The sequence below is a fragment of the Streptomyces acidiscabies genome (assembly GCF_020010905.1).
In the GTDB taxonomy this organism is placed as follows: Bacteria; Actinomycetota; Actinomycetes; order Streptomycetales; family Streptomycetaceae; genus Streptomyces; species Streptomyces acidiscabies.
The window spans coordinates 1,229,151-1,344,493 of record NZ_JAGJBY010000001.1 but is presented as its reverse complement, the minus strand read 5'-3'; the positions used below and the strand labels follow the sequence as shown (position 1 = coordinate 1,344,493).

General features: G+C 70.6%; 95 protein-coding genes, 1 tRNA gene and 1 pseudogene (2 of these 97 cut by a window edge). 48 read left to right on the top strand and 49 right to left on the bottom strand.

The features are described 5' to 3' along the window. Together J8M50_RS06470 and J8M50_RS06465 are read left to right on the top strand one after the other, a co-directional pair. A protein-coding gene (locus tag J8M50_RS06470; RefSeq protein WP_029183330.1) for a M6 family metalloprotease domain-containing protein crosses the window boundary here: on the top strand, positions 1–422 show its 3' end. The gene continues 871 nt to the left of window position 1, outside the view; the window shows 422 of its 1,293 coding nt (coding positions 872–1,293); its start codon lies beyond the left edge, outside the window; it ends in the stop codon at positions 420–422. Between the two features lie 91 nt (positions 423–513). After that, the gene (locus J8M50_RS06465; RefSeq protein ID WP_010350087.1) at positions 514–2,169 is read left to right on the top strand and encodes an IclR family transcriptional regulator domain-containing protein; all 1,656 of its coding nucleotides are present in this window, start codon (positions 514–516) and stop codon (positions 2,167–2,169) included. On the opposite strand, the gene J8M50_RS06460 is transcribed toward J8M50_RS06465, so the two are convergent. The 3 genes from J8M50_RS06460 to J8M50_RS06450 form a co-directional block, all read right to left on the bottom strand. Beyond that, positions 2,153–2,323, bottom strand: a complete 171-nt coding sequence (locus tag J8M50_RS06460) for a hypothetical protein (RefSeq protein WP_158002767.1) — start codon at positions 2,321–2,323, stop codon at positions 2,153–2,155. The two genes, J8M50_RS06465 and J8M50_RS06460, sit on opposite strands and share 17 nt — an antisense overlap. 199 nt (positions 2,324–2,522) lie before the next feature. Beyond that, positions 2,523–3,500, bottom strand: a complete 978-nt coding sequence (locus tag J8M50_RS06455; protein ID WP_010350086.1) for a hypothetical protein — start codon at positions 3,498–3,500, stop codon at positions 2,523–2,525. Positions 3,501–3,674: 174 nt separating this feature from the next. Then, a tRNA-Arg gene (locus tag J8M50_RS06450) sits at positions 3,675–3,747 on the bottom strand. Between the two features lie 338 nt (positions 3,748–4,085). On the opposite strand from J8M50_RS06450, the gene J8M50_RS06445 reads away from it, so the two are divergent. Both J8M50_RS06445 and J8M50_RS06440 read left to right on the top strand, forming a co-directional pair. Further along, positions 4,086–5,087, top strand: coding sequence for a glycoside hydrolase family 5 protein (locus J8M50_RS06445; RefSeq protein WP_010350085.1), 1,002 nt, complete (start codon positions 4,086–4,088; stop codon positions 5,085–5,087). A 216-nt stretch (positions 5,088–5,303) separates the two neighbouring features. Further along, positions 5,304–5,684 (top strand): nuclear transport factor 2 family protein, encoded by a 381-nt coding sequence (locus J8M50_RS06440; protein ID WP_010350084.1) that lies wholly within the window; start codon positions 5,304–5,306, stop codon positions 5,682–5,684. A gap of 245 nt (positions 5,685–5,929) precedes the next feature. Here the strand turns inward: J8M50_RS06440 and J8M50_RS06435 are convergent, their stop codons facing one another. Further along, positions 5,930–7,126: an MFS transporter gene (locus J8M50_RS06435; protein WP_010350083.1), complete on the bottom strand. Its 1,197-nt coding sequence runs from the start codon at positions 7,124–7,126 to the stop codon at positions 5,930–5,932. A 109-nt stretch (positions 7,127–7,235) separates the two neighbouring features. On the opposite strand from J8M50_RS06435, the gene J8M50_RS06430 reads away from it, so the two are divergent. The 4 genes from J8M50_RS06430 to J8M50_RS06415 all read left to right on the top strand — a co-directional run bounded on the left by J8M50_RS06430 (position 7,236) and on the right by J8M50_RS06415 (position 10,872). Next, positions 7,236–7,802 (top strand): TetR/AcrR family transcriptional regulator, encoded by a 567-nt coding sequence (locus J8M50_RS06430; RefSeq protein WP_010350082.1) that lies wholly within the window; start codon positions 7,236–7,238, stop codon positions 7,800–7,802. Positions 7,803–8,008: 206 nt separating this feature from the next. Next, positions 8,009–8,701 (top strand): endo-1,4-beta-xylanase XynA, encoded by a 693-nt coding sequence (gene xynA / locus J8M50_RS06425; protein WP_010350081.1) that lies wholly within the window; start codon positions 8,009–8,011, stop codon positions 8,699–8,701. A 13-nt stretch (positions 8,702–8,714) separates the two neighbouring features. Beyond that, complete coding sequence (locus tag J8M50_RS06420; protein ID WP_029183328.1) at positions 8,715–9,377, top strand: polysaccharide deacetylase family protein; 663 nt, start codon at positions 8,715–8,717, stop codon at positions 9,375–9,377. 271 nt (positions 9,378–9,648) lie between these two features. Beyond that, complete coding sequence (locus tag J8M50_RS06415; RefSeq protein ID WP_010350079.1) at positions 9,649–10,872, top strand: AMP-binding protein; 1,224 nt, start codon at positions 9,649–9,651, stop codon at positions 10,870–10,872. Between the two features lie 284 nt (positions 10,873–11,156). Here the strand turns inward: J8M50_RS06415 and J8M50_RS06410 are convergent, their stop codons facing one another. Together J8M50_RS06410 and J8M50_RS06405 are read right to left on the bottom strand one after the other, a co-directional pair. Continuing rightward, on the bottom strand, positions 11,157–11,660 hold the full coding sequence (locus tag J8M50_RS06410) for a PaaI family thioesterase (RefSeq protein ID WP_010350078.1): 504 nt from the start codon (positions 11,658–11,660) through the stop codon (positions 11,157–11,159). Positions 11,661–11,969: 309 nt separating this feature from the next. Continuing rightward, on the bottom strand, positions 11,970–13,775 hold the full coding sequence (locus J8M50_RS06405; protein ID WP_010350077.1) for an acyl-CoA dehydrogenase family protein: 1,806 nt from the start codon (positions 13,773–13,775) through the stop codon (positions 11,970–11,972). A 125-nt stretch (positions 13,776–13,900) separates the two neighbouring features. Here J8M50_RS06405 and J8M50_RS06400 point away from each other — a divergent pair, with 125 nt between their 5' ends. Beyond that, positions 13,901–14,542, top strand: a complete 642-nt coding sequence (locus tag J8M50_RS06400; protein ID WP_010350075.1) for a hypothetical protein — start codon at positions 13,901–13,903, stop codon at positions 14,540–14,542. Between the two features lie 43 nt (positions 14,543–14,585). Here the strand turns inward: J8M50_RS06400 and J8M50_RS06395 are convergent, their stop codons facing one another. Next, positions 14,586–15,347: a hypothetical protein gene (locus tag J8M50_RS06395; protein WP_010350074.1), complete on the bottom strand. Its 762-nt coding sequence runs from the start codon at positions 15,345–15,347 to the stop codon at positions 14,586–14,588. Between the two features lie 45 nt (positions 15,348–15,392). Further along, the gene (locus tag J8M50_RS06390; protein ID WP_010350073.1) at positions 15,393–16,592 is read right to left on the bottom strand and encodes an MFS transporter; all 1,200 of its coding nucleotides are present in this window, start codon (positions 16,590–16,592) and stop codon (positions 15,393–15,395) included. An 89-nt stretch (positions 16,593–16,681) separates the two neighbouring features. Between J8M50_RS06390 and J8M50_RS06385 the strand changes: the two genes are divergently transcribed. The 3 genes from J8M50_RS06385 (at position 16,682) to J8M50_RS06375 (ending at position 19,239) form a co-directional block, all read left to right on the top strand. After that, entirely contained in the window at positions 16,682–17,650 is a 969-nt protein-coding gene (locus J8M50_RS06385; RefSeq protein WP_010350071.1) for an ArsR/SmtB family transcription factor, read from the top strand. A 48-nt stretch (positions 17,651–17,698) separates the two neighbouring features. Continuing rightward, complete coding sequence (locus tag J8M50_RS06380) at positions 17,699–18,202, top strand: glutathione peroxidase (protein WP_010350070.1); 504 nt, start codon at positions 17,699–17,701, stop codon at positions 18,200–18,202. 155 nt (positions 18,203–18,357) lie between these two features. After that, positions 18,358–19,239 carry a MerR family transcriptional regulator gene (locus tag J8M50_RS06375; protein WP_010350069.1) on the top strand — a complete coding sequence of 294 codons (882 nt, stop codon included), beginning with the start codon at positions 18,358–18,360 and terminating at the stop codon, positions 19,237–19,239. A gap of 194 nt (positions 19,240–19,433) precedes the next feature. On the opposite strand, the gene J8M50_RS06370 is transcribed toward J8M50_RS06375, so the two are convergent. The 3 genes from J8M50_RS06370 to J8M50_RS06360 form a co-directional block, all read right to left on the bottom strand. Further along, entirely contained in the window at positions 19,434–19,619 is a 186-nt protein-coding gene (locus J8M50_RS06370) for a DUF397 domain-containing protein (protein WP_029183327.1), read from the bottom strand. Positions 19,620–19,804: 185 nt separating this feature from the next. Continuing rightward, positions 19,805–20,686: a helix-turn-helix domain-containing protein gene (locus J8M50_RS06365; protein WP_010350067.1), complete on the bottom strand. Its 882-nt coding sequence runs from the start codon at positions 20,684–20,686 to the stop codon at positions 19,805–19,807. 409 nt (positions 20,687–21,095) lie between these two features. After that, positions 21,096–21,857, bottom strand: coding sequence for a GOLPH3/VPS74 family protein (locus J8M50_RS06360; protein ID WP_010350066.1), 762 nt, complete (start codon positions 21,855–21,857; stop codon positions 21,096–21,098). Positions 21,858–23,572: 1,715 nt separating this feature from the next. On the opposite strand from J8M50_RS06360, the gene J8M50_RS50015 reads away from it, so the two are divergent. Then, the gene (locus J8M50_RS50015; protein WP_010353299.1) at positions 23,573–26,032 is read left to right on the top strand and encodes a D-alanyl-D-alanine carboxypeptidase; all 2,460 of its coding nucleotides are present in this window, start codon (positions 23,573–23,575) and stop codon (positions 26,030–26,032) included. A gap of 136 nt (positions 26,033–26,168) precedes the next feature. Next, a complete protein-coding gene (locus J8M50_RS06350; protein ID WP_010353300.1) occupies positions 26,169–28,124 on the top strand; it encodes a DUF8823 domain-containing protein in 1,956 nt (651 codons plus the stop codon). 32 nt (positions 28,125–28,156) lie between these two features. Here the strand turns inward: J8M50_RS06350 and J8M50_RS06345 are convergent, their stop codons facing one another. Continuing rightward, positions 28,157–29,056, bottom strand: coding sequence for a hypothetical protein (locus tag J8M50_RS06345; RefSeq protein WP_010353301.1), 900 nt, complete (start codon positions 29,054–29,056; stop codon positions 28,157–28,159). Between the two features lie 90 nt (positions 29,057–29,146). Between J8M50_RS06345 and J8M50_RS06340 the strand changes: the two genes are divergently transcribed. The 3 genes from J8M50_RS06340 to J8M50_RS06330 all read left to right on the top strand — a co-directional run bounded on the left by J8M50_RS06340 (position 29,147) and on the right by J8M50_RS06330 (position 33,039). Then, entirely contained in the window at positions 29,147–29,935 is a 789-nt protein-coding gene (locus J8M50_RS06340; RefSeq protein WP_010353302.1) for an SDR family oxidoreductase, read from the top strand. A gap of 187 nt (positions 29,936–30,122) precedes the next feature. Further along, the gene (locus J8M50_RS06335; RefSeq protein WP_010353303.1) at positions 30,123–31,694 is read left to right on the top strand and encodes a sodium:solute symporter family protein; all 1,572 of its coding nucleotides are present in this window, start codon (positions 30,123–30,125) and stop codon (positions 31,692–31,694) included. A gap of 211 nt (positions 31,695–31,905) precedes the next feature. Beyond that, complete coding sequence (locus J8M50_RS06330; RefSeq protein ID WP_010353304.1) at positions 31,906–33,039, top strand: ADP-ribosylglycohydrolase family protein; 1,134 nt, start codon at positions 31,906–31,908, stop codon at positions 33,037–33,039. A gap of 53 nt (positions 33,040–33,092) precedes the next feature. Here J8M50_RS06330 and J8M50_RS06325 read toward each other — a convergent pair whose 3' ends face one another. Both J8M50_RS06325 and J8M50_RS06320 read right to left on the bottom strand, forming a co-directional pair. Further along, positions 33,093–33,671 carry a L,D-transpeptidase gene (locus J8M50_RS06325; RefSeq protein WP_010353305.1) on the bottom strand — a complete coding sequence of 193 codons (579 nt, stop codon included), beginning with the start codon at positions 33,669–33,671 and terminating at the stop codon, positions 33,093–33,095. A 129-nt stretch (positions 33,672–33,800) separates the two neighbouring features. Next, positions 33,801–36,386 (bottom strand): bifunctional FO biosynthesis protein CofGH, encoded by a 2,586-nt coding sequence (locus J8M50_RS06320; protein WP_010353306.1) that lies wholly within the window; start codon positions 36,384–36,386, stop codon positions 33,801–33,803. 163 nt (positions 36,387–36,549) lie between these two features. Between J8M50_RS06320 and J8M50_RS06315 the strand changes: the two genes are divergently transcribed. Next, a complete protein-coding gene (locus J8M50_RS06315; protein ID WP_100216750.1) occupies positions 36,550–37,230 on the top strand; it encodes a hypothetical protein in 681 nt (226 codons plus the stop codon). Here the strand turns inward: J8M50_RS06315 and J8M50_RS06310 are convergent. Next, positions 37,213–38,058, bottom strand: coding sequence for an LLM class F420-dependent oxidoreductase (locus tag J8M50_RS06310; protein ID WP_029183796.1), 846 nt, complete (start codon positions 38,056–38,058; stop codon positions 37,213–37,215). The genes J8M50_RS06315 and J8M50_RS06310 overlap by 18 nt on opposite strands. Before the next feature lie 180 nt (positions 38,059–38,238). Here J8M50_RS06310 and J8M50_RS06305 point away from each other — a divergent pair, with 180 nt between their 5' ends. Then, positions 38,239–39,756, top strand: coding sequence for a CehA/McbA family metallohydrolase (locus J8M50_RS06305; RefSeq protein WP_010353309.1), 1,518 nt, complete (start codon positions 38,239–38,241; stop codon positions 39,754–39,756). Between the two features lie 175 nt (positions 39,757–39,931). Continuing rightward, entirely contained in the window at positions 39,932–40,327 is a 396-nt protein-coding gene (locus J8M50_RS06300; RefSeq protein ID WP_010353310.1) for a nitroreductase/quinone reductase family protein, read from the top strand. Positions 40,328–40,349: 22 nt separating this feature from the next. Here J8M50_RS06300 and J8M50_RS06295 read toward each other — a convergent pair whose 3' ends face one another. From J8M50_RS06295 to J8M50_RS06275, 5 genes are all read right to left on the bottom strand, one after another. Continuing rightward, a complete protein-coding gene (locus tag J8M50_RS06295) occupies positions 40,350–41,141 on the bottom strand; it encodes an alpha/beta fold hydrolase (protein ID WP_223786171.1) in 792 nt (263 codons plus the stop codon). A gap of 97 nt (positions 41,142–41,238) precedes the next feature. Further along, positions 41,239–42,690: an aldehyde dehydrogenase family protein gene (locus J8M50_RS06290; protein WP_010353312.1), complete on the bottom strand. Its 1,452-nt coding sequence runs from the start codon at positions 42,688–42,690 to the stop codon at positions 41,239–41,241. Further along, positions 42,687–44,417 (bottom strand): N-acyl-D-amino-acid deacylase family protein, encoded by a 1,731-nt coding sequence (locus J8M50_RS06285; protein ID WP_010353313.1) that lies wholly within the window; start codon positions 44,415–44,417, stop codon positions 42,687–42,689. The genes J8M50_RS06290 and J8M50_RS06285 overlap by 4 nt, the downstream gene beginning before the upstream one ends. Positions 44,418–44,423: 6 nt before the next feature. Beyond that, positions 44,424–45,542 carry an LLM class flavin-dependent oxidoreductase gene (locus tag J8M50_RS06280; protein WP_010353314.1) on the bottom strand — a complete coding sequence of 373 codons (1,119 nt, stop codon included), beginning with the start codon at positions 45,540–45,542 and terminating at the stop codon, positions 44,424–44,426. Positions 45,543–45,643: 101 nt separating this feature from the next. Continuing rightward, positions 45,644–46,423: an SDR family NAD(P)-dependent oxidoreductase gene (locus J8M50_RS06275; RefSeq protein ID WP_010353315.1), complete on the bottom strand. Its 780-nt coding sequence runs from the start codon at positions 46,421–46,423 to the stop codon at positions 45,644–45,646. 193 nt (positions 46,424–46,616) lie between these two features. Here J8M50_RS06275 and J8M50_RS06270 point away from each other — a divergent pair, with 193 nt between their 5' ends. Further along, positions 46,617–47,354 carry a hypothetical protein gene (locus J8M50_RS06270; RefSeq protein ID WP_010353316.1) on the top strand — a complete coding sequence of 246 codons (738 nt, stop codon included), beginning with the start codon at positions 46,617–46,619 and terminating at the stop codon, positions 47,352–47,354. A gap of 38 nt (positions 47,355–47,392) precedes the next feature. After that, positions 47,393–48,178, top strand: a complete 786-nt coding sequence (locus J8M50_RS06265) for a hypothetical protein (RefSeq protein ID WP_029183797.1) — start codon at positions 47,393–47,395, stop codon at positions 48,176–48,178. Between the two features lie 12 nt (positions 48,179–48,190). Here J8M50_RS06265 and J8M50_RS06260 read toward each other — a convergent pair whose 3' ends face one another. The 5 genes from J8M50_RS06260 to J8M50_RS06240 all read right to left on the bottom strand — a co-directional run bounded on the left by J8M50_RS06260 (position 48,191) and on the right by J8M50_RS06240 (position 56,161). After that, positions 48,191–48,844 carry a LuxR C-terminal-related transcriptional regulator gene (locus J8M50_RS06260; protein ID WP_010353318.1) on the bottom strand — a complete coding sequence of 218 codons (654 nt, stop codon included), beginning with the start codon at positions 48,842–48,844 and terminating at the stop codon, positions 48,191–48,193. Positions 48,845–48,924: 80 nt separating this feature from the next. Further along, the gene (locus tag J8M50_RS06255) at positions 48,925–49,863 is read right to left on the bottom strand and encodes an LLM class F420-dependent oxidoreductase (RefSeq protein WP_010353319.1); all 939 of its coding nucleotides are present in this window, start codon (positions 49,861–49,863) and stop codon (positions 48,925–48,927) included. Then, the gene (locus J8M50_RS06250; RefSeq protein ID WP_178854989.1) at positions 49,860–51,092 is read right to left on the bottom strand and encodes an amidohydrolase family protein; all 1,233 of its coding nucleotides are present in this window, start codon (positions 51,090–51,092) and stop codon (positions 49,860–49,862) included. Before J8M50_RS06250 ends, J8M50_RS06255 begins: the two co-directional genes overlap by 4 nt. A gap of 297 nt (positions 51,093–51,389) precedes the next feature. Continuing rightward, complete coding sequence (afsR, locus tag J8M50_RS06245) at positions 51,390–54,362, bottom strand: SARP-family global regulator AfsR (protein ID WP_010353321.1); 2,973 nt, start codon at positions 54,360–54,362, stop codon at positions 51,390–51,392. A 182-nt stretch (positions 54,363–54,544) separates the two neighbouring features. Then, positions 54,545–56,161: a FadD3 family acyl-CoA ligase gene (locus J8M50_RS06240; RefSeq protein ID WP_010353322.1), complete on the bottom strand. Its 1,617-nt coding sequence runs from the start codon at positions 56,159–56,161 to the stop codon at positions 54,545–54,547. Between the two features lie 124 nt (positions 56,162–56,285). Here J8M50_RS06240 and J8M50_RS06235 point away from each other — a divergent pair, with 124 nt between their 5' ends. The 4 genes from J8M50_RS06235 (at position 56,286) to J8M50_RS06220 (ending at position 59,724) form a co-directional block, all read left to right on the top strand. Continuing rightward, positions 56,286–57,434 carry a lipid-transfer protein gene (locus tag J8M50_RS06235; protein ID WP_010353323.1) on the top strand — a complete coding sequence of 383 codons (1,149 nt, stop codon included), beginning with the start codon at positions 56,286–56,288 and terminating at the stop codon, positions 57,432–57,434. Between the two features lie 64 nt (positions 57,435–57,498). Next, positions 57,499–57,909 carry a Zn-ribbon domain-containing OB-fold protein gene (locus tag J8M50_RS06230; protein ID WP_010353324.1) on the top strand — a complete coding sequence of 137 codons (411 nt, stop codon included), beginning with the start codon at positions 57,499–57,501 and terminating at the stop codon, positions 57,907–57,909. Next, a complete protein-coding gene (locus tag J8M50_RS06225; RefSeq protein WP_010353325.1) occupies positions 57,906–58,676 on the top strand; it encodes an enoyl-CoA hydratase/isomerase family protein in 771 nt (256 codons plus the stop codon). The genes J8M50_RS06230 and J8M50_RS06225 overlap by 4 nt, the downstream gene beginning before the upstream one ends. 76 nt (positions 58,677–58,752) lie before the next feature. Continuing rightward, on the top strand, positions 58,753–59,724 hold the full coding sequence (locus J8M50_RS06220) for an alpha/beta fold hydrolase (RefSeq protein WP_010353326.1): 972 nt from the start codon (positions 58,753–58,755) through the stop codon (positions 59,722–59,724). A 28-nt stretch (positions 59,725–59,752) separates the two neighbouring features. On the opposite strand, the gene J8M50_RS06215 is transcribed toward J8M50_RS06220, so the two are convergent. The 3 genes from J8M50_RS06215 to kbpA all read right to left on the bottom strand — a co-directional run bounded on the left by J8M50_RS06215 (position 59,753) and on the right by kbpA (position 63,847). Continuing rightward, the gene (locus tag J8M50_RS06215) at positions 59,753–60,289 is read right to left on the bottom strand and encodes a hypothetical protein (protein WP_040836258.1); all 537 of its coding nucleotides are present in this window, start codon (positions 60,287–60,289) and stop codon (positions 59,753–59,755) included. A gap of 59 nt (positions 60,290–60,348) precedes the next feature. Beyond that, positions 60,349–62,787, bottom strand: a complete 2,439-nt coding sequence (afsK, locus tag J8M50_RS06210) for a protein serine/threonine kinase AfsK (protein WP_010353328.1) — start codon at positions 62,785–62,787, stop codon at positions 60,349–60,351. A gap of 256 nt (positions 62,788–63,043) precedes the next feature. Continuing rightward, positions 63,044–63,847 carry an AfsK-binding protein KbpA gene (kbpA, locus tag J8M50_RS06205; protein WP_029183798.1) on the bottom strand — a complete coding sequence of 268 codons (804 nt, stop codon included), beginning with the start codon at positions 63,845–63,847 and terminating at the stop codon, positions 63,044–63,046. A 133-nt stretch (positions 63,848–63,980) separates the two neighbouring features. Here kbpA and J8M50_RS06200 point away from each other — a divergent pair, with 133 nt between their 5' ends. Continuing rightward, a complete protein-coding gene (locus tag J8M50_RS06200; RefSeq protein ID WP_029183799.1) occupies positions 63,981–64,616 on the top strand; it encodes a TetR family transcriptional regulator in 636 nt (211 codons plus the stop codon). A gap of 111 nt (positions 64,617–64,727) precedes the next feature. Here the strand turns inward: J8M50_RS06200 and J8M50_RS06195 are convergent, their stop codons facing one another. After that, positions 64,728–65,201, bottom strand: coding sequence for a nitroreductase family deazaflavin-dependent oxidoreductase (locus J8M50_RS06195; protein WP_010353331.1), 474 nt, complete (start codon positions 65,199–65,201; stop codon positions 64,728–64,730). Then, positions 65,198–66,463 carry an acyl-CoA dehydrogenase family protein gene (locus J8M50_RS06190; RefSeq protein ID WP_010353332.1) on the bottom strand — a complete coding sequence of 422 codons (1,266 nt, stop codon included), beginning with the start codon at positions 66,461–66,463 and terminating at the stop codon, positions 65,198–65,200. Before J8M50_RS06190 ends, J8M50_RS06195 begins: the two co-directional genes overlap by 4 nt. 91 nt (positions 66,464–66,554) lie before the next feature. Between J8M50_RS06190 and J8M50_RS06185 the strand changes: the two genes are divergently transcribed. Then, entirely contained in the window at positions 66,555–67,715 is a 1,161-nt protein-coding gene (locus tag J8M50_RS06185) for a thiolase C-terminal domain-containing protein (protein WP_029183800.1), read from the top strand. Between the two features lie 4 nt (positions 67,716–67,719). Here the strand turns inward: J8M50_RS06185 and J8M50_RS06180 are convergent, their stop codons facing one another. After that, positions 67,720–68,226 carry an ATP-binding protein gene (locus J8M50_RS06180; RefSeq protein ID WP_010353334.1) on the bottom strand — a complete coding sequence of 169 codons (507 nt, stop codon included), beginning with the start codon at positions 68,224–68,226 and terminating at the stop codon, positions 67,720–67,722. Between the two features lie 176 nt (positions 68,227–68,402). Here J8M50_RS06180 and J8M50_RS06175 point away from each other — a divergent pair, with 176 nt between their 5' ends. The 3 genes from J8M50_RS06175 (at position 68,403) to J8M50_RS06165 (ending at position 69,771) form a co-directional block, all read left to right on the top strand. Then, entirely contained in the window at positions 68,403–69,254 is an 852-nt protein-coding gene (locus tag J8M50_RS06175; RefSeq protein WP_029183801.1) for a helix-turn-helix domain-containing protein, read from the top strand. Positions 69,255–69,260: 6 nt separating this feature from the next. Then, complete coding sequence (locus tag J8M50_RS06170) at positions 69,261–69,455, top strand: hypothetical protein (RefSeq protein WP_010353336.1); 195 nt, start codon at positions 69,261–69,263, stop codon at positions 69,453–69,455. Positions 69,456–69,564: 109 nt separating this feature from the next. Then, positions 69,565–69,771 carry a hypothetical protein gene (locus tag J8M50_RS06165; RefSeq protein WP_010353337.1) on the top strand — a complete coding sequence of 69 codons (207 nt, stop codon included), beginning with the start codon at positions 69,565–69,567 and terminating at the stop codon, positions 69,769–69,771. A 65-nt stretch (positions 69,772–69,836) separates the two neighbouring features. Here the strand turns inward: J8M50_RS06165 and J8M50_RS06160 are convergent, their stop codons facing one another. Next, positions 69,837–77,357 (bottom strand): CLIPPER-2 domain-containing protein, encoded by a 7,521-nt coding sequence (locus J8M50_RS06160; RefSeq protein ID WP_075693137.1) that lies wholly within the window; start codon positions 77,355–77,357, stop codon positions 69,837–69,839. 220 nt (positions 77,358–77,577) lie between these two features. On the opposite strand from J8M50_RS06160, the gene J8M50_RS06155 reads away from it, so the two are divergent. Continuing rightward, the gene (locus J8M50_RS06155) at positions 77,578–78,591 is read left to right on the top strand and encodes an expansin EXLX1 family cellulose-binding protein (protein ID WP_010357835.1); all 1,014 of its coding nucleotides are present in this window, start codon (positions 77,578–77,580) and stop codon (positions 78,589–78,591) included. Positions 78,592–78,614: 23 nt separating this feature from the next. Next, positions 78,615–79,283 (top strand): pyridoxine/pyridoxamine 5'-phosphate oxidase, encoded by a 669-nt coding sequence (locus J8M50_RS06150; RefSeq protein ID WP_010357834.1) that lies wholly within the window; start codon positions 78,615–78,617, stop codon positions 79,281–79,283. A 1-nt stretch (position 79,284) separates the two neighbouring features. On the opposite strand, the gene J8M50_RS06145 is transcribed toward J8M50_RS06150, so the two are convergent. Then, positions 79,285–80,772 (bottom strand): flavin monoamine oxidase family protein, encoded by a 1,488-nt coding sequence (locus tag J8M50_RS06145; protein ID WP_010357833.1) that lies wholly within the window; start codon positions 80,770–80,772, stop codon positions 79,285–79,287. A gap of 187 nt (positions 80,773–80,959) precedes the next feature. Then, positions 80,960–82,156 carry a flavin-containing monooxygenase gene (locus J8M50_RS06140; protein ID WP_010357832.1) on the bottom strand — a complete coding sequence of 399 codons (1,197 nt, stop codon included), beginning with the start codon at positions 82,154–82,156 and terminating at the stop codon, positions 80,960–80,962. Between the two features lie 258 nt (positions 82,157–82,414). Here J8M50_RS06140 and J8M50_RS06135 point away from each other — a divergent pair, with 258 nt between their 5' ends. The 6 genes from J8M50_RS06135 (at position 82,415) to J8M50_RS06110 (ending at position 88,058) form a co-directional block, all read left to right on the top strand. After that, the gene (locus J8M50_RS06135; RefSeq protein WP_010357831.1) at positions 82,415–82,861 is read left to right on the top strand and encodes a DoxX family membrane protein; all 447 of its coding nucleotides are present in this window, start codon (positions 82,415–82,417) and stop codon (positions 82,859–82,861) included. A gap of 3 nt (positions 82,862–82,864) precedes the next feature. Next, entirely contained in the window at positions 82,865–83,290 is a 426-nt protein-coding gene (locus J8M50_RS06130; RefSeq protein WP_010357830.1) for a Zn-ribbon domain-containing OB-fold protein, read from the top strand. Positions 83,291–83,347: 57 nt separating this feature from the next. After that, positions 83,348–83,956 (top strand): GNAT family N-acetyltransferase, encoded by a 609-nt coding sequence (locus tag J8M50_RS06125; protein WP_010357829.1) that lies wholly within the window; start codon positions 83,348–83,350, stop codon positions 83,954–83,956. Beyond that, entirely contained in the window at positions 83,953–84,813 is an 861-nt protein-coding gene (locus J8M50_RS06120) for a GNAT family N-acetyltransferase (protein WP_010357828.1), read from the top strand. Before J8M50_RS06125 ends, J8M50_RS06120 begins: the two co-directional genes overlap by 4 nt. Positions 84,814–84,933: 120 nt before the next feature. Beyond that, entirely contained in the window at positions 84,934–87,159 is a 2,226-nt protein-coding gene (locus J8M50_RS06115; protein ID WP_010357827.1) for an acetate--CoA ligase family protein, read from the top strand. A 149-nt stretch (positions 87,160–87,308) separates the two neighbouring features. After that, entirely contained in the window at positions 87,309–88,058 is a 750-nt protein-coding gene (locus J8M50_RS06110; protein ID WP_050987358.1) for an enoyl-CoA hydratase/isomerase family protein, read from the top strand. On the opposite strand, the gene J8M50_RS06105 is transcribed toward J8M50_RS06110, so the two are convergent. Then, a complete protein-coding gene (locus tag J8M50_RS06105; RefSeq protein WP_029184380.1) occupies positions 88,045–88,980 on the bottom strand; it encodes a hypothetical protein in 936 nt (311 codons plus the stop codon). The two genes, J8M50_RS06110 and J8M50_RS06105, sit on opposite strands and share 14 nt — an antisense overlap. 83 nt (positions 88,981–89,063) lie before the next feature. Between J8M50_RS06105 and J8M50_RS06100 the strand changes: the two genes are divergently transcribed. Continuing rightward, entirely contained in the window at positions 89,064–89,672 is a 609-nt protein-coding gene (locus J8M50_RS06100) for a flavin reductase family protein (RefSeq protein ID WP_010357823.1), read from the top strand. 70 nt (positions 89,673–89,742) lie between these two features. Here J8M50_RS06100 and J8M50_RS06095 read toward each other — a convergent pair whose 3' ends face one another. After that, complete coding sequence (locus J8M50_RS06095) at positions 89,743–90,981, bottom strand: MFS transporter (RefSeq protein ID WP_075661518.1); 1,239 nt, start codon at positions 90,979–90,981, stop codon at positions 89,743–89,745. 554 nt (positions 90,982–91,535) lie between these two features. Between J8M50_RS06095 and J8M50_RS06090 the strand changes: the two genes are divergently transcribed. Next, positions 91,536–92,591, top strand: coding sequence for a GlxA family transcriptional regulator (locus tag J8M50_RS06090; protein WP_010357821.1), 1,056 nt, complete (start codon positions 91,536–91,538; stop codon positions 92,589–92,591). A gap of 1,272 nt (positions 92,592–93,863) precedes the next feature. On the opposite strand, the gene J8M50_RS06080 is transcribed toward J8M50_RS06090, so the two are convergent. The 3 genes from J8M50_RS06080 to J8M50_RS06070 are packed head-to-tail and all read right to left on the bottom strand — an operon-like array spanning position 93,864 to position 96,971. Continuing rightward, complete coding sequence (locus J8M50_RS06080) at positions 93,864–94,913, bottom strand: Zn-dependent alcohol dehydrogenase (protein WP_010357819.1); 1,050 nt, start codon at positions 94,911–94,913, stop codon at positions 93,864–93,866. Beyond that, positions 94,910–96,049, bottom strand: coding sequence for an acyl-CoA dehydrogenase family protein (locus J8M50_RS06075; protein ID WP_010357818.1), 1,140 nt, complete (start codon positions 96,047–96,049; stop codon positions 94,910–94,912). The genes J8M50_RS06080 and J8M50_RS06075 overlap by 4 nt, the downstream gene beginning before the upstream one ends. 10 nt (positions 96,050–96,059) lie before the next feature. Next, entirely contained in the window at positions 96,060–96,971 is a 912-nt protein-coding gene (locus tag J8M50_RS06070; RefSeq protein WP_010357817.1) for an SDR family NAD(P)-dependent oxidoreductase, read from the bottom strand. Between the two features lie 84 nt (positions 96,972–97,055). Here J8M50_RS06070 and J8M50_RS06065 point away from each other — a divergent pair, with 84 nt between their 5' ends. After that, complete coding sequence (locus J8M50_RS06065; protein WP_010357816.1) at positions 97,056–97,982, top strand: cyclase family protein; 927 nt, start codon at positions 97,056–97,058, stop codon at positions 97,980–97,982. Between the two features lie 348 nt (positions 97,983–98,330). Here the strand turns inward: J8M50_RS06065 and J8M50_RS06060 are convergent, their stop codons facing one another. The 4 genes from J8M50_RS06060 to J8M50_RS06045 form a co-directional block, all read right to left on the bottom strand. Then, entirely contained in the window at positions 98,331–98,810 is a 480-nt protein-coding gene (locus tag J8M50_RS06060; protein WP_010357815.1) for an ATP-binding protein, read from the bottom strand. A gap of 458 nt (positions 98,811–99,268) precedes the next feature. Further along, the gene (locus tag J8M50_RS06055) at positions 99,269–100,162 is read right to left on the bottom strand and encodes an acyl-CoA dehydrogenase family protein (RefSeq protein ID WP_010357814.1); all 894 of its coding nucleotides are present in this window, start codon (positions 100,160–100,162) and stop codon (positions 99,269–99,271) included. A gap of 13 nt (positions 100,163–100,175) precedes the next feature. Next, a complete protein-coding gene (locus J8M50_RS06050; protein WP_010357813.1) occupies positions 100,176–101,306 on the bottom strand; it encodes an acyl-CoA dehydrogenase family protein in 1,131 nt (376 codons plus the stop codon). A 5-nt stretch (positions 101,307–101,311) separates the two neighbouring features. After that, positions 101,312–102,505 (bottom strand): amidohydrolase family protein, encoded by a 1,194-nt coding sequence (locus tag J8M50_RS06045; protein WP_010357812.1) that lies wholly within the window; start codon positions 102,503–102,505, stop codon positions 101,312–101,314. 132 nt (positions 102,506–102,637) lie between these two features. Here J8M50_RS06045 and J8M50_RS06040 point away from each other — a divergent pair, with 132 nt between their 5' ends. Together J8M50_RS06040 and kilB are read left to right on the top strand one after the other, a co-directional pair. Beyond that, positions 102,638–104,140: a class I adenylate-forming enzyme family protein gene (locus J8M50_RS06040; protein ID WP_010357811.1), complete on the top strand. Its 1,503-nt coding sequence runs from the start codon at positions 102,638–102,640 to the stop codon at positions 104,138–104,140. Positions 104,141–104,174: 34 nt separating this feature from the next. Continuing rightward, on the top strand, positions 104,175–104,639 hold the full coding sequence (gene kilB / locus J8M50_RS06035; protein WP_029184379.1) for a plasmid transfer protein KilB: 465 nt from the start codon (positions 104,175–104,177) through the stop codon (positions 104,637–104,639). Positions 104,640–104,666: 27 nt separating this feature from the next. Here the strand turns inward: kilB and J8M50_RS06030 are convergent, their stop codons facing one another. Next, positions 104,667–105,050, bottom strand: a complete 384-nt coding sequence (locus J8M50_RS06030; protein ID WP_010357808.1) for an STAS domain-containing protein — start codon at positions 105,048–105,050, stop codon at positions 104,667–104,669. A 382-nt stretch (positions 105,051–105,432) separates the two neighbouring features. Here J8M50_RS06030 and J8M50_RS06025 point away from each other — a divergent pair, with 382 nt between their 5' ends. Beyond that, positions 105,433–106,020 (top strand): sigma-70 family RNA polymerase sigma factor, encoded by a 588-nt coding sequence (locus J8M50_RS06025; RefSeq protein WP_010357807.1) that lies wholly within the window; start codon positions 105,433–105,435, stop codon positions 106,018–106,020. After that, the gene (locus tag J8M50_RS06020; protein ID WP_223786170.1) at positions 106,017–107,261 is read left to right on the top strand and encodes an MDMPI N domain containing protein; all 1,245 of its coding nucleotides are present in this window, start codon (positions 106,017–106,019) and stop codon (positions 107,259–107,261) included. The genes J8M50_RS06025 and J8M50_RS06020 overlap by 4 nt, the downstream gene beginning before the upstream one ends. A gap of 167 nt (positions 107,262–107,428) precedes the next feature. Here the strand turns inward: J8M50_RS06020 and purU are convergent, their stop codons facing one another. Continuing rightward, the gene (gene purU, locus J8M50_RS06015; RefSeq protein WP_010357805.1) at positions 107,429–108,310 is read right to left on the bottom strand and encodes a formyltetrahydrofolate deformylase; all 882 of its coding nucleotides are present in this window, start codon (positions 108,308–108,310) and stop codon (positions 107,429–107,431) included. A gap of 194 nt (positions 108,311–108,504) precedes the next feature. Continuing rightward, positions 108,505–109,005 carry an SCO4402 family protein gene (locus tag J8M50_RS06010; RefSeq protein ID WP_029184378.1) on the bottom strand — a complete coding sequence of 167 codons (501 nt, stop codon included), beginning with the start codon at positions 109,003–109,005 and terminating at the stop codon, positions 108,505–108,507. Positions 109,006–109,145: 140 nt separating this feature from the next. Between J8M50_RS06010 and J8M50_RS06005 the strand changes: the two genes are divergently transcribed. After that, positions 109,146–110,465: an ABC transporter substrate-binding protein gene (locus J8M50_RS06005; RefSeq protein ID WP_029184377.1), complete on the top strand. Its 1,320-nt coding sequence runs from the start codon at positions 109,146–109,148 to the stop codon at positions 110,463–110,465. Between the two features lie 3 nt (positions 110,466–110,468). Here the strand turns inward: J8M50_RS06005 and J8M50_RS06000 are convergent, their stop codons facing one another. Both J8M50_RS06000 and J8M50_RS05995 read right to left on the bottom strand, forming a co-directional pair. Next, positions 110,469–112,058, bottom strand: coding sequence for a YML083C domain-containing protein (locus tag J8M50_RS06000; protein WP_010357802.1), 1,590 nt, complete (start codon positions 112,056–112,058; stop codon positions 110,469–110,471). Between the two features lie 160 nt (positions 112,059–112,218). Continuing rightward, positions 112,219–113,604 carry an NsdA family TPR-like regulatory protein gene (locus J8M50_RS05995; protein WP_010357801.1) on the bottom strand — a complete coding sequence of 462 codons (1,386 nt, stop codon included), beginning with the start codon at positions 113,602–113,604 and terminating at the stop codon, positions 112,219–112,221. Between the two features lie 413 nt (positions 113,605–114,017). On the opposite strand from J8M50_RS05995, the gene J8M50_RS05990 reads away from it, so the two are divergent. Continuing rightward, positions 114,018–114,680, top strand: a complete 663-nt coding sequence (locus tag J8M50_RS05990) for a bifunctional DNA primase/polymerase (RefSeq protein ID WP_010357800.1) — start codon at positions 114,018–114,020, stop codon at positions 114,678–114,680. A gap of 185 nt (positions 114,681–114,865) precedes the next feature. Here the strand turns inward: J8M50_RS05990 and J8M50_RS05985 are convergent. Further along, positions 114,866–115,343, bottom strand: a pseudogene (locus J8M50_RS05985) (alpha/beta fold hydrolase); its annotated part runs 296 nt beyond the window's last position; the annotation flags it as partial.

The window sequence follows — 115,343 nt, the reverse complement described above, 5'->3', positions numbered from 1 at the left end:
AGCTGGGGTGGCTGACGCCGGAGCAGGTCAACTGCGCGTCTCTGAAGGGGACTTCGCAGTACACCCTGACGCCGCTCTCCTCCCCCGGCGGGCGCAAGCTGCTGTTCGTGCCGGTCGGCGGGCGCAGCGGGTACGCGGTCGAGCTGCGCACCAAGGGGGGCAACGACGAGGCGGTGTGCCGGCCGGGGGTGCTGATCTACAAGGTCGACGCCGGGGTGGACACGGGGCTCGGGCCGGTGAGCGTGCACGACTCGCGGCGGGACAGCGGGGGGTGCACGCGCAGCCCCAACGTCCACGCCGAGTTGTCCGACGCGACGTTCCGGCCCGGGCAGCGGTTCGTGGACCGCAAGCACGGGATCAGCATCGCCGTCGGGGGGATCGACATGGACGGGAACTACCTGGTGACGGTCGTGCGGGGGTGACGGTCGTGCGGGGGAAGTCTTCCGCCTGACCCACTCCCCGGTATGTCCCGTACGGTGTCTTCCCGAGATCTCACCCGGGAGTGCAGCGCCCATGACGTCGTCCGATGCCGTTCCGACCGAGGCCGTGACCCCGTTGCTGCGGGGGGTGGGCGTGCTGGAGCGGCTCACCGGGGCCGGGGGGACGCTCAGCCTCAGCGCGCTGGAACGGGAGACGGGGCTCGCGCGGTCCACGGTCGACCGGGTGGTGGGGACGCTGGCTCGGGTGGGGTACGTACGGCTGGACGGGCGGGACGCGTCGCTCGCGCCACGCGTCGCGGAGTTGGGGAACGCGTATCTGTCCGCGCTGCGGCTGCCGTCGTTGCTGGGGGCGTGGGCGGATCAACTCGCCGACGAACTCGACGAGTCGGTGTCGCTGGCGGTCGGGGACCGGGACGGGATCCGGTTCATCCATCAGGCGACGCGGCGGCGGACGCTGTCTCTTTCTTTCCGGATCGGGGATCTGCTGCCGGCTGAACGGACGGCGCCTGGGGCGTTGTTCGCGAGTGAGTGGGACGAGGAGGGGTGGGCTGCTTGGCGGGCTCGCAGAGAGGCTGATCCGACGGACTCGGGGTTCGTGGCGGTGCCGGATCGTGAACTCGGCTCGGGGGGTGGGGGGTTCGGCGGCGCCGATTTTGTACGTCGGGCCGACGGCGCCGGGCGGGACGGGTTCGCCCTGGACGATCAGCTCATCGAACCCGGGCTCGTGGCGATCTCCGTACCCGTACGGGGAGTTGGCGGGCGTATCGCCTGTGTCGCCAGCGTCGTGAGCCACACCAGCCGGCATCCGGCCGAGGGGTTGCGGGACGCGTTGCTGCCCCGGCTGCGGGAGGCCGTGGCCGGGATGGAGGAGGTGCTCCGTACGGCGTCCGAGGCGGTCGCCGGGCCCGCGCCCGCCGGGCTCGCGGGGTGGACCGGGGCGTCCAAGCAGGAGTTGGGGCGGGGGTTCGTGGAGTCGCTCGCGCGGGGGCTGAGCGTGCTGACCGCGTTCGGGGAGGGGCGGGATGCGTTGACGTTGTCGGAGGTGGCTCGGGCTACCGGGTTGTCGCGGGCGTCCGCCCGGCGGGCGTTGATCACCTTTCGGTATCTGGGGTTGGTGCAACTCGGTGCCGATCCCCGGCAGTTCGTGCTCACTCCGCGCGTACTGGGCCTGGGGTTCCCGCCGTTGTCGCGGACGAACCTCGCGCGGATCGCCCAGCCGCATCTGGAGGAGCTGGCCTCTCGGGTCCAGGAGCCTGTGTCGTTGGGGGTGTTGGTCGAGGGGGGCGAGGTGCAGTACGCCGCTCGGGTTGGCGCTCGGCATGTGATGAGCGTGGAGTTGGGGGTGGGGGCTCGGTTGCCTGCTTGGGTGACGTCGTCGGGGCGGGTGTTGCTTGCTGATCTGCCTTCTGGCGAGCGGGAGTTGGGTTCACTGCGGGCGTTCACCTCGCGGACGGTCACGGATGCGGGGGTGTTGCGGGGGGTGCTCGACGAGGTGCGGGCGCGTGGATTCGCCCTCGTCGACGAGGAGTTGGAGGACGGGCTGCGGTCCATCGCCGTGCCGGTGCGGGGGCGGGACGGGCGGGCCCTGGGGGCGGTGAGCGTGTCAACTCATGTGGCGCGGCGGTCGGTTGAGGAGTGCCTGTCCGTGATCCTGCCCGAACTGCTCGATGTCGCTGGGCGGATCACGGAGGAGGTGGGGGTGGTGTCGCGGTTCATTCGGGTGCGGTGAGGGTGGTTTTCGCGGGGACATTGGGCCGGTCCGGGAGTTTCAGGAGCAGCGCGAGAGCGAGCGCGACGGTGAGGATGCCGGCGGCGACGAGGAAGACGCGATCCACGGCGGCGTCGTACGCGTGCAGAACGGTTTCCCGGAGGGCTCCGGTCAACTGGTGGACTCTCTCCGGTTGTTGAGCGGTTTTCCTCTGCTCGGCGTCGAGCCCGGAGAGTTCCGAGACGAGTTTCGCGTGGAAGACGGCGTTGAACGCGGCCAGTCCGAGGGAGCCGCCGAACGAGGGGCTTGGGAGTTGGGGGCGGTGGCGCTCGCCTCGCGTCCGTCTTCTGCCGGTCCGGCCTGGCGCTCCGGTGTCAACTCCCGTTGCGGTAAACGAAGTCGGCCAGTGAGACCGCGTACTCCTTGCGGTTCTTCCGGTACTCCGCGCAGTACTTCGTTGGGTACCAGCCGCTCTCCCGCCACGCCTTCGGCTGGCGGAACGGGGTGCAGGTGTCGTCGGCGCGGGCGCCCCGCAGGCCCTCCAGCCACGACTTCGCGATCATCGCCTCGTAGAAGGTGATCTCCCCGTCGTACGTCCCGTAGATCCATGTGCGCGTGAACGGGCCGCCGTTCAGCTCCGGTGCCCTCGCGTCGAGGAGGTGGTTGCCCATTGCCGGTTCCACCGCGTCGACGTCCATGAAATCCGGGGCGAGGTAGCGGCTCGGTACGGGTTTCTTCGCCCTTGCGTAATCCGCGCAGTCCGTCAGTGCCGGGCACGGTCCGGGTCTGATCGCGTTCCGTTCGGCCAACGGCTGGATATAGAAGTGGAAGTCGAAGTGAGGGGTGTCGTAAACGCCCTTGGGAATATGGCCCTGGGGGTTCCAGTTCACCAGCTCCCACGCGAACGGGCCCGCCCCGGCGGGCAGCTCCAGCACCTTCTCGTGGCCCACCGAGCATTCCGTGTGCAGGTCGGTGCTGCCGTTTCCGTCCTTGTCGAAACAGTGCTTCCCGTCGCTGACGGCCGTCGGGAGCCCCCGCAGTACCGACGCCGGAAACGCGACCCCGACGGCCACCGGACGTGCGCCGACCTGCTGGACGTACGCCCTGAGAACCCCGTCCCCGAGGGGCACGGCCCTGCCGTACACGGCGCAGGGACCGGCGTACGAAGCGGTCGTCCGCAGCAGCGCGGGGAGGCTTTTCGCCGGGACGCTCACGGTGCGTTCCGTATCCGGATTCCCCGGCGGGACCAGACAGACCGGCACCCGCTCGCTCTCCCCCGCCGCTCCCGTGAGAAAAGCGGCGAGAATGGCCACCGCGAGCACGATCCGCGTACGCCGTCCGGTGCGCGCCATGGAATTCCCCTTCGCTGGATTTGTTTTCCAGCATCGGGGAGAAGGCGGTCGGGGGCGATCGGGTCGGGCCGGAATTCCGCCTTTCAGGGAGTGGGCATCGACGCGGGCCACAGAAGAGGGCCCCGGACCATCCCTGAAGTGGGAGATCCGGGGCCCTCGCCCTGATCAGTCACGTGCCCCCGGGCAGATTCGAACTGCCGACACCCGCTTTAGGAGAGCGGTGCTCTATCCCCTGAGCTACGAAGGCGCCAGTTGCGGTGTCATGTCCCCTGCTTCGGTGCTCGCACAGGCGACATGGCGAACCGACTACCGACCAAGGACAGGGTAGCCGATGCGGGCGGGCGCGGGTTGCCGGGGGCGAAGGGTCCGGTGACGCGGTTGCACCGCGTTTCCGCCGGGCGCGACGGCCTCGTCCAGCACCCTCGTGCTCCCCGTCGCCGGGCGACGACTTTGCCAACCGGTTCCCCTTCGGAGGGTTGACGGCGTGACGAGGGAGGTCGCAATGTTCCGACAGAGTCAAACAGCCAGCAACAACATTCCTTCACACTTTCCACCAAGGTGGGCCCCCGCACGCACGGAGCAGCCATGTCCACTCGCACGTTCACCCGGAAGACGCTGGCCCACCTCCTCTCGGTGGCCGCCTTGATCTGCGCTTCCCAGTTGATCCTCGCCCCCGCACAGCCGGCCGCAGCCGCCACCAACCAGTTCAAGGGGGTCAACTGGGCCGACGCCCGCGACAACTACAACACCGGGTGGGTGATCCCGGACGGTCTGACCGCGTCGGACAGCTACTCGCAGGTCTATTCGGTCGCCGACAGCTACATCAAGTCGTTCCAGTCCAACCTCGGCGCCAACACCGTACGTCTGCCGATCAATCCGCCCAGCGTCAGCGAGTCCTGGTGGAGTTCCTACCGGGGCGCGATCGACGCGGCGCTCGCCGACGGCATGAAGGTGGTCATCAGCGCCTGGACCGAGAAGACCAGCGTCGGCACGGTCACCGACATGGCCGCGTGGCAGGCCATGTGGGCCACCGTGGTAAACGCTTACGGCAACAACGGCAACGTTTACTTCGAGCCGCTGAACGAGCCGTACGGCTACTCGCTGAGCCAGTGGGTCTCGGTCTGCTCCTCCTGGCTCGCCCAGTTCCCCGGCGTCCCGAGGGGCCGGGTCGTCATCAGCGGCACCGGCTACAACGACAACGTGACCGGCGTCGGGGCCTCGTCCGCCCTCAGCGGCACCTTGCTGTCGCTCCACTACTACGGCTACTGGAACACGTACACCAAGGAATCGTCCTGGGTGACGGACTTCAAGAACCGTATCGGCAGCTACACCGACCGGACGATCATCGACGAGTTCGGGGCCCCGATGACCACGGGCACCGACTACCTGGCGAACCACGACAACGGCCAGTTCCAGTCGTACCTCGCCGCGGTCACCGACACGGCCCGCTCGACCGGGATGGGCAGCGTCTACTGGCCCGCGCTGCGGACCGGTGACACCTACTCGCTCCAGGCCCACAACGGCAGCGGACTGTCGAACACCAACTCCTCCGGCGTCACCCAGGTCCGCTGGGGCTGGGGCTACTGACACGCGTCTGCCCCTGTCGGCCGAACACCGTGAGCGGTTCGCCGAGGGCCTGCGAATACTGAGTCACAGCGCGCCGGGCGAGTAGGGATTCAGCATGAAGGCCGTCATGCCGACAGAGGAATACCTGAGTGGTCAGTTATTGTCCTCTCAAGTGAATCGCTCGCATCAAGGGCCCTGAGCGACCGAGTCGTACCCGCTGTCAGACAGGAGACACGCATGTCCGCCACGGACAACAAGGCGCTCGTGATCGCGTTCTACGAGCAGGCCTTCAACGACTACCAGCCCGAGGCTGCCGCCGCCGCCCACCTCGGCGAGACCTACACCCAGCACAACCCCGAGGCGCAGGACAGCCCGCAGGCCTTCATCGGCTACGTCCACTGGCTGCACGGGCAGTTCCCCGACCTGCGCCTGGACATCAAGCGCGCGATCGCCGAAGGGGACCTGGTGGTCACCCACAGCAATCTGCACCTCAAGCCCGGCGACCGCGGCATGGCCGTCGCCGACTTCTGGCGCATCGCCGACGGGAAGATCGTCGAGCACTGGGACGTGATCCAGGAAGTGCCCGAGAAGAGCGCCAACGACAACACCATGTTCTGAACCTACGGCGGCAGCACGTCACCCGGGCCGTAGTCGGGTGACGTGCTGCTGTGCTGGTACGGGACGAACTCGCCGTCGGCTGGCGGGGCTTCGCGGCGTCACCGGCGAGGGTGGTCGCGCCGTCGGGGAACAGGCGCTGTCGTCCTGGTAGTTGGCCGCTTCGACCGGAACACCGCGTCGTACGGCCCCGGTGATGTCCGCGCGCGCGAGGTGAGGGCCGACGCGCCAGAGCTCGCCCGCGCCCCTCACGCCCCCTCCCCCACCGCCTCCCGTCGCCGCTGCCCCGTATCCACCGCCGGCGCAGCGAACGTCGCGCACGCCACGCACGCCAGGACCACCAGCATCGCCGGCCGCAGGCCCACGTGTTCGCCGAGGAAGCCGAGGGTCGGGGGGCCGACGAGGAAGGCGAGGTAGCCGATGATCGCGACCAGGCTGACGCGGGCCGTTTCGTCGGGGCCGGATTCGCCGGCGGCGGAGAGGGCCAGGGGGAAGCCCAAGGAGGCGCCAAGTCCCCACAGGAGTACGGCTATTCCGGCTATCACCGCGTTGTCCGCGACGATGACCAGGAGGAGGCCGAGGGCGCCGGAGAGGGCGCTCGCGCGGACGACGTTCACTCGGCCGAAGCGGTCCAGGAAGTACGTTCCGCTGAAGCGGCCCAGCGTCATCGCGGCGGCGAAACCGGCATACACCAGGGACCCGGCGGCCTCGCCCATGCCGTGGCCGTCGACCATGATCAGGGGGAGCCAGTCGTTGGCGGAGCCCTCGGCGAGGGCCATGGCGAGGACGATCGTGCCGATCAGGACGAGCTTGCGGTCCTTCCACAGGGCCGTACGGGGGCTGCCGGCGTCGGCGGTCGGTGCCTTCTCAACTCGGCCGGTACCAGCGGGAATCGCCGGGAACGCGTACGCAAGGAGCCCTACGGCTACGGCGGTTGCCCCGGCGAGATGCCATTGCACCGGTACGTCCAGGGCAGTTGCCCCGATGCCGACGCCCGCGCCGAGCACCGTACCGAGGCTGAAGCAGCCGTGGAGCGTCGGCATCGTCGTGACGCCGGTGAGGCGTTCGACGTCGGTCGCGTCGATGTTCATGCCGACCTCGCCGCCGCCGATCCCGGAGCCGAAGAGGAAGAGGCCGGCCGTGACGAGGGGCGTGGACGACGCGAGGACGCCGACGGCGACGGTCGCGAGGCCGGCGACCAGCACGGACGTACCCCAGAGGATCACCGGGCGGGTGCCGAAGCGGGAGACGAGGCGGCCGGAGCAGAGGATGCCCAGCATCGAGCCGAGCGAGAGACCGAACAGGACGAGCCCCATCTCGCCCGTGGACAGGCCGAGCCGGTCGCGGATCGCGGGGGTGCGGGTCACCCACGACGACATCGAGATCCCGGCGAGCAGGAAGAAGACGAACAGCGCCCGGCGGCGCCTGCGCACGGCCTGATCCATCAGAATGCATCTTTCGTGGGTGCGGGGTCGGCTGCCCGGCAGACCTCCTCGCCCACCGGGTTGTACAAATGTACATTCCAGTTCACGGCGGCAGAAAGCGTTTTCAAGAATGACCTCACCAGGGACCACCTCCCGCCGCGACCTCATCCTCGCCGCCGCCCTCGACGTCGTCGCCGAGGAGGGCGCCATCCGCGTCACGTACCGCAGGATCGCCGCCGCCGCGGGCGTCCCGCTCGGGTCGGTGACGTACTACTTCGACGACCTGAACCAGCTCCTCACGGAGGCGTTCACGCGGCTCGCGGAGACCGTATCGGCGCACTACCGGGCCCAGTTGGAGGCGGCGCGGACGGCGGAGGAGGCGCGGGACGCGGTCGTCGACATCATGAGCGGGACGCTGTGGACGAGCGACCGCGATCCGCTGCTGACGTTCGAGCTGTACGCGTTCGCCGCGCGCGCCCCGGAGCTGCGGACGGTGCTGAACAGCTGGATGCGGGCCAGCCGGGACGCGCTGGCCAGGCACTTCGACCCACTGACGGCCCGCGCGCTGGACGCGCTGGTCGAGGGGTTCACGTTGCACAACTTTTTCGACGACACCCCGATCGGGCGGGACGGCATCGCGGAGATCGTCCAGGCGGTCCTGGAGCGCGGACGGGGATTCCCCGAGGGTAAAAACTGACCGGAAGACGTGCGAAACATTCGGGATTCATGGCCCGCAACCTGGGGCAAGTGACCGCATTGCCTACGCGCTACGCGCGCTGATCAGGCACGACTTGCGCGAATGTTTCGAACCGTCTGCCGAAACTGTTGACAGTTGTCGGGGTCATACCAACACTGTCCCCCGTCAGGCACCCTTACCTCTGCAGGACCAGGAGGAAGCACGCCATGCACGCCGCACCCGCACTCAGCGGCCCTCTCAGCCGCTTCAGGATCTTCGCAGCAACCGTTTGCACAACGGCTCTGGTCGCGCTGATCGCCCTCGTCATGCCGGGCACCGCGCACGCCGCGACGGTCGTCACCACCAACCAGACCGGCAACAACTCCGGGTACTACTACTCGTTCTGGACGGACTCGCAGGGCACCGTCTCGATGACCCTCAACAACGGCGGGAACTACAGCACTTCGTGGCGCAACACCGGCAACTTCGTGGCCGGCAAGGGCTGGAGCAACGGCAGCCGCAGGAACGTGAACTACTCGGGCAGCTTCAACCCGTCCGGGAACGCCTACCTGGCGCTGTACGGCTGGACGTCGAACCCGCTGGTCGAGTACTACATCGTCGACAACTGGGGGACGTACCGCCCGACGGGCACCTACAAGGGCACCGTGACCAGCGACGGCGGCACGTACGACATCTACCAGACGACGCGGTACAACGCCCCGTCCGTGGAAGGCACCAAGACCTTCAACCAGTACTGGAGCGTGCGCCAGCAGAAGCGCACCGGCGGGACCATCACGACCGGCAACCACTTCGACGCGTGGGGACGGGTCGGGATGCGGATGGGCTCGTTCAACTACTACATGATCATGGCCACGGAGGGATACCAGAGCAGCGGCAGCTCCAACATCACGGTGAACTGAGGGAGTTGACGGCATGTTATCCGTACGATCCCTCGCAGCCATGACGGCGGTCGCCGCACTGACCGGGTTGGCGGTCAACGCCGCTCCCGCGCAGGCCGCCGCCTGTTCCGGGTACGTCGGTCTCACCTTCGACGACGGCCCCGGCGGGAACACCCAGGCCCTGCTGGGCGCCCTCACCGCGAACGGCCTTCGGGCCACGATGTTCAACACCGGGCAGAACGCGGCGAGTTACCCGGCGCAGGTGCGGGCCCAGGTGTCGGCGGGGATGTGGGTCGCCAACCACAGCTACACCCACCCCCACCTCACCCAACTCCCGCAGGCCCAGGTCGACTCGGAGCTGTCCCGCACGCAGCAGGCCATCGCGAACGCGGGCGGCGGCACTCCCCGGCTGTTCCGGCCGCCGTACGGCGAGACCAACGCGACCGTGCAGGCGGTGGCGGCCAAGTACGGGCTGCGGCAGATCATTTGGGACGTCGACTCGCAGGACTGGAACAACGCGAGCACCGACGCGATCGTGGCCGCCGTCGGGCGGCTCACCAACGGCCAGATCATCCTGATGCACGACTGGCCGGCCAACACGCGCGCCGCGATCCCCCGGATCGCGCAGAACCTCGCGTCGCGCGGCCTGTGTTCGGGGGCGATCTCGCCGTCGACCGGGCGCGCGGTGGCGCCGTAGCGGTTTTCCGGCGCGGCGGCTGTCGGCCGCCGCGCCGTCATCATGCCCGGGAACCGGGCGGTCTCCCGTCAGGGCCGGGCCCTGCAATCCAGCGGAAGAGTGAGGCGGGGGCATCTCAGGGGGTGGCCGGGGCCCGGTTGCCACTTGAGCGCCTGCCGTACGCCTCCCGGGGGAGGGGGTTGACGGGATAGGTGTGGTGGGGGACGTCCAGCGCCCCGAAACCGGCGTACGTCCCGTGCCCCGGACCGGCGTGGCCAAAAGGAGTCGTGGGATGCCGCACAGACGCGTCGCTCCGGGGGAACGCCGAGGCCGCAGGTCGGGGGACCCGCTGGAGAACCGGATCGTCTGCGAGGGGTTCCGGGGGACCTGGTGGCGTCTTGACCCGCCCCCGCTGGAGCGGCGCACGGTCGTCCTCGCGGACGGCCAGCTCGACGCGCTGACGGCCGCCCGCGCCCATCTCGGCAACCCCGGTGAGCTGCTGGTCGTCGCGCGCGAGCGGGTCGATGAAACGTTGTACAAGGAGTTGCGGCGGTTTTCCGAGGGGCGGCCCGCGCGGCCCGGCCGGATCTGGCTGACGACCAGCGGGAGCGCGGGCCGGCCCCGGCTGCTCGCGCACACGCTGTCCTCGCTGACGACGCTCGCCGCTCCCCCGGCGCCGCACCGCTGGCTGCTCCCCTACTCCCCCGGTACGTACGCCTGGTGGCAACTCGTCGCGCTCAGCCTCGCGTTCCCCGGCCAGGACCTCGTGACGGCGCCGGGTCCGCGCCCCGACCAGTGGCTGCCGGTGGCGCTCGCGGAGGGGGTGGACGCGGTGTCGGCGACGCCCTCGTTCTGGCGGCTCGCGCTGGCCTCCGCCGATCCGGGGCTCGCGGAGTTCCGGCCCCGGCAGATCACGCTGGGCGGCGAGCCGGTGGACCAGCCGCTGCTGGACCGGCTGCGGGGCGTGTTCCCCTCCGCGCGGATCACCTGGATCTACGCCTCCACCGAGGCGGGCGCCTGCGTCGTCGTGCACGACGGGAAGGCCGGGTTCCCCGTCGAGTGGCTGGAGCGCACGGACAGTACGAAGCCCGGACTGCGCGTGCGGGACGGGCAGTTGTACGTCCGCCCCGTGCACGGCGCGGACGGGGTGCCGGAGTGGATCGCGACCAGTGACCGGGCCGAATTCGTGGGCGGACGTGTGGTGTTGAGCGGGCGGCTCGGCCAGGACCAGCTGAACGTAGGGGGGTTGAGGCTCTCCGCCGGGCAGGTGCGGGACGTGCTGCTCGCCCATCCGGACGTGCACTGGGCGCGGGTGTTCGCGCGGACCGCGCCGTTCGTCGGGTCCGTGGTGGCCGCGGAGGTCGTATCGGACGCGTCCGAAGGGGAGTTGGTGTCCTGGTGCACGAACCGGCTGCCCGGCCATGCCGTACCGCGCTTCTTCACCGCGCTCGACACCGTGCCGCTGACGACGACGCTGAAGAGCCATCTCAACAAGGCGGCGCGCAGGAACGGCTGATGCCTTCCGCCGAACGCCTTCCGCCGAACGTTGGAAATTTCGTCCGCACCCGTGCCCCCCGAGTTGGCGCAACTGCCTACCGCCATATGGGCAGTCGTGGCGTCCGGGCACTCGGTGACATTCCACCGGAAGGACCGCGCCCAAATCGGTGTGCACTCAGTGCCGTTGGCGTGGCTCGTGTCGTTGATTCGCGTAACGAGCGCTATTTTCGCCGGAGATGAGGGCATGCGAAAGCCGCAGGACGCCGGGTGCGGCGTGCCTGCGGCTGCGGGAGGTACTACGGCTCAGGCCATCAGGTCCTTCGTGAGGAACAGGGCCGTGGAGTGGGCCAGGAGCGTGCCGTCGGGGGTGGTGACGTCGGCGTGGGCGAGGATGCGCGGGCCCTGGGTCTGGGTCGCCCTGCCCACGCAGGTGATGCGGAAGCTGCCCGCCGGCACCGGCTGGAGCAGGTTCATGCTGAAGTTGCCGGTCACGGCCTTGGTGCCGCGCCGCACGGTCGACAGCGCGGCCAGCGCGCACGCCGTGTCGCACAGGGTCGCGGTGAATCCGCCGTGCGTGAAGCCGGGCCAGCTGCTGTGGCCGTCCGTCGGGGTGGCGCTCAGGATCACCCGGCCGCGCTCTGCCATCTGGACCCGGACACCGAGCCCGTCACTGAACGGGAAGAACCCGGTGCCGTGCGCCGCGGACTCCTGGATCGCCTTCAGACCGCTCATACGACGGAGGCGCCGAACGAACGGGCTGTCCGACGCGAGGACCGGGGAGAGGGGCGCGAGTGTGGCGGTAGTCATCGGGAAAACTCCGAGGTCGTAGGGGTGCTGGAAGGCACCCATGCAACAACCCGCACCGGCCTAATCCAAGGGCCGGGTCTCCATCTCGGGTGCACGGGGGCGCGCGGAAACGGCGCGCGCGGCAAGTCGGATCATCGGCCTAAGCGCCTCGCGCGCTCGCTGGTTCGGCCGCAGCCTCGCGCAGCCTTTTCCTGTGCCCGCCGGCATGCTTCGTGCCCGTCGGCATGCCCACCGCGAGCCCTTCCGAACCCCGCTTCCCGGTGTCACTGAGTGCCTGGCACGCACTGCCACTCCCGCGCTCCCCCGCGCTCACTCCCCGGCGGGGTCCAGCGCCCGCGCGTAGTACGACACGAACCCCTCCGGCGCCTCGAACGGCGTGCCCAGCAGCCCGGTGGGCAGCTCGAACGCCTCCGTGAGCGTGCGCAGGTGCGGCGCGAGGCGGTCGTGCAGGCGGTCCGCCATCGCCGGGAGGGGTTCCGTCAGGGCCGGGAAGGGGCCGTCCGGGAGCAAGTCGGCGCCGTGGGACTGGCATTGGCGGACCGCGAAGAGGGTCAGGAGGTCGTGCAGGACGCGGCGGGTCGCGTCGGAGACGGCGTCCGTACGGCGAGAGAGGGCGTCGGCCGCCTTGTACGCCGCGTGCGCCTCCGCCGCCGCCAGCGCCGCGTGCGAGGTGCGGTCCCAGCGGACCTGGGCGTCGCCGCCGGACGTCGCGTGCAGGCGCCGGGCCCTGCGGTGGAGGTACTCCTCACGTACGGCCAGCCAGCTGAGCCACCGGTCGGGGGTGTCCGCGCCGCAGGGCTGGGCGGGGTCCCAGCGGGTCGTACCCTTCTCCTCCGCGAGAGCCAGCCGCCGGTACGCCGCGTGCAGGGCGCCCACCTGGCTGTCGCCGTCGGCCGTGGTCACCGCGTCCCGCAGCGCGCGGTACTCGACGATCCTGTTGTGCGCGAACGCGCCCTGCGCGCCCAGCCGTTCGCGGGCCTCGTCGCAGGCGCGGGCGGCGACGGTCGTGACGAAGTACTTCGTGAGAGCTATCTCGTCCGTCACCCCTGAGGCGTACTCGTCGGGGATACCGGCGAACGCGGACGACGCCTCGCGGACGGCGAGCGTCGCGACGTACGTCTCCGCCAGTACGTCCAGCAGGCGGCCGTGGTGGGAGCGGACGTGCGCGAGGGGGATACGGCCGCCCGCCTTGCTCTCGATCTCGCGCTGCGCGGCGTGCCGTACGGCGATGGAGAGGGAGGCCCGCGCCGCCGCTGCCGCCATCGCCGCCGCCGCGATACGGCCCGTACGGACTCTGCTGATCGCGCGCCAGGTGCGGTTGTTCTCAGAAAGCGGTTCCACAAGTTCGCCCTCGGGCGTGACGTGCGTGCCCTCCGGCGAGAGGAGGCAGTCCAGGCCGACGCGGACGCCGTCGAAGCGGGTCAGCGCGTTGTCGATGCCGAGGACCGGTTTGTCGGGGAGGCGACGGATCGTGACGCCGGGCAGGACGGTGCCGTCGGGGGCCGTGAGGTGGACCAGGAAGGCGTACGGTCCCCGGTCCTCGCCCCAGAGCCGCAGCCGGGCCAGGACGACGCCGAAGCGGGACACGCCGGCGAGCGGGGGCGGGGCGGTGCTGGACATGAACTTGACCGCCGTCGAGGACGGGGTGGTCAGCACGAACTCCCTGGTGTCCGTGTCGAATTCGGCGATCGTCTCGACGTTGTTGAGGTCGCTGCCGTGGCCCAGTTCGGTCACCACGTACGAGCCGACCGCGCGGCCTTCCAGCATGCGGCGGCGGGTGCGTTCGGGTTCGCCGGACAGCGGCGAGTACTCCGTCAACGTGCCCAGCGCCAGGTTCACTTGGACGCTCAGCAGCAGCGCCAGGTGCGGATCCACCGTCGTCGCCCACTCGGTCAGAGTGACCAACTCACGGACGTCGAAAGCCGCTTCCATGGGCCGCAGCTTCGGCAGCAGGCGCAGGTACCGCTCGTACGCGCGCCGCCCCGGGTCCGTCGGCCTCGCCCGCCAGTCCTGTGCGAACAGGGGCTGGGTGAAGAGCTCTCGGTGGTGGCGGTACGCCTCCTCCTGCCGGTCGGCGGACAACATGACTGCGATCTCGTCGGACATCGCGTTCATGGGCTCATGGTCAGGGCGGGTGTCGAGTGCGTCAAGTGCCCGTGGAACGACCGATGTTGCCGGTGAGGAGCGTTTCGCTGGTCGCGCGCCCCCGGGTGGGCATGTATCCCCGGCATAATCCAGCCATGTTCACGGAGCGGTCCCTGGCGGCCGATGTCCTCGCCGTCGGGTCGCCGTATCCCCTCGCGCTGACGGGTGGCTGCGCGCTGCGTGCGCACGGGGTGGTGGGGTGGTCGCGCGGGGTCGGGGTGGCCACCGAGCATCCGTCGCGGCTGGAGTGGATCGCCTCCCAAGTCGCGGTGGGCTTGGCCGAGTTGGGGTGGGCGGCCCAAGTCGCCGAGAAGGGGCCGCTGTTCGCCCGGCTGGCCGTCGGCTTTCCGGAGGGCCCGGTCTCCGTCTCGCTCTGCAAGGAGATCTTCCACCGCCCTCCCGTCGAGACCCCCTTGGGCCTCGCCCTCTCCCTCCCGGACGCCTTGGGCGTGAAGGTCCGCGACTTCGTCCGGCGCGGGTACGCCCGCGACCTCGCCCGCGTCGCCGCCGGCGCCGACACCTGGAGCTGGCCGGAACTGGAGGAACTGGGCCGCCGCCACAGCCCCGACGGCCTCGAACTCGCCGATCTCCAGGGGAGGTTGGTGCGCACCGAGTGGCTCGATGACACGGAGTTCACGGGGTGCGCGGACGTGGGGCGGCTCAGGCGGTGGGCTCAGCTGTGGGCCGATGACATCGGGGAACGGCTGCTGGAGGGTGGCGTGCCGGAGGAGCGGTGAGGGGGCCGGTGGTTGCCGCAACTCCTCGCGTTATCGGCCCTTTTTACGTCCCCGTCTGTCTCCGCACCGCCGTGTCCAGTTCTCTCAGTCCCTTGAGGTCGATGCGTTGGGGTTCGCCGCCGACCACCTCCACCGAGAAGGCCGCCTCGAAGGGGGAACCTCCGGACACCAGCGGGTGGTTGAGGAATTCCGGGTCGGAGAGGAGGCGAGCGGCGGCGCTGGTGCCGAAGCCGAAGCTGCCGGCGAGGATGACTATGTGGCGGTCGGGCTGGAAGGGGTTGGGGGCGCGGACCAAGATGCCCAGGTCCACCGCCAGTTGGTTGTCCGGGGTGATGTCCGGGGAGAGGATCTCGCCCGTGCGCGCGTCGGTGATTCTCGCGTCGTGCTCCTCCACCGGGCCGAACGTGTAGGTGAGCGGCAGGCGTTGGACGACCTCGGCGGTGACGCGGTTGGAGTGGGGGCCGCCGACGAGGATGAGGTTGGCCCGGCGCTCCAAGCCCGTGAGGTGGTGGCTCGGGGTGAGGGGGAGGTGTTTCACGCCGGTGCGCTGGAGTTGTTGCCGTAGTTCGTGGATGGCCAGGACGTCCCCTACGCCGACCAGGCCCGAGCGCTCCCAGATGTAGTGCTCCTCCTGGATGAAGATCGACGTCACCATCTTCAGGTCGTGCGCGGTGAACGGCTTCCAGAAACCCCGGGTGTCCCGGAAGCGCCACAGGTCACGGGCCCTGTCGAACGACCAGCCCGCCCCGAACGCGAGCGACGCGGAGGAGAGGTTCACCAGGAGGTCTTGCAGCGCGCCGCTCATCCAGGAGGCTCCGTCCGTTCGGCGTGGGCTCCTGGTTCCTCCCCCTTACGGCCGGATTCGACGCCCGTTGTCGGCCAGGTGCAGGGCGAGGGTGACAGCCACGGAGACCGCTGCTATCACCGCCATCGCCCGTGCGGGACCGGCGAGTTGGGCCAGCGAGCCCGCTGCCGCCGCCGAGAGTCCCTGGAGGGCGAGCATCCCCGAGGAGTGCAACCCCAGCGCGTGGCCGCTGAGTTGAGGTGGCGTCAGCTCCATCAGGCGTTCCTGCTGGGCCAGACTCGCGCCGAACCCGATCGACGCGAGCACCGCTGCCGTCGCGGTGACCGGGAGCGGAGGGTGGAACGCGAACACGGCGTACGGCGCCGCCAGGAGCAGCAGGAGCGGGGTGACCGCCCTGCGCCGTACGGCGGGTCGGAGGACGCGGCCCACGGTCACGTCGCCGATCAGCATGCCCAGCGCCGCGCACGCGAACAGGGTGCCCGCCGCGCCGGGGTCGTAGGAGACGAAGAGCGATTCGCATCCCACGACAAGGCCGTTGGGGATCCACAGGCCGAGGTAGGTGAGGCGGCGGGGCCGGGAGGACCACAGCTCGGCGTTCGTGCGCCAGGTTTCCGCCGGGGTGGGGCGGCCGGTGGTGCGGGGTGGGCGTTCGGCAAGGGCCGCGCGGGCGGTCGCGGCGGAGGTGACGTACAACAGGGCGGCCAGCGCGAGGACTTGGGGCGGGCTGACGATCGTGAGGAGCAGGCCCGCTGCCGCGTAACCGCTGATCTGCATCAGGCCGTTCATCATGTTGAACAGGGAACGGCCGGTCAGGTACGCCCCGTTGGGGAGGATCTCGTTCAGCAGGCCCCAGCGGACCCCGCCGCCCAGCGCCGAGACCAGGCCCTGGAGGAGCAGCACCGTGAACACGGCGCCCAGCGGGAGGCCGGGGACCGCGACCAGGGCCGTGGTCGTCGCGAACGCCAGGGAGAGGGCCGTGAGCGTGGCGCGGGGGCGGAGGCGGTCGGCTCCCGAGAGGAGGAAGGTCGCGCCGAGGACCTGGGCCAGCGACGGGCCGAACATGCTCAGCGCGGAGAGGAGGGGGGAGTTCGTCTCGCGGTAGACGTGCGTGCCGAGGGCCAGGCCCGCGAGGGTCTGGGCGGCGACGTGGGTCGCGGAGGAGAGGAAGAGGGGGGTGAATTCGGGGGTCGTGAAGAGGGCTCTGTACGGGGTTGTGGAAGCGGTTGTGGTGGGTGCGCCGGTCATGGACGGAGTCTCGGGGTGGCCCGGGCGGGGTGGTTATTGTTTCGCGGGTACGCGAAAGGTCGTACTTTCAGGCCGGCAAGGAGGAACCCGTGGGCCTGTGGCAGGTCAACGCCGACACGCTCGCCCGGAGCCGGTTCGTGCTGTCGCCCCTCGCCGAGACCTTCGCCGCGCTGAAGCTGCTGCACGCCGGGGTGGGGCAGCATCCCGGGGAGAGCCGGTGGCTCGCCGCGCACCTGCCCGCGTACCGTGCCCGGCTCGCCGCCGACCCCGTCACCGCGCTGCTCGTGAAGGCGGGGCTCGGCCGGGACTGGATCGCCGACTTCCTGACGCCTACACCCCGGGGTGGAGAGGACTTCGCCACCGAAGTACTACGGGTACGGTCCGCCGGGGTCGCCGAGTCCCATGCCCATCTGCGGATGGCCCTCGCCGGGGATCTGCCTCAGGTACTGGTGCGGGACGACCTGCCCGACCGCGCCGCCGACCTCATGGAGTGGGTGTGGGCGGAGGCGGTCCGGCCCTACTGGGAGCGGCGGCGGCACGTCCTCGAAGCGGACATCGCCGTACGGCTGGACCAGGTGAGCCGGGGCGGATGGGCGGCCGTGCTCAACTCCCTGCGGCCGGGGACCCGTTGGCTCGGCGAGAGCACGTTCCAGGTGAACCGGCACGAGTATCCGCCCCGCGAGATCTCCGGCGCGGAACTGGTCTTCGTCCCCGTGACTCCGCAGACGGGGTGGGTCGCGTGGGAGGAGTCCTCGCGGTACGCGGTCGTCTACCCCTGCGTGGGGGTGCTCACGGAGGAGCGCGGGGCGGCCGGGCAGGTCGGGGCGCTGGACGCGTTGCTGGGGGCCGGGCGGGCGCGGGTCCTTGTGCTGCTGGGGCGGCCCATGAGTACGACCCAGCTCGTCGCCGTCACCGGGCAGGGGCTCGGGTCGGTCGGGCGGCATCTGCGGGTGCTGTGGGACGCGGGGCTGGTGGAGCGGCGGCGGGTGGGGAGGTCTGTGCTGTACGTGCGGACGGGGGTGGGGGACGCGGTCGTGGAGGGGGTACCGAGGGCGTAGACCGCCCTCACCCTGGAGAGGTAACCCCACGGAGTTAGCATCCGAAGCATGACTAACAACGCCACCTCCCCCCTCCAGGTAGAGATCGACTCCCTCAAGGGCGGCTCCGCGGACCTCTCCCAGTACGCCGGTCAGGTCGTCCTCGTCGTGAACGTCGCCTCCAAGTGCGGGCTCACCCCGCAGTACTCGGGCCTCGAGAAGCTCCAGGAGCAGTACGCGGCGCAGGGCTTCACCGTGCTCGGCGTCCCCTGCAACCAGTTCATGGGCCAGGAGCCCGGCAGCTCCGAGGAGATCGCGGAGTTCTGTTCCGCGACGTACGGCGTGACGTTCCCGATGACCGAGAAGGTCGAGGTCAACGGGGAGGACCGGCACGCGCTGTACGAGCGGCTCGTCGGGTTCGCCGACGCGGAGGGCCACACCGGCGACATCCGCTGGAACTTCGAGAAGTTCCTCATCGGCCGGGACGGCTCCGTCGTCGCCCGCTTCTCCCCGCAGACCGAGCCGGAGTCGACGGATGTCGTCACGGCGGTCGAGGCCCAGCTCGCGGGCTGAGCCGCGTCCCTCTCAAGTACCCCGGTATGACATACCCCGGTACGAACCCCCAGGTATGACGTACCCCCGTACCACCCCCTCCTTGACCTTCCCCCAAGGTCAGACCCGAGCCTCCTCCCACCGGACGACCCCGTCCGGTGACGGAGGATGGCGGGATGGACGAGGGACTCTTCGGCATCGGCGCCTTCGCGGCACGCTCTCGCCTGTCCGCGAAGGCGCTGCGGCTGTACGACCGGCTGGGCCTGCTGCCCCCGGCGCACATCGACCCGGCAAGCGGCTACCGCTACTACCGCGTGGACCAGATCGACCGCGCCCGCCTGGTCGCCCTGCTGCGCCGCCTGGACATGCCGCTCGCGCGGATCGCCGGGATCGTCGAGGCGGACGGCGAGCAAGGTGCCGGGCTCCTGGACGCGTACTGGTCCGAGGCCGAGACCCGCCACGCCGAGCGGCGCGCGCTCGCCGGCTACCTCCGTCGTCGTATGACCGGAAAGGGCCAGGAGATGGCTGACCTGTACGACGCGTTCACGGTCGAACTCGTGGAAGTCCCCGAGCAGTTGCTGATCACCGAGACCCGGCACGTCCTCGCGGACGAGCTGCCCGTGTGGATCCCGGCGGCGCTGGGCCGGCTGGAGGAGGCGGCGGCCGGCTGCGGCGGCATCGCCGGGTACCCGTTCGTCGCGTACCACGCGGAGTCGTCGATGGAGAGCGACGGTCCCGCCGAGGCGTGCGTACCCGTGGCGGACGCCGGGGCGGCGCGGACGTGGGTCGCGGGACAACCCCGTACCCGTCATACCCGTACCCGTCTGGAGCCGGCGCGGCGGCTGGCCGTCACGCGGGTCACCAAGGCTCAGGTGGCTCATCCCCAGATACTCGCGGCGTACGAGGCCGTGGAGGCGTGGATGCGGCGGGAGGGGTGGGAGTACGACGGCCCGTGCCGGGAGGTGTACTTCGCGGACTGGGACGCGGCGGGGGCGGAGGATCCGGTGTGCGACATCGCGTACCCGGTGCGGCGGGGGACGACCGGCGACAGGACCTAGACCCACCGGGCCCGGACGCAGGCCGGACGGACACTGACCGGGCACAAGCCGAGCCCCCTCGGCAAGGACGGCGATACTCGTCGAGAGGGCTCTCGGTGGTGCTTGTTCAGTTACTCGGCCGGCTCAACCGCTCGACTTCCCGGCCGAATCGGCGACTTGGCTGCTCGACTGGCTCAACTACCTGGCGGGCTCCGCTACTTGACCGACTCCACGAAGACGGTCCAGGCCGCGGCGGGGAACGCCAGGGCGGCGGCTTCCGGACGCTTCGAGTCGCGGACGGCCAGCGCCGCTGCGGGCGACCTGACCTCCACGCACTCGCCGTTCCCGACCGAGTACGAGGACTTCGTCCACACGTGCGTGGCGCTCTGACGAATTGCCATCTTCTGCTCCAGTGCTGGTTCTCTTCGCGCCAACACCGTTGATCGCTGGCGCAATTCGACGCTACTGGGAGACCCCACCCCCGGGGCCAGTCATTCACCCGACCTGGTGGCATATTCCGGGAAAACCTCACACTGGAGCGCAACAGCCCTGTACAGTGCGGCCTTTCGCCTCGGAGCACAGGCTCTCAGCGCGCATATTCCTTCGCGATGGACTCGATGGTCTGGCCGGACACCTCGACGTTCATGGCCTGCGCCCGCAGGTGCTCGTACATCAGGGCGTAGATCTGCACGTCGTGGTGCTTCTCCAGGTACAGGTCGCTGGTGACGCCCTCGATGTAGACCACGCTGGAGTCGGCGAGTTCGGCGAACTCCAGGATCGAGTAACCCCCGTTGAGCCCGGGGTGCGCGCCGGCGTCGAAGGGCAGCAGCTGGATGGTGACGTGCGGCAGTTTGCCCAACTCCAGCAGGTGCTCCAGCTGTTCGCGCATCACCCGGCGGCTCCCGACGGTCCGGCGCAGGACGGCCTCGTCGATGACGACCCACAGCCGTACCGGCTCCTTGACCTCCCCCGTGACGGGGTGGATCTGCTCGCCGAGCCGCCCCTGCCGGCGCAGCCTGACCTCCACCCGCTTCTCGATGTCCTCCGCCGAACTCTCGGGCAGCGCGCCCTTGATGACGGCCGCGGCGTACTCCGGCGTCTGGAGGAGTCCGGGGATGACCTGGGGCGAGTACGTGCGCAGGCTGGACGCGTCGTCCTCCAGGCCGATGTACACGCTGTACGGGACGTCCTTGAACGCGTACCACCAGCCCTGCTGGCGGGATTCGCGCGCCATCTGCATGAGCGACTCGACGACGCGTTCGTCCTCGATCTCGTAGACCCCGCACAGGTCGCGGACGTCCCGGGGGCTGATGCTGCGCCGGCCGTTCTCCAGTCGGCTGATCTTCGACTGCGAGACCAGCAGGCGTTTGGCCACCTGCTCGGCCGTCATGTTCTTCGACTCGCGGAGCCTGCGCAGTTCGAGACCGAGACGCCGACGACGCACGGTGGGATTGGTGTTGGACGGCATGAGACGTGCACCTCCGGCTGGATGCCTGTTGATACTTTGCGTATCTGCTGCTGAGCAGACTGCCACCAACAGGCTTATTACCGCTGGGAAACCACGGATATGCCAGCCAGGCCCGCAAGTTCGGGGATACTGGCGGATTGGGTGTGTTCAACACCGCTTCAACTCCGCGCCGGGGCACCTGTTTTCGGACATGCGTCCGCGCGGGGCGGCGTACCGTTTCGCCTTGATCGGCGAAACGGACACACCACCCCGCGCGTGCGCGCGGCTCCCGAACGGGTCGGTGGGGCGCGGAGTTACGTCTCAGGGGTTACCACCTCCGGGGTACGACCCCGGAGCTACTACCCGAGAGTTACGGCCACGGTGGTAGCCGTACGCGTCTGTGTCTGCGGCTGCGTCGTGGGACTGCGGCTCAGTGGGCCACGACGCGCGCCATGGTGGTCCGGCGTGGCTGCGCCGGGACTCCATGGGCCGCTTCCGCGCTCGCCCTGGCGGGTGGTGGCGCGGCCTGACGGCCGGCCGGTGCCGGGGCGGGCCGGCGCGGCTGGACGGCCACGCCGTTCTGGACGTCCATCACGGCGTGCGCCACGAGGCCGCCCATCGGGTCGTGCCTGATCAGGTCCCGTAGCCGGGAGCGCGAGGAGCGACCCTCGTTGCCCGGGTACAGGTGCTTGCCGAGGCCGACCGCGTGCGCGAGCGCAGCGAGTGCCGCGGTCCGCGGGTCCGGCGGTACGCCGGTGCGGATCGCGGAGTCCAGCCGGGACCTGATCTCCCGGCTGATCGCGTTGTCCGTCGCCTGATAGCGAGTCGTCGGCAGCACCCCGCACATCTGGCCGGCCACGGCATGCACCATGCCGCACCGCTCCAGATGAGAGAGGTACGTCTGGCGGAGCCCCAGGCGGGGCCCGCCGATCCAGTGGACCGCGCGGACCGGAGCGCCACGACGGCGCAGCAACTCCAGTGCGTGGTCCAGTGTCGGATCACCTGTCGGCCGTGGTGCCACCACGGCGATACGATCCCCGTCAGGGGCTATCCGTCCGGCCAGCGCCAGCTCCACTAGCTGTGCTCCGGCCAGACCGAGGTCGAGCGACTGCGGCTGTGCGGTGGTACCCGTGGTCGGGTCCAACGCCAGCAACAGAAGCTCTTCCGGAAGAGTTCTGCGGCTCCTGCCCATCCATGCCTCCCCGCGTGGATGACAGACAGGGTGACCCCTCTCACATTCATCTGTCGAGGGTGCGTGACCTGTTTGTAAGGGAACCGGCAGGTATGTCGTTCTCGTCTACCGCAGGGGCCAAGCGCTCCACACAGGACACTGGTACACGGTTCGGACAGTGCCGAGGCGCCGTCCGGGTACGGGGTGTTGGTGGCCAGGTACGCAGTTCACGGTTCGTTTCGTGCCGTACGTCAGCCCGTACGGCATATGAGGAGGCATCGGTGGCGGGCGAGTCCCCCGACAGGTCGAAGCAGCACGAGTCGTCACGACCGACGCAGGGTTCCGGTGCGCCGGTTCCCGATCCGCGGGTCTCGGTGGGGGGCGGGGACGGTGGGGGGGTGGATCTGGCTACGCGGGTGCTGATGTTGCCGAAGGACGGGGACGCCGGAAACGCCGGTGACGCCGAGGGGTCCGGGGGCGCCGAGGCGGGCGAGGGTTCCGGCGGGGCCGGGGGCGCCGAGGCGGGCGAGGGTTCCGGGGTGACCGAAGCGGCCGAGGCTGCTGGGGATTCCGGGGACACCGAGGCGGCTGGGGTAGCCGGGGCGACTGAGGGTTCCGACCGGGGCGGGGATGCCGGGGGCACCGAGGGTTCCGGGGTGACCGAAGCGGCCGAGGCCGCTGGGGATTCCGGGGACACCGAGGCGGCTGGGGTAGCCGGGGCGACTGAGGGTTCCGACCGGGGCGGGGTTGCCGGGGGCACCGAGGGTTCCGGGGCCGCTCAGGTGGCCAAGAGCGCTGGCGGGGCCGGGGATGCCGAGAAGTCCCGGGCCATCGGGGTGGCTGCGGGCGCCGGCGGGGCCGGGCGTTCCGGGGACGCCGGGGAAGCCAAGGATTCCGGGGGGACCGAAGCGGCCGGGGATGCCGGGGGCACTGGGGCCGCTCAGGCGACCGAGAGCGCCGGCGGGGCCGGGGATGCCGAGAAGTCCCGGGCCACCGGGGTGGCTGCGGGTGCCGGCGGGGCCGGGCGTTCCAGGGACGCCGAGGCGGGCGGGAGTTCCGGCGGAGCTGGAGACGCCGAGGAGGCCGAGGACTCCGGGGGGACCGAAGCAGCCGGGGCAGCTGGGGATTCCGGGGGCACCGAGGCGGCTGGGGTAGCCGGGGCGACTGAGGGGGTCGGAGTGGCCGGGGCCGCCGGAGACGCCGGGGAAGTCCAGGATGCCGGGGAAGCCGAAGGTGCCGGGCGCGCTGAAGTGTCCGGGGAGACCGAGGTGTCCAGGGAGACCGAGGGGTCCGGGGACGCCAAGGTGGTTGGGGGTGCCGGTGACGCCGGGGTCGCCGGAAGCGCTGAGCAGGGCCGGAGTGCCGGGGAAGCTCAGAGTGTCGAAGAGGGTGCTGTGAGCGATCAGGGTCGGGGGGCTTCGGGCGCCAAGGTGCGTACCGAGAGTGCCGACGCGGTCGGGGAGGCGGGCACCGAGGGTGGTGGCGTCGATGCTTCCGGTGACGATGCCGATCAGGCCAGCGCCCGTGAGGGTGACGGCGGGGCTGGGGGCCGTTCTGAGGACTCCGGGGAGACTGGGAGCGGGTCCGGGGCGTCCGGGGGCGTGAAGGGCGCTCAGGGGGCTTCTGGGGGCGCCGAGGGGGGCTCGGGGCGGGGTGGTTCGGCTCGCGGCGCGGGTGAGGGTGCCGGGGAGGCGGATTCCGGAGGGTCCGGGGAACGTCGTACGGCTGCGGGTGCCGTGGCGGCGGACGCGTACGTCGATGTCGACGCCGACTCCCCTCAGGGAACCGCCGGTTCGGCCGACGAACAGGACAACTCGCCCGACGACGCGACGAATTCGTACGCCGACGGCGCGCCGACCTCGAAAGCCGACGGCGAGACAGTCGACTCACCGACGGACAAGGCCGGTTCGGCGAACACCGAGTCCAAGTCCCCGACGGGGAACGCCGGTTCGGGCACCGCCGAGGACACCGAGTCCGGCGAGGAAACCCCCTCCGGCGACAACTCGCCCACCAGCAAGGCCGATCCCGGCGATGCCAAGGCCAAGTCCCCGAAGAGCGACGCCGATTCGGGCAGCGCGAAGGACACCGAGCCCGGCGAGAAGTCCGCCGCAGACAAGGCCGCTCCCGACGAAGCCGACACCAACTCGGCCTCCACCAAGGCCCGTTCCGACGACGCCGACCCCATCGACCAACCGACCGCGATCTTCAAGGCCGTACGCCCGAAGCCGAACGTCGACCAGCCGACGACGATGCTGAAGCTGGGCGACGTGGGGAAGCCCGCCACAGCGGACTCCGGAAAACCGGACGACGCCAAGAAGCCGACCCCCACCGGAACCACGGGCAAAGCCGCCGGCGCCGCCTGGACGATGGCCGCCACCACGGAGCCCGACACCACAGGCACGGACGCGACCGAGAAGCCCGGCACCGCCGGGACCACGGACGCCACCCCGAAGCCGGGCGACGCGGGCAAAGCCGGCACTGCCGGGCCGACGAGCGACCCCGGGGGCGCAGCCGGGAAGACCGGCCCCGCCGAAAAGGCCAACGCCTCCGAGGAAACCGGCCCCACCGGGAAGACCGGCACGGCCGGGAAGCCCGAAGGCTCCGGAACCGCGGGCGGGCCGAAGAAGCCCGGCGCCGCCGGAACCGCGAACGCCACCGCAGGTACCGGCGCAGCCGCGAAGACCGGCGCCACCCCGAAGCCGGGCGGCACCGGAAAGCCCACCCCCGCCGACAAGACCCGTACCGGAACCGCCGGCGAAGCCGAAGCCGAGCGGACCAGCAGGTTCGTCGCGCTGAAGCCCCTGGACGACCCGTCCGGCCGTAAACCACGTAGCTCCACAGGCGTAGAGTCGACCGCCACCACCGCCGTACCCCAGGTCGGCCCGGAGCGCACCACCCAGCAACCCCTCCCGCCGAAACCGCCGTTGGACCTGCTGGCGGAGCTGACGAACACACCCCCGCCGCCGCCCACCCCACTGCGCGCCCTCGTACGGCGGCTGAAGATCTGGACGCCGCTGGTGCTCCTGCTGGCGGTCGTGTTCGCGATCGCACAGATGGTCCGCCCGCTCCCGAACCCGTCCCTCGACCTGACGGCGAAGAACGTCTACACCTTCGAGGGCGGCAAGGTCGACATCCCGTGGCCCGCACAGGGCCAGGCCGCGCTGGACGTACAGGGCGTGGGCACGTTCGGCTCGTCGGGCCAGGAGAAGCCGGTCCCGATCGCGAGCGTCGCGAAAGTGATGACCGCGTATCTCATACTCAGGGACCACCCGCTGAAGAGCGGCGAGGACGGCCCAAAGATCCCGATCGACCAGGCCGCCCAGGACCAGTCGAACGCGGGCCAGGAATCGACCGTGAACGTCACGAAGGGCGACGCGATCACCCAACGCGAGGCGCTGGAAAGCATCTTGATCGCGTCGGCCAACAACGTCGCCCGCCTGCTGGCCCGTTGGGACGCCGGCTCGGAGACGGCCTTCGTCGAGAAGATGAACGCCGCCGCCAAGGACCTGGGGATGACGAACACGACGTACACGGACCCCTCGGGCCTGAACGACACGACCGTCTCGACGGCGATCGACCAGGTGAAGCTCGGCAAGGCGGCGATGGAGCAGCCCGCCTTCCGCGAGGTCGCGGCGATGATGTCGTACACGGACTACAAGGGTGAGTACCACTCGAACTGGAACGGCCTGGTCGGCAAGAACAAGGTCGTCGGCATCAAGACGGGTACGACGACCTCGGCGCTGGGCAATCTGATGTTCGCCGCGAAGAAAGAGGTCAACGGGGAGACCCGGACGATCATCGGCGCGGTCGTCCGGCAGCCCGCCGGCGGCCCGGAGAACACGATCCTCAGCGCGGCCCTGGACTCCGGCGACAAGCTGATCCGCGCGGCCCAGGACGTCCTGACGTCGGCGACGATCCTGAAGAAGGGCCAGGTCGTCGGATACGTGGACGACGGCCTCGGCGGCCGTACCCCCGTGGTAGTCACGCGGGACGTCACCGCGACCGGCTGGTCCGGCCTGAAGGTGAAGCTCTCCTTCGTCGCGGGTGATCTCCCGCACACCGCGAAGGCGGGTACCCAGGTAGCTACCCTGACGGTCGGCGACGGCGGCTCGGCGAGCGCCGTGAAGGTACCCGTAGCTCTCAGGAGTGAGTTGGCGCAGCCCGGCTTCACCTCGAAGCTGACCCGCGTCGGCTGACCCGGCACGCTCCCGCAGCCCGCTGGCCAGTACCACCCGGTCCTGGTCGGCGGGCTGCGTGCTAGCGTCACGAAACGGACACAACTCGACGGCCGCTCACCCTGTGGCCGTAACCCTGCGGTCTTACGGGAAGCCGATGGGGGACGAGAAGAAGAAGACGGGACACGGGGAGTGCCTACAGGTGGCCACTGCGGAGCCGACACGCGACGACACCGGTCCGGGCCCGGGCCCCGGCCCGCGAATACGGCTGCCCGCGCCGCAGTCCGGCTCGCATGACCGGCTCGACCCCGACGGCGGGAAGACGCGGGACCCCGAGGTGAGCACCCGCCTCAAGGACCGCCTCCGGGCCCGCCTGGACGCCCGCTTCGGCGCCCGCCTCGACCGCCTGCGCGCCTGGCTGATGAACCACCTGGTGCTCTCCATGACCGTCCTCTCGGGCGGCCTGCACCTGCTCTGGTTCTTCACGTTCGCGAACAGCGGTGGCGATCTGGCAGCGCAGGACGCGTGGGCGGAGTTCGTCGGCCGCCACCCCGACTCCGCGTACAACCTCGCCTGGTACGGCGGGATGCACCCGGTGTCGTACAGCATCATCTCGCCGTACCTGATGTCGATCCTCGGCGTGCGGACGACGATGATGATCGCCGGGACGCTCTCGGCGGGCCTGCTGACGCTGATCCTGCTGCGCTCGCGGCCGGTGAAGAACCCGGTCTGGCCTGCACTGATAGGAGTCGTAGCGTTCCTGTGCAACGCGGCGAGCGGACGCGTCACCTTCGGCCTCGGCAACATGTTCGCGCTGGGCGCGGTGGCCACCGTCTTCTGCTGGCCGCACAAGTGGCGCCACAAGCGCTGGGCGAAGGCCCTGGTCGCGGCGCCGCTGGCCGCGCTGGCGACGATGTCGTCGCCGGTCGCGGGCCTGTTCGTAGGACTCGTGGCGGTCGCCCTGTTTTTGCAGAAGCGACGCCCGGGTGCGTGGGCGCTGGGCATCGCGCCGGCCATCGTGGTCGGCGTCTCCGCGTGGCTGTTCCCCTTCTCCGGGACGCAGCCGATGTCGATCGGGTCGGCGTCGCTGCCGTTCATCTACTCGGTGATCGTCTTCCTCGCCGTGCCGAAGGACTGGAAAACGGTCCGGATCACGGCGGCGGTGTACGGGCTGTTCGTGCTCGGCGTGTGGATCGTCAGCTCGCAGATCGGCTCCAACATCACCCGGCTCGCGATGCTGTTCGGCGGGGTCGTGGTGGCGTGCGCGCTGCCGTTCGCGGTGCCGCGCAGCCGTAAGTGGTACGCGCTGGTGATCGCGACGGTCGGGTTCGTGGTGTGGGTCGGTTTCAAGTCGGTCGACGACGTCGTCCGTACCACTCCGGCCGCCTCCTGGGCGCGCGAGCTGGCGCCGCTGGTGAACGAGCTCCAGCAGGTCGGCGCCGGGAAGGGGAGGGTGGAGGTGGTACCCGCGCGCTCGCACCGGGAGGCGTCCGCGCTCGCGCCGTACGTGAACCTCGCGCGCGGGTGGAACCGGCAGGCCGACATGAAGCGCAACCCGCTCTTCTACGACGACACCCTCAACTCCGCGAACTACCACGAATGGCTCAAGCGCTGGGCCGTGCACTTCGTCGTCGTACCCAAGGACGCCCCGGACGGGGACGGCGCCGAGCGGGAGCGCGAGCTGGTCCAGCGGGGTCTGCCCTACCTGAAGCAGATCTGGGGCGACGCCAACTGGCAGCTCTTCCGGGTCAACGACCCGGCGCCGCTCGCCGAGCCCGACGCGGTGGTCCAGCGCGCCGAGCAGGGCGAGATGACGATCGACGTGAAGCGGGCCGGGCGGGTCCTGGTCAAGATCCCCTACTCCCCCTGGCTGAGCATCGTCGACGCCCAGGGCAAGAGCCTCAAGGCACCCCAGGAGACCGAGGCGTCCAAGCACCGTGAGGAGGGGGAGCCCAAGGTCTACGAGAACCTCCACGGCTGCCTCTACGAGACGGAGGAGGACACGGAGGGCGACAAGTGGACGATGCTGGTCGCCCCCACGGCGGGCATCTACCGACTGGCGGCGCCCTACCAGCTGCCCCGGGGGACGCCGTGCCCGGACGAACTCAAGTAGCACTCACGTAGTCCGGTACTAGTACCTGGGAGCTAGCGCAGTTCGGAGACGTAGCGGTCGGTCCCCGGCACCGTCGGGATGAAGGGGGCCACCAGCTCCACCCTGCCGAGGCCCGATTCCTCCACCCGGGAGCCGAGTCCGGCGTAGTGGTCCTGCCAGCCGTCCCGGGGGTCCTGTTCAAGGAACCACAGCAGGGTCAGGCGGGTGTCGGTGCCCTCCACCTGCTTCACGTACGCCATGCGGTCGACCGGTAGGGGGGTGGGCCGGAAGATCGTCACCAGCGCGGCGGGGGACCCCTTCAGGGCGCGCGGGAGGTGGCGGGTGCGGAGCCAATGGAGGAGGTCGGTGCGGCGCTCGGGGGTCTCGGCGTCGATCACCTCCAGGATCAGCCCCTGGTAGGGGTGGTCCAGGGCGTGGAAGTCGCGGGGACCGGCCGCGCCGTCGCGGTAGACCGTCGTCTCGTGGTCCTGGAACGCCGTGAAGACGTGGGTGCGGTCCTGGTAGACGCGGGCGTCGTGGTTGAGGCGGCGGTTGATGGAGACGGTCCAGCGCATGTGGTCGGCGTAGCGGCCGTCGGTGATCCAGTAGGTGGAGAGGTAGCACCCCAGGGTGACGGGCTGGGCGACCGCCGACTTCTCCGGGTAGCGCAGGAGCTGGAGGTCGCGGGTGGCGACCCAGCGGCGGCCCGCGTACATCCAGGGCATCGCCATCGCGCCCGCGTAGAAGTGGTCGTCCTCGTACCAGCGGTTGTAGGCGTACTCGTGGCCGGGGTGCGGTTCGACCATGGTGATCAGGGCGTGGCCGGGGCGGACGCCGTAGGGGCCGGTGGCCGCCAACTCGGCGTAGCGGGCGCTGGATTCGGCCTCGCTCGAAGTGACCTCGCTCGAAGTGACCTCGCCCGAAGTGGTTCCGCTGGTGCCGGTCTCGTTCATGTGCGTTCCCCTTTCCTGCGCGCTCGCCCATACTCTGACGGTCCGTCAGACAATGCGCCAGCGTCAGGAAGCGGCCATCAGGGAGGGTTCGTGTCTCTGCTCACCGGCAAGACCGTCGTCGTCTCCGGAGTCGGCGCGGGACTGGGTCACCAGGTCGCGGCGGCCGTCGTACGGGAAGGGGGGAACGCGGTGCTGGGGGCTCGGACCGAAGCTCAACTGGCCAAGTCCGCGCGGGACATCGACCCCGGCGGGGCGCACACGGCGTTCCTGTCCGCCGACATCACCGACGAGCAACAGTGCGCCGCCCTGGCCGAGTTGGCGGTGTCGCGCTTCGGCGGGATCGACGCCGTCGTCCAAGTCGCCGCCTGGGACTCCTACTTCGGAGGTGTTCAGGACGCCGACTTCGAGACCTGGCGGTCCGTCATGGACGTGAATCTGCTGGGGACCCTGCGGATGACGCGGGCCTGTCTGCCCGCGCTGAAGGAGGGGGGCGGGGGTGCGGTCGTGTTCATCGGGACGCAGTCGGCGGTGGCGGCGCCCTCGCAGGTGAAGCAGGCGGCGTACGCGGCGTCGAAGGGGGCACTGACGAGCGTGATGTACTCGCTGGCAAGGGAGTTGGGGCCGTACCGGGTCCGGGTGAACACCGTGCTGCCGGGGTGGATGTGGGGGCCGCCGGTGGAGGCGTACGTGCGGTTCACGGCGCAGGCGGAGGGGGTGCCCGAGAGCGAGGTGCTGGGGCGGCTCTCGGGGCGGATGGCGCTGCCGGAGCTGGCGACGGACGGGGACGTGGCGGACGCGGCGGTGTTCCTCGCGTCGCCCCGGGCGCGGGCGATCACGGGGCAGTCGTTGCTGGTGAACGCGGGGGAACTGATGCGCTGAGCGGCATCTCCTCCCGCCAACCCGGCGTTCACGTACAGGAATTGAGGTCACCTCTCCGAACGATTTTACCCTCCCTTGACTCTCCTCGCGCTTGCCGTGAGCACACCATCACACCCAGAGTTCACATGCCTGCCCTGCCTGTCTGCTGCGAACCCCCACGTTGACGGCGAACCCTGGAAGGGGGCACATGAACGGTCTCGACTGGGCCGTGCTCATCGGCTACTTCGGCGTGATGGTCGCCATCGGCGTCTGGTCGCACAAACGGGTCGACGACGTCAGCGACTTCTTCACCGCGGGCGGCAAGATGCCGTGGTGGCTCTCCGGTATCTCCCACCACATGTCGGGCTACAGCGCGGTGATGTTCACCGGGTACGCCGGCATCGCCTACACCTACGGGGTGACCTCCTTCGTCACCTGGTCCTTCCCGATCGCGCTCGGCATCGCGATCGGCTCGAAGCTCTTCGCGCCGCGCATCAACCGGCTCCGTTCACGGCTCCATGTGGCCTCCCCGCTGGAGTACTTGAAGAACCGGTACGACCTGAAGACCCAGCAAGCACTCGCTTGGTCGGGGATGCTGCTGAAGATCGTGGACGTCGGCGCCAAGTGGGCGGCGATCGCGACCCTGCTGTCCGTGTTCACCGGCATCTCACTGAACCAGGGCATCCTCATCACCGGCAGCATCACGGCCGTGTACTGCACGATCGGCGGCCTGTGGGCCGACGCGCTCACGGAGTTGGGCCAGTTCATCATCCAACTCCTCGCGGGCGTCGCGATGTTCATCGCCGTGATCGTCGAACTGAACGACAGGAACATCGGGTTCCTCGGCGCCTGGGACGAACCCGCGCTCCAGGGCCACGGCAAGCCGCTCGTCGGCCCGTACGGCACGGTGTTCCTGCTCGCGTTCCTGTTCATCAAGCTGTTCGAGTACAACGGCGGCATGCTCAACCAGGCGCAGCGGTACATGGCGACCCGCAACGCGAAGGAGGCCGAGCGCTCGGCGCGGCTGTCGGCGCTGCTGTGGCTGGTCTGGCCGGTCGTGCTGTTCTTCCCGATGTGGATGTCGCCGCTGCTGGTCGAGTCGAAGAAGCCGGACGGCTCCGACTCCTACGGCCTGATGACCGAACAGCTCCTGCCGCACGGCCTGTTGGGGCTCGTGATCGTCGGCTTCTTCTCCCACACGATGGCGATGTGCTCCTCCGACGCCAACGCGATCGCGGCCGTCTTCACCCGGGACTGCGCGCCGGTCATCTGGAAGCGGGCCCGAACGTGGGACCAGGGACAGGGACTTCGGGTCGCGCGCATCACGACGGTCGTCTTCCTCGGCCTCTCGATGGCGGCGGCGACGCAGGTCAACTCCCCTGCTTTCAAGGACATCATCACCGTCGTCATCAAGTGGGTCGCCGGTCTGATGGGCCCGATGGCCATCCCGATGATGCTGGGCCTGCTGCGGCCGTTCCGCCGCTCGGGGCCGACGGCGGCGCTGACGAGCTGGTCGATGGGGCTGCTGGCGTTCTGGCTCGTCAACTACCCGATCAACTGGAACGTCGACGGCGGCGTACCTCTCCAGTATCAGGTGTCGATCCCCCTCGCGGTCTCCCTCGTCCTGTACATCGCGATCGGCTTCATCCGTCCCGAGGACACCCCCGGCCGGCTCGCGATCATCGAGAAGATCAACTCGGACGACGACGCGGCGGCCGTCGCGGTGAGCGCGGAACTGGACGACGGACGCGGCACCGTCGGGGTCACGAAGAGCGGCTGAGACCGGGGGAGGCTGCCACACGCTCCCCCGTCCGGCCACATTCCCGACAGCAACACCACCAACACACAGAAACGACCACTCCCCACCCCAAATCCCGTCCCCTGTGGCCACACTGGGCATACCGCTCGACCCCTGAACTCCCCGTCCCCGTTCGATTACAGTGGCGAATCGTGTCGTACGGACGGCGGACGGTGGCTCGGGGAGGCAGGGTGTGAGCACGGCGGCCGGGCCCATCTGGGGCCGTACTGAGCAGCAGGACTTCCGCAGCCGGGTGCGCGGCGCACTGCTCGGCGGCGCCCTCGGCGACGCACTGGGCGCCCCGGTGGACCGGGCCTCCGCGGAGGACATACTTCAGGCGTACGGGGTGGAGGGCGTCGTCGACCTGGTCCCCGCGTACGGCAGGCGCGGCGCGATCACCCACCTCACCCAGCTCACCCTGTTCACGATCGACGGCCTGATCCGCGCCCAGGTACGCCGCGACACCGGCGCCTGGCACCCCCCTACCGACCTGCATCGCGCGTATCTGCGCTGGGCGGCCACGCAGCGCGACTGGGGTCCCGACCTACGCCGCAAGGACGACGGCTGGCTGGCTCGCGAGGAGTGGCTGTACGCCCGCCGCGACCCGACGCGCCCACTGCTCCTCGGCCTCGGGGACGAGCGGATGGGCACCCTGGAGACGCCGAAGAACCCGGCGGCGGACGGCCCCGAGGCGCTCGGCCGCTCGGCGCCGTTCGGTCTGCTGGTCGGCTGGGAGCCGCAGCTGGTCGCGCAGCTCGCGGTGGAGTGCGCGGCGCAGACCCACGGCCACCCGTCGGCGTACCTCTCATCGGGCGCGTACGCGGTCGTCGTGCACGCGCTGGCCAGGGGCGACAGCCTCGACAGCGCGGTGCAGCGGGCGCTGTCCCACCTGTCGGCGCGGCCCGGCCACGAGCCGGTGTCGGAGGCGCTGCAACGGGGGCTCGGCGCGGTCAGACAGGGCCTGCCGACGCCCGCGCGGGTCGAGGAACTCGCCGGCGGCGGCAGCGCGCCCGAGCTGTTGTCCGCCGCCGTGTACTGCGCGCTCGTCGCCGAGGACGTACGGCACGGCCTGCGCCTCGCCGTCAACCACGGCGCACCCTCCGCCGCGACCGCCTCCGTCACGGGGTCCCTGCTCGGCGCGCTGCACGGGGAGACGGCGCTGCCCCCGGCGTGGCTCGCGGAGCTGGAGGGGCGGCCGACGCTGCTGGAGCTCGCCGACGACTTCTCGATGGAGATGACGCAGGGGCCGGCGCTGCACAACCCGGCGGGGGCGGCGCCGGGGTGGCTGGCCCGGTACCCGAGAAGTAGCGGGGTAGAGCTGGGGTAGGGGGTGGGGAATCGCCGGAGCGGGAGCCGTACCCCTCAGGTACTACCCGGGTACTACTCGACGACCCTGACCCTGGTCTCCGTCGCCCCGAACGCCCACAGCGCCGTGCCGTCCTCCTTGTGGAGGCGGATGCCGCCGGTCTGCGTACCGGCGGGGGCGGGCGGCGGGGAGGAGCCGTCGACGGCGTTGGAGAAGGCGATGTTGATGCCGGACTTCACCGTGAAGTAGACGACGTGCTCGACGGCGACCCCGTCGGAGCCGGTGGTCGCGGGCGTGCGCACGGAGATCGTGTACGTCCCCGGCGCGGGGTCGACCGTGCCGGGCCAGACGTCGAAGGTGCGGCGGGACTGGTCGTCCGCGTCGACCAGCCAGACCCGGTCCTCGGAGAGCGAGTAGACGATACGGCGGCCCGTGCCCGACTTGGCGGGTAGTCCCGGAGTATTAGGCGTGGACGCCTCGGGAGCCGCCGACTGCCGGGGCGTGGCGGCCGGCTTCGGACTGGCCGCGGCCGTCGGGTGAGGGTGCACGCCGTTGTCCGCTTCGAGCGCCAGGAAGCCCACGCCGACGATCGCCCCGGCCGTCAGACCGGTGACCCAGACCCACGAGGGAAGCCGCAGGGCAGGCACGGGCACGCAACTCCTCAGTCTCCGGCCCCCGCATGTCGGGGGTCGGATCATCCTACTGTGGAGCGCCTGTCCGCCGGGCCCGTACCGGTCCCCCTCAGGTACCGTTCCAAGATCGCAACCGGCGCTCCACCAGGGTCAGTCGAGGACCGGCAGCAGCTCCGGAAGGTGCCCGTCGGACGCCTGCGCCGCCCGCTGCCGCTCGGCCGGGACCTCGCCGTACAGCGTCGTACGCGGCTTCGCCGGACGCCCCGCCGCCTCGGCGACGGCGATGAGGTCCCGGATCGACTTGTACGAGCCGTACGACGAGCCCGCCATCCGCGAGATGGTCTCCTCCATCAGCGTGCCGCCGAGGTCGTTGGCCCCGGAGCGCAGCATCTCGGCGGCGCCCTCGGTGCCCAGCTTGACCCAGCTGGTCTGGATGTTGGGGATCCACGGGTGCAGCAGGAGCCGTGCCATCGCCGTCACCGCGCGGTTGTCCCTGATCGTCGGGCCGGGCCGCGAGATGCCCGCCAGGTACACGGGCGCGTTGGTGTGGATGAACGGCAGCGTCACGAACTCCGTGAATCCGCCGGTGCGTTGCTGGATCCCGGCGAGCGTGCGCAGGTGGCCGAGCCAGTGGCGCGGCTGGTCGACGTGGCCGTACATCATCGTCGAGGTCGTGCGGATGCCCAACTCGTGGGCGGTGGTGACGACTTCGATCCAGGTCGCGGCCGGCAGCTTGCCCTTGGTGAGGATCCAGCGGACCTCGTCGTCGAGGATCTCGGCGGCCGTGCCGGGGAGCGTGTCAAGTCCCGCCTCCCTGGCCTGAGTCAGCCACTCGCGGATCGAAAGTCCCGTGCGCGTCGCGCCGTTGACGACCTCCATCGGCGAGAAGGCGTGGACGTGCATACCCGGGACGCGCTCCTTGACCGCCTTCGCGATGTCGAAGTACGCGGTGCCCGGCAGGTCGGGGTGGATGCCGCCCTGCATGCAGACCTCAACCGCCCCGACTTCCCAGGCCTGTTGGGCGCGGTCGGCGACCTGGTCCAGGGAGAGGGTGTAGGCGTCGGCGTCCGTACGGCGCTGGGCGAACGCGCAGAAACGGCAGCCGGTGTAGCAGACGTTGGTGAAGTTGATGTTCCGCGTGACGATGTACGTGACGTCGTCGCCGACCACCGACTTCCGTACGTCGTCGGCGATTTGGGTCAGCGCGTCCAGCGCGGGGCCGTCCGCGTGGAAGAGCGCGAGCGCCTCCGCGTCGGTCAGCTTCGTCGGGTCGTCGGCCGCCGTCGCGAGGGCCTGGCGTACGTCGGTGTCGATGCGCTCGGGGACCATGCCGGGGGCGGCGGCCTCGCGGAGTTCGGACCAGTCGCCGTACACCTCGTCGAAGTCGTCGCGGCGGTCGGACGTACGGCCCTCGGTGTCGATCGTGCGGTGCAGGTCGGTGCGGCCGGTGGCCTCGAAGACCTCCTCGGGCTCCTGCCAGGGGTGGCCCTCGACGACGGCGTCCGGGATCGCGAGGCCGGTCTCGGGGTCGGCGAGCGCGCGGACGTGCGGGAGGAGGCGGGGGTCGAGCCAGGGCTCGCCGCGCGTCACGAACTCCGGGTAGACGCACAGGCGTTCACGCAGGTCGAAGCCGGCCGCCTCGGAGCGCCGGGTGAGTTCCTCGATCTGCGGCCAGGGGCGCTCGGGGTTGACATGGTCGATGGTGAGCGGGGAGACGCCGCCCCAGTCGTCGATGCCGGCGCCGATGAGGCGCTCGTACTCGCCGTCGACCAGGTTCGGCGGGGCCTGGATGTTCGCCGAGGGGCCGAGGATCAGGCGCGATACGGCCACCGCCGCGACCAGTTCGTCGAGTTCGGCGTCCGGCATGCCGCGCATCGCCGTGTCCGGCTTGGCGCGGAAGTTCTGGATGATCAGTTCCTGGATGCCGTGGTGCGCGCGGGAGACCTTGCGCAGCGCGAAGAGCGACTCGGCGCGCTCCTCGTACGTCTCGCCGATGCCGATCAGTAGACCCGAGGTGAAGGGGACGGAGGAGCGGCCCGCGTCCTCCAACACCCGTAGCCTGACGGCCGGTTCCTTGTCCGGGGAGCCGTAGTGGGGGCCGCCGGGCTCGGACCACAGGCGGGTGGCCGTCGTCTCCAGCATCATGCCCATGCTCGGTGCGACCGGCTTGAGGCGCTGGAGGTCGGTCCAGGACATCACCCCGGGGTTGAGGTGGGGGAGCAGGCCGGTCTCCTCCAGGATGCGGATGGAGATGGCCCTCACGTAGGCGATGGTGTCGTCGTACCCGTGCGCGTCGAGCCACTCGCGCGCCTCGGGCCAGCGGTCCTCCGGCTTGTCCCCCAAAGTGATGAGGGCTTCCTTGCACCCCAGGGAGGCACCCTTGCGAGCTACGTCGAGTACCTCGTCGGGGGACATGAACATGCCGTGGCCGGCACGGCGGAGTTTGCCCGGCACCGTGACGAAGGTGCAGTAGTGACACTTGTCGCGGCACAGGCGGGTCAGGGGGATGAAGACGCTCTTGGAGTACGTGATGACACCGGGCCGGCCGGCCGCCGCCAGGCCCGCGTCACGCACGCGCGCGGCGGTCGCCGTGAGGTCGTCGAGAGCCTCGCCGCGCGCCTGGAGCAGCACAGCCGTCTCGGACACGTCGAGGGCGACGCCGTCCCGGGCGCGTTTGAGGGCGCGACGCATGGAGTTCTCGGTGGGGCCGGTTCCCGAGGTCGCGGAAGTCGTCATCCTTTGAGCATACGTTCGAGGTCATCGAAGGTGCGGGGGCGCCAGGTGGGGGGTGCGGGGTGGGCGTGCGCCTCTGGTCCTGTCCCTCTTGAGTACTAGTACCCAGGGGGTGTACGTGGTCGTACCGATGCCCGGGGTATCGGCTGCCGCCTACGGTCCTGGCATGCCTGTGGAGATCACGCCCGACGCCGAGACCGAGCCCGCCGCCGCACGGGTGGGGCGAGCCGTGGGGGTCGGCTGCGCCGCGCTCGTCGCCGTGCCGCTGTTCCTCGGCCTCGCCCTGCTCGTCTGGCTCGCCCTGATCACCAAGGACGCGTCGGACTTTCCCCGGGTCGCGCCCCAGGAGATGGCGGACCGGGCGGTGGCGAACTCCCAGGAGGCGTACGGCGTGCTGGGGTTCACGCGCACGATCCCCTACGGCTCCGGGGATCCCGGGATCTCCGCCGAGAACACCCTGAGTGCCGATCTCTGTTACCGGGGCGGGCTGACGGACGAGACGGTCGACGGGGCCTACGCCATGCACCACAGCTGGGCGCTCGACCACGTCACCGCCGGGGAGGCGGTTCCCGCTCTGCGTCGGCTGCGCACGTATCTCAAGGACGACGGGTGGGACATCGCGTCCTACGAGGAGGGGGGTACCGGGGATACCTGGGGGCTACGCGCCACGCGCTCGGACGGCGGGCAGGAGATGTTCTTCACGTGGTCCGCCGGGAGCGGGTACTTCCGGGGCGGCGCTTCCATGCCCTGCGCCGTGGACCCCGGCTGGCACATGCCGGACGGGTCACCCGGCGACGACGTGTCGCCGCCGGCCCTCACCCCGTCCCCCTCACACGTACGGCGCTAGCTCGTCCAGCACCCGCAGCACCTCGGCCTCCCCCGCCGGAGGCAACTGCACGACGGCCTCCTCGATCCCCAGCTCGCCGTAGTACTCAAGTTTTCCCCGGGTAGGCACTACGGCGTACGGCACCACGTCGAGCTCGGACGGTTCCCGCCCGGCCTCCGCCCAGGCGGTCCGCAGCGCCGGCAGCGACTCGCCGAGCCCGCGTCCGCCGATCGGGAGCCAGCCGTCGGCGTACTCGCAGATGTGGGAGAACAGCTTGGGCCCGGCGGCGCCGCCGATGAGGGTGCGCGGCCCGACGACCGGCCCGCGCGGCTTCCGCACCGGCTTGGGGTACGCGATGGACGGCCGTACGCTCCCGAACTCCCCTTCGTAGCCGGTCGGTTCACCGGACCACAGGGCCCGCATCAACGCCATCCGGTCCCGCACCAGCTCCCGCCGGGTCCGCCACTCGACGCCGTGGTCGGCGGCCTCCTCGACGTTCCACCCGTACCCGAGCCCCAGCGTGAACCGCCCGCCGGACAGATGATCGACGGTGGCGACCTGCTTGGCGAGATCGATCGGATCGTGCTGCGCGACCAGCGTGATCCCGGTCCCCAGCCCCAGCCGCTCGGTCACCGCGGCGGCCTGCCCGAGCCCGACGAACGGGTCCAACGTCCGCCCGTACTCCCTGGGTAGCCCCCCACCTGCGGGGTACGGCGTAACTCTCTCGACCGGAATATGCGTGTGCTCCGGCAGATACAGCCCGGCGAACCCTCGCTCCTCCAACTCCCTCGCGAGACGCGTGGGAGTGATGGTCTCATCGGTGAGAAAAATCGTGACCGAGATACGCATACGACGGCCTTTCCGGATGTACGGCGGTACGACTACAGGCGCGGGTGCCGCCCTCATCTGTACCCGGAACAACCGGAACTGTCCATACCGACCGGTCGGAATTACCACCCGGAGAACGACCTCACATCCCGATTCCCTTCAGGTCTCCCCGAGTTCACCCCCCTCCCCCACACTGACCCCATGTGCGACGACGTTCACGAGATCGGCAGACGTGCCCTGTTCGTGACGGGTACGGCTGCGGTGATGACTGTCGGGGGCGTGAGTTTCGCCTCCGCCGAGGGACGAGAGCAGGGGCGGGCGGCGAAGACTCTGCGGGGGACGTTGCCCACCGGGGCGCCGGACTTCGTGTATGTGCCGGTTGAAGTCCCGGCGGGGGTCGGTGAGTTGCGGGTGGCGTACACCTACGACCGCCCGGCCGTCCCGACCGGCACCGCCGGGAACGCCCTGGACATCGGCCTGTTCGACGAGCGCGGTACGGGGCTCGGCGGCCGGGGCTTCCGGGGCTGGTCCGGCGGGGCCCGTACGGAGTTCTTCGTGCGGGCGGACGACGCGACCCCCGGGTACGTCCCGGGACCGATCCGCGCGGGTACCTGGTACGTCGCGCTGGGCCCGTACACCGTGTCCCCCCAGGGTCTGACGTACGAGATCACCGTCACTCTCACGTACGGGTCACCGAGTCATACCCCCACCCCCGTCTATCCTCCGGAGCGCGCGCGGGGCCGGGGACGCGCCTGGTACCGGGGCGACTGCCATCTGCACTCCTGGTACTCCGACGGCCGCCGCACCCCCGCCGAGATCGCGGCGCTCGCGCGCACCGCCGGGCTGGACTTCATCAACACCTCCGAGCACAACACCCATGCGGGGCACGCCCATTGGGCCGACCAGGCCGGCGACGACCTGCTGATCCTGCTCGGCGAGGAGGTCACCACCCGCAACGGCCACGTCGTCGCGCTCGGCACCGACCCCGGCACGTTCGTCGACTGGCGCTACCGGGCCCGCGAGAACCGTTTCGCGCGGTTCGCCCGGCAGATCCACCGCGCGGGCGGCCTCGTCGTCCCCGCGCACCCGCACGCCACCTGTATCGGCTGCGCCTGGAAGTTCGGGTTCGGCGAGGCGGACGCGGTCGAGGTGTGGAACGGCCCCTACACCCCGGACGACGAGATCGCGCTCGCCTCCTGGGACGCGACGCTGGTCGCCGCCGTACGGGAGGGCCGCGACTGGCTCCCGGCGATGGGCAACAGCGACGCGCACCGGGACCCGGACGTGGTGGGGCTGCCCCAGACCGTGGTCCTCGCGGACGACCTGACCCGGGCGGCGATCCAGGACGGCATCCGCGCCGGGCGGTCGTACATCGCGGAGTCCAAGGACGTCTCGCTCGCCCTCACCGTCACCGGCCCGCGCGGCGAACACGCCGGCATCGGGGAGCGGCTCGCGGTCGCCCCGGATACCCCTGTGGTCGTACACGTGGACGTCTCAGGGGTGAGAGGCTGCACGGTCCGCCTCGTCACCGACCAGGGCGTCCTGTTCACCGGGGCCCCCGTGGGCGACTCCGGTTCTGGGGTCTTCGAATGGCGGACGACACCGTCGTACGCGGCGTACGTACGGGCGGAGGTCCGGCACCCGGCGACGGCACCGTCCCTGCCGGGACCGTTCGCGGCGCTGACGAACCCGGTGTTCCTGGGGTGCGGGCGGGACTGACGGGGAGGGGCGGGCCGAGGGTGACGCGCGGTGCGAAGACCTCGGGGGGACAATCGGTGGGGATACCTGAGGGGTACAGGGCTACGCACGACCTGAGGGGTACGGGACTACAGGCGCCGTACCCCCACCCCTCACCGTCCGCCCCGCCCACCGCCCCCGACCAGTCAGGCCCCCCATGCCCACCCTCGCCGACCGCCGCTTCCGGATCACCACCGCCGTCCAGCGCCGCTTCAACCCCCTCATGCGCAGGCTTCCGCTCCAGCCCGTCCTGGAGACCACCGGCCGTACGTCAGGACTCCCCCGCCGCACCCCGCTCGGTGGCCGCCGGATCGGGGACGCCTTCTGGCTGGTGTCGGAGTTCGGCGACCGCTCGCAGTACGTCCGGAACATCAAGGCCGACCCGAGGGTCCGGGTCCGCATCAGGGGCCGCTGGCACACCGGTACGGCGCACATCCTGCGGGACGACGACCCGGTGACCCGTCTGCGCGGCCTGCCGAGGCTGAACAGCACGGCGGTACGGGTACTGGGTACCGACCTGCTGACGGTACGGGTGGACCTGGACACGGACTGACCCCTGTCATACCCGTACCCCCTCAGCCCACCCTCCGGTACAAGTCCTCCACCAGTTCCACGACCGCCCCCGGTACCCGCAGCGTCGGAAAGTGATCGCACCGGCTCTCCCGCACCAGCCGGCACCCGGGAATCCGCGAGGCGATGACCTCGTTGCGCTTGACGACGACCGGCTGGTCCAACTCCCCCAGCAGCAGCGAGCACGGCAGGGCCATCTCCGCCAACCGCTCGTAGCAGGACGGTAGTTGCTCCTCGTGCGCGTACGAGGTGAACCACCCGCCCAACACCCCCCGCAGCAACCGCCGCGCCTCGGTGTCGGGCGGCGTCCCCGCCCCGCCCCACCACGACATCCCCAGATCGGCCAGCCCTTCGAGGTCCCCGGCGAGCGCCAACGGCTCGACCTGCGCGGCGAGTTCGGGCGGATCGGGCTCGGGGTACCCGGGTACCCCGGGGACGAGCAGCCCCAGCGCGGCGACCTGCTCGGGATGGTCCAGCGTGTACGCGATGGCGGTGGCCCCGCCCATGCTGTAGCCGATCAGTACGGCACGCTCCACGCCGAAGTGCCCGAGCACGAGCGCGAGATCGAGGTCCTGCCGGTACGACGAGACCGGCGCCGGAGACCGCCCGTACCCTCGTACGTCGTACCGGATCACCCGGTGCCGCTCGGTCAGCGGGGCGAGCACGGGCTCCCAGATCTCGGAGGACCCGACGCCGGGGTGGAGCAGGACCAGGGGCGGTCCCTCGCCGTCGCCCTGCTCGTCGGCCCAGACCTCGCCGCCGTCGACGGCGATCATGACGCCCGCTACATCACCCATGCCCCGATACTGCCCCATACGGCGGCATCGCGCCCGACGGAAAACGGACAGTAACCGCTCTCAGAAACAAGCCGCGCCCCTGGTCACCGACCACGTCTCACCCCGGCCACACGATCGCCTGCACCTCGCTGTACGCATGCAACGCGTACGACCCCACGTCCCGCCCCACCCCACTCCGCTTGAACCCCCCGAACGGCGCCTCCATGTTCCGCCCCACGGTGTTGACCCCCACGCCCCCGGCCCGCAGCCGCCGCGCGACCCGGAACGCGCGGGCGACGTCACCGGACCAGACGTAGTCGATGAGCCCGTACTCGGAGTCGTTGGCGAGGGCGATCGCCTCCTCCTCGTCGTCGAAGGGGAGGACGGCGACGACGGGCCCGAAGATCTCCTCGCGGACGGCCCGCATGTCGTTGGTGCAGTCGGCAAGGACGGTCGGCCCGAGGTAGAAGCCCCGCTCGGGAAGGTCAACGACCTTGCCCACCAGGGGTGTTGCCCCTTCCCGAACCGCCGACTCGACATGCGCCCGCACCCGCTCACGGTGAGCCGCGCTGATCACCGGCCCCATGACGGTCCCGGCCTCCCGAGGATCCCCCAGCGTCAACCGCCCCGCATAGGCGACGAGTTGCTCAACCAGCCTGCCGTACACGCCCCGTTGGACCAGCACCCGCGTGGGCGCCGTACAGATCTGCCCGCTGTAGAAGGAGAACGTCGTCCCGATCCCCGCGACCGCGGAGCCCAGATCCGCGTCGTCGAACACCAACGCCGCACCCTTGCCCCCGAGTTCCATGAGCTGCCGCTTCATGCCCCGCCCGCACACCTCGGCGATCCGCACCCCGACGGCGGTGGACCCGGTGAAGCTGACCATGTCGACGTCGGGGGACGAGACGGTCGCCTCCCCAACCTCAACCGCCTCTCCGGAGACCACATTGACGACACCGGGCGGCACCCCGGCGGCTTCCAGGACCTCCGCCATCCGGTACACCGACAGCGGATCCTGAGGCGCCGGTTTCACGACGACCGTGTTGCCCATGGCCAGCGCGGGCGCGATCTTCCCGGCCGGGTTGGCCCAGGGGTTGTTGTAGGAGGTGATGCAGGTGACGACCCCGACGGGCTGCCGTACCGCCAGCGCCCCCATCACGGCGGCCTTCCCCATCGGCCCGGCCTCGTTGATCTGCGGGGTGATGGCCCACTCGACGGGTTCGACGCGGGCGTACCGCCTGAACCGGGCGGCGGCGACGCCGAGTTGCATGGAGCGGACGGTCGCGGTGGTCGCCCCGGTCTCGGCGCGGGCGAGGCCGGTGAGTTCCGAGCGCCGGGCCAGGATCAGGTCGGCGGCGCGGGCCAGGACGGCGGCCCGTTCCTCGGGGCGCGTCCGCGACCAGCTCTCGAACGCCGAACTCGCCGCCGCGCAGGCGTCGTTGGCCTGTGCGGCGGACGCTTCGGGGGCCAGTCCGACGACGTCCTCGGTCGCGGGGTCGATCACCTCGTAGTGCCCGCCGTCCGGCTCGACCCATGCGCCACCGACGAACAGCCGCTGCCCGTCGGTCACTTGGTGCTCACCGTCCGGGTGTCGGTCCCGGAGCGCAGCACCTTGCCGGGTACGGCGCCGGTGACGACGTCGTCGCGGATAGCCTCAACCCCGTTGACCCATACGGCCTTTATGCCGAGAGCCTTGGAGTCGAGCCGTGGGCTGTCGCCCGGCAGGTCGTGGACGAGGGTCGCCTTCCCGGCGTCGATGCGTTCGGGGTCGAAGAGGACGAGGTCCGCGTGGAACCCTTCCTCCACGCGCCCCCGTTGGCGCAGTCCGAAGAGTTGGGCGGGGTCGTCGGTAAGCATCTTCACCGCCTGCTCCAGCTCGACCAGCTTGCGTCCCCGCAGGCAGTCCCCGAGGAAGCGGGTCGTGTACGGCGCCCCGCACATCCGGTCGAGGTGCGCCCCGGCGTCGGAGCCGCCGAGGAGGACGTCCTCGTGCCGCCAGGTCTCGGCGCGCAACGCCCAGGAGGCGGGGTCGTTGTCGCGCGGCATCGGCCAAAGCACCGTGCGCAGAAGGTCGTTGGAGCAGATCTCGACGAGGGTCGCGAAGGGGTCCTGGCCGCGCTCGGCGGCGATGTCGCGGACGACGCGCCCGGTGAGGCCCTCGTTCGCGGGGCTGTAGGTGTCGCCGATGACGTACCGCCCGAAGTCGGCGAGCCTGCGGAAGACGCCCGCCTCCTTCGACTGGGCGCGCCGCAGCAGCTCGGCGCGTACGTCGGGGTCTGCGAGTTTCTCGATGCGTTCGGGGACGGGCAGCCCGAGGACCGGGCCCCAGCCGGGGATGAGGTTGAGCGCGCAGAACGTGCCGAGCGACATGTTCATCGGCGTGAGGATCGGCATGGTCAGCGCCACGACACGGCCACCGGCCTTGCGGGCGCGCTCGCTTGCGTGCAGTTGCCGGGGCACGCGCTCGGGGACCCCGGCGTCGATCGTGAGGACGTTCCAGTTCAGGGGGCGTCCGGCGGCGGCGGACATGTCGACGAGGAGGTCGATCTCGGCGTCGCTGAACTGGTCGAGGCAGCCCGCGACGATGGCCTCGATCTGGGTACCCTCGTGTTCGCCGACTGCCTTGGACATGGCGATGAGTTCGGCGGGCAGCGCGTGCCGGGAGGCGACCGGCTGCCCGTCGCCGTCGGAGTGGGTGGTGGACTGGGTGGTCGAGAAGCCCCAGGCTCCGGCGTCCATCGCGTCGTGCAACAGCAGGACGATCTCGGCGAGTTGAGCCGGGGACGGCTGTCCGCCCACCGCGTCGGCGCCCATCACGTGCCGCCGCAGCGCGCAATGCCCCACCATGAAACCGGCGTTGACGGCGATCCGCCCCTCCAGGGCGTCGAGGTACTCCCCGAAGGAGTGCCAGCTCCAGGGCGCGCCCTCCTCCAGCGCGACCAGCGACATGCCCTCGACCTTGGACATCATCCGCCGTGTGTAGTCGGCGTCCTGGGGCCGCGCGGGGTGGAGGGGGGCGAGGGTGAAGCCGCAGTTCCCGGCGGCGACGGTGGTGACGCCGTGGTTGAGGGAGGGGGTGGCGTAGGGGTCCCAGAAGAGCTGGGCGTCGTAGTGGGTGTGCGGGTCGACGAAGCCGGGGCACAGGACGAGGCCGGTGGCGTCCTCAACTGTCCTGGATTGCTGGGCGACTTCACCGACGACGGCGATACGGCCGTCCCGGATCCCGACGTCGGCGACGCACGCGGGCCCGCCGGAGCCGTCAACTACCGTGGCCCGCTTGAGGACATGATCGAGCATCAGTGGTCACGCTCCCTGACGGAACCGCGTCGTCCGGTGCACGGGGTCCGTGTCGATCTTCGGGATGACGTGCTCGCCGATCAACCGGATGGTCTGGAGCGTCTGTTCCTTGGGGACGCCCACCGGCAGTCCGAAGCTCAGCTGGTCGGCGCCGGCCTGCTCCCAGCGCTTGCACTGCCGCAGCACCTCGTCCGGGTCGCCGCAGATCAACAGCTCTTCCTCGATGAGGAGTTCGACGAACTCGGGGGTGTACTCGGGCAGCGTCTCGGGCCAGACCGGGAAGCCCTCGGGGCGCGGGAAGGTGTCGTGGTAGCGGAAGACGAGCGAGGGCAGGTAGTGCAGCCCGCCGCTCACCGCGACCTGGATCGCCTCGTCGTGGGTGGGCGCGCAGATCGCCGTGGTCGTCACCATCACGTTGTCGTTGACGAAGTCCCCGACCGGTTCGGCGTTGACGATCTCCGTCTTGTACTGCTCCAGCACCCACTCCATGTCGGAGACCTTCTGGATACTGAACCCGAGGACGCCCAGGCCCTTTCGGGCCGCCATCGCGTACGACGGGGGCGAGCCGGCCGCGTACCACATCGCCGGGTGGGACTTGCCGTACGGCTTCGGCAGCACCTTCCTCGGCGGCAACTGCCAGTGTTTGCCCTGGAATCCGACGTACTCCTCCTGGAGCCACATCTTCGGGAACTCCGCGATGGTCTCCTCCCACAGCTCCTTCGTGTGGTTCATGTCGGTGATGCCCGGCATGAACCCGAGGATCTCGTGGGACCCGGCGCCGCGTCCGCTGCCGAACTCGAAGCGATTGCCGGTGAGATGGTCGAGCATGGCGACCTTCTCGGCGACTTTCACCGGGTGGTTGACCGGCGCGAGGGGGTTGAAGATGCCCGAGCCGAGGTGGATGCGCTCGGTGGCGTGCGCGAGGTAGCCGAGGAACACCTCGTTGGCCGACAGGTGCGAGTACTCGTCGAGGAAGTGGTGCTCCGACGCCCAGGCGTACTTGAAGCCCGACCGGTCCGCCTCGATGACGTACTCGGTCTCCTCCATCAGCGCCTTGTGCTCCGCGAGCGGGTCGTCCTCGCCCCGCTTGCCGACGTATCCCTGTACAAAGAGCCCGAATTCCAAGGAGGTTCACCGCCCCAAGACTGTTTCTGACGGACCGTCAGCCAACGAACTGCCGCCGACTCTGGCACCGCCCCCTGCAAGCGTCAATACCTGACGAGTCGTCAGATGACCGAGACCCCCGCCAGCCACCCCCCGTCGATCACGAACGGCTGGCCCGTGATGTACGACGAGTCCGCCGACGTCAGGAACAGCGCGAGGCGGGCGACTTCGTCGGGCCGTCCGATGCGCCCCAGCGGAACGAGCTTGCGGTACAGGGAGTCCAGCGCCTTCGACGTCTCCTCGGGGTCCGAACTCGGGTCCAGGAGCGAGGGGTTGGACATGGCCGTGTCGATCGCGCCGGGGCAGATCGCGTTGACGCGTATGCCCCGGGGCGCCAGCTCCAGGGCGGCGACGCGGGTCAGGCCGAGGATCGCGTGCTTGCTCGCGGCGTACGCGCCGACCGCCGCCATGCCCGTGATCGCCGTGTACGAGGCGGTGTTGACGATCGTGCCGCCGTCCGCGAGGTCGGGGGCGGCCGTCTTGATCCCCAGGAAGCAACCGACCTGATTGACCCGCACGACCTGCATGAACTCGTCGAGCGACGTGTCCGTGAGGGCGTTGAAGCGCAGGATGCCGGCGTTGTTGACGAGCCCGTCGAGGCGGCCGTACGCCTCCTTGGCGGCGTCGACCGCCGCGCGCCAGGAGTCTTCCTCGCGGACGTCCAAGTGCACGTACAGGCAGTCGAGTTCGGCGGCGAGGGCCTCGCCCTGTTCGTCGAGGACGTCGGCCACGACGACCCGCGCCCCCTCGGCCGCGAAGAGCCGCGCCTCCTGCTCGCCCTGCCCTCGGGCCGCGCCGGTGACGACGACGACCCGGCCGTCCAGCTTGCCCGTGCTGTCCATGGGACCTCCTCGGCATAGGTGGAGGTCAGCATCGTAACGCCGTACCTGATGACTCGTCAGATACCTGTACGAGCATTGCGTGAGCAATGTCACAGACTCGCGAGTCGGGATGTTTGACCCTGTCGGCCCCCTCCTTGAGCCCTCAATAATTCTGGCGCTGCGGACAAAGAAGTCGCCAAGGAAGGGACAAGGCATGGCCAAGAGAAAGCTCCGGAACAAGAAGGTCCGATACGTCGCGATAGGTGCCGCGCTGGCGACCGGAGGCGCCATCGTCGCTCTGCTCCCGTCGGCGAACGCGGCCGGTGAGCAGAAGACGCCGGAGCAGATCGTGGCGATGTGCGAGCGCTCGGCCGTAATCGACGGCAAACAGCGTTCCGTGAGCGACTTCAACGGGAGCTTCGGTGACGGTTTCCAGGCGGACAACTGTGATTTCGTCGAGACGAACTTCGAGACCTTCGACGGCCCCACCGAGAAGGCGTCGATCGACTTCCCGAACTGCGAGCCGAACGCCACACAACCCGCGAAGGTGACGGTCGGCTGGTCGGCGACCGTGGGCCAGGGTAAGGGCAAGTACACCTCGACCCAGCAGGGCGGCGGTGGCGGCCTCTTCGGATTCATCAGCGGTTCCTGGGTGAGACACACTGGCACCCTGGACATGACCGTGGAGTCGGCCACCGCGAAGGACACGGAAGAGCGTGAGGTTCCGGTCGGGAAAGTCCTCCACATGGTGTTCACGCCGAAGATGCAGCGTATGACCGGTGAATGGCGCGTGCGTATCGACGCCCGCTCGGCGACGACCGTCACGAACGCCACCCCCGAGCAGAACTTCGTCGCCCCCGACGTCGTCGAGGGCCCGCACATGCTGCCGGGTGCGGCCGGTGCGCCGGGCGTGGTGGACGGCGTCTCCAAGGCCGTCCTCGAAGACTGCTGAACCTCTCTGACCAGCTATTACACCCTCTGGAGACTGTCATGAGCACTCGCCCCAGAAGCCACCGCAGCCGTAAGAAGCGCATCACCCTCATGCTCGCCCCGGTGGCGGCGCTCGCCGTCGTGATCCCGCTGATGAACTCCGCGGGCGCGGCGACGCCGAACGAGGTGACGGCCGACTGTTCGGCCGATTCCGACAAGCTGGAGAACTGCGAGTTCGTCGACGTCCAGTTCAAGGCGAACACCCTCGGACCGAACGAACGTGTTTCCCCTGTCACCGACAACTGCGGAAACACGGGTACGGCGTCGAAGACTTTCTCGGTCAGTACATCGGTGACCCGGACCATTCAATTGGAGGAGGGCTTCACGGCGGGCTCCGACACGAAACTCGCGAGTTCCGTCTTCGAGATCGGCATCAAGTTCAGTACCACGGAGATCAACATCACCCGGGACGACAAGACGACCGGTCTGAGTTTCGATCGCAGCGACACCGTCCAGCCCGACAGCATCGCCTTCTTCATGTGGTCGGCGAAGCGCACGGATGTGAGCGGATTCCTCCGCGCCACCTACAAAGATGCTCAGGACGGCCAGAAAGTGTTCTTCGCCCCGAGCGAGGGCGCCGCGACGATGCACGTCTTCTATCCGCAGATCCTGAAGAACGGAACTCCGGACGGCCGCCTGTGGCTGCGGAACGTGAAGTGTGGAACACCCGAGGCGAACGGCATCCAGAAGTCCGCCAACAGCCTGCGCGTCGAGCCCGGATTCGGTGAGGCGGGCGGCAATGCGACGGACGTGGAGATCCCGCTGAGCGAGATCGCCGCTTCCTAGTAGCGATCATTCTCAGATGCGAAGCACGGGCGTGGCCCCCAGCCAGCGCAGGACCGCGTCCGTGCCCCCTCGGGCGTCGAGCTTCGCGTAGATGTTGCTGAGGTTGTTGCGCACGGTTTTCTCGCTGAGCCGCAGCCGCAGTCCGATCTCCTGGGCGCCGAGCCCGGTCGAGAGCAGTTCCATGATCTGCCGTTCGCGCGGCGAGAGAAGGGCCCGCAGGCGCTCCACCGCATCCCCTCCGGCGGGCGCCTCGCGGGCCCCTTCGCGCAGCGCCGCGCAGGCTGCCGGGGACAGGTAGGTGTGGCCGACGGTGGCCGCCATCACGGCCGAGGAGAGCATGCAGGTGCAGTAGTCGCCGTCGACCAGGTAGCCCGCGCCGCCCCGGAAGACCTCGACGACCGTCTCGACGTCCCGCCGCCCGCTGACCACGATCACCGGCACCCCGCGTCCGGCGAGGGCATCGGTCAACTCCGGGAGTGCGTAGGCGGGTTCGGCGCAGCTGAGCAGGACGACGTCCAGCGGTGTGTCCGCCAGCTTCCGGTAGGGCGGGGCCACCTGCCAGACCCGGCCCACGTACGAGTCGTCCGGCGCGGGCCAGTCGGCGTGCGGCCAGCTGGCACCTTCCGCACAGGCCAGAGCGACAGAGAGCCTTTCGGAGGATCTCACTGTGGGGGGTCCTTCCGCCGGAACAGCGATGCGTCCGTACGTTCGTACATACGCTGTCCGGCTCAGGCATGTTCAAAGATTCAAGAGAGGTGCCTCACAGACCCCAGCAGAGGGGCCACTTCGGCGCCGAACTCCCTTATCTGATCGGTGAGTTCCCCAACCGACCTGCTCCTGAACCTGACTTGGATCTGGTCCACTCCCAACTGCCCGTACGCGTTCAGGGAGTCGGCCAGTTCCGCCGGGCTCCCGGTGAGCGTGCGGCGGCCGACGTCCCAGTCCGGCGTCCCGACGTACAGCGGCTCGGCGATGGCTCCGAAGGTGAACTCGCCGCTTTCGGCGCGGAGTTGGCGTATGGCCTCGATCTGTGCGGGGAGCCGGTCGCGCGGGTCGCCCTGCGGCAGCCAGCCGTCGCCCTTGAGGGCGGCCCGGCGGATCGCGGCGGGCGAGGAGCCGCCGACCCAGACCGGCACGCGCGGCTGGGCGGGGCGGGGACGCTGGCCGAGGTCCTCGTAGTCGTACAACTTGCCTTGGTGGCCTACGAATTCGTCCGGCCCGAGCGCCGTCCGCAGGGCATCGAGGGTCTCGTCGAGGACGGCGCCCCGGCGGGCGAAGTCGACGCCGAGCGCCTCGAACTCCTCCTGGACGTGGCCCGCGCCGACGCCGAGGATCAGCCGTCCGCCGGAGAGGTGGTCGAGGGTGGCGTACTGCTTGGCGGTGAGCAGGGGGTGCCGCAGACCGGCGATCGCGACGTGGCTGAGGAGCCGGACGCGGGTCGTGACGGCGGCGAGGTGGGCGAGGGTCGCGACGGGGTCGTACCAGACCGTGCCCATCGCGTCCGCGAGGCGGCGCGGGATCGCGACGTGGTCGCAGCAGGCGACGTACGCGAACCCCGCCTCGTCGGCGGCGCGGGCGACGGCCACCAACTCCGTTGGCCCGGCGTCGATTTCCCAGGGTTCGACGTAGATGCGGCTCTGGGACTGGACGGGGAGCTGGATGCCGTAGGCGAGGCGGCCGGTCATCTCGGGCCCGGCCAGAGGCCGCCCTCGGTCAGGCCGAGCAGGTCGATGGCGTTGCGGCGGACGATGCGGTCGACGACGTCGGCGTCGAGGTGGCCCATCTGGGACTCGCCGACCTCCCTGGACTTGGGCCAAGTCGAGTCGGAGTGGGGGTAGTCGGTCTCGTAGAGGACGTTGCCGACGCCGATGGCGTCGAGGTTGCGCAGGCCGAACGCGTCGTCGAAGAAGCAGCCGTAGACGTGCTCGGCGAAGAGTTCGGACGGCGGGCGGTGGACCTTGTCGGCGACGCCGCCCCAGCCCCGGTTCTCCTCCCAGACGACGTCGGCGCGCTCCAGGATGTAGGGGATCCAGCCGATCTGCCCCTCGGCGTACATGACTTTGAGGTTCGGGAAGCGTTCGAACTTGCCGCTCATCAGCCAATCGACCATGGAGAAGCAGCAGTTGGCGAAGGTGATGGTCGAACCGACCGCCGGGGGCGCGTCCTTGGAGGTGGACGGCATGCGGCTGCTGGAGCCGATGTGCATGGCGATGACGGTGCCCGTCTCGTCGCAGGCGGCGAGGAAGGGGTCCCAGTCGTCGGAGTGCACGGACGGCAGGCCGAGGTGGGGCGGGATCTCGGAGAACGCGACGGCGCGCACGCCGCGCGCGGCGTTGCGGCGGACCTCGGCGGCGGCCAACTCGGCGTCCCACAAAGGGATCAGGGTGAGCGGGATCAGCCGGCCGCGCGCCTGCGGGCCGCACCACTCCTCCACCATCCAGTCGTTGTACGCCCGCACGCACAGCAGGCCGAGTTCGTGGTCGCTCGCCTCGGTGAAGGTCTGCCCGCAGAAGCGCGGGAACGTGGGGAAACAGACCGCCGACTGGACGTGGTTGACGTCCATGTCGTCGAGGCGCGCGGGCACGTCGTACGACCCCGGGCGCATCTGCTCGTAGGTGATGACCTCCAGCCGGATCTCGTCGCGGCTGAACCCGACGGCCGTGTCGAGGCGGGTGAGCGGGCGCTGGAGGTTCTCGAAGAGCCACCAGTCGCCGAGCGGCCCTTCGTCGCCCTTCTCGCCCATCACGGGCTTGAACCGCCCGCCCAGGAAGGTCATTTCCTTCAGGGGTGCCCGGACGACTCGCGGGCCGGTGTCGAGGAACTTCTTCGGGAGGCGGTCCTGCCAGACCCTCGCGGGTTCGACGGTGTGGTCGTCGACGGAGATGATCAGCGGGAACCCTGTCGTGTTCTCCATGTCGGCCACGGTAGCGCCGATCTGACGGGCCGTCAGCTACTGGTGCGGCAAAGGCCGTTGCCTCGGCCGCGGCGGCTCCCCCTCCGTGCCACCGCGGCCGTCCCCCGGATCCCCCCTCCGACTCCCCCGTGGAGTGGAACACCTGTCCGGCTACTCCCCCGTGAGTCGCCGGACAGGTTCAACGACTTCAGCCGTTCCCCCCGGTCCGGCCGTTCGTTGGTAAGAGCATGTCAGAGGCCGATAAACGTTCCATGAACGTCGGCTTCCACATCGCGGGTACTACCTCTTGAGTACCCCCTACGCCGCCACCGACAGCTTCAGCAGCCCCCGTACCTCCTCCGCCTCCGGCGCCCTCAACTCCTCGTAGATCCCCAGCGCTTCGGCCCAGCACACGTGCGCCCGCCCCGCCTGCCCCAGCCCGCTCAGCGCCCGCCCGAGGACCGTGAGGACCAGCCCCCGGCGCCACTCCCCGCCGATGCCGCGCAGCGCGGTGAGCGCGAGGTCGGCGTTGGCTGCGGCCTGCGCGGGACGGCACGCGGCGAGGTCGACCTCGGCGAGCCGGAAGAGCGTCATGCCCTCCCACAGCCGCTGCCGGCTGTCGCGGAACACGTCGAGCGCGTCCCGCAGGATGTCCGCGGCCGTGGTGAGCAGCCCGCTCTCGGTGAGCGCGAGCCCCAGCGCGTACCGCCCGTTGGCGCCGCGCAGGGCGTTGCCGGTCCGGTCGTAGATGCCGATGCCCTGGTGCGCCAGCGTCACCGCGCTCTCCACCCGCCCGGTCGCGAGGTGGATACGGGAGAGGTTGCACAGGACGCTCGCCTCGCCCGCCCTGTTCTCGTTGGCGCGGAAGTTGTCGAACGCGACCGTGAGATGCCGCTCGCCCTCCTCGTGCCGCCCCTGGTAAAGGGCGATGATTCCGCGGGTGTTGGGCGCCCAGCAGCGCGGTACGGGGTCGTCGGCGTCCTCGGTGACCCGCAGCGCCTCGACGGCCGCGGCGTCGGCCCGGTCGAAGCGCCCCGCGACGAGGTGGACGTCCGTGAGGGTGATCAGCGCCCGCCCGAGCGCATGCGGGTCACCGGCCGAACGGGCCTGCTGGAGCGCCTCGTTGGCGGCCACCTCGTACTCGCGCGCGTTGGCCCCGGACTCGGCGAGGTCCTTGGCGACCCACAACAGGTCGACGGCGCGGCGCAGTCGGCCGTCCCCGATGGACTGCCGTACGCAGGACAGCAGCGCGCCCGCCTCGGCGTACAGCCAGTCCTGCGCGTCGTGCCGGTCCTCGAAGTGCAGCCCGGGATAAGCGGTTTCCTCCAGTTGCTCCACGAGCCGGTCGCCGGGCCGCTCGATCGCGTACACCCCGGCGGCCGTCGCGAGGTAGAAGTCGAGGAGCCGGGTGAGCGCCGACTCCCGTTCGGAGGAGGGGAGTTCGTCACGCTCCGCGCATGCGCGCGCGTAGAGCCGGACCAGGTCGTGGAAGCGGTAGCGGCCGGGCGCCGCAGACTCCAGGAGCGAGGTGTCGACGAGGGACTCCAGCAGGTCCTCGGTGTCGTCGGGCGGCAGGTCCAGGACGGCGGCTGCGGCGGCGAGGGAGATGTCCGGTCCGTCGGCGAGGCCGAGGAGGCGGAAGGCGCGGGCCTGTGCGGGCTCCAACTGCCCGTAGCCCAGCTCGAATGTTGCCTTCACGGCAAGGTCCCCGGCCTGGAGCTCGTCCAACCTCCGTCTCTCGTCGGCGAGTTTGTCCGCGAGGACCGACACCGTCCAGGTACGGCGGGCGGCGAGCCGGGAGGCGGCGATACGGATCGCGAGCGGCAGGAAGCCGCACGCGGCGACGACGTCGAGCGCCGACTCCCGTTCGGACGCGACGCGTTCGGCGCCGACGATGCGCGTGAAGAGCGCGAGCGCCTCGTGCGGCGCCATCACGTCGAGGTCGACGAGGTGCGCGCCCGCGACGTCCACCATCCGCGTGCGGGAGGTGACGAGCGCCGCGCAGCCGGCCGTACCGGGCAGCAACGGCCGTACCTGGGCGGCGTCCCGGGCGTTGTCGAGGAGGACCAGGACGCGGCGGCCGTCGAGCAGCGAGCGGAACAGCGCCGAGCGCTCCTGGAGGGAGTCGGGGATCGCGGGGTCGGCGGTGCCGAGGGCGCGCAGGAACGCGCCGAGGGCGGCCTGGGGTTCGACGGGGCGGGGGCTCGTGCCCTGGAGGTCGACGTACAACTGGCCGTCGGGGAAGGCGGATCGGGCCTGGTGGGCGACGTGCACGGCGAGCGTCGTCTTGCCGACGCCGCCGATCCCGGCGACGGCGGAGACGGCCATCACCCGGTTCTCGTCGCCGCTCTCCGCGACGAGCGCTTCGCCCAGTTCGCGGGCGAGGTTCTCCCGTCCGGTGAAATCCGTTACCGATGCGGGGAGTTGAGCGGGCAGAATGCGGACGACGGGGGTTTCGGCGGCCGGTGCCTCGGGTTCGGCGAGCGCGGGGTCGGCGCGCAGGATGCGTTCCTGGAGTTCGCGCAGACCGGAGCGGGGGTCGACGCCGAGTTCCTCCGCGAGCAGGCGGCGGGTGTCGGCGTACACGGCAAGTGCCTCCGCCTGGCGGCCACTTCGGTACAGGGCGAGCATGAGCAGCTCGCGCAGGCGTTCCCTGAGGGGGTGTTCGGCGGTGAGGGAGGTCAACTCCGAGACGGCTTCGGCATGTCGGCCGAGTTCGAGGTCCAGATCGAGCCGGTTCTCGATGAGTTGGAGGCGCAGTTCCTCCAACCGGACGCGCTGGGACTCCGCGTAGGGCCCGGGTACGCCCGCGAGCGTCTCGCCCTCCCACAGGCCGAGCGCGTGGTCGAGGCGGTCCCGCGCGGCGCGTACGTCGCCCGCCGCCCAGGCTTTCTCCGCGTCCTCGGACAGGGTCCGCGCCGCCGTGAGGTCGAGCCCGACGGCGCCGCCGGGGTCCCGCAGCGCGTAGCCTCCGGCGTCGCTGACCAGCATCCGCGAGGTCAGGACCTTCCGCAGCCGCGACACGTACGTCCGCAGCGCGGCCAGCGCCTGGGAGGGCGGGTCCTCGCCCCACACCGCGTCGATCAGCTCGGCGGCGGTCACCGTGCGGCCCTCGCGCAGCAGCAACGTCGCGAGTACGGCGCGCTGTTGGGGGGACCCGGTGGGCAGCGGAACGTCGTCCCGCCAGGCTCGTACCGGTCCGAGCACACCGAACCTCAGTCCCGCCACGTCCTCGGCCCGCGTGGGGTCGTGGCGTTCCTGTCTCGGCACGCGCGGTACTCGGTCGTCCATCGAGGTCTCCCTGGGCGCTCCCTGTTGACCTGCCCAGTTTGCCTTGCTGGCACGGGACCCGTCAGCAACGGGAAACACCGAGTACACGACGGCACACGGGAGTACACAGATCCCTCACGCACTCTCCACAACGGCGGAGGCCGTGGAGCAAACGGCAGCAATCGTTTTCAGCAACCCCGACTTCAACTCCGCAGCTGCCCCTTGACCACTTTCCCGCTCGCATTCCGGGGCAACTCGCCCACGAATTCCACCACTCGGGGAACCTTGTAGTTCGCCATCTCGCGCCGCGCCCAGGCGATCAGGTCGTCCCCGGTCGCCACGGCGCCGGTCCGCCGGACGACGTACGCCTTGCCGACCTCTCCAAGGCGGGCGTCCGGTATGCCGACGACGGCGACGTCCGCGACGGCCGGATGCAGCCCCAGGAGTTGCTCTATCTCGGCCGGATACGCGTTGAAACCGCCGACGATGAACATGTCCTTGATCCGGTCGGTGATCCGCAGGTTCCCGGACTCATCCAGTACCCCTACATCTCCGGTACGCAGCCAGCCGTCCGGCGTGACCGCCTCCCGGGTCGCCGCGTCCTCCCCGTAGTACCCGAGCATGACGTTGAACCCCCGTACCAGCACCTCCCCCGGTTCCCCGGACGGCAGTGCCCGCCCCGCCGCGTCCACCACCCGGACCTCGGTCCCGGGGATCGCCCGCCCCGACGTCGTCGCGATCACCTCGGGCTCGTCGCCGCGCCGGCACATCGTGACGATGCCGCTCGCCTCGGACAGCCCGTACGCGGTCAGCACGGTCGCCACGCCCAGCTCGTCCCGCAGCCGCTCGACGAGCCTGAGGGGGACGACGGCCGCGCCCGTCACCACCAGCCGCAGCGAGGACAGGTCGTACGACGCCCGCGCGGGGTGGTCCAGGAGCGACTGGTGGAGCGTGGGCGGGCCGGGCAGGACGGTGACGTGCTCCGCCGCGATGTTCGCCAGCGCGGTCGTCACGTCGAACACCGGCTGCGGGATCATCGTCGCGCCCCGCGTCAGGCAGGCGATCACCCCGGCCTTGTAGCCGAACGTGTGGAAGAAGGGGTTCACGATCAGATACCGGTCCCCCTCACGCAGCCCCGCCAGCTCGCTCCAGGCGTCGTAGCCGCGCAGGGTCTGTTCGTGGGTGATCACGGCACCCTTGGGGCTACCCGTAGTACCTGAGGTGTAGATGATGTCGGAGGGGGAGGACCCCGTAATACCTGTAGTACCCACAGTCCCCGTAGTCCCCGTAGCCCCCGTAATACCTACGGCCGCCCCCTCCCGTACCTCGCCCCCACCGGCCAGGAAGTCCTTCCACGTCCGGAACCCCTCCGGCGCGTCCTCCGCCAGTACTACGACCTCCCGCAGCTCCGGCACCCCCGGCAACGGCCCCTCCCCCGCCCCGTCCCCCGCGGCCCTCCGCAGCGAAGCCACGTACGACGTCCCCAGGAACGTCCCCGTCACGAACAGCAGCCGCGCCCCGCTCCTGCGCAGCACGTCCGCCGCCTCACCCCCCTTGAACCGCGTGTTCAACGGCACCAGCACCCCGCCCGCCGACACCGCCCCGAGCGCCGCGACGATCCACTCCAGCGAGTTCGGCGCCCAGATCCCCACCCGGTCCCCGGCCCGCACCCCGGACGCGGCACAGGCAGCCGCCGCCCGCTCCACCCGGGCTCCCAACTCCCGGTAGGAGATCCGGACCCGCCCGTCCACCACCGCCTCGGCCTCCCCGTACTTCTCGGCCGACCAGCGCACCAGCTCGGGAATGCTGCGCCACTCCATGCCCTGTCCCTCCCTGCCCTGCCGCTCCATGCACGGCCCCCGACGATCCGGGAGCCAGTAGCTGACGACCCGTCAGATTAGCGATAACCTGACGCTCTGTCAGCAGGTCTGATCGGAGGGGGACATGGCCGGACTCAAGGACGCGACAGCCATCGTCGGCATAGGCCAGACACCGTTCGCCAAACACCTCCCGGAGGACGAGAGAACCCTCGCCTGCCGGGCCGTCCTCGCCGCCCTGGACGACGCGGGCATCACCCCCGCCGAGGTCGACGCGGTCGCCTCGTTCACGATGGAGGAGACGGACGAGGTCGAACTCGCGAAGGCGGTCGGCTTCGGCGACCTCACGTTCTTCGCCAAGTCCCCGTACGGCGGCGGAGGTTCGTGCGCGACAGTCGCCCATCTGGCCACCGCGATAGCCGCAGGACAGGCGAGCGTCGGTGTCGCCTGGCGCTCCCGCAAACGCGGCAGCGGCCCCCGCCCCTGGACGAACACGACGGCCCAACTCCCCACCCCCGCCCAGTGGACGCGCCCCTTCGGCCTGCTCCGCCCCGCCGACGAGATCGCGATGCTGGCCCGCCGCCACATGCACGAGTACGGCACGACCCGCGACCACCTCTTCAACGTCGCCCTGGCCTGCCGCAACCGTGCGAACCAGAACCCGGCCGCGATCATGTACGACCGCCCGCTGACCCGCGAGATGTACATGACCTCGCGCTGGATCAGCGAACCCCTCTGCCTGTTCGACAACTGCCTTGAGACGGACGGGGCGTTGGCCTGTGTCGTCGTCTCGGCGGAACGCGCCCGCGACTGCCGCCGCACCCCGGTCTACATCCACTCCGCCGCGCAGGGCCTGCCCGCCCAGCACCACGGCATGGTCAACTACTGGAACGACGACCCGCTCACCGGCCCCTCCTGGGCGACGGCCCGACACCTGTGGAAACACGCCGACTTCACCCCGGCGGACGTCCAAGTCGCCCAGATCTACGACGCGTTCACCCCGCTCGTCCCCCTCTCCCTGGAGGGCTACGGATTCTGCGGGCGCGGCGAGGGCGGCGCGTTCACCGAGGGCGGCGCGCTGGAACTCGGCGGACGGCTCCCGGTCAACACGGGCGGCGGCGGCCTCTCGGAGGCGTACGTGCACGGCTTCAACCTCATCAACGAGGGCGTGAAACAGCTCCGGGGAACCAGCACCGCACAGGTCCCCGACGCCTCGACCTGCCTCGTCACGGCGGGCGAGGGAGTCCCCACCTCTGCGCTGCTGCTCAGGACGTGAAGAACCGACCGAGGACCTGAAGAGCCAACCGCGCACGTCCACCCAGGACTTGAGGAGTCCGGCCATGCTGACCCCGCTGCACGACACCGACGGCGCCCCGTTCTGGCAGTACGCGGCCCGGGGCGAACTCCGCGTCCAGGCCTGCGCCCAGTGCGCCGAGCCCCGCTTCCCGCCCCGCCCCTGCTGCCCGAACTGCCAGTCGTTCGCGTCGACTTGGCAGCTCACGTCGGGAAGGGGACGCATCTGGTCGTACGTGATCCCCCACCCGCCCCTCCTCCCCGACTACGCCGCCCAGGCCCCCTACAACGTCGCCCTGGTCGAACTCGACGACGCCCCCCGCATCCGCCTCGTCGGCAACGTCGTCACCCACCCCGGCGCCCCCCTCAACTCCCTTGCCCCGGACCGGATCCGGATCGGCGCCCGCGTCCAGGCCGTGTTCCCGGACGGCGGCCTCCCGCAGTGGGTGCTGGCGTGACGCCCCGCCTCGACACCGACAAGGAGACCGGCGTCGCGGTCGTCACGCTCGACCGGCCGGAGAAGCTCAACGCGATCGACGTCCCGACCGCCCGCCAACTCTCCGAGATCTGGCGCCAGTTGCGGTTCGACGACACCGTACGGGCGATCGTCCTCACCGGCTCCGGCACCCGCGCCTTCTCCACCGGCCTCGACCGCGACGCCGTCGTCCCGCAGCCCAACTCCCCCTATATGCAGGACGATCCGCTCCTGCGCATCGGCCCCAAGTCCAACGACCTGTGGAAACCGGTGATCGCCGCCGTCGAGGGAATGGCGTGCGGCGGCGCTTTCTACCTGCTGGGCGAGAGCGAGTTCGTCGTGGCGGGGGAAGGCGCCGAGTTCTTCGATCCGCACACGACGTACGGAATGGTCAGCGCGTACGAGTCGGTGCTGATGGCGCAGCGCATGCCGTACGGGGAGGTCGCACGGATGATGCTGATGGGAACGGCGGAGCGGATCTCCGCGCGGCGCGCGTACGAGGTCGGACTCGTCTCCGAACTCGCGGAAACCGGGCGGGCGTTGGCGGTCGCGGTGGAAAGGGCGCAGGTCATCGCCGGGTATCCGCCGGAGGGGGTGCAGGGGACGGTCCGCGCGCTGTGGTCGGCCCGGGAGGCGGCGCAGGCTCACGGATTCGCGCAGGCCCCGCATTTGATCTCGCTGGGAAATCTGCCGGACGACCGGCAGGCACAACTTTTCACAAAAAGAACTCAGAATTTCCGGATTCGCTGAGCAATTACCGGAAAGGCGACCCGGAATACACGGGGCGCCGCATTTCCGTCCGGAACACCCTCATAAAATAGCCCGCATGATCCAGCACCGCACCATAGAAGTGAACGGCATCTCCCTCCACATCGCCGAGTCCGGCACCGAAGGCCCGCTGGTGGTCCTGCTGCACGGCTTCCCCGAGTCCTGGCACTCCTGGCGCCACCAGTTCGCCCCGCTCGTCGCGGCCGGTTTCCGCGTCGTCGCCCCGGACCAGCGCGGCTACGGCGCCTCGGACCGCCCGGACGACGTGAACGCGTACAGCATCCTGCACCTCGTCGGCGACGTCGTCGGCCTCATCCACGCGCTCGGCGAGGAGACCGCGTTCGTCGTCGGCCACGACTGGGGTGCGCCGGTCGCCTGGCACACGGCGCTGCTGCGGCCCGACGTGGTGCGCGGGGTCGCGGGGCTCAGCGTGGCCCCGGCGCCGCGCGGCGCCAACCCGCCGCTGGAGGTGGTGAAGGCGGCGTACGACGGCCGCTTCTACTGGACGTACTTCAACCAAGTCGGCCTCGCCGACGAGGAGTTCGGCCGGGACCCGAAAGCCGCGCTGCGGCGCTTCATGTACGCGCACTCAGGCGACGCCCCGGGCGAGCCCGGCATCCACCAGGCCCTGATCGAGCCCGGCACCCCCTGGCTGGACCAGCTGCCCGCCCCCGAGCAACTCCCGGACTGGTTCACCGAGTCGGACCTCGACGAACTGGCCGAGGGCTACGTCAAGGGCTTCACCGGCAGCCTCAACTGGTACCGCAACCTCGACCGCAACTGGGAGCTGACGGCCCCCTTCGCGGGCGCGTCCATCACCACGCCCGCGCTCTTCGTGTACGGCGACCGCGACCCCGTCGCCTACTTCCCGGGCACCCCCGAACTCATCGCCCGCCTCGCGGAGTTGGTCCCGGGCCTGCGCCGCCCGCCGGTCGTACTGCCGGGCTGCGGCCACTGGACCCAGCAGGAACGCCCCGCCGAGGTGAACGAGCTGCTCGTGGAGTTCCTGACCGGCCTGCGGGACGAGTAGGCGTAACTCCTGCGGCGGCAGGGAGAGTTCAGGCCGTCGGGGCGGCGGGCTCGACCTCGCAGCGGTCCACCTGCGCGGCGAGGCCGGCGCTCCCGACGGGAATCCGGACCTCCTCCGTCTTCTTCCCGCCGACGATCTCCTCCGTCACGGGCTCGGCGATCACCGCGCCCCGCGCGTCCAGGAACCTGACGGTGATCTCGAAGGTCTGCACCGACTTGTTGGGGTTGGTGACCTTCACGATCATGTACGGCGCCTTGCGCGTCGCGCACGATACGAGGCTGACGCGGGCGTCCTCGACGACGACCGGCGTGTGCGTGGACGAGCCGGACGAACCCCCGCTGGAGGAGCTGGAGTCGTCGTCGTAGTCCCGGTAGTGCGACCCACCCGACGATCCCCCCGACGTCGACGACGAACTGTCGTGATCCTGCCGGGAGCTGCTGCACCCGCCTCCCCCACCGCCCCCGCTGTGGCTCCCGTGCCCCCGCCCACTGGAGAACCCCGTGAGCGCGAGCACCACCAGCGCCGAGACAGCCGTAAGCCTGAAGACGTACCCCCGTGATCGCATCCGCCCACTCTAGGCAACGCCTGTCACGATCATGCCACCGCCCGTCGACGACATGATCCTCACGCCGGCCGAGCCGTCCCCGTCCCCTTCTCCGCGTCCAGCGCGTACACGCACCGATCCTTGCTGCACGCGTACACGACCCCGTCCCGTACAACCGGAGAGCCAGTGATCTCGCCCCCCGTCGCCAGCTTCCACCGCAACCGCCCGTCATCAGCCTTGAGCGTGTACAGCAGACAGTCGGTCGACCCGAAGTGGATCCGCCCCTCGGCGACGGCGGGCGCCCCCACGATGTCCCCACCGGCCTGGAACCGCCACTTGGGTGTCCCGGTGACCGCGTCGAGCGTGTAGAGCCCCTTCCCGCTCCCCACATGGACATGCCCCGCCGCAACCAGCACAGGGTCGATGGAGGACCGCGCCTCGGTGGCGATCCGCCAGCGGTCGCGCCCGTCGGCGGCGTCGAGGGCGTAGACCGTACCGAGGTAGTCCGCGAGGTAGACCCCGCCCCCCGTGACGGCGGGCCCCGGCACGAAGGCGGGCGGCGACAGGAACGCGGCCGGCGCCTCGAAGTGCCAGCGCACCATCCCGGTGGCGATGTCGACCGACAGCACCCGCGTACCCGCGGAGACGTACACGTTCCCGTCCCCCGAGGGAGTTACGCGTACGGGTACGCCCCCGCAGGAGGCGGCGTCACCGATGGGGTAAGACCATCGCTCCTCACCCGTACGGGCCTCCAGCGCGCGCAGCCTCGCGTCCTGCCAGACGTACACCGTGCCCTCGTGCAGCACGGGCCCCGCCTCGGGGGACTCGAAGTCGGTCTGGCAGCCGCCGATCTCCCACAGCTTCTGCCCGTTGGACGCCTCCCAGCCCTGCGCGCCGCCGCCGCGCGTGCCGGTGACGATCGTGCCGCGCTCGGCCCGCAGGGAGTACACCCAGGCGTCGGCGGGCAGCCGCCACAGGTCGCCGCCCTCGCGGGCGTCGAGGGCGAAGAGGGTCGGCCCGTCGGAGGCGTGGACCCGGCCGTCGGCGACCGCCATCGACCAGGCGACGTCCCGCGTCTTGAACCGGCGCCGCCCGGTCGCGACGTCCAGCGCGTGCACCTCGAAGGAGGTGACGTAGACGAGGTCGCCGTCGACCGAGGGGGTACCCCAGACGTCGTTCGACATACGGAAGCGCCACGGCCGCCAGCCGGCCGGCGTCTCCGGGGAGGCGCTTGGCAGGGCGGGCACACCAGTAACCCCACCCCCAGGTACTACGGGTACGACGGGGTCGGCGCCGTTGGCACCGGGCCGCACCCGCGTCCAGGACCCCGTAAGACCTGGGTCGGGTACGGGGGCCCGTACCGCAGAGGTAGCCCGGATGTCGGAGATCCGCGGCCCGGGACCGATCGGGACGGGCGCACCCGCGAGCCGTACCGGACTGGCGTCGGGCGCCCCCATCGGCGCGGGGAACGGCGCGGGCGAGGCGGGCCTCGGAGGTACTACGGGTACTACGCCCCCACCGGGGACGACGGGGTCGTGCGACGGCGGAGGCGGCAGCGCGGGCCTGCCCCCCAGGTTGACCCCGCCCCCGCTCCGGCCGGAGGGCCCCGCGGGTTTCGGCGGACGCCCGCCCCGGCGGGTCTCGATCATGGTGACGGCCTTCTCCGGCAGCCACGCCGAGGCCGTACCGCTGTCGTCGGACCCGGAGCCGAAGAGATGCGGCGCGAGCTGCGCCTGGAGGTCGGCCGGGTTGGGCCGGGCGGTGGCCTCCATCTGCATGCACGACTCGATGAGCGGCCGGAGTTCGTCCGGCAGCCCCTCCAGGTCGGGCCCTTCCCGCAACAGCATGAAAACGGTTTCTACCGGATTCGCACCGTGGTACGGCGGATGCCCGGTGGCCGCGAAGACGAGCATCGACCCGAGCGAGAAGACGTCACTCGCCCCGGTCACGCTGCGCGAGTCCTTCGCCTGCTCGGGCGACATGTACGCAGGAGTGCCCACGGCCACGTTCGTCATGGTCAGGCGGGTATTGGATACCCCGGAGGCAATACCGAAGTCGATCACCCGGGGGCCGTCCTCGACGACGAGGACGTTCGACGGCTTCAGGTCGCGGTGCACGAGACCCGCGCCGTGGATGGACTGGAGCGCTTCAGCGACCCCCGCCGCCAGCCACCGCACCGCCTGGGCCGGCAGCGGCCCGCAGTCGTTCACTATCTCTTCGAGGGAGGGCGCCGGGACGTACGCGGTCGCCAGCCACGGCACGGCCGCGCGCGGATCGGCGTCCACGACAGCAGCCGTGTAGAAGCCGCTTACTGCGCGTGCCGCCTCGACCTCGCGCGTGAACCGCACGCGGAAGAGCTGGTCCTCGGCGAGTTCCGTCCGCACCGTCTTGATCGCCACGCGCCGGCCCGACGCGGAGCGCGCCAGATAGACCAGCCCCATGCCGCCGGCTCCCAGCCGTCCCAGCACCTCGAACGGCCCGATCCGCCGCGGATCGTGCTGCGTCAGCTGATCCACCACTTGCCTGCCACCTCCCCGTACGGGCCGCGCAAGCCACGTCCTCACGCGACCCCGTGCAGCGTCTCACCACCGCACCGCCATGGCGGCACGCACCCCCGATTGTTCCTGGCCGGGCGGCTGGTTGCGAACCCGGTGAAAAATAGGGTGCTACTTCATCTACCGGAACATTTCTTCCAAATCAACGCCGGATCGCCTTCGAACCGATGTCGATTCAGAGCCTGTGTCACATGCCCGGCCGGGGATGTGACACAGGCTCTCACGCCGGTTCGACGCCGAAACGGCGGTTCTCCCGCTGCAACAACGCGAACGACGCCCCTTGATTGTCCGATACGACGGCGGCGATCCCGTAGGACGTCGGGAACGGCCCGGCCTGGACCCGCCCGCCGAGGCGTACGACGGTCCGTACCGCGACGGCGCAGTCCTCGACGCCGAAGTGGACGACGAAGTGCGGGGGCATCTCGGCGGGGAAGACGTCGGAGACGGGGGCCCGGCCGAAGTCGGGGCGGGCGCCCTCGCCGAAGAGGGCCTCGTGGAAGAGGCCGCCGTAGAACGAGTTCACGGCGTCGATGTCCCGGGCGTACAGCTCGGCCCAGACGAAAGTGCTAGGGGTATGACGTACCCCGAAACCAGGGTGGCGCTCCCCCTGCCAGAGCCCGAAGACGGCGCCCTCGGGGTCGGCGACCAGGGCGGCGGCGCCGAGCCTGCCGACCGGGAAGGGGGCCATCACGACCTGGCCGCCGACGGCGACGATGCGCCCGGCGGTACGGCGGATGTCGGGGGTCGCGAAGTAGACCGTCCACACGGTCGGCATACGACCGTCACCCTTGGGAGCCAGGGCAGCAACCGGTTTCCCGTCTTTTCTGGCCCACAGCGAGCCGCCGTGGTCCATTCCGGGGTCGTCGGGTACATCAAAGGTCCACCCGAAGAGCTCACCGTAGAAACGTTTTCCCGCGTCGAGGTCGGGAAGCTGGGCGTCGACCCAGCAGGGGACGCCCTCTCCGTAACCGCCCGTGTGCGCGGCGGCGCCCTCTCCGTACCCCGATGCCCTGTTTTCGGCCATGCGCCCAAAGTAACGGCGGGACCCGCACCGCGCAGACCAGCGGATGCGCCCCGGGGAGTGGAATGCACCCCATTTGGATCGGCCGAATCGCGCTCCGATCACCCCTCGGTAAGCTGACGGCATGACAGGACAAGTGCGTACCGTCGACGGCCGCGTAGCCGGTCGGCGTGGGCAGGCCACGCGGCAGAAGCTGCTGGACTGCCTCAGCGAGATGCTCAGCTCCTCTCCTTACCGGGACGTCAAGGTCATCGATGTCGCCCGGAAGGCGGGCACTTCGCCCGCGACCTTCTACCAGTACTTCCCGGACGTCGAAGGCGCCGTCCTGGAGATCGCGGAGCAAATGGCCGCCGAGGGCGCGGGGTTGACCGACCTCCTCGAAGGCCGCTCGTGGGTCGGCAAGGCCGGCTGGCAGACCGCGCAGGAACTCGTGGACGGTTTCCTGGAGTTCTGGCGGAAGAACGAGGCGATCCTGCGGGTCGTGGACCTCGGCGCGGCCGAGGGCGACAAGCGGTTCTACAAACTCCGGATGAAGATCCTCAACTCGGTGAACAACTCCCTCGCGGACGCGGTCGCCGAACTCCAGTCCAAGGGCAAGGTCGACAAGGACGTGAACCCGGCGGCCGTGGCCGGTTCGCTCGTCGCCATGCTCGCCGCCGTCGCCTCGCACCAGAAGGGGTTCACCACCTGGGGCGTGAAGCAGGCCGAACTCAAGCCGAACCTCGCGCTGTTGGTGCACCTCGGCATCACCGGCAAGAAGCCGACGAAGTAGGCGTGCGGCGCTGACTCGTCCTGTCTCAGCGGGCGGTGGTTCACCTGGGTGGGCCATCGCCCGTTGCCGTCGGACGGCGGGGGTGACGGAGCGGTCGGCGTACGGCAGTTGTCACGTGGCGGTGATCCTGAACAGGCGGATCTCGCGCTCGATCCGGGCCTGGTACGTCGCGTACGGCGGCCAGAAGGCGAGCGCGGCCTTCCATGCCGAGGCCCTCTCCTCCCCGGTCAACAGCCGTGCCGTGACGGGGACTTCACGCCCCTTCCAGCTGATCCGCGCCTCCGGGTGAGCGATGAGGTTCGCGGTCCACGAAGGATGCCCCGGGCGGCCGAAGTTGGAGCCGATGAGCAGCCAACTCCCGTCGCCTTCGGGCATGCAGGCGAGCGGCGTCCTGCGGGCCAGCCCGCTGCGCGCGCCCACTGAGGTGAGAATCACACCCGGCAGCAGCTGCGCGCTCAGCAGCACCTTGCCGCGGCTGAGCCGGTGTACGGCGCGGTCGAGCGCGGGGAGGACGCTCGGGGCGACCTTGCTGAACGCCCGTGTGGAGGACACGCGTTGGACGAATCGGACGCCGATGGTGATCACGCGGTGACCTCCTGTTGCCGAGTGTTGCTCTGGCCGGGGTGCGAGTCGTTCCATTGGGCATTCTGCCGAGGGTTCCGCTCGCCGGCACCTCGCTCGAAGACTTCAGCCCCGTCGGCCGCATGTGCACGGAGCCGATGCGTCGGCCCGAACAACAACGCGTCGCCCACCGCCCGTTTGAAGTACAGCTGCGCGTCATGCTCCCACGTGAACCCGATCCCGCCGTGCAGTTGAATCCCCTCGGCGGCGGCGAGCTGCAGCGTGTCCAGCGCCTGCGCGAGCGCGATCCCCCCGACCGCCTCTCTGCCGAAGGCCCAAGCGGCGTAGTACGCGGCCGAACGAGCGGCCTGCACCTGCACATACACGTCCGCGAGCCGATGCTGCACGGCCTGGAACGACCCGATCGCCCGCCCGAACTGCTCGCGCTGCTTGACGTGTTCGACAGTCAGCTCCAGTACGCGTTCGGCGGCGCCGACAGCTTCGCAGGCGAGGTGGGCGGCGAACGCCGCGCCGGTGGAGGCGAGCACGGGCAGTGCGTCGATGTCGCCGCCGTCGTGACTGCTGCCACTCTCTCCGAGCAACTCGGCGGGAACGTCCCTCAGTTGGACGCACCCGAGTGGCCGAGTGACGTCAAGTGCGGTATGCCGCACCCGAGTCAGCCCAACAGCATCACCGCGTACGACGAACAACCGAACCCGCGACCGCGCGAACCCCCCACAGTGCGCGGCGACGACCAGCACCCCGGCACTGTGCCCGTCGAGCACGCGCACGACCTCCCCGTAGAGCCGCCAGCCTTCTCGACCTCCACGGGCCTGTACGCCACCGGAGCGCCCCCCACCGGCCCAGTCACCACTGTTGTCGCAGGTCAGGGCGAAGGCGTCGACCGGTGCAGCGAGCGTGGCGGTGAGGTCCCCGGCGGCGATGCGGGGCAGGAAAGCGGACCGCTGCCCGGCGCCACCCAGGGCCGCGATCAGCGGTACGGCGAGGACGGAGGTAGCGAGCAGCGGCGACGGCGTAAGGGCACGCCCCAATTCCTCCCCGGCGAGCGCGAGTTCGAGCGAGCCGCAGCCGACCCCGCCGTACTCCTCCGGCAAGGCGAGCCCGGGGAGCCCGAGTTGCCCGGCGAGCGCGCTCCACAGGGCGGGGTCGTACCCATCGGGGGTCTCGACCGCCGCTCTCAACTCGGCGGATCCGCAACGCTTTCCGAGGAGTTCGCGCAGGGTGCGCCGGATCTCGTGCTGTTCGGCGGTGAGGCTGGCGTCCATCAAGTCCCCCAGAGCTCAACAATTGACGACCCGTCATATCAAAGCGCCGACACATATAGAAGAGAACCGATCTGATGTACCGTCAGATCTCATGACGCGCAAGGTAGCTGTGGTGGGCGCAGCCCTCTCCGACTGCGGTCGCCTCGACGACACGACCCCGTACGCCCTCCACGCCCAGGCGGCCCGCCGCGCCCTGGCGGACTCCGGCCTGGACCGGAGCGTGATCGACGGCTTCGCCTCGGCGGGCCTCGGCACGCTGGCCCCGGTCGAGGTCGCCGACTACTTGGGCCTGCACCCGACTTGGGTCGACTCGACGTCCGTGGGCGGCTCGACGTGGGAGGTCATGGCGTCCCACGCCGCCGACGCGATCGCCGCCGGTCACGCCAACGTCGTACTCCTGGCGTACGGTTCGACGGCGCGGGCGGACATCCGGGCGGGCCGCCGCACCGGCACGCTGTCCTTCGGCAGCCGGGGCCCAACCCAGTTCGAAGCCCCGTACGGACACACGCTGATCGCGAAGTACGCGATGGCCGCACGCCGCCACATGATCGAATTCGGCACGACCATCGAGCAGTTGGCGTCGGTGGCGGTGCAGGCGCGGGCGAACGCGGCGCTGAATCCCGAGGCGATGTTCCGCACGCCGATCACCGAAGCGGAGGTGCTGGACGGGGAGTTGATCGCGGACCCGTTCACGAAGCTGCACTGCTGCATCCGTTCGGACGGCGGCGCGGCGATATTGCTGGCGGCTGAGGAGTACGTCCAGGACTGCCGTTCGGCGCCGGTGTGGGTGCTGGGGAGTGGGGAGTACGTCTCGCACGCGAGCATGTCGGAGTGGACGGACTTCACGGTGTCACCGGCTGCGGTGAGCGGCCGAACGGCCTTCGAGCGGGCCGGAGTCGGCCCTGGTGAGATGGACTTCGCCGAGATCTACGACGCGTTCACCTACATGACGCTGGTGACCCTCGAAGACCTCGGCTTCTGCGCGAAGGGCGAGGGCGGGGCGTTCGTGGAGAAGGGCCGACTCCTCGTCGAGGGCGGGGAGTTGCCGGTCAACACGGACGGGGGTGGGCTGTCGGCCCAACACCCCGGGATGCGGGGGCTGTTCCTTTTGGTCGAGGCGGTCCGCCAACTCCGAGGCGAGGCAGGAACGAGGCAAGTCCGCACCCGGGACGGGGACTTGCCTCGACTGGGGGTGGCGTCGGGAACGGGCGGGTGGTTCTGCTCGTCGGGGACGGTGGTGCTGGGGAGGTGAGGCGTCAGGCCGCGTACCTCTCCGCACCCTCCTTCGGCAGCACCGCCCACATCTTCGTGCCGCCGGTGAAGGCGCTGCTCGCGCCGATGCCCCAGTCGCCGGTGCAGGCGCCGATGACGCGGTCGAGGAGGTCGAGGGCGGTGCAGCGGTGGGTTTCGCAGGCGGACTTGAGGTGGGTGTTGGTGTGCTGGGGGTGGTCGTCGAAGAGGGTGATGTACAGGGCGTCCTGGCGGAAGCGGAGGGAGAGGTAGATGTCCTTGCCGGGGGTGAACCGGCAGGCGCAGGTGGTGAGTTCGCTGACGGTCTGGACGGCGGCGTCGGTCATCAGGGGGAGGGAGTGGATGTCGAGGACCGCGCGGGTGATGTTGCGGGCGACGGCGGGGGTCTGGAGGTCGGCGGGGAGGGTGAAGCTGTAGCGGAGGCCGGTGGGGAGGCAGGGGCTGAAGGCGAGGTGGGTGGGGTTGAGGCGGGGGGACCGACAGATTCCGTCTCCGGGCATGTCGATGGTCACGGCAACTCCCTTGTGGTGCGTGGGGATTGAGGGGCTCAGTAACTGAGCCATGACCGACTGTAGGGAGTTGTTCCGTTAACTGTCCATCGATTCTCGAATAATTACCCCACCCGTGTTGGACTCGGTTACCTTGCCCACGGCAGACTTGAGGCGACCACACGTGCGTTAGGGGCAGCATGGCCACGAGGAACACGCCGACTCAGCGGCAGAAGCGTCTGGGTATGGAGCTGCGGAAGATGCGGACGGCGGCCGGGCAGACCACGGAGTACGCCGCCGGACTCCTCGGCATCGACCGGACCCGGCTGTCCAACATGGAGTCGGGCATCCGCACGTTCTCGGCGGACCGGGTCCGCACGCTGGCCTGCAACTACGAGTGCACGGACGAGAGTTACGTCAACGCACTGGTCGCCATGGCCGAGTACAAGGAACGCGGTTGGTGGGAGGAGTACCGAGGCACCCTGCCCGCAGGCCTGTTGGACATCGCCGAGTTGGAGTGGCACGCGACGCGGTTGCAGACGGTCCAATTCATGCATGTTCCCGGCCTGTTGCAGACCGAGGAGTACGCACGCGGCATCTTCGGCGCCGGACTGCCGTCGATCAGCAGGCTGGAAGTGGAGCTGCGGGTCGCCCACCGGATGGCGCGCCAGCAGGTGTTCGAGCGCCCTGACCCACTCCCCTACCTTGCCTACACACACGAGGCAGCCCTGCGCATGCAGTTCGGCGGCACCAAGGCCACGCGGGAGCAGCTGACGCACCTCGCTGAACTATCCGAGCGGGACGAGATCGACGTACGGATCATCCCCATGTCCGTCGGTGACTTCCCCGGCGCCGGGCACGCCATCGGATACGCCCACGGCCCCGTCCCTCAACTCGACACCGTTCAACTGGACTCCCTACAAGGTCCGGTATTTGCGGACGCCGAGGCTCAACTCACGAAGTATCGTGCGCATCTGGACTGGATGGACGCCGCCGCGCTGCCACCAGCAGCCTCACGCGACCTCATCCGCACCGTCGCCCGCGAACTCTGAGGAACCATGCCTGACAACATCACCTGGGAAGACCCCTTCTGCCAGGAAGGCAGCAACTGCTTCCGCCTCGGCACCGACGCTTCAGGAAACGCCTACATCGCCGTCGCCGGTCAGGAAGCCACCCCCCTCACCGACTCCCGCGAAGCCCTCCGCTCCCTCATCCTCGAAATCAAAGCCGGCAAAGCCGACCACCTCCTCTAACCCCCAGCACCGGGCGGGGAGCCCGCCACCCGGCAGACACCCCGCCCCAGCGCCGGGTATGCCGTCCTGCACTCCTGCGAGCCACCAACTCCACGAGTACCGTGCGTATATGAGGCCCTTCACGCACACCGACATCACCTGGGAAGCCCCCTTCTGCGGTGAGGGCAACAACTGCTTCCGGCTCGGCACCGACGCCTCAGGCAACGCCTACATCGCCGTCGCCGGACAAGAGGACACCCCCCTCACCGACACCCGCGAAGCCCTCCGCGCTCTCATCCTCGAAATCAAAGCCGGCAAAGCCGACCACCTCCTCTGACCCTGCCCCCCAACGCCGAACGGGGCGCCCGCCACCCGGCAGACGCCCCGTTTCTCAAGCGGTTACTACTCGCCGCGTCGGCGGCGCACCGCCAACAACAGCCCCCCACCCGCCGCAGCCAGCGACACCGCCAACCCGATCAGCAACGGGTCGAACTCATCGCCCGTTTCCGGGAGTTCCGGCGTCGCAGGCGGCACAGTCGTCACCGTGACCGTCGAGGTCGGCGGCACCGGTGGCGTACCGCCACCAGGGACCCGCGCCGTACCGGTCGCCGCATTGCTGAGCTTGCCGGACTTCGCGTCGGCCTCGGTCACTTCGTACGTCGCCGTACACGTAACCCGCTGCCCAGGAATCAACTTCGCAGCCCCGTCAGGGCAGTTGATCGGCGACACCTTGCCGGTCCCGGTGAACTCGCCCTCCACCGGCCGAACATCGAGCAACGTCACGTTCCCCGTGTTGGCCAGCAGGAACGAGTACGTGATCGTCTCACCGGCCTTCACAGAACGGTCCGGCGACGCCGACTTCTCCACGGACAGCCCCGGCTTGAGATCCGTCGGAACCGTGGTCGTACCCGGCGGCGAGGTGACCGGCGTGTTCGGCCCGGTCGGCGGAACCCCGGTCACAGTCGCGGAGTTGGAGATCTTCCCGGCGTCCACATCGTCCTGGGTGACGACGTAGGTCGCCGTGCAGGTCACCGAGACACCCGGCGCGAGCGACTTCACCCCGTCCGGGCAGGACACCTCGGACAGCATGCCGGACCCGGTGAACTCCCCTTCCTGGACGGCGACTTCCTTCATCGTGACGTTCCCGGTGTTCGTGACGACGAACGAGTACGTGATCGTCTCGCCCAGCACCAGCTTCACCTTGTCCGCCGACTTCACGACCTTCAGCCCCGGCTTCACATCGGCCGGCACCTTGGTCGTCCCCGGCGGCGAGGTCACCGGGTCACCACCGAGCGGCGGCTCGCCCGTAACGGTCGCGGAGTTCGCCAACTGCCCGGCGTCGACGTCGCCTTGGGTAACGACGTACGTGGCCGTGCAGATCACGGAGACCCCCGGCGCCAACAACTTCGCACCGTCGGGGCAAGAGGGCTCGGACAAGGTACCCGTGCCGTTGAACTCCCCTTCGACGACGGCGATATCGGCCAGCGTCACATTCCCGGTGTTCGTCGCCTTGAACGAGAACGTGATGGTCTCGCCGGCCACCAACTCCGCCTTGTCGGCCGACTTCTCGACCTTCAGCCCCGGCGTCTGCGTACCGGTGATCGTGTTCGGCGAGGTCGGCGGAGAGGTGATCGGGGTCGTCGTGTTCGGCGGAACCCCGGTACCCGTCGCGGTGTTGGTCACCTTGCCCGCGTCGACGTCGGCTTGAGTGACGACGTACGTAGCCGTGCAGGTCACCGAAGCCCCGGGCGCCAGCGACTTCGCCGCATCCGGACAGTCGATCGCCGACACCTTCCCCGTACCGCTGAAGTCCCCCTCCTGGATGGCGACGTTCTTCAGCGTGACGTTCCCGGTGTTGGTCGCCTTGAACGAGTACGTCACCGTCTCCCCCACGACGAGATCCGACTTGTCGGCCGACTTCTCGACCTTGAGCCCCGGCGTCTGCGTACCGGTGATCGTGCTGGGGTCGCTCGGCGGAGAGGTGATCGGCGTGGTGGTGTTCGGCGGTACGCCGGTCCCGGTCGCCGTGTTGCTCAACTTGCCAGCGTCCACGTCGCCTTGGGTCACGACGTACGTGGCCGTGCAGGTCACCGAGGCACCCGGCACCAGCGACTTCGCCCCAGCAGGACAGGTGATCGCCGACATGGTCCCCGTACCGCTGAACGTGCCCTCCTTGACGGAGACGTTCTTCAGCGTGACGTTGCCCGTGTTCGTCGCCTTGAAGGAGTACGTCACCGTCTCCCCCGCGACCAGCCCGGTCCTGTCGGCGGTCTTCTCCACCTTCAGCCCCGGCTTGGGCGTACCCGTCAGGGTTGACGTACCTGGGGGGTAGTCCTGCGGAGTGGTGGTATTAGGCGGCGTACCCGTAGGAGTAGCGGAGTTGGTGATCTTCCCCGCGTCCACGTCGTCCTGCGTGACTACGTAGGTAGCAGTGCAGGTCACCGAGCCACCCGGCGCCACCGACTTCGCCGCGTCCGGACACGTGATCCCGGACAGCTCCCCCGTACCGCTGAACTCCCCTTCCTTCACACCGACGTTCGTCATCGTGACGTTCCCGGTGTTGGTCACCTTGAACGAGTACGTGACGGTCTCACCCGCCACCAGATCCGTCCGGTCGGCGACCTTGTCGACCTTCAGCCCCGGCGTCTGCGTCCCGGTGATCGTGCTGGGAGTGCTCGGCGGCGAGGTGACCGGAGTGTCCCCCTGCGGAGGTACGCCGGTAGTGGTAGCCGAGTTGGTGACCTCCCCCGCATCCACATCGGCCTGCGTGACGACGTACGTCGCCGTACACGTCACCACGGCCCCCGGCGCCAGCGAACTCGCCCCGGCAGGACAGGAGATAGCCGACATCGTCCCTGAACCGGAGAACGAACCCTCCTGCACGGCAACGCTCTTGAGCGTGACGTTGCCCGTGTTCGTCACCTTGAACGAGTACGTCACCGTCTGCCCGACCACCAGGTCCGTACGATCGGCCGACTTCTCCACCTTGAGGCCCGGCTTCTGGTCCACGTTCACCGTGGTCGTCCCCGGCGGCGAGGTGACCGGCGTATCCCCCTGCGGAGGTACGCCAGTAGTGGTAGCCGAGTTGGTGATCTTCCCCGAGTCCACGTCGGCCTGGGTCACCGTGTACGTCGCCGTACACGTCACCGAAGCCCCCGGCGCCAACGACTTCGCACCGTCCGCGCACACGATCGCCGAGGGGGTACCCGTACCGCTGAAGTCCCCCTCCTTCACCGAGACGTCCTTGACCGTCACGTTCCCGGTGTTGGTCACCGTGAAGGTGTAGGTGACCTCGTCCCCGAGGACCACCAGCGTCTTGTCGGCCGTCTTCTCCACCTTCAGCCCGGGTTTCTGCGACCCGGTGATCGTGCTGGGCGGGCTGGGCGGCGACTCGACGGGCGTGGTCGTGTTCGGCGGTACGCCGGTCGCGGTCGCGGTGTTGGTCGACTTGCCCGCGTCCACGTCGGCTTGGGTGACGACATAGGTAGCCGTACACGTCACCGCCGCACCCGGCGCCAGCGACCCGCCCGGGCAGGTCACCGCCGACATCGTCCCCGTACCGCTGAAGTCGCCCTCCTTGACGGCGATGCTCTTCAGCGTGACGTTCCCGGTGTTGGTCACCTTGAAGGAGTAGGTGACGGTCTGCCCGGCGACCAGGTCCGTACGGTCCGCCGACTTGGCGACCGTCAGCGACGGCGTCGGCGTCCCCGGCACCTTCGCCGTGGACGGCGTCGAGGTGACCGGCGTCGTGGTGTTCGGCGGAGTCCCGCTCCCCGTCGCGGTGTTGGAGATCGTCCCCGCGTCCACATCGGCCTGCGTGACGGTGTACGTCGCCGTACAGGTCACCGAGGCACCGGGCGCGAGCGACTTCGCCGCGTCGGGGCAGACGGGCGCGGAGAGGGTACCCGTACCGCTGAAGTCCCCCTCCTTGATCGTGACGTCCTTGATCGTCACGTTGCCCGTGTTGGTCGCCTTGAAGGAGTACGTCACCGTCTGCCCCAGCACCAGGTCCGTACGGTCGGCGGTCTTGACCACCGTGAGGGCCGGCGTCTGGGTACCGGTCAGGGTCGTAGTACCTGGGGGGTAGTCCTGAGGTGTCGTACTACCAGGGGGTGTACCCGTGGGGGTCGCCGAGTTGGTGACCTTGCCCGCGTCCACGTCCGCCTGGGTGACGACGTAGGTGGCGGTGCAGGTCACCGAGGCGCCCGGCGCCAGCGAGCCACCCGGGCACGTGATCGCGGACATCGTCCCCGTACCGCTGAAGGTGCCCTCCTTCACCGAGACGTCCTTCATCGTGACGTTCCCGGTGTTGGTGACCTTGAACGAGTACGTCACCGTCTGCCCGGCGACCAGGTCCGTCCGGTCGGCCGACTTCTCCAGCTTGAGCGACGGCTTCTGGTCCACGTTCACCGTGGTCGTCCCCGGCGGCGAGGTGACCGGCGTGGTCGACCCCGGCGGAACGCCCTTGCTGGTCGCGGAGTTGGTGATCTTCCCGGCGTCCACGTCGGCCTGGGTGACCGTGTACGTCGCCGTACATGTCACCGACGCGCCCGGCGCCAGCGACTTCGCTCCGGCCGAACAGACCGGGCTCGACATCGTCCCCGTACCGCTGAACTCCCCTTCGTCCACACCGACGTTGGACAGCGTGACGTTGCCGGTGTTCGTCACCGTGAAGGTGTACGTGATGACGTCCCCGAGGACCACCGAGGTCTTGTCGGCGGCCTTCGTCGTCGTCATCCCCGGTTTCTGCGTGCCGGTGATCGTGTTGGGCGGGCTGGGAGGCGAGGTGATCGGCGTGGTCGTCCCCGGCGGTACGCCGTTCGCGGTCGCCGTGTTGGTCAACTTGCCGGAATCCACGTCCGCTTGGGTGACGACGTACGTCGCCGTACACGTCACCGCCGCACCCGGCGCCAGCGAACTCGCCCCGGCAGGGCAGGAGATGGCCGACATCGCGCCCGTACCCGAGAACGAACCCTCCTGCACCGCAACGTTCTTGAGCGTCACGTTCCCGATGTTCGTCACCTTGAACGAGTACGTCACCGTCTGCCCGACGACCAGGTCCGTACGGTCCGCCGACTTCTCCACCGTCAGCGACGGCGTCCGCGTCCCGGGCACCGTCGTCGTGGACGGCGGCGAGTCGACCGGGGTGGTGCTGTTCGGCGGAGTGCCGTTCACCGTCGCGGAGTTGGAGATCGTCCCCGCGTCCACATCGGCCTGCGTGACGGTGTACGTCGCCGTACACGTCGTCGAGGCGTCCGGCGCCAGCGTCGTGGCCGGGCAGGAGATCGCGGAGAGCGTCCCGCTGCCGGTGAAGTCGCTGTCCTTCACCTCGATGTTCTTCATGGTGACGTTGCCGGTGTTGGTCACCTTGAACGAGTAGGTGACCGTCTGCCCGAGGACCAGGTTCGTCCGGTCCGCGGACTTCACGACGGTCAGCGCGGGCTTCTGCGTACCCGTCACCGTCGTAGTACCAGGGGGTGAGGTGATCGGCGTGGAGGTATTGGGCGGCGTCCCCGACACCGTCGCCGAGTTGGTGAGCTTCCCGGCGTCCACGTCGGCCTGGGTCACCGTGTAGGTCGCCGTACACGTCGTCGACGCGCCCGGCGCGAGCCAGTTGCTCGGGCACGTGATCGCCGACAGCGTCCCGGAGCCGGAGAACCCGCTCTCCTGGACGGCGAGATTCGTGATGGTGACGTTGCCGGTGTTCGTAGCTCTGTAGGAGTACGTCACCGTCTGGCCGACGACCAGGTCCGTACGGTCCGCCGACTTCACGACGGTCAGCGCGGGCTTCTGCGTCCCGGTGATCGTGTTCGGCGAACTCGGCGACTCCACCGGCGTGGTCGTCCCCGGCGGAACGCCCGTCGCGGTCGCGGCGTTGGTGAGCTTCCCGGCGTCCACGTCCGCCTGCGTGACCGTGTAGGTCGCCGTACACGTCACCGACGCCCCCGGCGCCAGCGAACTCGCGGCGGCCGGGCAGGAGACCGCCGACATGGTCCCCGTACCGCTGGAGGCCCCCTCCTTGACGGTGACGTTCTTGAGGGTGACGTTCCCGGTGTTCGTAGCTCTGAAGGAGTACGTCACCGTCTGACCGGCCACCAGGTCCGTACGGTCGGACGACTTGACCACCGTCAGCGCGGGTTTCTGGGACGTCGTCACCGTCGTAGTACCCGGGGGTGAGGAGACCGGGGTACCTCCGGTCGGGGGTGTACCTGTGGCCGTCGCCGCGTTGTCGATCTTCCCGGCGTCCACATCCGCCTGCGTGACGGTGTACGTCGCCGTGCACGTCACCGAGGCGCCGGGCGCCATGGAGCCCGCGGCGGCCGGGCACGAGGGCGTCGGCCTGGTGCCGCTGCCGGAGAAGGTGCCCTCCGCGACGGAGACGTTCCGCATCGTCACGTTGCCGGTGTTGGTGACCTTGTACGAGTACGTGATCACGTCACCGACGACGACGTTCTGCTTGTCCGCCGACTTCGCCACCGTCAGCGCCGGCTTGGCCGTGAACGGCACGACCACGGTCGACGGGGTGGAGGTGACGGGCGTGCCGTTGTTCGGCGGAGTGCCGGTCGCGGTCGCGGTGTTGGAGATCGTCCCCGCGTCGACGTCCGCCTGCGTCACCGTGTAGGACGCCGTACAGGTCAGCGAAGTGCCGGGCGCCAGCTGCACGTTGGGGCAGGTGACCGTGGGAGTGCCACCGCTGCCGGTGAACGCGGTCTCGTTGATCCGCGTCGGACTCAGCGTGACGTTACCGGTGTTGGTGACCTTGAACGAGTAGTGCAGCGTCTGCCCGGCGTTCAGGTCGCCCGTCTCGGCAACCGTCTTCTGCACGGACAACGCCGGATTCTGCGAGACGTTCACCGTCGCCGTCGAGGAGTTCGACGTCGGCGCGGTCATGCCGCTCGGCGGTGTCGCCGTCGCCGTCGCGGTGTTGGTGACCCTGCCCGCGTCGACGTCCGCCTGGGTCGCCGTATAGGTGACGGTGCAGGTCACCGAGGCGCCGACGCCGAGGCTCCCGGTGGGACAGGAGACCGACGGCTTGGTACCCGTACCTGAGAACGAGGACTCGTTGATCCTCGGGTTGGAGACGTCTACCTCTCCGGTATTAGTCACCTGGTACGAGTACGTGACCGTGTCCCCGGCCTTGGAGATCTGGCTCGGGGAGGCGGACTTGGTGAGGGAGAGGGAGGTCTTGGCGGGGGTGATACCGAGGATCTGGTTGAACCCGTCGATGTTGTTGCCGCTGCCCTCGTACCCGTAGTACAGGGTCAGACTGGTGATCGTCGGTGTCGTCGTCGCGACGTCGTAGGCGCCGCAGCCGAAGGTGGAGCAGCTCCCCCCGTCCCCGAGGGGGCCGCCCACGTACTGCTGCGGGTTGACGATCCCCACCGTCCTGGAGCTGTTCGAGATCCCCATGCGGGAGCTCTGCGAACCGGCCGAGTCCAGGCTGAAGGTGCCGGACGCGAGCGTGACCGGGTGATCGTGGTAGGTGACCACGGAGGTCGAGCTGGTGTACGCGCCCACCGCACCCACATAGAAGACCGGTGTCTTCACGGGCTGGGAGAACGTGTAGGTGATCGAACCGCAGCCGTTCGTCGCGGTGTTGGTGCAGTTCTGGATAGCGAGACTCAACGCCGACGTACCGCTCGGGAGGTACGCCGGACGGGTACCGGTGAAGATGATGTCGCCCTGCGTCGGCGCGTTCACCGGCCCGGAGACGGTCGCGGTGACCACGACCCCGCTCGGCGTGGTGCCGGTCGCGGTGTTACCGCTGACCGACCAGCTCGCCGGATACTCCGACCCCGCCGGGACAGCCGCCGCCGTCGCCACCCACACCGGGGGCAACCAGGACAGGAGCAACGCGAGCACGGCCAGGAGCGCGGCCAGTCCGCCACCTCTCCAGCGCGCCGTTCCGCTCTGACGCTTCATCAACTACTCCCGCCTCTTGCCCGACCAGCGAAAACTCCCGTCACGATCGCTATCTCTTACCATCAGTATTTAATTAACCAGAAAGGCATAAATATGTGTCTTTATGGAATCCCTCGAACGGTCCCCGGCAAGCGGACGTATAAGGAGCACGAACAGCGCGGCAACCTTTCCGGGGTCTGTGGCAACTGATGAGCAGCCCCACCCGACCTAAGGACTACGCGTGGCAACCTCATCCCACCGGCGCAGGCAGCCCCGGCGCCGGCCCGGCATCCTCATATCCGTCATCGCCGTGGCGGGTATCGCCCTGGTCGTATCGCTCGTCGTCGCCTTCCGCCCCGGCGGCGGAGGCTCCGGGGCGGACGCGAAGGCAGGGGCCGGGAGCGTCGTCGAGGAGCAGTCCGGCGGGGTGTCCCCCTCAGGTACTACGCCCTCCCCCAGTACTCCGGTATCCCCTACCCCCAGTACTTCGGGTTCCCCCTCGCCTTCACCGTCACCGTCCAAGACCACCCCCTCCGCCAAGCCCTCTCCCGGGACCGCCTCCGCGCCGTCCGCCCGCTCCCAGGCCCGAAGCGGCTCGGGCAGCGGCAGCGTCGCGAACGCGGGCAGCGGCGACGCCCAGCTCGCCGGCCGTATCGAGCCCGGCCGGACGTACCAGGGCGTCGCCACGGCGTACGACATCGGCGACGGCAACGGCGCCTGCTCCTTCGGGCCGACCGGTGACACGATGACGGCCGCGATGAACACCGCCGACTACGAGACGTCCAAGGCGTGCGGGGCGTACGTACGGGTCAGCGCCGGTGGCGCCGCCATCACCGTACGCATCACCAACGAGTGCCCGGCGCCCTGCCAGCCGGGTCAACTCGACCTGAGCCAGCAGGCGTTCGCGAAGCTGGCGCCGCTGGTCACCGGGCGGATCCCGATCTCGTGGAGCCTGCTCAGCCCGAGTGTCGACGGGAACGTGTCCGTGCGGTACAAGACCGGGTCCTCGCAGTACTGGTGCGGGATCCAGGCGCTGGGTCACCGAAATCCCGTCGCCCGCCTGGAAGTTCGCAGCGGCGGGTCGTGGCTGCGGCTGGAGCGGACCGGGTACAACTATTTCCTGTCCGAGCAGGGCAGCGGCTGCGGGGGGTCGATCCGGATCACCGACATCTACGGCGAGCAGCTCGTCGTGGACGGCCTCCCCGTGAAGGCGAACGTCATACAGCCGACCGGCGTGCAGTTCCGCCGGCGCTGAGGGCCGCGTTCCATAATCGGTCCATGACCAGCGATCTTCCCCAACTCCTGCGCACCCTCCGGGTCTGGGCGCCCGAGGCCACCAGCCTCCCGGCGTTCGACCCGGCCGCCGCGCCCGGCACGCCGCTGCCGCTGTTCGCCGACTGGTTCGCCGAGGCCGTGGCGGCGGGTGAGCGCGAGCCGCACACCATGTCGCTGGCGACGGCGGACGCGGGCGGCGCGCCGGACGTGCGGATCGTCATGCTGCACGGCGCCGACGAGCGGCACGGCTGGTCGTTCGCCACCCACTCGACCAGCAGAAAGGGCCGTCAGCTCGCCGAACGGCCGTACGCGGCCCTCGCCTTCTACTGGCCGTCGCTGGGCCGCCAGGTCCGTGTCCGGGGCCGGGTGACGGCGGCCCCGGACACGGAGTCCCAGGCGGATCTGCACGCCCGCTCGACAGGGGCGCTGGCCGCCGCACTCACCGGACGGCAGAGCCAAGTCCTGCCGTCGCTGGGCGAGTTGGCGACCGCCTCCGAGGAGGCGTGGGAGCGGGCGGTACGCGATCCCGAGGCCCCGTCCCCGACCTGGACGCTGTACCAACTCGCGCCGGACGCCGTGGAGTTCTTCCAGGGCGACGAGCGGCGCAGGCATGTACGGCTGGAGTACCGCCGCAGCGAGGGGAGTTGGGAGAAGGTGCTGCTCTGGCCCTGATTCAGAGCGCCGCCAGGACCTCCCGCGCGACCCGCTCCCCCGACCGCACGGCCCCGTCCATGAACCCCATCCAGTAGACGGACGTCTCCGTCCCGGCCCAGTGGATGCCGCCGACCGGCACTCTCAACGACCGTCCGTACTGGGTGAGTACGCCGGGCGCGGCGATGGAGACGGGGCCGCCGCGCGTGTACTGCTCGTTGTTCCAGCGGTGCAGGGCGAAGGAGGTCGGGGTGGCGGCCTTGGCGCCGAAGTAGGTGGTGAAGTCCTTGAGGACCGCCGTCCGCACCTCGGCCTCGCTCGCCGCGTCCAACTGCCGTGCTTTGTCAGCCTCGATGAAGCCCATGAGGGCCCCGAAGGACGCGTCCGGCGGGGAGTTGTCGAACGTGGAGCTGATCACGCCGCTGTCGCTGACGACTTGGCCGTTGAGACCGTCGGCGCGCCAGAAGGGCGTGTCGTAGACCGCGATCGCCTTGGCGACGGAGGCCATCGGCAGGCGCTGCGTCAGCTGGTCGCGGGCGGCGGGCATCAGGGGGTCGTACGTGATGCGCGCGGCGAGCGGCGGGGGTACGGCGACGATGACGCGGGACGCGGTGACCGTCGCGCCGTCCGCCGAAACGACGTACCGGGAACCGGACTTGGCGATCGAGCGGACCGGCGCGTTCAGGACGACGCGGTCGCCGAGGGTCGCGGCCAGCTTGACCGGGACCTGCTGGGAGCCGCCGACGAACCTCAACTCCTGGGCGCCTTTGGCGGTTTCGGTGAGGCGCTCCAAGGTGCCGGGGTTGTTCGCGTCGCCCGCGCCGGCGATGTAGTAGAGGACGAAGAGCAGGGAGAGTTCGCGGGGTTCGGCCGAGAAGATCGACGTACAGGCCACGTCCAGAAGGAACTTGGCGGACGGGACGACCGCGTTGGCGCGCAGCCAGGTCTCGAAGGTCTGGCGGTCCCATTCGTCGGCCTTGGGCGCGGACCAGGGTGCGTCGACGGGGACCTGCTTGGCCATGTCGTTCAACGAGGCTTGCACGATGGCCGCGTTGGCGAGTCCGGCGAGGTCGACGGGCGGGACCGAGCCGAGGGCCCCGTCGGTGGCGTACGGGGTCTTCTTGCCGTCCTTGTAGAGGAGGTTGTTGCCGGTGTTGTAGGTCGCGAAGGTGTCGACGCCGAGGGAGTCGGCGAGCGCCTTCATGCGGGTCTGCGTCGGGCCGATGAACTCCCCGCCGCCTTCGGTGACTCCGCCGTTCGCGAGCTTCAGGTTCAGTACCCGGCCGCCCACCCGGTCGCGGGCCTCCAGCACGACGACGGTCTTTCCGGCCGCCACGAGATCGCGGGCCGCCGTCAGTCCGGCGAGCCCGGCGCCGACGATCGCGACGTCGACGTCACGGGTGGCGGTCGCCGCCTGCGCGGAGGCCGTACCGGTGGCCGTCGCGGCGAGGGTGAGGGCGCCCGCGCCTCCGATCAACTTCCGGCGGGAGAAGGGTCTTTCGCTTGCCACGTGCGGCCTCCGGGGGGTGGTCGGCAGAACTCTGCGCAACTTGCCGGAACGGGAAAGCTGAGAATTGTTCACGTTCCAGCGCGCATTCTGGCGACTCGCGCCGCCGTGCGACAGTTCTCCGACCCCGCACACCCGTCACATCCGACACTTGTACAACAGGCGTACTACTGCGATGAGTTGAGGTTCTCTACGCTCGCAGGTCGCGGGCGATCCGCTTGGCGATGCGCTCCGCGTCCAGCCCCACCTCGCGGAACGTCCCGCTGATCGGCGTGACGAACCCGGTGAAGTACAGCCCGGCCGCGTTCTTCGGCGACCGCGCGCCGTTCACCACCGGCCGCCCGCTCTCGTCCAGGACGTCGAGGTGGCCGACGAGTCCTTCCAGCTCACGGGAGTAACCGGTTGCGGCAACGACCGCGTCGACCTGCACCCGCCGGCCTCCGGCCAGCAGTACCTCCCCCTCCTCGAACCCCTCGACGGCGCCCACGACTTCGACCTTGCCCTTGCGGATCGCGCTGATCAGGCCGACGTCCTGGACGGGGATCGCGCCCGCCTTGGCGCGGCTGTAGAGGCCGCTGTCGGGCCGGGGGAGGCCGTGCTCCGAGAGGTCGGGGATGCTCAACTTGGCCATGGGGCGGGCGAGTCGGTCGACCACGGCGGCCGGCAGGCGGCGGACGAGGATGCCGGTGTACTGCGCCGCCCAGCCGGCCGTCGAGCGGCGCACGATGTGCGGGACCGTCCGGACCGCGAGCAGCACCCGGGCCGCGCCGTTCTCCACCAGGTCCACGGCGATCTCGGCGCCCGTGTTGCCGATGCCGACGACGAGGACGTCCTTGCCCTTGTAGCGGGCGCCGTTGCGGTACTCGACGGCGTGCGTCAGCGGGCCGGTGTACGCCTCTCGTCCTGTCCACCCCGGGAGGTACGGGGTGTGGTTGTAGCCGGTCGCGACGATCACCGCCGAGCCGGTCAGCTCGCGTCCCCCCGTAGCTCTCAGGAGCCAGCCGGTGCCATCGGGGGCGCGCTCGACGTCGGAGACCTCGACGCCGGTGACGATGTCCAGCTCGTGGTGCTCGACGTACTTCTCCAGGTACCGGACGACGTCCGCGCGGGCCACCCAGCGGCCGAACTTGCGCGGCATCGGCAGCCCCGGCAGGGCCGAGAGGCGCCGGGTCGTGTGCAGATGCAGACGGTCGTAATGGCGGCGCCAGGAATCGCCCACCCGGTCGGCCTTCTCCAGCACGACCGCGCGGATCCCCTTCTGCTTCAGCGCATACGCCGCGGCGAGACCGCCGGGGCCGCCTCCGATGATGTAAACCGGGCGGTCGGCCGGGGTGGGGGCGGTGTGCCGGGACTGTATCGGCGCTGTGGATTCGCTGGGCTGTGCCATAGTCGCGAGCGTAATCACGCGGCGGGTTGATGGGTATCGGTCAAGACCGGAATTGGTTGCGGATTGATCACGGATGTAAAGAGGTGTGCGAAGTCGTGATCGATGCGGGTGTGTTGACGGGTGCGAGTGGTGACCGGCGCGCCGAAGTCGCCGGGGTCCGTGCTCGCGGCACCCCCCTTGCCAAACCCCTTCCCCCCTCCTAGAACTGACGTACCGTCAGATTCGCGACCCCGTTCGCCCGACCCAGCAGGGAGTCCCATGGACACGATCTGGCTCGACGGTGCGCAGTGGCTGGCGGTGTTGCGGATCGGGCTCGGGCTGTGGTGGCTGGAGAGTTGGCGGCACAAGGACAAGAAGACGTGGTTCCAGGGCGGGGGGATCAGGTGGGCGGCGGATATTGCCGCCAAGCACCGGTGGTCCGCCGTGCGCAGTGGGTTCGCGGTCACCGTCACGCCTCGGCCTCAGGCGATGGCGTACGTCGTCGCCTACGCCGAACTCGCCCTCGGGCTCGGCCTCGTCCTCGGGTTCCTCACCCCCGTCGCCCTGGTCGGCGGGCTCCTCCTGAACGGGCTCTACTTCGTCCTCATGATCCACGACTGGGCGGAGCAGGGGCAGAACTCGATGATGGGGCTGATGTCGGTGGTGGGCCTGTTCGGGATGTCGTGGCAGAGCTGGTCCGTGGACAGTGCGCTGGGGTGGTTCTGAGACATGGTCGAGCGCCCGGGGGTCCCTCAGAAGTACGACATACCCGCGTACGGCATACCTGAGGCCGACGCCCTCACCCTCCCCTACTGGGACGCCGCCGCCCGGGGCCGCCTGCTGATCCGGCGCTGCACGGCCTGCTCCCGCCCCCACCACTACCCTCGCGAGTTCTGCCCCCACTGCTGGAGCGAGGACGTCGTCTGGGAGGAGGCCTGCGGACGGGCCGGCCTCTACACCTGGTCGGCCGTCCACCGGAACGACCTCCCGCCGTTCCGCGAACGCACACCGTACGTCGCGGCGGTCGTCGACCTGGAGGAGGGGCCCCGGATGATGACGGAGGTGGTGGGGTGCACGGCTGCGGAACTCCACCCGGGGATGGAGCTGGTGGTGAGGTTCCGGGAGGGTGTGCCGGTGTTCGGGCCGCCGAGGTAGCTCCCAGGGCGTAGCAAATGGGATGCCCTTCAAGAGGGACCCGGTTTCAATGACCCCATGCCCCGAGCGACCGACCCCGTACCCCTGGCCACCGTACTCCGCCTGTACGGCCACGGCCTCGCCCTGTACTCCTGGGACCCCGACTCCGGCGCGGACGTGGACGCCTGGCTGCGGGGCCAGGCGAACGACGAGTTCCGGCGTTGGAACACCCCCCTCATGCCGGTCACCGATCTCGACTCGGCCCGCGCTCACATGCGGTCGAAGGTGGAGGGTGCCGCCGAGGGCACCGGCATGCCGTTCCGCGTCGTCGACGCCGCGACGGGCGAGACGCTGGGGCAGATCGGGCTGAACCTCGTCAACCGGGTCACCCGGAGCGCGCGGGTCGGGTACTGGGTGCTGCCCGAGGCGCGGGGCCGGGGTGTCGCGACCCGCGCCCTGACCGTCGTAGCCCACTGGTCGCTCACCGAATTCGGCCTGCACCGGCTGGAGTTGGACCACGCGGACGGTCACGACGTCTCCTGCCGCATCGCCGAGCGCTGCGGTTTCCGCTACGAGGGCACCCTCCGTGACGCGACGTTCGCCGCAGGCCGCCACGACGCCTTCCGCGACATGCATCTGCATGCCCGCCTGTCCACCGATCCGGAACCGAACGGGGAGAGCAAATGACCGACGAACACTGGCGGTTGACCACCGACCTGACCGAATTCCTGGACACGGCAGGCCCGTTCCTGCGCTCCAGGCCGGTCCGCCACACGGTCGCGCTCACCGTGACCGAGAACCTGCGCGCCCAGGGCACAGCCGTCTACGGCGACAACCGCCCTCTCTTCGGCTTCCTGACCGGCGCCGACGGCGAGGTGGCGGCGGCCTTCTTCCACACCCCGCCGTTCCCGCTCAGCGTCACCCAACTCGCCCCGCAGCAGGCCGAGTCGCTGGCCGAAGCGCTCCTGCATCACAACCACCCGCTCTCCGGCGTCAATTCGGACGAGAAGACGGCGGAGGCGTTCGTGGCGGCGTGGAGGCGCAGGACGAACGCCACCGCGACCGTGTTCCGACGTGAACGCCTCTACCGGCTGGAGGAGTTGACGCGACCCCAGCCGATCCCGCCGGGCCGGGCCCGCATCGCGACCCCGGCGGACCACGCCCTGCTCCGCGCCTGGAACGACGAGTTCACGACGGAGATCGGCCACCCCCACACCATGGCCGACTCCCTGCTGACCGCCCGCATCGCCGCCGGCTCCTTCACCCTCTGGGAGACCCCGGACGGCACCCCGGTCTCGATGGCGAGCGCCACCGGCCTGGTCGCGGGCCAGATCCGGATCGTCACGGTCTACACGCCGTCCGAGCACCGCGCCAAGGGGTACGCGGGTGCGGCCACCGCCGAGGCGAGCCGCCGAGCGCGCGAGGCCGGAGCCCAAGAGGTGCTGCTCTTCACGGACTTGGCGAACCCGACGAGCAACGCGCTGTACCAGCGGATCGGTTACCGGCCGGTCGAGGACTTCGCCGCGTACGGCTTCCAGGACTGACCTCCCCGCACCGCCCCCATTCGGCCGCCCGCCAACCTTTCACCGCACCCCCATTCCTGACACACCATCAGTTCTGTAATCTGACAGTGCGTCAGTTAAGTCAAGGAGGCGGGCGGACCGATGCTTGGATCAACCCACGGCACCCTCACCACCGACTCCCGCCGGGCCCGGGTCATCGCCTGCGGCGAGCAGCCCGGACCGGCCGTGCACGGCAGGCCGGCCGATGTGGACGGCATGGACGTCAGCGGGCGCCCGCTGTACGCGGACGTGCCGGATCTGGAGAGGTTCTTCCGGCCCGAGTCGGTGGCGGTCGTCGGCGCCTCCGACGCCGAGGGCCGGCCGAACACCGGGATCACCAGGCAGTTGCTGGCCTGGTCGAAGCGGGTGGGGGCCCGGCTGCACCCGGTGCACCCCACCCGTCCTGCGGTGTTCGGCATTCCCTGCGTCGCGTCGGTCGCGGAACTTCCCGAACAGGTCGATCTGGCCGTGCTGTTGGTGTCCGACCCGCTGCCGGTGATCGAGCAACTCGCCGAGACGAAGGTGAAGTTCGCGGTCGCCTTCGCGTCCGGTTTCGCGGAGACCGGCGAGGAGGGCGCCGCCGCGCAGGCGAGGCTGGCGGCGGCCGTCGAGCGCGCGGGCCTCAGACTCCTCGGCCCGAACACCAACCTGAACGCCTTCGAGGAGTTCCGCGACGACCTCGACGGACCGGCGATCGCCCTCATCACCCAGTCCGGTCACCAGGGCCGACCGGTGTTCTCGCTCCAGGAGTTGGGCGTGCGCCTCTCCCACTGGGCGCCCACCGGGAACGAGGCGGACCTCGAAACGGCCGACTTCATCTCGTACTTCGCCGAGCGGCCCGAGACCGGCGCGATCGCGTGTTACGTCGAGGGCCTCAAGGACGGCCGCGCGTTCCTGCTCGCCGCCGACCGCGCGGCCCGCCGCAGGGTGCCCGTGGTCGCCGTGAAGGTCGGCCGCACCGAGACCGGCGCCCGCACGGCGGCCTCCCACACCGGCAAACTCACCGGTGCGGACGACGTGGTCGACGCCGCGATGCGCCAGTACGGCGTGATTCGCGTCGACGCGCTCGACGAACTCCAGGACACGGCAACCCTGTTGGCCCGCGCGAAGCCCCCGGTGGCGAACGGCGTTGCCGTGTACGCGATTTCGGGCGGCACCGGTGCCCATGTCGCCGACCTCGCGACGACGGCGGGCCTCGACCTGCCGTCCCTCTCCGCCAACAAGCAGGCCGAACTCCATCAGTGGATACCGGAGTTCCTCAGCGTCGCGAACCCGATCGACAACGGTGGACACCCGGTCGGCGACCACCGGGGCCGGAAGATCATCGACGCGATCCTCGCCGACCCGTCGGTCGGGGTGCTGATCTGTCCGATCACCGGCCCGTTCCCGCCGCTCAGCGACCGGCTGGTCGAGGATCTGGTGGCGGCGGCCGAGGAGACGGACAAGCTGGTGTGCGTGGTGTGGGGTTCGCCGGTCGGCACCGAACAGGCGTACCGGGACGTGCTGTTGGGGTCGCGCAGGGTCGTGACGTTCCGTACGGTCCCCAACTGCCTGAAGGCGGTGCGGGCTTACCTCGACCACCACCGCTTCACCCGCGACTACCGCTCCCCCTTCGACCAGGCTCCCCGCACCCCCTCGCCCTCCTTCCGCAAGGCCCGTGAACTCATGCGCCCCGGACAGCAGTTGAGCGAGCACGCGGCCAAGCAGCTGCTGCGCGCGTACGGGATCCGGGTGCCGCGCGAGCAGTTGGTGACCAGCGCGGCGGGGGCCGTCCGGGCAGCGAGCCTCGTCGGCTACCCGGTCGTGATGAAGGCGTCCGGCGCGGACATCGCGCACAAGACGGAGCTCGGACTGGTGAAGATCGGCCTCACCTCGGCCAGCCAAGTCCGGGACGCCTACCGTGAGTTGACGGACATCGCCCGGTACGAGGATGTCGCGCTGGACGGCGTCCTGGTCTGCCAGATGGTCGCGCAGGGCGTGGAGATGGTCGTCGGCGTCAGTCATGACGCGCTGTTCGGGCCGACGGTGACGGTCGGGCTCGGCGGGGTCCTGGTCGAGGTCCTGCACGACACCGCCGTACGCGTACCGCCCTTCGGGGAGACGCAGGCGCGGGACATGCTGACGGATCTGCGGGGGCGGGCGCTGCTGGACGGGGTACGGGGGAGGCCGCCAGCGGATCTGGACGCGCTGGTCGAGGTGATCCTGCGGGTGCAGCGGATGTCGCTCGAACTCGTCGACGACATCGCGGAGTTGGACATCAACCCGCTGATCGTGCTGCCTCGGGGGCAGGGGGCGGTGGCGTTGGACGCGCTGGCGGTGTGCCGGTGAGCACGCCTCGGACGGAGGACCCCGGATCCGACGCCGCGTCCAGAACCCACGCCGCTTCCGAAGCCGACGCCACGCCTGAGGCCGACGCCTCGCCCGAAGCCCACGCCGACCCCGACACCCCCCTCCTCCACTCCACCGACGACCACGGCATCACCCGCCTCACCCTCAACCGGCCCGAGGCCCTCAACGCCCTGACACCAGCCCAACGGGACGCCATCATCGGCCGGTTGGCGGACGCCTCGGCCGACCCCGCCGTACGGGTCGTCGTCCTGACCGGCACCGGTCGCGGCTTCTGCGCGGGTGCCGATCTGCGGGGCGGCCCCGCGAAAGAGGTGCTGCCCGGGGACGTGTCGCGGACCCTGCGGCTGGGGGCTCAGCGGCTCGTCGCCGCCGTACTCGACTGCGAGAAACCCGTGATCGCGGCGGTGAACGGGACGGCGGCGGGGCTGGGGGCGCATCTCGCCTTCGCCTGTGATCTCGTGCTCGCCGCCGAATCGGCCCGTTTCATCGAGGTGTTCGTGCGCCGGGGGCTCGTTCCCGACGCGGGCGGCGCCTATCTTCTGCCCCGGCTGATCGGGCCGCATCGCGCCAAGGAGCTGATGTTCTTCGGGGATTCGCTGTCGGCGCCGGAGGCCGAGCGGCTCGGTCTGGTCAACAGGGTCGTGCCGGACGGGGAGTTGGTGAAGACGGCGCAGGAGTGGGCGGCCCGGCTGGCCACCGCTCCCACCCGTTCCCTCGCCCTCACCAAGCAACTCGTCAACTCCTCCCTCGACTCCGACCGCGCCACCGCGTTCGCCGCCGAGGCCGCCGCGCAGGAGATCAACATGACAACGGCGGACGCCCGGGAAGGACTGCGGGCGTTCGTGGAACGCAGGAGCCCTGAATTCAGGGGACGTTGACCCCGAGTCGGGCGGGCCTGAGGATGCGCAGGTCGCCCGCATCGGGATCGCCGAACAGCACGAACAACTCCGGTGAGTCCGCCGTACCGCCGACGACCCAGTACGTGTCCGCGCCGCACCCCTCAAGGCGTACGACCGCACCGTCTCGTTCCTCGGGGCCCTCGCCGTCGTACCCGTCGTAGCGGCCCTCGGTGTCGAGGAACCACGTGCCGGTCGCGTCGCAGACGTCGTAGACCTTGTCGGCGGACCAGTCCCCGTCGGGCCGCTGAGCGGGCAGGGCGTTCGCCTCGGCGCGGCCTCCTGGACGCAGGTCCAGTTCCGCGCCGTCCGCGCCGCGCCAGACGCCGGTGAGGCGGTCGGTGGAGAGCCGGGGTGGGTCGTACTCAGGTATTAGACCTGCCGTATCAGCCGCGAACACCCCCGTGAGTACTACGCCGAACAGGGCCACCGAGGCGGGGACCGAGCGCCACCACACGCCTCCGGCGGACCACGGGTGGCTCCTACGGCGTAGTACCAGGACCGCGAGCATCGGGAGGATGCCGAGCGCAGTCAGGGCAGCGGCGGTCGGGAACAAAGGAGCGCTGAGGGTGAGGGTCGCGATCGTCGCCCACAGCGCGCTCACGAGCGCCGTAGCTCCCAGGTAGTACGACCACCCACCCTTGAGAGCCGCGAGCGTTCCGGCGGGGCGGGCGAGCAGGGCCGTCTGAAGCATGCCGGTGACCGGTACCCACAGCGGGGCGAACAGGAGGACGCAGGCCCAGCCGAGGCTGGGCGGGGTGATGCCGTAGTCGTCCTGGCCCGAGGACAGGGCCACCCAGACGACGAGGGCCGCCGGTATCTGTGCCGCTGCCGTCGCCGCAGCCACATGCGTGTCGACAGGCGTCCAGCTCAGCCGGGCCGCCCGCAAGGTCCCCCACCTCATGAGGGGGAGCGTATGCGGGGCGCGCAAAGAAGGGTTCACCACCCCTTCCGACCTGACGCTCCGTCAGCTTCAATGGGAGGGTGATGGGACACGCAGGCGCTGCGGCTGCCGCAGTCCGCTATCTGAGGGCCCTGCCGGGCGGCGGGGCGGCCGAGGGGCCGTCGAGACCGCGACCGGAGCTGCGGTGCGTACGGGACGGCGAGGGCGCGCCGGTCGACCAGACGGTCTTCCGGCAGGTGCTCGGGAACTTCGCGAGCGGGGTGACCGTTGTCACGGCACCGGCTCCCGCGGAAATGGAAGGAGCGTCCCCCGCCGGGTTCGCCTGCCAGTCCTTCTCCTCCCTCTCCCTCGACCCGCCCCTCGTCGTGTTCATGGTCGCCCGCACCTCCACGACCTGGCCCCGCATCGCCCGCGCCGGCGTCTTCTGCGTCAACGTCCTCGCGGACGACCAGTCCGACCTGTGCCGCGCCTTCGCCCGCAGCGGCACGGACAAGTTCGCCGGGGTGCCGTACGACGCGGCCCCCGCCAGCGGGTCCCCCCGCCTCGCCGGCGCGCTCGCGTGGGTGGACTGCACGATCCAGGTGGTCCACACGGGCGGCGACCACCTCATCGTCGTGGGCAGGGTGGACGCGCTGGGGACGATGGGCGGGGAGCGGGGGCCGCTGCTGTTCCATCGGGGGCGGTTCGTCTAGGACCCCGGCGGGCTCCAACTTCCGTACGCCTCCTGCGACTTGGCCGCTCCTCATGCGCCCGCCCGCCGGATCACGCCATCGCGAGCGTCACCCCCCGCCGCCGTATCACCAGCGCCATCAGCGCCGCCGCCGCGCACAGCGCTCCCGACGCGTACCAGACCATGTCGTACGAGCCGAAGACGTCCCGCGCGACGCCGCCGAGGAAGGCGACCAGGGCCGCGCCGACCTGGTGGGACGCGAGGACCCAGCCGAAGACGATGGCCGAGTCGTCGCCGTAGTGCTCTCGGCACAGGGCGAGGGTGGGCGGGACGGTGGCGACCCAGTCGAGGCCGTAGAAGACGATGAAGAAGATCATCGGGGGGTGGACGGTCGCCGCGAGCAGCATCGGCAGGAAGAGGAGCGAGACGCCGCGCAGCGCGTAGTAGACCGCGAGGAGGCGGCGCGCGTCGAAGCGGTCGGTGAACCAGCCGGAGGCGATCGTGCCGGCGACGTCGAAGACGCCGATCACCGCGAGGAGCGAGGCGGCGGCCGTCACGGGCATGCCGTGGTCGTGCGCGGCGGGCACGAAGTGGGTCTGGATCAGGCCGTTGGTCGACGCGCCGCAGATCGCGAAGGTGCCCGCGAGCAGCCAGAACGGGCCCGTGCGCGCCGCCTTGGACAGCACGGTCAGCGCGCGCCGCGCCGCGCCTGTGACGGGCGGCGGCTTCTCGACGTACGCCTTCGCGCCGTACGGCTCGATGCCGACGTCCGCCGGGTGGTCGCGCAGCAGCAGCCAGACGAAGGGGACGACGGTCAGCGCGGCGAGCGCGACGGTCACCGCGGCCGGGCGCCAGTCGTAGCGGGTCACCATCCAGGACAGCAGCGGCAGGAAGATCAGCTGGCCCGACGCGGACGCGGCGGTGAGGATGCCGCTGACCAGGCCGCGGCGCTCGGTGAACCACCGGTCGGTGACGGTCGCCGCGAACGCCAGCGCCATCGAGCCGGAGCCGAGGCCGACCAACAGACCCCAGTACAGCATCAGTTGCCAGGCCGCCGTCATCCATACGGTGAGTCCGGAGCCGATCGCTATCACCGTCAGCGCGACGGCTACGACCCGGCGGATGCCGAAGCGGTCCATCAGCGCCGCCGCGAACGGCGCGGTCAGGCCGTACAGCGCGAGGTTGACGGACACGGCCGCGCCGATCGTCCCGCGCGACCAGCCGAACTCGTCGTGCAGGGGGTCGATCAGCAGGCCCGGCAGGGAACGGAAGGCCGCCGCGCCGATGATCGTGACGAAGGTGACGGCGGCTACGAACCAGGCGCGGTGGATACGGCGTTTGGCGCGGGGCGCGGGCGGGTGTTTGGCTGCGGGGAGTTCGGGGCTGGAGGGGCCAGTCGCGGACGGCCCGGCAGCGGACGAGGCTGCTCCGGACGGCCCGGCTGCGGACGAGGCGGCGGACGGCCCTGCGGCAGCGAGCCTGCCTGCGGACAGCCCTGCCGTGGAGGGGCCGCCCGTCGTGGAGGGGCCCGTCGTGGAGGGGCCCGTCGTGGAGGGGCCCGTCGTGGAGGGGCCCGTCGTGGACAGCTCGGCTGCGGACACCCCGGCGACAGCGGGCCCGGCTTCTGACGGCCCGGCCGCAAGGGATCCGGTCGCGGACGACCTGGCTGCGGGCACCCCCGCCACGGACGGCCCCGCAGCAGAAGTCCCCACCACGGACGCCCCCGCAGCAGAAGCCCCCGCCCCGGACGCCCCCGTCACAGAGCGCCCCGCCGCGTACGGCCCGTCCGCCGAAGTCTCGGTTGTCTGAGTCACGTCACTCAGCATCGGCCCCCCGCTCCCCCGCATCGACTGGCCCGAAGGACACGGTTCGCTAGGATCGGGCCATGAGCCCCGGCAGCGCACGGGCCTTCCGCCCGCACCACGTGGTCGTCCTCGCCCTCGACGGCATCCTCCCTTTCGAACTCGGCATCCCCCACCGGATCTTCGGCCGCCCCAGGGACGCGCGGGGCCGGCACCTGTACGAGGTGATCACCTGCTCGGTCCGCCCGCCGGGCCCGGTCCGTACGGACGCCGACTTCTCAATCATGGTCGAGCACGGCCCGGAGGCGCTGGCCGAGGCCGACACCGTGATCGTCCCCGCCTCCTACCAGCTGGGCCCGGTCTTCAAGGAGGGCGTGCTCACCCCGGAGCTGGAGTCCGCCCTCGCGCGCATGCGCCCCGGCGCGCGCCTCGCGTCGATCTGCACGGGCGTGTACGTCCTCGCCGCCGCCGGCCGTCTCGACGGGCGCCCCGCGACGACCCACTGGTCCGACGCCGAGCACCTCCAGCGGCTCTTCCCGCGCGTGGCCGTCGACCCGAACGTCCTGTTCATCGACGACGGCGACGTCCTCACCTCGGCCGGTGTCGCCGCCGGGATCGACCTGTGCCTGCACATCGTGCGCCGCGACCACGGCGCCGCCGTCGCCAACGAGGTCGCCCGCCGCACCGTCGTCCCCCCGTACCGCGACGGCGGCCAGGCCCAGTACATCGAGCGCCCCGTCCCCGACGCCCGCCAGGCCAGCACGACCGCCGCCCGCGCGTGGGCGCTGGCCCGCCTCCACGAGCCGATCCAGCTGCGCGACATGGCCGCTCAGGAGGCGATGTCCGTCCGTACCTTCACCCGCCGCTTCCGCGAGGAGTCCGGTGTCAGCCCCGGCCAGTGGCTCACTTCCCAACGCATCGAACACGCCCGTCACCTCCTCGAATCCACCGACCTCTCCATCGACCGCATCGCCCACGACGCGGGCTTCGGCACGGCCCAGTCGATGCGCCAGCATCTACAGACCGCCCTGGGCGTCACGCCGTCGGCTTATCGCCGGACGTTCCGGGGGGACCGGGACGCCGCCGACAGCCCCCGCCTCCCCGGCGGCCCCCGCGACCACGACACCGCCACGCACTGACCGCCCCGCGCGGTACGCCTCCCCGGCCCACCCGACCACGCTCAGCAGCAGGATCAGCACCACCCCGGCCAGCACCGCCGAGGACGGTTCCATCACCTTCAGCAGGAGCCCGGCGAGGGAGCCGGTCGCCGCGTACCCCGCGCCCGCCGACGCGTACATGACCGAGTAGCCGGCGGCCAGCGCGCCCGGCGGGAGGGCGTCGCGCAGGGCCAGGTTGCGGGTGACCGTCGCGCCCGCCTGGAACATGCCGCCCGCGCAGAGCGCCGCCCCGACGGCCACCGGGTGCGTGGCCAGGGCGACCAGCGTCACGCACGCCGCCATCGCCGTCGTCAGGACCAGTCCGCGGGTCCGCAGCAGCCCCGGCCAGTTCCGCAGCCCGTACACGAACGCGCCGAGCCCGGCGGCGACCGCCATCGCCGCCAGCAGCGGACCCGACCAGCCGACGCCGATGCCGCGCTGTTCGAGCAGGGCGGGGAGGGTGAGTTCGGCGAGGCCCAGCATCGTCAGGCTCGCCGCGCCCGTGACGTACACCGGCCAGGCCCCGGCCAGCACGCGCACGCGGGAACCCTCCGTACGCTCCGCCCCTCCGACGCCCCACGCGGCCGGCAGCAGCCACAGGCCCGCGACCGAGGCGGCCATCAGGGCGGCCCCGAGCAGCAGCGGGACCTCCGGGGCGACGCCGAGCGCGAGACCGGCGACGGCGGCCGGGGAGAGCGCCCACACGCCGGACAGCAGCATCGACTCGGCGGACAGCGCCTGGGCGGCGGCCCGCTCGGGGACCAGCTCGGTCAGCAGCGTCCGCAGTCCGCCCGCGGAGGCGGCGGGCGCGCCCCCGGCCAGGAACGCGAACGCGGCGAGGACGACGGAGTGCGCGCCCGGGAGGACGCCGAGCCCCGCGAAGCCGACGGCCCCGCCCGCGAGCCCCGCGGCCAGCTGGGCCCGCGCCCGCTCCGCCCGCAGCCGCATCCCCAGCACCGGCGCCCCGACGATCTCCCCGAGCACGAACGCCGCCGCGAGCACCGCACCCAGCGTGTAACCCCCGGGCCGCTCGCGCGCCAGGAACACCAGCGCGAGCGGCGCCATGGCCACCGGCATCCGTGCGCCGACGGACACGGCGGACCAGGTCAGGACCGGTCGGGTGGCGAGGTCTCGGTAGCTCATGCGACAACGGTAGGTGCCGGGACTGACAACGCTCCGTAATTTTTCCCGGCCTGTGGATAACTCCGAGTGTGCGCATGTCAACGCCTGTGTCGACGGCCGTACAAGCCTTCTTCAGAACGTCAGCACCGCCCGAGCCACCCTCCCCTCCTCCGCGTCCACCCGCGCCTTCTCGAAGTCCTCGATCGGGTAGGTCCGGGTGACCAGTTCGTCCAGCAGGAGGTGGCCGGAGCGGTACAGGTCCGTGTAGAGGGGGATGTCGCGCTGGGGGCGGGAGGAGCCGTAGCGGCAGCCCAGGATGGACTTGTCCAGGAAGAGGGAGGTGACCGGGAAGGACGCCTCGGCCGTGGGGGGCGGAGTGCCCAGGAGGATCGCCTGGCCGTGGCGGTCCAGGAGGTCGATCGCGGCTCGGACCAGGGTGGTGCGGCCCACGCATTCGAAGACGTGGTCGGCGCCGCCAGGGAGAAGGTCCCGCACCGCTTCCGTCGAGGTCACGAAGTCCGTCGCGCCGAAGGTACGGGCCGTCTCCTCCTTCGCCGGGTTCGTGTCGACCGCGACGATCCGCAGGGCGCCGGCTATGCGGGCGCCCTGGAGGACGTTGAGGCCGATGCCGCCGGTGCCGATGACCACGACGCGGTCGCCCCGGTCTACGCGGGCGCGGTTGAGGACAGCTCCTACGCCGGTCAGGACGCCGCAGCCGATGAGGGCGGCCGAGGTGAGGGGGACGTCCTTGGGGATGCGGACCGCCTGGACGGCCTTGACGACGGTGCGTTCGGCGAAGGCCGAGTTCGCGGCGAACTGGTGGACCGGCGTGCCCGCGCGCGTGAAGGGGCGTTTCGGGCGGCCGATGGAGTGCCGGCACATCGTCGGGCGGCCCCGGTCGCACTCCGCGCACGCCCCGCAGTTGGCCAGCGTCGACAGCGCGACGTGGTCGCCGGGCGCCACGTGCGTCACCCCCGCGCCGACGGCCTCGACGACCCCGGCGCCCTCGTGCCCGAGGACGACCGGCACGGGGAAGGGGATCGTGCCGTCGACGACGGACAGGTCGCTGTGGCACAGTCCCGCGGCGGAGATCGCGACCAGCACCTCCCCCGGCCCCGGCTCCCGTACGTCGAGGTCCCGCACGACCTCGACTCGGCTCCCGTCGAACACGACACCCCTCATCGCACCGCTCCCCTCTTCGGCAGACCGAGCACCCGCTCGGCGATGATCGTGCGCTGCACCTCGTCGGAGCCGCCGTAGATCGTGTCGGCCCGCGAGAACAGGAACTCCCGCTGTCCTTCGTCCAGTTCGTACGGCGCCTCGGGCGCCCACGCGCCGGGCCCGACGGCGGCCCCGGCCCCCCGCACCAGCACCCCCAGCTCCCCGAGCCGCTGGTGCCAGCCGCCCCACAGCAGCTTGGCGACGCTGGTGGCGCCCGCCTCCTGCGCGCCGCCCAGCGTCCGCAGCGCGTTCCACCGCATGACCCGCAGCTCGGCCCACGCGCGCACCAGCCGTTCGCGGACGACGGGATCGGCGTCGGCCCCCGTCCGCGCCGCCGTCTCCAGGACCCGCCCCAGCTCCTCGGCGAACCCGATCTGCTGGGCGAGCGTGGAGACGCCCCGCTCGAAGCCGAGCAGGCTCATCGCGACCCGCCAGCCGTCGCCGGCGGCCCCGACGACGTGTTCCCCGGCGGCGAACGCCCCGTCGAAGAACACTTCGTTGAACTCGCTGGTGCCGGTCATCTGGCGAATGGGCCGTACGTCGATCCGGCCCGGCTGGTCCATGGGGACCAGGAGAAAGGTGAGCCCTTTATGGCGCGCGGATTCCGGGTCGCTGCGGGCGAGGACGAAACACCAGTCGGCGTCGTGCGCGAGGGAGGTCCAGATCTTCTGGCCGGTGATGCGATATCCGCCCGCGCAGGATTCGGCGCGGGTGCGGATTCCGGCGAGGTCGGATCCCGCGCCGGGTTCGCTGTAGCCCTGGCACCACAATTCCTCGCCGGCCGCGATCGGGGGCAGGAATCTGGCTTTCTGCGCGGGAGTTCCGTGCGCGAGGAGCGTGGGCGCGAGGAGGTTCTCCCCGATGTGCCCGGAGCGCGCGGGAGCGCCCGAGCGCGCGTACTCCTCGGCCCACACGACCTGCCTCGTCAGAGGCTCGGGCCGGTTGCCGTACCCGCCCTCGCCCCAGCCGATCCCGATCCGCCCGGCGGCGCCGAGCGTGCGCTCCCAGGAGCGCCGGTCCACGGCCGACGGGACGTGCGCGACGAGCCAGGCGCGCACCTCGGTACGGAAGTCGTCGGCACCGAATTCGAAATCCACGATCCCCTCCTCACGCGTTGGGACGGTTTCCCTCCGCCGCCGCTTTCCTCATCTCCGCCAATTTCTCCAGCAGGGGCATCGGTTCCGTCCCGACACTCCCCGGCAGCACCTCGGCGATCCGCTCCGGTGTCCAGCCGCCTTGCGAGAACGCCGCCCGCACTTCTTTCGGCTGCGCCCACACCGCAATCTTGGCACCGGCGACCGTATAGACCTGTCCAGTTATCCACAGGTCGCGCGCCCGGTTGGACAAAAGGAAAATCACCATCGCGGCGACGTCCTCGGGTTCGCCCATCTCCGCGAGTTCCATCGGCACCCCGGCCGACATCCGGGTCCGGGCGACGGGCGCGACGGCGTTCGCGATCACGCCGTACTTGTGCAGCCCGAGGGCCGCGCTGCGCACCAGCGAGATGATCCCGCCCTTCGCGGCGCTGTAGTTGGCCTGCGAGACGGAGCCCTGGTGGTTGCCGCTGGTGAACCCGATGAGCGACCCGGAGCCCTGTCGGCGCATCACGGCGGAGGCGGCCCTGAACGCCGTGAACGTGCCCTTGAGGTGCGTCGCGACGACCGGGTCCCACTCGTCCTCGGTCATGTTGAACAACATGCGCTCGCGCAGGATCCCGGCGACGCAGACGATCCCGTCGAGCCGCCCGTACGTCTCCACGGCGACGTCGACGACCCGTTGCCCGCCGGCCATCGTCGAGATGTCGTCGGCGACGGCGACGGCCTCCCCTCCGGCGGCGGTGATCTCTTTGACGACGCCCTCGGCGACCTCGCTCGTGGGTGAGGCGCCGTCCACAGCCACGCCGTAGTCGTTGACGACGACCCGCGCGCCCTCGCGCGCGGCGGCCAGCGCGACGGCCCGTCCGATCCCCCGTCCCGCGCCGGTGACGGCGACGACCTTGTCGGCCAAGAAGTTCCCCACGACCCGCCCCTTCCACGGTTTCTGACGGACCGTTAGATTTTATGGCGCGGCCAACCGCCGAGGACAAGCCCCGGGAGGCACCGGATGACACTGCCGGAGGAGTTCCACGAGATCGCCAAACGCGTGAACAACTGGGGGCGTTGGGGCGCGGACGACGAGATCGGCACGCTCAACCTGATCACCGGCGACGTCGTACGGCGGGCCGCCGCCGAGGTGCGCGACGGGCGCCGGGTGCCGCTCGCGCTGCCCCTCAAGGAGGACGGCGTGCAGACCGGGGCGATCCCCGGGCGCGTCAACCCGCTGCACGCGATGACGCAGATCAACCAGGAGATCTTCGGCCCCGGCACGGTGGCGTGCAGCGACGACGCGGTGACCATGGGACTGCAGGCCGGCACCCACTGGGACGCGCTGACGCACGTCTCGCACTCGGGGCGGATCTACAACGGGCGCCCGGCGGGCACGATCACCGCGCACGCGGGCGCGGCCTTCAGCGGCATCGCCACCGCGCGGCACGTCGTCTCACGGGGCGTGCTGCTCGACGTCGCCCGCGCGCGGGGCGTCGAGAAGCTGGACGGCGGACACGCGGTCACGCCTCAGGACCTGGCGGCGGCCGAGGAGTTCGGCAAGGTGCGCGTGCGCGCGGGGGACGTCGTCCTCGTACGGACCGGGCAGGTGCGGGTGTATCTCGGCGGGGACCGGCACGCGTACGCGTACCCGTCGCCGGGGCTGTCGGTGCGGACGCCGGAGTGGTTCCACGCGCGGGACGTCGCCGCCGTCGCGAACGACACGCTGACCTTCGAGATCTTCCCGCCGGAGATCGAGGACCTGTGGCTGCCGGTGCACGCGCTCGACCTGGTCGAGATGGGGATGCTCCAGGGGCAGAACTGGAATCTGGAAGAGTTGTCCACAGCCTGTGGAGAAACCGGGCGGTACGCGTTCCTGCTGTCGGCGATGCCGGAACCGTTCGTCGGCGCGACCGGCACACCCGTGGCGCCCGTCGCGGTCCTCTGAGCGCTCTCCCGTACGCACCGGACGGCGGCACGCCGCGCCCGCCCCGAGCACGGCACCGCGCACCGCCGTCCGGACTCGGCGCGCCCGCCCTGCGTCCCCTCGCCCCGAGAGGGAACCGACGCCGAATCAACGACCCACACTCGCCGAGGACTTCCGTCACCGAAGCCCTCGCCGTCCCCTCGCGGCGAATCGCTGACCACAAGCGTGATCAAACGGACACGTCACGTCAACACCCTCTCAGGGTTTTGTGGTTGTACGCTCGCTTCGCGCCGGGCGCGCACGGAAGCACGGCCGGGCGCACCGCCCGGCCCTCGCCGTGCGGATCGGGCACACGTACGCGCACGCGGGTCACACGGCGCCGTAGGCCAGCCCCTCGAAGATCCCCAGCGCCCGCCCGCACTCCGCCGCGACGTGCCCCTGTGCCTGCGCGGGACGGTCGAGTTCGCACCAGATTCGTTTGCCGGCCCCCTCGGCGGCCCACCCCCAGCGGTCGGCGAGCCCGTCGACGAGGGCGAGGCCGCGCCCGCCGGTGGCGTCGTCGGTCGCGCAGCGGGGCACAGGAGCCCTCTCGCTGCCGTCGGCGACCTCCAGGCGCACCGTGGCCGCGCCGACCGCCTCACCGGGCAGACAGAGGCTCAGGACGGCCGGACGGCCGGTGTGCACGACGGCGTTGGTGACCAGTTCGGAGACGATCAGCGCGAGCGTCTCGGCGAGCGCGTCGTCGTCGGCCAGCGCCGACCCGGCCAGGCGCGCGCACGCCCATCTGCGGGCCCGCCCCACCTCCGCGGGGTCGGGCCGGATCTCCAACTGCGTCTGAAGCACCTGCACCGCTCACACCATCCGAACCGGCGGACACAGCCCCGCGCGCCACGACGGCGACGTGCCCACCATGACGACGAGGGCCACGATCGTAGCCATTTCCCGCGCGCCCCCGGCAACGGCCCGAGGCATCGTGACAGAACGTGAATCCCTTGCAGAACAGCTTGATCGACGTTCCGTCACCCCGACGAGCGCTTCGGGCATATTCCAGCGTGAAGGAGTACCCGTGCGGCATACTGTGCGACCCCCCTCTGCGGAAGTCGGACAGGCGACACCGGGGCGGCTCACACCCGGAACCACTCGCATCCCCCGAAGGTACCGGAGCGGATCCCCGACTCCACACCGTGACGGGTCACGTGCGGGACACAACCAGGTATCGACACACCGTCATCGCCCGTTGCCACAATCGTCGACATCCGTACACCGCGCCCCCGCGCGCAGCACCGTCCCCGCAGGCCACGGCGGTGTCAGCCGGCCCCGGAGAGCAGCTCCCGCGCGAGGAGTTCCTCGCTCTCGCGCGCCCCTCCCGCCCGCCTCGCCCGCACCCACGCGCGCTTGAGCAACAGATGTACGTCCGCCTCCCAGGTGAACCCCATCCCGCCGAACACCTGGAGGCAGTCCCGCGCGCCCTGTACGGCGGCCTCGTCGGCGAGCACCCGCGCGCACGCGATGTCGACGGCGTCCCCGGTGACCGACGCCGCGTACACCGCCGCGCGCGCGACCTCCACGCGCACCAGCGCCTCGGCGCACAGGTGCTGCACGGCCTGGAACGCGCCGATGGGACGCCCGAACTGCTCGCGCGTACGCGCGTGGTCGACGGCCAGCTCGCAGGCGCGCACGGCGGTGCCGAGCTGCTCGGCGGCGGTGAGGAGAACGGCGACCGGGTCACCCGCGCGCGGGGCGGCGACGGGAACGCGGTGCAGCGGCGTCAGCGGGTCGACCGACCGCATCGCGACAGCCTCCCCCACCCCGATCGCACCGCCCTCCCCGACCACGACATCCGCCTCCGCCCACCACTCCACGATCCCCCCGTCGACCATCGCGACGACGGTCTCCCCCTCCGCCGCCCCCGGCACCACCCCCGCCGCAAGGTGCGTCGCCACCAACGGCCCCGGCAGCAGCGCCCGTCCGGCCTCCTCGAACGCCAGCACCGCCTCCGGCAGCCCGAGTCCGACCCCGCCGTCCGCCTCGGGCAGCCGCAGCGCGAAGAAACCGGCCTCCCCCAGGGCCCGCCACAGCCCCCGGTCCAGCACGGGTTTCCCCACGGCGGCCCGCAGCGCGTCGGGCCCGAAGCGCCGGTCGAGCACCTCACGCACGCCCGCGCGCAGGGCACGCTGATCGTCGGTCAGCCGGAATCTCACAAGTCCCTCCCCGTCAGCGCCCCTTGGGCAGCCCCAGCACCCGTTCCGCCACGATCGTCCGCTGGATCTGCGACGTCCCCGCCGCGATCGTGTACGACAGCGACGACAGCCGCTCCAGCACCCACGGCCGGTCCAGATCCAGCGCCCCGTCGCCCAGCACCTCGGCGGCGGCGTCGTACAGCTCCTGGCGCGCGTGCGAGAAGCGCAGCTTGAAGACCGAGCCCCCCACCCCGGGCACGCCGTTCGCGGTCGCCTCCGAGACGTTCCACTGGACGAGCCGCCACAGCGCCCGCAGCTCGGCGTCCAGGCGGCCCAGACGGCGCCGTAGGGCCGGATCGTCCCAGCGGCCGACCGCCAGGGCCTCGCGGGCGAGTTCGGCCAGCACACGGCGACAGGCGACCACCTCGCCGGCGAAGGCGGTGCCACGCTCGAAGGAGAGCGTGACCATCGTGACGCGCCAGCCGTCGTTCTCGTCGCCGACCCGGTTCGCGACCGGCACCGGCACGTCGTCGAGGAACACCTCGGCGAACTCGGCGGACCCGGCGAGCGTGCGCAGCGGCCGTACGGTGATGCCCGGCGCGTCCATCGGCATCGCGAGCCAGGTGATGCCCCGGTGCTTGGGGGCGTCCGGGTCGGTGCGCACGAGGAGTTCGCACCAGTCGGCGACCTCCGCGTGGGACATCCAGATCTTGGAGCCGGTGACCCGGTAGACGTCGCCGTCGCGCCGCGCACGCGTGCGCAGGGAGGCGAGGTCGGAGCCGGCGTCCGGTTCGCTGAACCCCTGGCACCAGACCTCCTCGCCGCGCAGGATCGGCTCCAGCCAGCGTTCCCGCTGCTCGGCCGTGCCCTCGGCGGCGATCGTCGGGCCCGCGTGCAGGAGGCCCACGAAGCCCGCGCCCACGTAGGGGGCGCCGGCCCGCTCGGTCTCCTCCAGGAAGATCAGGCGGACCGTCGGGGAGGCGTCCCAGTGCACGTGCGCGTAGCCGGCGTCGTACAGCCTGCGCTGCCAGCCGAGGTCGTACGCGCGCCGCGCGGGCCAGTCGTCCGGCGACGGCTTCGGCGGCAGCAGGGGCAGCGTTTCCGTCAGCCACGCGCGCAGGCGCGCGCGGAACTCCTCCTCCTCGGGCGTGTACGCGAGGTCCATGCGCGCTACTTGTCGAGGTCCAGGTCGAGCATGCGGATCGCGTTGCCGCGCATCAGCTTGTAGGTCGTCTCCTCGTCGAGTCCCTCGACGTGCTCCAGGGCGATCTGTTTGGTGTGCGGGAACGTCGAGTCGACGTGCGGGTAGTCCGTCTCGAAGGTGGCGTTGTCGCGGCCGACGACGTCGATGGAGGCGACGCCGTGCTTGTCGCGGAAGAAGCAGCAGAAGATCTGCCGGTAGTAGTACGTCGACGGCGGTTCGGGGACCAGGTCGCGGACGCCGCCCCACGCGCGGTGTTCCTCCCAGACGTCGTCGGCGCGCTCCAGGGCGTACGGGATCCAGCCCATCTGCCCCTCGGAGTAGGCGAGTTTGAGGCGCGGGAAGCGCACCAGGACGCCGCTGAAGAGGAAGTCCATCATCGACGCCATGGCGTTGTTGAACGACAGGGCCGCCTGGACGGCCGGCGGCGCGTCGGGGGAGGCGGCGGGCATCTGGGAGGACGAGCCGATGTGCATGTTGACGACCGTCCCGGTGTCCTGGCAGGCCGCGAAGAAGGGGTCCCAGTAGCCGGAGTGGATGGACGGCAGGCCGAGGTGGGTGGGGATCTCGGAGAACGTCACGGCGCGCACCCCGCGCGCGGCGTTGCGCCGGATCTCCTCGACGGCGAGGCCGATGTCCCACAGGGGGATCAGGCAGAGCGGGATGAGCCGTCCGCCACTGCCGCCGCACCACTCCTCGACCATCCAGTCGTTGTAGGCGCGCACGCACGCGAGGGCGACGTCCTTGTCCTGCGCCTCCGCGAAGGTCTGCCCGCAGAAGCGCGGGAAGGACGGGAAGCACAGGCTCGCCTCGACGTGGTTGAGGTCCATGTCCTTGAGCCGCTCGACCGGGTCGTAGCAGCCGGGGCGCATCTCCGCGCGTGTGATGCCCTCCAGGGTCATGTCGTCGCGGTCGAAGCCGACGGCGGCGATGACGCGCTTGTAGGGGAATTTGAGGCCCTCGTAGATCCACCAGTCGGCGGGCGGCCCGTCCGGGTCCATCGTGATCTGGTACTTGCCGCCGATGTAGGCCAGTTCACCGATCCCGGCGGTCAGCGGCTTCGGCCCGTGCTCCCGGTACTTCGCCGGCAGCCAGGTCTCGAAGAGGTGCGCCGGCTCGATCACGTGGTCGTCGACGCTGACGATGCGCGGCAGCTCGCCCATGAGGCCCCCACTCCCGATATCTGATGGACCGTCAGATCCTGTCGTCACGCGCAGACTAGCCCCGCACCCCTGGACCGACAAGGCGCACGCTCCTACGATCTGACGATCCGTCAGAGAAGCAGGGGGTCCGAAGTGACCGACACCGCGCACGCGCTGAGCTCCGCCCGCACCCTCTGGGAACTCCTCGACCGCCGCGCCGCCCTCACCCCCGACCGCCCGGTGCTCCTCCAGGACGACCGCGCGCTGACGTTCGGCGAGCTGCGCGACGGCGCCGAGCGCACGGCGGCCGGCCTGTACGGCATGGGGGTGCGCCCCGGCACGGTCGTCGCCTGGCAGCTCCCCACCCGGATCGAGACGGCCGTCCTGTCCTTCGCGCTCGCGCGCCTGGGCGCCGTCCAGAGCCCCGTGATCCCGTTCTACCGGGACCGCGAGGTCGGCTTCGCGCTGCGGGAGTCCAGGGCCGAGTTCTTCGCCGTGCCGGGCGTCTGGCGGGACTTCGACCACACCGGCCTGGCACGGCGGCTCGGCGCGAAGGGGATCTTCGAGGCGTACGACCGGCTGCCCACCGGAGATCCGGCCGTTCTGCCTGCTCCGCCCAGCGACGGTTACTCCGTTCGGTGGATCTACTGGACCTCGGGAACGACCTCGGACCCCAAGGGAGTTCTCCACACAGACCGCTCGCTCATCGCCGGGGGTGCCTGCCTCGCCCACGCACTGCGCCTGTCGGAGACGGACGTGGGGTCGATGGCCTTCCCGTACGCCCACATCGGGGGGCCGGACTACATGGTGATGCTGCTGCTCTACGGCTTCCCGGCGGTGATGTTCGAGCGGTTCGCCCTCCCCGAGGCGCTCGGAGAGTTCCGGCGGCACGGCGTGACGGTGGCGGGCGGGTCGACGGCGTTCTACTCGATGTTCCTCGCGGAGCAGCGCAAGCAGCCGGGGACGAAGGTGATCCCGACGCTGAGGCTCCTCGCGGGCGGCGGAGCGCCGAAGCCGCCGGAGGTGTACCACGCGGTGGTACGGGAGCTGGAGGTCCAGCTGACGCACGGATACGGCATGACCGAGGTACCGATGATCACGATGGGCTCGCCGGACGACACCCCGGAGAACCTGGCGACGACAGAGGGGAGACCGCCGGAAGGGATGGAGATACGCATCGTCGACAGCGAGGTGCGGCTGCGCGGGGAGGCCGTCTGCCAGGGGTACCTGGACCCCGAGCAGACCGCCGAGGCATTCGACGCGGACGGGTTCCTGCGCACCGGCGACCTCGGGTACGTCACCCCCACCGGGCACCTCGTCCTCACCGGGCGGCTGAAGGACGTCATCATCCGCAAGGGCGAGAACGTCTCCGCGAAGGAGATCGAGGACCTCCTCGCCGCGCACCCCGGCATCGGGGAGGCCGCGGTGGTGGGGCTGCCGGACGCGGAGCGCGGGGAGTTGGTGTGCGCGGTGGTGGAACCGGCGGACGGACAGGGCGAGTTGAGCCTGGCGGGCGTCGTCGCCTACCTCCGCGAGCAGGGGCTCTCGGCGCACAAGCTGCCGGAGCGGCTGGAGGTGGTCGAAGCGCTGCCGCGCAACGAGACGCTGCGCAAGGTACTCAAGTACAAGCTGCGGGAGCGGTATTCGCAGGGTTGAGAAGGGGACGGGGTGGTGTGATCAACTGTCCGGCGTGGAGACGTTGACGGCGAGTCTCGTGGCGGTGCTGGGGACCCTGCTCGGCGCGGGGCTCACCCACCGGTTCCAGGTCCGGGCGGCCGAGCGGGCGGAGCGCTTCGCGCGCGACGAGCGGCTGCGGCAGGAGCGGATGGCCGCGTACTCCGCGTACGCGGGGGCGCTGGTCACCTACCGGCGGGTGCTGCTGGACCGGTGGTTCCGGCTGCACGAGGACAACGAGCCTCAGGAGGCGCGCCGGGCCCGCCTGGAGGGGTACGCGCAGCGGACGACGGTCCAGGAGGCGCTGTTCCGCGTCCAGATGCTCACGTCGGACGAGGCGCTGGTCGCGCGGGCGCGCGAGGCTCTGGAGCTGACCGACCAGCTGCACAGGGCTCCCGACCGGGCCGAGCTGGAGACACGCCGCGACATCACGCGCGCGGCGGTGACGGCCTTCGTGACCGAGGCCGGGCGGACACTGTGACACCGGGGGCGCTGTAGAGGCGACCGGCTACGCCGACACCTGGCTCGGCAGTTCCTCCTCCGTCGTCGCCTCGTCGAGGCTCGCGTACACGTCGAACAGCCGCCGCACGCCGAGCGCGCCGAAGACCTTGTTAACGTGCGCGTCCTGGCCGCCGCCCGCCGGGAGGACGAGGCGCAGCCGGCCGCCGCAGGAGCGCAGGAGGCGGCGGGCGGCGATGAGGACGCCGACGCCGCTGGAGTCGCAGAACCGGACGCCGGAGAGGTCGAGGACGAGGAGGTGACGGCCCTCGGCCACCTCGTCGTGGACCCGTCGGCGCAGGCTGGTCGAGGTGACCAGGTCCAGTTCGCCCGTCACATGGAGCACGGCCCAGCGGCCCCGCTCCTCACCGGTCACTTTGATCGCCACCACCACGCCCTTCGCTCGCCGGTCCGGAAACGGACGTCCCCCGGAAGCGGTCCCTTCGCTTCCCCTCGTTTCCTTGCAGCGCGGCTGCCCACCGGCCGTTCCCCGAAACACGGGGCGGGAAACGGACACCAGGCGAAGGAGGCTGGTTCCCGTCGCGTCATGTCCGGGCACCACCGGTGCGCGATCCGTGCACGATCGGTCGGGAAATGATCCGTTTCGATCATGGCTTGATCGCGCCGGAACAGGGTAGGCGGCGGACGAGGCGGGCAGAAGAGCCCCTTTATCACCCCATGACGGGTCCGGGGAGCACAATGCGACAAACGAGCGTGCGATGTCAGAGGGGGCGACTACATTCGAGGTGACGGCAGAAACGGGTGGAGGGGGCCGCATGGCGAAGAAGGACGCACTGCCCCGCTGGGACCGCAAGATGCAGCAGCGGCTGGCACGCGGAGAGGCGGCGGCGCTCGGCGAGCTGTACGACCGATTCGCTTCGCTCGTGCACGGCCTCGCCCACCGCGTGCTCGGGGACGAGCGCGGAGCCGACCGCATCACGCGCGAGGTGTTCACGCACGTGTGGCAGCACCCCGACGCGTACGACCCCAAGCAGGGCCCCCTGCGCACCTGGATCGCCGCCCTCACCCACCGCCTCGCCGTCCAGCACCTGCGCGACACCGGCGCCGCCGACCTCGCGCACGGCTCCTCCGGCTCCCCCGAGGACCTCGAACACCGCGTCCGGCACGCCTCGGTCGCCGCCCGCGCCGACTACATCGTCCAGTCCATGCCGACACCCCTGCGCAGCGCGCTCGAACTCGCCTACTTCCAGCGCCGCGACTACCGCCAGACCGCCGCCGACCTCGGCGTCACCGAGGACGAGGCGCGCCGCCGGCTCCGCCTCGGCCTCCAGCTGCTGTCCACGGCCCACGACAGCGCGGCACCCGGCGCACCACCCGGCCCCGGCTACGGGGGTGCGGCATGACCAACGCCGACCGGCACGCCGAGGACCCCTTCGACCCGGACGAGTACGGCGCCCCAGGCGTGCCCGGCACCCCGGGTCCCGGCCGGCCCTCGCCCCGGATACCGCTGCCGCGCGCCGCCGCCGAGGACGACGCGGCGTACCCCGCCGTACGACAGGAAGGCGGGGGCGTCCCCGCACCGCCGACACCCCCTCTGGAGCACCCGGTGCTCAAGTCACTGCTCGGCGGGTGCGGGGCCTGCGCCGACGAGGCGCGGCGGCTGCGCGAGGCCGTCGGGCTGCTCCAGCGTCCCGAGCCGCTCGACCTCGACCCCGGGCTGCGTACGCGGGTCCTCGCGAGCTGTCTCGAACGGCGTCCGCCGCGCATCCCCGTGCCGGAGTGGGCCCTGTCGTACGACGCGGAGGCCGCGCGGCTCGACGCGCTGCTCCAGGACTTCGGGGACTCCGAGTGGCACGCGCCCGTACGGCTGCGGTGGTTCACCGGGGAGCGGCAGGAGAACCGGCGCACCACCGTCGCCGGGGTCATCGCGCACCTCCACGCGGTCGACGGGCTCGTCGCCGTCGCGCTCGGGCTCGACGATCCGCTGCGCGGGGGTGCGGACGACGTGGGGTGCGGGCCCGTCGCCCGGACCGAGTTCTCCTGGCGCAGCACCCGGTTTCCGCACACCCGTACCGTGCGCGCGCCCTGGCGGGCCCAGGCCCACGACATCGTGCGGACCGCGTCCTTCACGGGCGGCTCCGCCGGGGGGCTCGGGGTGTCCTACGGTGATTTCGAGCTGCCCCTGCGGGATGCGCTGCTGGACCGGGCCTTCGAGTGCTGGGTCCATGCGGACGACATCGCGCAGGCCGTGGACTATCCGTACGATCCTCCCGCGCCGCGTCATCTTCGCGCGATGATCGAGCTGGCCGCGCGGATGCTGCCTGCTGCGCTGGCTGAGCGGCGTCTTGCCGGGCTCGCGTCTCCGGGGCGTACGCGTCACCTCGTCCCTGCGGGCCACCCTGGGCGCAGTCTTCGGCTGGAGATCGAGGGGCTCGGTGGGGGTGAGTGGTTCATCCCGCTCGACTCGCCTGCGGCTGTCGGGTCCGCCGAGTACGAGGTCGCTCACGTCGCGTTGGACGGGGTCGAGTTCTGTCAGCTCGCGGCGGGGCACATCGCGCCGGACGATGCGGCTGCGGGGCAGGTCGGGGATCGGGAGGCGATCAGGGATGTGCTGTTCGCTGCGGCGGCGTTGAGCCGGATGTAGGGGGTGGGGGAGGTTCGTCGGCGGGTGCGGGTTGTATGTGGTTGCTCGCGCAGTTCCCCGCGCCCCTGAAAAACAACGGTGCGAGCCGGTCTTTTAGGGGCGCGGGGAACTGCGCGAACGGCCACAGCGGACCCGCACCCGCCCACCCGTCAGCACCACCCGAGCTGCTACGCGAACACCACCGTGCGACGGCCGTTCAGCAGGATCCTGCGTTCCGCGTGCCACTTCACCGCTCGCGCCAGCGCCTGGCACTCCACATCGCGGCCGATCGCCACCAGCTGGTCCGGCGTGACGTCGTGGCCCACCCGTTCGACCTCCTGCTCGATGATCGGGCCCTCGTCGAGGTCGGCCGTCACATAGTGCGCCGTCGCGCCGATCAGCTTCACGCCCCGCGTATGCGCCTGGTGGTACGGCTTCGCGCCCTTGAAGCTGGGGAGGAACGAGTGGTGGATGTTGATGATCCGGCCGCTGAGCTGCTTGCACAGGTCGTCCGACAGGACCTGCATGTAGCGGGCGAGGACCACCAGCTCGACGTTCTCCTCGCGGACGATCTCCAGGAGGCGGGCCTCCGCGTCGGACTTCGTGTCCTTCGTCACCGGGATGTGGTGGAAGGGGATGCCGTACGAGCCGACCAGTTCCGCGAAGTCCGTGTGGTTGGAGACGACGGCGGCGATGTCGACCGGCAGTGCGCCGGTGCGTGCGCGGAACAGCAGGTCGTTCAGGCAGTGGCCGAACTTGCTGACCATGAGGACGATGCGGGTGCGTTCGTCGGCGCGGTTGATCTGCCAGTCCATGTGGAACGAGTCGCCGATCGCGGCGAAGCTGGCGCGCAGCTTGTCGGTGGTGAGGGGTTCCTCGGCGGAGAAATGGACGCGCATGAAGAACAGGCCCGTGTCGTGGTCGCCGAACTGCTGGCTGTCCTCGATGTTGCACCCGGTCATGAACAGGTAGCTGGACACGGCGTGCACGATGCCGGCCTTGTCGGGGCAGGAGAGGGTGAGGATGTACTGCTGGGCCGGGGCGGCGGCGGGGCTGGACTGCGCGTTCATGTCGGACAGGGTCCCATATGTACGCGGGGGGTCTCGGGGGGTTCCAGTGGGTGGGCGGGTGCGGGTGCGTCGTGGTTTCTCGCGCAGTTCCCCGCGCCCCTAAAAAACGCGGTGCGGACCGGATTTTTTAGGGGCGCGGGGAACTGCGCGAACGGCCACAGCGGACCCGCACCCGCCCACCAACCACAAGCCCCCTAAACCGCCCGCGTAACCATCCGCAGCACCTCCAACGTCTGCGGCGCCCCCTCCGGATCCTCCCCGTCGGCGACAGCCATCCGCACATGCGCATCCCGCGCCGCCCGAACCGCCTCCCCCCACCCCGCATGATCGAGATACGCGGAGACGGGCGCATCCGGCCCCACCTGATGCATGATCCGCAGCACCCGCAGCACGGCCGTATCGACGAGCGCCGCCTCCTGCGAGTCCCGGAAGATCGTGCCCACGTACTTCTCGGCCGACCAGTTGTCGAGCCAGGTGTCCTCGACGAGGCGGTACACGGCGTCGGTGACGTCGCCGTACCCCTCGGCGCCGGCGAGCCAGACGCCCCGCTGGAAACCGGGATCGGAGAGCATGTGCAGCGCGGAACGCACATTGCTGCGCCAGCGCCACCACGGCATGTCGTTGAGTGGCATGACGCCCATGGTGGATGAGCGACGGCCCCGACGGGAAGGGTTCTCCGGTCCTTGCAAGGTCATGGATCCTATGATCGCCGACACCCCGGACGGCCCTGCCTGCCACCCCCGCCCCCGAGACCCCGCGTAATTCACCTCCGCGTCACCTCACGTTGACCGCGAGTGACTCCCGAGTTGGGGATGTGACGGAAGCGTGTGTGTCCATGACCGGCAGGCGACGCACGCGCAGCACCTTCCTCCCCAGGACCGGCCGCTTCACCAGGTCTGTCAGAACCAGAACGGCGACTCTGGTGGCCGGCGCGTCGCTCGTCGCCGGATGCGGGGCCATCCCCGGTACCACGGGGGGTGCCGGGGACGACCCCGTCGTGGTGATGACGTGGGCCCCGCAGGACACCGGCGCGACGAACAAGCCGGGGATGCCGGCCTTCGCGCAGGCGTACGCGCGCTGGGTGAACGACAACGGCGGTCTGGGCGGCCACGACCTCAAGGTCCTGACCTGCAACGACCACAACGACACGGTGGGCGCGGCGACGTGCGCGCGGCAGGCGGTCAAGGAGGGCGCGGTCGCGGTCGTCGGCTCGTACAGCCAGTACTCCAAGTCGTTCTTCCCGCCGCTGGAGGGCGCGGGCGTCCCGTACATAGGCGGCTACGGCGTCACCGAGAACGAGTTCACGAGCCCCCTGTCGTACCCGGTGAACGGCGGCCAGCCGGCCCTGCTCGCGGGGCTCGGCGAGGAGCTCGCGAAGACCTGCGGCCGGATCGCGCTGGTACGGCCGGACACGATCGCGGGCGACCCGCAGCCGGTGATGCTGGACGCGGGCCTGGAGACGGGCGGCCACGCAGCGTCGGACGACCAGCGGGCCGCCGAGGACGCGGCCGAGTACGGTACGGCGGCCGAGGCCGCGCTCAAGGAGGCGACCCGCGGGCCGGCGGCGAACAAGGCGAAGAAGGGGTGCGTCGTCCCGGCGCTCGGTGACCGGACGAGCATCTTCATGGACTCCTTCCGCCGGGTCCGCGCCGAGTACCCCGAGGTGCGGACGGCGTCCGTGCTCGGCAGCGTCGACCAGACGGAGATCGACTCGACGGGCGGCGCGAGCAGTCCGTACGAGGGGGCGTACGTCACCGGCTGGTACCCCGTCGCGAGCGACCGGCGGTGGGACGGGATGAAGAAGGTCATCAAGGAGGAGGCGTTCTCCGACACGCGGATCGACGCGGAGGACACGGGAGTCCAGACGACGTACCTCGCGTTCATGGTCCTCAAACAGGCCGTCGAGTCCCTCAAGGGTGAAGATGTGACGGCCGGTTCACTGCGGGGCGCTCTCGACGACGGCCTGAAGGTCGACACCGGCGGCCTCACTCCCACCCTCGGCTGGGAGTTCTCCGGGCGCCTCGGGTCGGTCGGCTTCCCCCGGATGGTCAACTCGGCCGTGACGCTCCAAGTGGTGCGCCAGGGACGGCTGGTGGCCGCCCGCGGCGACTTCGTGGACGTGACGAAGTCGCTCCAGGCGGCGAGCCTGCGGTAACCCTCACAGCTGCGTCGGCTGCCGCTCCGTCAGCCCGTACTTCTTCGCGATGACGTTCCACAGCGCCGCCGCCTTCGCCTTCTGCTGCGTCGCCGTGCCGCTCTCCTTGTTCCCGGCCGCCGTCTCGGACGTCGTACGGGCCTGGCCCTTGCGGCAGCCCTTCTTGTCGTCGGCGACCTGGTCGGCCCAGGCGGCGTAGTGGTCGTCGGCGGCGGCGGAGGCGTGCCACGCCTTGGTGAGGGCGCCGGTGAGGGCCTGGTGGTCGGGGAGTTTGTCGACGGACAGGGCGGACAGCTTGGTCACCAGGTCGTTGCGCTGGCCTGCGGCGTCGCGCAGGTCGGCGGCGGCCTTGTCCAGGTTGTCGCACGCCTTGACGTCGGCGACCGCGCCGATCACCGTCGCGCGGCTGCTGCCGCTGTCCGCGAGCAGCTTGTCCAGCGCGGCGGCCTGCGCCTCGGCGCCGTCCCCGGCCTTCGTGCCGGTGTCCCCGCTGGGGTCGGCGGACGCGGCGACGTTCGTGCTGTTCGCCTTGTCGTCGTCCCCGCCGCTGCCCATCAGGGCCCCGGCGCCTATCCCGACGACCGCGAGCGCGACGCCCGCCGCGACGATCAACGGCACCTTGGAACGGCTGCGGCGACCCCGCCCGCGCGCGTCGTCGTCGTAGTCGTACGAGGGCTGCTGGGCGTACGGCGCGGGCGCGGGCTGCCGGCCGTACGGGGCCTGCTGCGGCGGACGGCCGTACCCCTGCTGGGGCTGTCCGTAACCCTGCTGCGGCGGAATTCCCCCGGACGTGGCCGCCCCGGGCTCGTCGCGGAACAGGTTCTCGAACCCGGCGGGGGCGCCGCCGCCCGCGGGCACGGGCGGGATGACCTGGGTGGCCTCGGAGTCGCCGGGCGACGGCATCGCGCCCGGGTAGCCGCCCATCTCCGGAGGCAGCGCGCCCGGGGTGACCGGCGGGAGGACCTGCGTCGCGCCCTCCTCGACGGCCGGGACGGGCGGGAGGTACTGCGTCGCGCCGTCCGGGGAGTACGCGCCCCCGGCGGCCGGGTTGGGCCCGTCGACGACCGGCGGCAGGTACTGCGTGGCGCCCTCGGAGCCCTGGAATCCACCGGCGCCCGGGTACTGGCCCGGGAATCCGCCCATGTTCTGCGCCTGGCCCGGGTAGCCGCCGTCCGTCACCGGCGGGATGTACTGCGTCGCGCCCTCGTCCATCGGCGGCAGCGGCGTGCTCTGGCCGTAGGTGGCGGGCGGCTCGTACGGCTGCTGGTAGGCGGCCTGCTGGTCGTACGAGGGGGTCTGGCCGTACGAGGGGGCCGGCGCCCCCTGTCCGTACGTCACCGGCGACTCGCCGCCCTCGGGGGGCAGCGGCCAGCTCTGCGTGGACGGGTGGGACGGCTGCGCCGGGGGCGGTGTCCAGCCGTGGCCGGCGACCGGCGGAGCGGGGTCCGGCTGGGGGTCGTACCGGGGAGGCGGAGGGAGCGCCGCCGCGCCCGTCATGCCCGGCAGCAGCGGCGCACCGCCGTCGGAGGGCAGCACGATGCCTTCGCGCGCGGGCCGCGCCGAGGGCTCCTCGCCCTGTCCACTCTGCGTCACGGGACTCCTCCGAACGGGGGACTACACGACAGTCGTCGGCTCACGCTACCGGGTCCCCGGAATCCCGTACCACACAGCTCAGGCCGTGACCTGCGGCGCTGTGACGTCACTAACAGCGCCGACCGCCGTACTCGTGGGTACGGCGGTCCGGTGTGCGTGCTCAGGCCGCCGTCTGGAGGTCGAGGCGGGCCCCGAACTCCCGGACGACGGGCTCGTCCCGGTAGGGCTCCAGGCGCTGCTGGAGGTCGTCGAGGTACTCCGCGCCCCGGTTGGAGCGGAGGGTCTCCAGGAGGTCGATGGCCTTGAGGCCGGTGTGGCAGGCCTGCTCGATCTCGCGCTGCTGGACCTGCGCGGTGGCGAGCAGGACGTACCCGATGGCGCGGCGGCGCGCGCGCGTGGGCGGGTGGCCGGCGAGGGACTGTTCGGCGCAGCGGGCGGCGGCCTCCGCCTGGCCGAGGTCGCGGTGGCAGTGGGCGAGTTCGTCGGCGAGGTACGCCTCGTCGAAGTGGGCGATCCAGGGCGGGTCGTCCCCGGTGTCGGTGCCGGCGGCCTCCAGCGCGGACAGCGCGCGGGAGGACGACAGCTGGGCGGCGCGTACGTCGCCGAGGAGGGCGTGGCCGCGGGCCTCGGCGGCGTGGAACATCGACTCCGCGCGCGGGGTGACGCGCCCACGCGCGCCCTCCTGCGCGGCGCGCGCCAGCTGGGCGATCTCGCGCGGGTTCCCGAGCTGGGCGGCGAGGTGGCTCATGGACGCGGCGAGGACGTACCCGCCGTAGCCTCTGTCCCCCGCCGCCTGCGCGAGCCGCAGGGACTGGATGTAGTACCGCTGCGCGAGGCCCGGTTGGCCCGTGTCGACGGCCATGTACCCCGCCAGCTCGGTCAGTCGGGCGACCGCCGCGAACAAGTCCCGCCCCACCGCCTCCCGGTAGGAGCCGGCGAGCAGTCCGGAGACGACGCTGTTGAGGTAGTGGACGACGACGGGGCGCACGTGCCCGCTGCCGTACTGGTGGTCGAGGTCGACGAGGGCTTGCGTCATCGCGCGGACGGCGGAGACGTCGGACTGGCCCACGCGCGGGCCCGCCGAGCGGGCGACCTGCGCGTCCGGCGCGGAGATCAGCCAGTCGCGGCTGGGTTCGACGAGCGCCGAGGCGGCGACCGAGGAGCCCGAGAGGAAGTCGCGGCGGCCCACGTCGCTGCGCCACAGCTCGCAGACCTGCTCGATCGCGCCGAGGACCGTCGGGGAGAACTGGAGGCCGACGCCCGAGGCGAGGTTCTTGCCGTTGGCCATGCCGATCTCGTCGATCGTGACCGTACGGCCGAGTTTGCGGCCCAGCGCCTCGGCGATGATCGCCGGTGCGCGGCCCCGCGGTTGCTGTCCGCGCAGCCAGCGGGCCACGGACGTCTTGTCGTAGCGCAGGTCGAGGCCGTGCTCCGCCCCGCACATGTTGACCCGGCGGGCGAGCCCGGCGTTCGAGCACCCCGCCTCCTGGATGAGCGCCTGCAACCGTTCGTTCGGCTGCCGCGCGACAAGCGGCCTTGCGGCCATGGCGTAACCCCCTGTGGCTGCGGTGCCTGCCACGCACCGAGTTGACGTGTCTTCCACCGGTCGGCTCCGGGTTGGTCGTCCTCGGGTCCGGCTGTTCAGGATCCGGACCCGTAACCGAAAAAATCCGGCCGTGAAGATCAGTGCCCCGCCTGCCTGACGAAAATGCGGGACTTGCGAGGATTGCCGGGGTATCGGGCGGAGCGCTGCCCTGGACGTGACTCCCCGTTCCCCCCGGTTTGTGACTACCCGTTCCGCGGCGCTTTCCTGCCACGCGCCCCCGGACGTGCACCCATGCGCCCCGAAGGCCGAACCGGTGCTCTCCCCCGCGCACTTGAACATCCGTCAGAGCCGTCCGGGAGCCCGCTTCCGCCCAAGCTCTCGGGCACGCGTAACCCCTCGTGACCGCTAGAGTTGTGCTCACCGTGGAAGAGACCATTGCCGGCGTCGCCGAAGCCACCCAAATCCCGAAGCAGCGCGGGGAAACGCTGCTGGAAACCGCCGTCCGCTATGCCGAGGAGCGCCATTGGGACGTGTTCTCCGGCACCTGGCTGGAAGCCGTCGACGGAGTGCAGCGCTGCTCCTGCGGTGACACCAAGTGCGCCGCGCCCGGCGCACATCCCGTGCGCCCCGACTGGGCGTCCCAGGCGACGGGGAGTGCGACCGTCGCCCGCAGGATGTGGCAGAAACAGCCCTCCGCGTCCATCCTGCTGCCGACCGGGCGCACCTTCGACGCGATCTCCGTGCCCGAGACCGCGGGGTTCCTCGCGCTCGCGCGGATGGAGCGGATGGAGCTGACGCTGGGGCCCGTGACCCTCTCGCCCGACGGACGGATGCAGTTCTTCGTCCTGCCCGGGGCCTCGGTCAAGGTTCCCGACCTGCTGCGGCGCATCGGCTGGTCGGCCGACGCGCTCGACCTCGACGTGCTCGGGGAGGGTTCGTACGTCGCCGCTCCGCCGACCCGGCACGGCTCTCGCGCCGTCCAGTGGGCCTGCCGTCCCACCGCCGCGAACCGTTGGCTCCCCGACGCGGAGGAGCTGATCTCACCGCTGGCCTACGCGTGCGGCCGGGACCGGTAACTCCGTTCCGCCTGAAGGGCGTTCATTCACACTGGCCGGGCCCGCCGGTCCGGGGGGTATGCCGCGGAGGCGGTGCCTGGGGGTGGGGCCCGGCCGAGGGGTTTGTGGGGGGTGTTCTGCACGGGTACTCGTGGGGGTGCCGTGTACGCCGGGGCAGGGCTCGTACGTCGGCGGGGCCGGGTCCCTCACTCCGCGAACGCCCCCTCCAGGAACGGTTCGATCGCCGCTCGCCAGGCCTCCGGCTGGTCGTAGTGGACCAGGTGGCCGGCGTCGGAGACCTCCGCGTACTGGCCCCGGGGGAGGACGCGGACCATCTCCTGGGCCTCGGCGCGGCCCAGTTCGCCGTCCAGGCCGCGGACCACCAGGGACGGGCACTGGACCTGCGCGAGTTCCTCCCAGTGCGCGTCGTACACCCATGTCTCGCGGGACTTGAGCATCTGCTCGGGCTCGAAGACGGGGCGCCAGCCGTCCGCGGACTCGTGCATGACCTCCGCGTAGAACGCCCCGCGCGCGGGGTTGGGCCGCTCGACCCAGGGGTCGTCCTCGCCGAACCACTTGCGGACGTCCGCGAGCGTCGCGAACGGCACCGGCCAGGACCTGAACCAGTCCGCCCACTCCCGCTGGGACGCCGCCCCCAGCGCGGACGCCCGCATGTCACAGACG

What these genes read in the sequence shown, in the direction of transcription:
- J8M50_RS06435 (WP_010350083.1), bottom strand. Translation starts at nt 7,126, where the DNA reads ATGGATCAGGCCGTGCGCAGGCGCCGCCGGGCGCTGTTCGTCTTCTTC.
- J8M50_RS06430 (WP_010350082.1), top strand. Translation starts at nt 7,236, where the DNA reads ATGACCTCACCAGGGACCACCTCCCGCCGCGACCTCATCCTCGCCGCC.
- J8M50_RS06140 (WP_010357832.1), bottom strand. Translation starts at nt 82,156, where the DNA reads ATGGCACAGCCCAGCGAATCCACAGCGCCGATACAGTCCCGGCACACC.
- J8M50_RS06130 (WP_010357830.1), top strand. Translation starts at nt 82,865, where the DNA reads ATGGTCGAGCGCCCGGGGGTCCCTCAGAAGTACGACATACCCGCGTAC.
- J8M50_RS06400 (WP_010350075.1), top strand. Translation starts at nt 13,901, where the DNA reads ATGTTCACGGAGCGGTCCCTGGCGGCCGATGTCCTCGCCGTCGGGTCG.
- J8M50_RS06215 (WP_040836258.1), bottom strand. Translation starts at nt 60,289, where the DNA reads ATGCGATCACGGGGGTACGTCTTCAGGCTTACGGCTGTCTCGGCGCTG.
- J8M50_RS06405 (WP_010350077.1), bottom strand. Translation starts at nt 13,775, where the DNA reads ATGAACGCGATGTCCGACGAGATCGCAGTCATGTTGTCCGCCGACCGG.
- J8M50_RS06275 (WP_010353315.1), bottom strand. Translation starts at nt 46,423, where the DNA reads ATGGACAGCACGGGCAAGCTGGACGGCCGGGTCGTCGTCGTCACCGGC.
- J8M50_RS06395 (WP_010350074.1), bottom strand. Translation starts at nt 15,347, where the DNA reads ATGAGCGGCGCGCTGCAAGACCTCCTGGTGAACCTCTCCTCCGCGTCG.
- J8M50_RS06175 (WP_029183801.1), top strand. Translation starts at nt 68,403, where the DNA reads ATGGCCACGAGGAACACGCCGACTCAGCGGCAGAAGCGTCTGGGTATG.
- J8M50_RS06255 (WP_010353319.1), bottom strand. Translation starts at nt 49,863, where the DNA reads ATGACCGGCCGCCTCGCCTACGGCATCCAGCTCCCCGTCCAGTCCCAG.
- J8M50_RS06150 (WP_010357834.1), top strand. Translation starts at nt 78,615, where the DNA reads ATGACCAGCGATCTTCCCCAACTCCTGCGCACCCTCCGGGTCTGGGCG.
- J8M50_RS06375 (WP_010350069.1), top strand. Translation starts at nt 18,358, where the DNA reads ATGGACGAGGGACTCTTCGGCATCGGCGCCTTCGCGGCACGCTCTCGC.
- kbpA (WP_029183798.1), bottom strand. Translation starts at nt 63,847, where the DNA reads ATGGCCGAAAACAGGGCATCGGGGTACGGAGAGGGCGCCGCCGCGCAC.
- J8M50_RS06090 (WP_010357821.1), top strand. Translation starts at nt 91,536, where the DNA reads ATGAGCCCCGGCAGCGCACGGGCCTTCCGCCCGCACCACGTGGTCGTC.
- J8M50_RS06185 (WP_029183800.1), top strand. Translation starts at nt 66,555, where the DNA reads ATGACGCGCAAGGTAGCTGTGGTGGGCGCAGCCCTCTCCGACTGCGGT.
- J8M50_RS06025 (WP_010357807.1), top strand. Translation starts at nt 105,433, where the DNA reads ATGGCGAAGAAGGACGCACTGCCCCGCTGGGACCGCAAGATGCAGCAG.
- J8M50_RS06380 (WP_010350070.1), top strand. Translation starts at nt 17,699, where the DNA reads ATGACTAACAACGCCACCTCCCCCCTCCAGGTAGAGATCGACTCCCTC.
- J8M50_RS06370 (WP_029183327.1), bottom strand. Translation starts at nt 19,619, where the DNA reads ATGGCAATTCGTCAGAGCGCCACGCACGTGTGGACGAAGTCCTCGTAC.
- J8M50_RS06335 (WP_010353303.1), top strand. Translation starts at nt 30,123, where the DNA reads ATGAACGGTCTCGACTGGGCCGTGCTCATCGGCTACTTCGGCGTGATG.
- J8M50_RS06390 (WP_010350073.1), bottom strand. Translation starts at nt 16,592, where the DNA reads ATGACCGGCGCACCCACCACAACCGCTTCCACAACCCCGTACAGAGCC.
- J8M50_RS06270 (WP_010353316.1), top strand. Translation starts at nt 46,617, where the DNA reads ATGGCCAAGAGAAAGCTCCGGAACAAGAAGGTCCGATACGTCGCGATA.
- J8M50_RS06420 (WP_029183328.1), top strand. Translation starts at nt 8,715, where the DNA reads ATGTTATCCGTACGATCCCTCGCAGCCATGACGGCGGTCGCCGCACTG.
- J8M50_RS06165 (WP_010353337.1), top strand. Translation starts at nt 69,565, where the DNA reads ATGAGGCCCTTCACGCACACCGACATCACCTGGGAAGCCCCCTTCTGC.
- xynA (WP_010350081.1), top strand. Translation starts at nt 8,009, where the DNA reads ATGCACGCCGCACCCGCACTCAGCGGCCCTCTCAGCCGCTTCAGGATC.
- purU (WP_010357805.1), bottom strand. Translation starts at nt 108,310, where the DNA reads ATGAACGCGCAGTCCAGCCCCGCCGCCGCCCCGGCCCAGCAGTACATC.
- J8M50_RS06220 (WP_010353326.1), top strand. Translation starts at nt 58,753, where the DNA reads ATGATCCAGCACCGCACCATAGAAGTGAACGGCATCTCCCTCCACATC.
- J8M50_RS06045 (WP_010357812.1), bottom strand. Translation starts at nt 102,505, where the DNA reads ATGGGCGAGCTGCCGCGCATCGTCAGCGTCGACGACCACGTGATCGAG.
- J8M50_RS06240 (WP_010353322.1), bottom strand. Translation starts at nt 56,161, where the DNA reads ATGGAGTGGCGCAGCATTCCCGAGCTGGTGCGCTGGTCGGCCGAGAAG.
- J8M50_RS06320 (WP_010353306.1), bottom strand. Translation starts at nt 36,386, where the DNA reads ATGACGACTTCCGCGACCTCGGGAACCGGCCCCACCGAGAACTCCATG.
- J8M50_RS06230 (WP_010353324.1), top strand. Translation starts at nt 57,499, where the DNA reads ATGCTGACCCCGCTGCACGACACCGACGGCGCCCCGTTCTGGCAGTAC.
- J8M50_RS06080 (WP_010357819.1), bottom strand. Translation starts at nt 94,913, where the DNA reads ATGAGGGGTGTCGTGTTCGACGGGAGCCGAGTCGAGGTCGTGCGGGAC.
- J8M50_RS06445 (WP_010350085.1), top strand. Translation starts at nt 4,086, where the DNA reads ATGTCCACTCGCACGTTCACCCGGAAGACGCTGGCCCACCTCCTCTCG.
- J8M50_RS06235 (WP_010353323.1), top strand. Translation starts at nt 56,286, where the DNA reads ATGGCCGGACTCAAGGACGCGACAGCCATCGTCGGCATAGGCCAGACA.
- J8M50_RS06160 (WP_075693137.1), bottom strand. Translation starts at nt 77,357, where the DNA reads ATGAAGCGTCAGAGCGGAACGGCGCGCTGGAGAGGTGGCGGACTGGCC.
- J8M50_RS06125 (WP_010357829.1), top strand. Translation starts at nt 83,348, where the DNA reads ATGCCCCGAGCGACCGACCCCGTACCCCTGGCCACCGTACTCCGCCTG.
- J8M50_RS06455 (WP_010350086.1), bottom strand. Translation starts at nt 3,500, where the DNA reads ATGGCGCGCACCGGACGGCGTACGCGGATCGTGCTCGCGGTGGCCATT.
- J8M50_RS06010 (WP_029184378.1), bottom strand. Translation starts at nt 109,005, where the DNA reads ATGACCTTGCAAGGACCGGAGAACCCTTCCCGTCGGGGCCGTCGCTCA.
- J8M50_RS06285 (WP_010353313.1), bottom strand. Translation starts at nt 44,417, where the DNA reads ATGCTCGATCATGTCCTCAAGCGGGCCACGGTAGTTGACGGCTCCGGC.
- J8M50_RS06345 (WP_010353301.1), bottom strand. Translation starts at nt 29,056, where the DNA reads ATGAACGAGACCGGCACCAGCGGAACCACTTCGGGCGAGGTCACTTCG.
- J8M50_RS06265 (WP_029183797.1), top strand. Translation starts at nt 47,393, where the DNA reads ATGAGCACTCGCCCCAGAAGCCACCGCAGCCGTAAGAAGCGCATCACC.
- J8M50_RS06115 (WP_010357827.1), top strand. Translation starts at nt 84,934, where the DNA reads ATGCTTGGATCAACCCACGGCACCCTCACCACCGACTCCCGCCGGGCC.
- J8M50_RS06190 (WP_010353332.1), bottom strand. Translation starts at nt 66,463, where the DNA reads ATGGACGCCAGCCTCACCGCCGAACAGCACGAGATCCGGCGCACCCTG.
- J8M50_RS06050 (WP_010357813.1), bottom strand. Translation starts at nt 101,306, where the DNA reads ATGGACCTCGCGTACACGCCCGAGGAGGAGGAGTTCCGCGCGCGCCTG.
- J8M50_RS06440 (WP_010350084.1), top strand. Translation starts at nt 5,304, where the DNA reads ATGTCCGCCACGGACAACAAGGCGCTCGTGATCGCGTTCTACGAGCAG.
- J8M50_RS06300 (WP_010353310.1), top strand. Translation starts at nt 39,932, where the DNA reads ATGCCCACCCTCGCCGACCGCCGCTTCCGGATCACCACCGCCGTCCAG.
- J8M50_RS06415 (WP_010350079.1), top strand. Translation starts at nt 9,649, where the DNA reads ATGCCGCACAGACGCGTCGCTCCGGGGGAACGCCGAGGCCGCAGGTCG.
- J8M50_RS06250 (WP_178854989.1), bottom strand. Translation starts at nt 51,092, where the DNA reads ATGGAGAACACGACAGGGTTCCCGCTGATCATCTCCGTCGACGACCAC.
- J8M50_RS06065 (WP_010357816.1), top strand. Translation starts at nt 97,056, where the DNA reads ATGACACTGCCGGAGGAGTTCCACGAGATCGCCAAACGCGTGAACAAC.
- J8M50_RS06350 (WP_010353300.1), top strand. Translation starts at nt 26,169, where the DNA reads ATGGGGGACGAGAAGAAGAAGACGGGACACGGGGAGTGCCTACAGGTG.
- J8M50_RS06295 (WP_223786171.1), bottom strand. Translation starts at nt 41,141, where the DNA reads ATGGGTGATGTAGCGGGCGTCATGATCGCCGTCGACGGCGGCGAGGTC.
- J8M50_RS06360 (WP_010350066.1), bottom strand. Translation starts at nt 21,857, where the DNA reads ATGGGCAGGAGCCGCAGAACTCTTCCGGAAGAGCTTCTGTTGCTGGCG.
- J8M50_RS06365 (WP_010350067.1), bottom strand. Translation starts at nt 20,686, where the DNA reads ATGCCGTCCAACACCAATCCCACCGTGCGTCGTCGGCGTCTCGGTCTC.
- J8M50_RS06120 (WP_010357828.1), top strand. Translation starts at nt 83,953, where the DNA reads ATGACCGACGAACACTGGCGGTTGACCACCGACCTGACCGAATTCCTG.
- J8M50_RS06020 (WP_223786170.1), top strand. Translation starts at nt 106,017, where the DNA reads ATGACCAACGCCGACCGGCACGCCGAGGACCCCTTCGACCCGGACGAG.
- J8M50_RS06410 (WP_010350078.1), bottom strand. Translation starts at nt 11,660, where the DNA reads ATGACTACCGCCACACTCGCGCCCCTCTCCCCGGTCCTCGCGTCGGAC.
- J8M50_RS06105 (WP_029184380.1), bottom strand. Translation starts at nt 88,980, where the DNA reads ATGAGGTGGGGGACCTTGCGGGCGGCCCGGCTGAGCTGGACGCCTGTC.
- J8M50_RS05995 (WP_010357801.1), bottom strand. Translation starts at nt 113,604, where the DNA reads ATGGCCGCAAGGCCGCTTGTCGCGCGGCAGCCGAACGAACGGTTGCAG.
- J8M50_RS06005 (WP_029184377.1), top strand. Translation starts at nt 109,146, where the DNA reads ATGACCGGCAGGCGACGCACGCGCAGCACCTTCCTCCCCAGGACCGGC.
- J8M50_RS06315 (WP_100216750.1), top strand. Translation starts at nt 36,550, where the DNA reads ATGCCTGTGGAGATCACGCCCGACGCCGAGACCGAGCCCGCCGCCGCA.
- J8M50_RS06305 (WP_010353309.1), top strand. Translation starts at nt 38,239, where the DNA reads ATGTGCGACGACGTTCACGAGATCGGCAGACGTGCCCTGTTCGTGACG.
- J8M50_RS06100 (WP_010357823.1), top strand. Translation starts at nt 89,064, where the DNA reads ATGGGACACGCAGGCGCTGCGGCTGCCGCAGTCCGCTATCTGAGGGCC.
- J8M50_RS06310 (WP_029183796.1), bottom strand. Translation starts at nt 38,058, where the DNA reads ATGCGTATCTCGGTCACGATTTTTCTCACCGATGAGACCATCACTCCC.
- J8M50_RS06135 (WP_010357831.1), top strand. Translation starts at nt 82,415, where the DNA reads ATGGACACGATCTGGCTCGACGGTGCGCAGTGGCTGGCGGTGTTGCGG.
- J8M50_RS06170 (WP_010353336.1), top strand. Translation starts at nt 69,261, where the DNA reads ATGCCTGACAACATCACCTGGGAAGACCCCTTCTGCCAGGAAGGCAGC.
- J8M50_RS06465 (WP_010350087.1), top strand. Translation starts at nt 514, where the DNA reads ATGACGTCGTCCGATGCCGTTCCGACCGAGGCCGTGACCCCGTTGCTG.
- afsR (WP_010353321.1), bottom strand. Translation starts at nt 54,362, where the DNA reads ATGGACGACCGAGTACCGCGCGTGCCGAGACAGGAACGCCACGACCCC.